General features: G+C 66.9%; 107 protein-coding genes, 1 tRNA gene and 1 pseudogene (1 of these 109 running past the window's edge). 62 read left to right on the top strand and 47 right to left on the bottom strand.

The annotated features are described in order from the left end of the window. The 3 genes and pseudogenes from D5S18_RS03750 to D5S18_RS03760 all read left to right on the top strand — a co-directional run. Positions 1-391, top strand: a pseudogene (locus tag D5S18_RS03750) (hypothetical protein); the annotation flags it as partial. Positions 392-402: 11 nt separating this feature from the next. Next, positions 403-927 carry an ImmA/IrrE family metallo-endopeptidase gene (locus D5S18_RS03755; protein WP_120038043.1) on the top strand — a complete coding sequence of 175 codons (525 nt, stop codon included), beginning with the start codon at positions 403-405 and terminating at the stop codon, positions 925-927. Further along, a complete protein-coding gene (locus D5S18_RS03760; RefSeq protein ID WP_120038045.1) occupies positions 924-1,955 on the top strand; it encodes a hypothetical protein in 1,032 nt (343 codons plus the stop codon). The genes D5S18_RS03755 and D5S18_RS03760 overlap by 4 nt, the downstream gene beginning before the upstream one ends. Before the next feature lie 335 nt (positions 1,956-2,290). On the opposite strand, the gene D5S18_RS03765 is transcribed toward D5S18_RS03760, so the two are convergent. Further along, on the bottom strand, positions 2,291-2,707 hold the full coding sequence (locus tag D5S18_RS03765; protein WP_011207048.1) for a helix-turn-helix domain-containing protein: 417 nt from the start codon (positions 2,705-2,707) through the stop codon (positions 2,291-2,293). 363 nt (positions 2,708-3,070) lie between these two features. Then, the gene (locus D5S18_RS03770) at positions 3,071-4,234 is read right to left on the bottom strand and encodes a steroid 3-ketoacyl-CoA thiolase (protein ID WP_120038047.1); all 1,164 of its coding nucleotides are present in this window, start codon (positions 4,232-4,234) and stop codon (positions 3,071-3,073) included. A 159-nt stretch (positions 4,235-4,393) separates the two neighbouring features. Between D5S18_RS03770 and D5S18_RS03775 the strand changes: the two genes are divergently transcribed. Continuing rightward, a complete protein-coding gene (locus D5S18_RS03775) occupies positions 4,394-5,647 on the top strand; it encodes a cytochrome P450 (RefSeq protein ID WP_120038049.1) in 1,254 nt (417 codons plus the stop codon). Between the two features lie 54 nt (positions 5,648-5,701). On the opposite strand, the gene D5S18_RS03780 is transcribed toward D5S18_RS03775, so the two are convergent. Genes D5S18_RS03780 through D5S18_RS03795 form a run of 4 tightly spaced genes read right to left on the bottom strand, consistent with a single transcriptional unit; the run spans position 5,702 to position 9,781 of the window. Further along, complete coding sequence (locus D5S18_RS03780; protein WP_120038051.1) at positions 5,702-6,574, bottom strand: TIGR03619 family F420-dependent LLM class oxidoreductase; 873 nt, start codon at positions 6,572-6,574, stop codon at positions 5,702-5,704. Further along, positions 6,571-7,737, bottom strand: coding sequence for a thiolase family protein (locus D5S18_RS03785; RefSeq protein ID WP_120038053.1), 1,167 nt, complete (start codon positions 7,735-7,737; stop codon positions 6,571-6,573). The genes D5S18_RS03780 and D5S18_RS03785 overlap by 4 nt, the downstream gene beginning before the upstream one ends. After that, positions 7,734-8,765 (bottom strand): thiolase family protein, encoded by a 1,032-nt coding sequence (locus D5S18_RS03790; RefSeq protein WP_239003519.1) that lies wholly within the window; start codon positions 8,763-8,765, stop codon positions 7,734-7,736. Before D5S18_RS03790 ends, D5S18_RS03785 begins: the two co-directional genes overlap by 4 nt. A gap of 14 nt (positions 8,766-8,779) precedes the next feature. After that, entirely contained in the window at positions 8,780-9,781 is a 1,002-nt protein-coding gene (locus D5S18_RS03795) for a Zn-ribbon domain-containing OB-fold protein (RefSeq protein WP_120038056.1), read from the bottom strand. Positions 9,782-9,841: 60 nt separating this feature from the next. Between D5S18_RS03795 and D5S18_RS03800 the strand changes: the two genes are divergently transcribed. Together D5S18_RS03800 and D5S18_RS03805 are read left to right on the top strand one after the other, a co-directional pair. Next, complete coding sequence (locus D5S18_RS03800) at positions 9,842-10,879, top strand: LLM class F420-dependent oxidoreductase (protein ID WP_120038396.1); 1,038 nt, start codon at positions 9,842-9,844, stop codon at positions 10,877-10,879. A gap of 21 nt (positions 10,880-10,900) precedes the next feature. Beyond that, positions 10,901-12,454: an acyl-CoA synthetase gene (locus D5S18_RS03805; RefSeq protein WP_120038058.1), complete on the top strand. Its 1,554-nt coding sequence runs from the start codon at positions 10,901-10,903 to the stop codon at positions 12,452-12,454. A 105-nt stretch (positions 12,455-12,559) separates the two neighbouring features. On the opposite strand, the gene D5S18_RS03810 is transcribed toward D5S18_RS03805, so the two are convergent. After that, positions 12,560-13,528 carry a sigma-70 family RNA polymerase sigma factor gene (locus D5S18_RS03810; protein ID WP_120038060.1) on the bottom strand — a complete coding sequence of 323 codons (969 nt, stop codon included), beginning with the start codon at positions 13,526-13,528 and terminating at the stop codon, positions 12,560-12,562. A gap of 162 nt (positions 13,529-13,690) precedes the next feature. On the opposite strand from D5S18_RS03810, the gene D5S18_RS03815 reads away from it, so the two are divergent. After that, positions 13,691-14,101 carry a VOC family protein gene (locus tag D5S18_RS03815; protein ID WP_120038062.1) on the top strand — a complete coding sequence of 137 codons (411 nt, stop codon included), beginning with the start codon at positions 13,691-13,693 and terminating at the stop codon, positions 14,099-14,101. A gap of 3 nt (positions 14,102-14,104) precedes the next feature. Here the strand turns inward: D5S18_RS03815 and D5S18_RS03820 are convergent, their stop codons facing one another. Beyond that, on the bottom strand, positions 14,105-14,887 hold the full coding sequence (locus D5S18_RS03820) for a crotonase/enoyl-CoA hydratase family protein (protein ID WP_120038064.1): 783 nt from the start codon (positions 14,885-14,887) through the stop codon (positions 14,105-14,107). Between the two features lie 61 nt (positions 14,888-14,948). Here D5S18_RS03820 and D5S18_RS03825 point away from each other — a divergent pair, with 61 nt between their 5' ends. Beyond that, a complete protein-coding gene (locus D5S18_RS03825; RefSeq protein WP_120038065.1) occupies positions 14,949-16,598 on the top strand; it encodes an acyl-CoA synthetase in 1,650 nt (549 codons plus the stop codon). Between the two features lie 82 nt (positions 16,599-16,680). Here the strand turns inward: D5S18_RS03825 and D5S18_RS03830 are convergent, their stop codons facing one another. Both D5S18_RS03830 and D5S18_RS03835 read right to left on the bottom strand, forming a co-directional pair. Then, a complete protein-coding gene (locus tag D5S18_RS03830; RefSeq protein ID WP_120038067.1) occupies positions 16,681-17,781 on the bottom strand; it encodes an acyl-CoA dehydrogenase family protein in 1,101 nt (366 codons plus the stop codon). A gap of 24 nt (positions 17,782-17,805) precedes the next feature. Next, positions 17,806-18,999 (bottom strand): acyl-CoA dehydrogenase family protein, encoded by a 1,194-nt coding sequence (locus tag D5S18_RS03835; RefSeq protein WP_120038069.1) that lies wholly within the window; start codon positions 18,997-18,999, stop codon positions 17,806-17,808. Positions 19,000-19,151: 152 nt separating this feature from the next. Between D5S18_RS03835 and D5S18_RS03840 the strand changes: the two genes are divergently transcribed. The 12 genes from D5S18_RS03840 to D5S18_RS03895 all read left to right on the top strand — a co-directional run bounded on the left by D5S18_RS03840 (position 19,152) and on the right by D5S18_RS03895 (position 30,614). Further along, on the top strand, positions 19,152-19,340 hold the full coding sequence (locus D5S18_RS03840; protein ID WP_120038398.1) for a ferredoxin: 189 nt from the start codon (positions 19,152-19,154) through the stop codon (positions 19,338-19,340). Between the two features lie 44 nt (positions 19,341-19,384). Then, the gene (locus tag D5S18_RS03845; protein ID WP_120038072.1) at positions 19,385-20,290 is read left to right on the top strand and encodes a 3-oxoacyl-ACP reductase; all 906 of its coding nucleotides are present in this window, start codon (positions 19,385-19,387) and stop codon (positions 20,288-20,290) included. A 312-nt stretch (positions 20,291-20,602) separates the two neighbouring features. Continuing rightward, positions 20,603-21,367, top strand: a complete 765-nt coding sequence (locus D5S18_RS03850; RefSeq protein WP_120038074.1) for an MlaE family ABC transporter permease — start codon at positions 20,603-20,605, stop codon at positions 21,365-21,367. 4 nt (positions 21,368-21,371) lie between these two features. Next, entirely contained in the window at positions 21,372-22,223 is an 852-nt protein-coding gene (locus tag D5S18_RS03855; protein WP_120038076.1) for an MlaE family ABC transporter permease, read from the top strand. Positions 22,224-22,229: 6 nt separating this feature from the next. Then, positions 22,230-23,417, top strand: coding sequence for an MCE family protein (locus tag D5S18_RS03860; protein WP_120038078.1), 1,188 nt, complete (start codon positions 22,230-22,232; stop codon positions 23,415-23,417). Then, positions 23,414-24,442, top strand: a complete 1,029-nt coding sequence (locus tag D5S18_RS03865) for an MCE family protein (protein WP_120038080.1) — start codon at positions 23,414-23,416, stop codon at positions 24,440-24,442. Before D5S18_RS03860 ends, D5S18_RS03865 begins: the two co-directional genes overlap by 4 nt. 6 nt (positions 24,443-24,448) lie before the next feature. After that, positions 24,449-25,504: an MCE family protein gene (locus D5S18_RS03870; protein WP_120038082.1), complete on the top strand. Its 1,056-nt coding sequence runs from the start codon at positions 24,449-24,451 to the stop codon at positions 25,502-25,504. Beyond that, positions 25,501-26,751, top strand: coding sequence for an MCE family protein (locus tag D5S18_RS03875; RefSeq protein WP_120038084.1), 1,251 nt, complete (start codon positions 25,501-25,503; stop codon positions 26,749-26,751). Before D5S18_RS03870 ends, D5S18_RS03875 begins: the two co-directional genes overlap by 4 nt. Next, a complete protein-coding gene (locus D5S18_RS03880) occupies positions 26,748-27,992 on the top strand; it encodes an MCE family protein (protein WP_120038086.1) in 1,245 nt (414 codons plus the stop codon). Before D5S18_RS03875 ends, D5S18_RS03880 begins: the two co-directional genes overlap by 4 nt. Continuing rightward, positions 27,989-29,392, top strand: coding sequence for an MCE family protein (locus D5S18_RS03885; RefSeq protein WP_120038088.1), 1,404 nt, complete (start codon positions 27,989-27,991; stop codon positions 29,390-29,392). Before D5S18_RS03880 ends, D5S18_RS03885 begins: the two co-directional genes overlap by 4 nt. Then, a complete protein-coding gene (locus tag D5S18_RS03890) occupies positions 29,389-30,120 on the top strand; it encodes an Rv1363c family protein (protein ID WP_120038091.1) in 732 nt (243 codons plus the stop codon). The genes D5S18_RS03885 and D5S18_RS03890 overlap by 4 nt, the downstream gene beginning before the upstream one ends. Then, entirely contained in the window at positions 30,117-30,614 is a 498-nt protein-coding gene (locus D5S18_RS03895) for an Rv1363c family protein (protein WP_120038092.1), read from the top strand. Before D5S18_RS03890 ends, D5S18_RS03895 begins: the two co-directional genes overlap by 4 nt. A 1-nt stretch (position 30,615) precedes the next feature. On the opposite strand, the gene D5S18_RS03900 is transcribed toward D5S18_RS03895, so the two are convergent. The 4 genes from D5S18_RS03900 to D5S18_RS35225 all read right to left on the bottom strand — a co-directional run bounded on the left by D5S18_RS03900 (position 30,616) and on the right by D5S18_RS35225 (position 34,682). Beyond that, positions 30,616-32,067 (bottom strand): sensor histidine kinase, encoded by a 1,452-nt coding sequence (locus D5S18_RS03900; protein WP_239003520.1) that lies wholly within the window; start codon positions 32,065-32,067, stop codon positions 30,616-30,618. Then, complete coding sequence (locus D5S18_RS03905; RefSeq protein ID WP_120038094.1) at positions 32,064-32,798, bottom strand: response regulator transcription factor; 735 nt, start codon at positions 32,796-32,798, stop codon at positions 32,064-32,066. The genes D5S18_RS03900 and D5S18_RS03905 overlap by 4 nt, the downstream gene beginning before the upstream one ends. A gap of 82 nt (positions 32,799-32,880) precedes the next feature. Beyond that, a complete protein-coding gene (locus D5S18_RS03910; protein WP_239003521.1) occupies positions 32,881-34,434 on the bottom strand; it encodes an alpha,alpha-trehalose-phosphate synthase (UDP-forming) in 1,554 nt (517 codons plus the stop codon). Positions 34,435-34,511: 77 nt separating this feature from the next. Then, complete coding sequence (locus D5S18_RS35225; protein WP_203236578.1) at positions 34,512-34,682, bottom strand: hypothetical protein; 171 nt, start codon at positions 34,680-34,682, stop codon at positions 34,512-34,514. 132 nt (positions 34,683-34,814) lie between these two features. On the opposite strand from D5S18_RS35225, the gene D5S18_RS03915 reads away from it, so the two are divergent. The 3 genes from D5S18_RS03915 (at position 34,815) to D5S18_RS03925 (ending at position 36,242) form a co-directional block, all read left to right on the top strand. Beyond that, the gene (locus D5S18_RS03915; RefSeq protein WP_120038096.1) at positions 34,815-35,648 is read left to right on the top strand and encodes an alpha/beta fold hydrolase; all 834 of its coding nucleotides are present in this window, start codon (positions 34,815-34,817) and stop codon (positions 35,646-35,648) included. A gap of 145 nt (positions 35,649-35,793) precedes the next feature. Then, positions 35,794-36,036 (top strand): MbtH family protein, encoded by a 243-nt coding sequence (locus D5S18_RS03920; RefSeq protein ID WP_120038404.1) that lies wholly within the window; start codon positions 35,794-35,796, stop codon positions 36,034-36,036. 134 nt (positions 36,037-36,170) lie between these two features. After that, positions 36,171-36,242: transfer RNA gene (locus tag D5S18_RS03925), tRNA-Thr, on the top strand. Between the two features lie 190 nt (positions 36,243-36,432). Here the strand turns inward: D5S18_RS03925 and D5S18_RS03930 are convergent. Next, positions 36,433-36,876 carry a hypothetical protein gene (locus D5S18_RS03930; protein WP_120038098.1) on the bottom strand — a complete coding sequence of 148 codons (444 nt, stop codon included), beginning with the start codon at positions 36,874-36,876 and terminating at the stop codon, positions 36,433-36,435. Positions 36,877-37,029: 153 nt separating this feature from the next. On the opposite strand from D5S18_RS03930, the gene D5S18_RS03935 reads away from it, so the two are divergent. From D5S18_RS03935 to D5S18_RS03955, 4 genes are read left to right on the top strand one after another with little or no spacing between them, the layout of a single operon-like run. Beyond that, a complete protein-coding gene (locus D5S18_RS03935) occupies positions 37,030-37,611 on the top strand; it encodes a DUF3558 domain-containing protein (RefSeq protein WP_120038100.1) in 582 nt (193 codons plus the stop codon). Positions 37,612-37,663: 52 nt separating this feature from the next. Then, on the top strand, positions 37,664-38,077 hold the full coding sequence (locus D5S18_RS03940; protein ID WP_147403842.1) for a hypothetical protein: 414 nt from the start codon (positions 37,664-37,666) through the stop codon (positions 38,075-38,077). Next, entirely contained in the window at positions 38,077-39,546 is a 1,470-nt protein-coding gene (locus tag D5S18_RS34730) for a hypothetical protein (protein ID WP_158607790.1), read from the top strand. Before D5S18_RS03940 ends, D5S18_RS34730 begins: the two co-directional genes overlap by 1 nt. 5 nt (positions 39,547-39,551) lie before the next feature. Continuing rightward, positions 39,552-40,319 (top strand): ESX secretion-associated protein EspG, encoded by a 768-nt coding sequence (locus D5S18_RS03955; RefSeq protein WP_239003522.1) that lies wholly within the window; start codon positions 39,552-39,554, stop codon positions 40,317-40,319. Positions 40,320-40,425: 106 nt separating this feature from the next. Here the strand turns inward: D5S18_RS03955 and D5S18_RS03960 are convergent, their stop codons facing one another. From D5S18_RS03960 to D5S18_RS04000, 10 genes are all read right to left on the bottom strand, one after another. Then, complete coding sequence (locus D5S18_RS03960; RefSeq protein WP_120038110.1) at positions 40,426-41,268, bottom strand: helix-turn-helix domain-containing protein; 843 nt, start codon at positions 41,266-41,268, stop codon at positions 40,426-40,428. A gap of 325 nt (positions 41,269-41,593) precedes the next feature. Beyond that, the gene (locus D5S18_RS03965) at positions 41,594-42,100 is read right to left on the bottom strand and encodes a hypothetical protein (RefSeq protein WP_203236579.1); all 507 of its coding nucleotides are present in this window, start codon (positions 42,098-42,100) and stop codon (positions 41,594-41,596) included. A gap of 98 nt (positions 42,101-42,198) precedes the next feature. Continuing rightward, positions 42,199-42,717 (bottom strand): very short patch repair endonuclease, encoded by a 519-nt coding sequence (locus D5S18_RS03970; protein WP_345789698.1) that lies wholly within the window; start codon positions 42,715-42,717, stop codon positions 42,199-42,201. Between the two features lie 230 nt (positions 42,718-42,947). Further along, a complete protein-coding gene (locus D5S18_RS03975; RefSeq protein WP_120038115.1) occupies positions 42,948-44,288 on the bottom strand; it encodes a DNA cytosine methyltransferase in 1,341 nt (446 codons plus the stop codon). Between the two features lie 70 nt (positions 44,289-44,358). Beyond that, positions 44,359-47,244: a Z1 domain-containing protein gene (locus tag D5S18_RS03980; protein WP_120038117.1), complete on the bottom strand. Its 2,886-nt coding sequence runs from the start codon at positions 47,242-47,244 to the stop codon at positions 44,359-44,361. Positions 47,245-47,246: 2 nt separating this feature from the next. Continuing rightward, the gene (locus D5S18_RS03985) at positions 47,247-48,242 is read right to left on the bottom strand and encodes a PD-(D/E)XK motif protein (RefSeq protein ID WP_120038119.1); all 996 of its coding nucleotides are present in this window, start codon (positions 48,240-48,242) and stop codon (positions 47,247-47,249) included. Then, on the bottom strand, positions 48,239-49,744 hold the full coding sequence (locus tag D5S18_RS03990; RefSeq protein ID WP_120038406.1) for an ATP-binding protein: 1,506 nt from the start codon (positions 49,742-49,744) through the stop codon (positions 48,239-48,241). The genes D5S18_RS03985 and D5S18_RS03990 overlap by 4 nt, the downstream gene beginning before the upstream one ends. Before the next feature lie 258 nt (positions 49,745-50,002). After that, positions 50,003-50,176 carry a hypothetical protein gene (locus D5S18_RS34735; protein WP_158607791.1) on the bottom strand — a complete coding sequence of 58 codons (174 nt, stop codon included), beginning with the start codon at positions 50,174-50,176 and terminating at the stop codon, positions 50,003-50,005. Between the two features lie 610 nt (positions 50,177-50,786). Then, positions 50,787-51,098, bottom strand: coding sequence for a WXG100 family type VII secretion target (locus D5S18_RS03995; RefSeq protein ID WP_120038121.1), 312 nt, complete (start codon positions 51,096-51,098; stop codon positions 50,787-50,789). Beyond that, the gene (locus D5S18_RS04000; protein WP_120038123.1) at positions 51,095-51,436 is read right to left on the bottom strand and encodes a WXG100 family type VII secretion target; all 342 of its coding nucleotides are present in this window, start codon (positions 51,434-51,436) and stop codon (positions 51,095-51,097) included. Before D5S18_RS04000 ends, D5S18_RS03995 begins: the two co-directional genes overlap by 4 nt. Before the next feature lie 232 nt (positions 51,437-51,668). On the opposite strand from D5S18_RS04000, the gene D5S18_RS04005 reads away from it, so the two are divergent. Next, complete coding sequence (locus tag D5S18_RS04005) at positions 51,669-53,138, top strand: MFS transporter (RefSeq protein ID WP_203236580.1); 1,470 nt, start codon at positions 51,669-51,671, stop codon at positions 53,136-53,138. 42 nt (positions 53,139-53,180) lie between these two features. Here the strand turns inward: D5S18_RS04005 and D5S18_RS04010 are convergent, their stop codons facing one another. After that, positions 53,181-53,606 (bottom strand): HIT family protein, encoded by a 426-nt coding sequence (locus D5S18_RS04010; RefSeq protein WP_120038125.1) that lies wholly within the window; start codon positions 53,604-53,606, stop codon positions 53,181-53,183. 16 nt (positions 53,607-53,622) lie between these two features. Further along, positions 53,623-54,000, bottom strand: a complete 378-nt coding sequence (locus tag D5S18_RS04015) for a PH domain-containing protein (RefSeq protein ID WP_120038127.1) — start codon at positions 53,998-54,000, stop codon at positions 53,623-53,625. A gap of 158 nt (positions 54,001-54,158) precedes the next feature. On the opposite strand from D5S18_RS04015, the gene purD reads away from it, so the two are divergent. Further along, on the top strand, positions 54,159-55,442 hold the full coding sequence (gene purD / locus D5S18_RS04020; protein WP_120038129.1) for a phosphoribosylamine--glycine ligase: 1,284 nt from the start codon (positions 54,159-54,161) through the stop codon (positions 55,440-55,442). Between the two features lie 122 nt (positions 55,443-55,564). Here the strand turns inward: purD and D5S18_RS04025 are convergent, their stop codons facing one another. Further along, positions 55,565-56,503, bottom strand: coding sequence for a M23 family metallopeptidase (locus D5S18_RS04025; RefSeq protein WP_120038408.1), 939 nt, complete (start codon positions 56,501-56,503; stop codon positions 55,565-55,567). A 53-nt stretch (positions 56,504-56,556) separates the two neighbouring features. Here D5S18_RS04025 and D5S18_RS04030 point away from each other — a divergent pair, with 53 nt between their 5' ends. The 5 genes from D5S18_RS04030 (at position 56,557) to D5S18_RS04050 (ending at position 61,586) form a co-directional block, all read left to right on the top strand. Beyond that, positions 56,557-57,726, top strand: coding sequence for a pyridoxal phosphate-dependent aminotransferase (locus tag D5S18_RS04030; protein ID WP_120038131.1), 1,170 nt, complete (start codon positions 56,557-56,559; stop codon positions 57,724-57,726). A 140-nt stretch (positions 57,727-57,866) separates the two neighbouring features. Next, a complete protein-coding gene (locus D5S18_RS04035; protein ID WP_120038133.1) occupies positions 57,867-58,499 on the top strand; it encodes a TetR/AcrR family transcriptional regulator in 633 nt (210 codons plus the stop codon). 6 nt (positions 58,500-58,505) lie between these two features. Further along, positions 58,506-59,927, top strand: coding sequence for an adenylosuccinate lyase (gene purB, locus D5S18_RS04040; protein WP_120038135.1), 1,422 nt, complete (start codon positions 58,506-58,508; stop codon positions 59,925-59,927). A 147-nt stretch (positions 59,928-60,074) separates the two neighbouring features. Beyond that, entirely contained in the window at positions 60,075-60,491 is a 417-nt protein-coding gene (locus D5S18_RS04045; RefSeq protein WP_120038137.1) for an HIT family protein, read from the top strand. A gap of 141 nt (positions 60,492-60,632) precedes the next feature. Next, the gene (locus D5S18_RS04050) at positions 60,633-61,586 is read left to right on the top strand and encodes an alpha/beta hydrolase (RefSeq protein ID WP_120038139.1); all 954 of its coding nucleotides are present in this window, start codon (positions 60,633-60,635) and stop codon (positions 61,584-61,586) included. On the opposite strand, the gene D5S18_RS04055 is transcribed toward D5S18_RS04050, so the two are convergent. Continuing rightward, entirely contained in the window at positions 61,575-62,237 is a 663-nt protein-coding gene (locus D5S18_RS04055; RefSeq protein WP_120038142.1) for a response regulator, read from the bottom strand. The two genes, D5S18_RS04050 and D5S18_RS04055, sit on opposite strands and share 12 nt — an antisense overlap. Next, positions 62,234-63,433, bottom strand: a complete 1,200-nt coding sequence (locus tag D5S18_RS04060) for a sensor histidine kinase (RefSeq protein ID WP_120038144.1) — start codon at positions 63,431-63,433, stop codon at positions 62,234-62,236. Before D5S18_RS04060 ends, D5S18_RS04055 begins: the two co-directional genes overlap by 4 nt. Positions 63,434-63,581: 148 nt before the next feature. Between D5S18_RS04060 and D5S18_RS04065 the strand changes: the two genes are divergently transcribed. Continuing rightward, complete coding sequence (locus tag D5S18_RS04065) at positions 63,582-63,815, top strand: hypothetical protein (protein ID WP_120038146.1); 234 nt, start codon at positions 63,582-63,584, stop codon at positions 63,813-63,815. 18 nt (positions 63,816-63,833) lie between these two features. Here D5S18_RS04065 and D5S18_RS04070 read toward each other — a convergent pair whose 3' ends face one another. Together D5S18_RS04070 and D5S18_RS04075 are read right to left on the bottom strand one after the other, a co-directional pair. Continuing rightward, positions 63,834-64,889, bottom strand: a complete 1,056-nt coding sequence (locus D5S18_RS04070) for a DUF2330 domain-containing protein (protein WP_120038148.1) — start codon at positions 64,887-64,889, stop codon at positions 63,834-63,836. 61 nt (positions 64,890-64,950) lie between these two features. Further along, the gene (locus D5S18_RS04075; RefSeq protein WP_120038150.1) at positions 64,951-66,039 is read right to left on the bottom strand and encodes an alkene reductase; all 1,089 of its coding nucleotides are present in this window, start codon (positions 66,037-66,039) and stop codon (positions 64,951-64,953) included. A gap of 49 nt (positions 66,040-66,088) precedes the next feature. Here D5S18_RS04075 and D5S18_RS04080 point away from each other — a divergent pair, with 49 nt between their 5' ends. The 3 genes from D5S18_RS04080 to D5S18_RS04090 all read left to right on the top strand — a co-directional run bounded on the left by D5S18_RS04080 (position 66,089) and on the right by D5S18_RS04090 (position 69,440). After that, entirely contained in the window at positions 66,089-66,460 is a 372-nt protein-coding gene (locus tag D5S18_RS04080) for a MerR family transcriptional regulator (RefSeq protein ID WP_120038152.1), read from the top strand. A gap of 47 nt (positions 66,461-66,507) precedes the next feature. Beyond that, a complete protein-coding gene (locus tag D5S18_RS04085; protein WP_120038154.1) occupies positions 66,508-68,652 on the top strand; it encodes a S9 family peptidase in 2,145 nt (714 codons plus the stop codon). 86 nt (positions 68,653-68,738) lie between these two features. Continuing rightward, positions 68,739-69,440 (top strand): DUF2334 domain-containing protein, encoded by a 702-nt coding sequence (locus D5S18_RS04090; RefSeq protein ID WP_120038156.1) that lies wholly within the window; start codon positions 68,739-68,741, stop codon positions 69,438-69,440. 186 nt (positions 69,441-69,626) lie between these two features. On the opposite strand, the gene gad is transcribed toward D5S18_RS04090, so the two are convergent. Next, positions 69,627-71,018, bottom strand: a complete 1,392-nt coding sequence (gene gad, locus D5S18_RS04095; protein ID WP_120038410.1) for a glutamate decarboxylase — start codon at positions 71,016-71,018, stop codon at positions 69,627-69,629. A 195-nt stretch (positions 71,019-71,213) separates the two neighbouring features. On the opposite strand from gad, the gene D5S18_RS04100 reads away from it, so the two are divergent. Continuing rightward, positions 71,214-72,572 carry a dipeptidase gene (locus D5S18_RS04100; protein ID WP_120038412.1) on the top strand — a complete coding sequence of 453 codons (1,359 nt, stop codon included), beginning with the start codon at positions 71,214-71,216 and terminating at the stop codon, positions 72,570-72,572. 87 nt (positions 72,573-72,659) lie between these two features. Here the strand turns inward: D5S18_RS04100 and D5S18_RS04105 are convergent, their stop codons facing one another. Continuing rightward, positions 72,660-73,307: an MBL fold metallo-hydrolase gene (locus tag D5S18_RS04105; RefSeq protein WP_120038158.1), complete on the bottom strand. Its 648-nt coding sequence runs from the start codon at positions 73,305-73,307 to the stop codon at positions 72,660-72,662. Positions 73,308-73,407: 100 nt separating this feature from the next. On the opposite strand from D5S18_RS04105, the gene purS reads away from it, so the two are divergent. Next, on the top strand, positions 73,408-73,644 hold the full coding sequence (purS, locus tag D5S18_RS04110; RefSeq protein WP_120038160.1) for a phosphoribosylformylglycinamidine synthase subunit PurS: 237 nt from the start codon (positions 73,408-73,410) through the stop codon (positions 73,642-73,644). Then, positions 73,641-74,318: a phosphoribosylformylglycinamidine synthase subunit PurQ gene (gene purQ, locus D5S18_RS04115; RefSeq protein WP_120038163.1), complete on the top strand. Its 678-nt coding sequence runs from the start codon at positions 73,641-73,643 to the stop codon at positions 74,316-74,318. Before purS ends, purQ begins: the two co-directional genes overlap by 4 nt. Before the next feature lie 7 nt (positions 74,319-74,325). Here purQ and D5S18_RS04120 read toward each other — a convergent pair whose 3' ends face one another. Continuing rightward, positions 74,326-75,402, bottom strand: a complete 1,077-nt coding sequence (locus D5S18_RS04120; protein ID WP_120038164.1) for a substrate-binding domain-containing protein — start codon at positions 75,400-75,402, stop codon at positions 74,326-74,328. 50 nt (positions 75,403-75,452) lie between these two features. Between D5S18_RS04120 and D5S18_RS04125 the strand changes: the two genes are divergently transcribed. Beyond that, a complete protein-coding gene (locus D5S18_RS04125; protein WP_120038414.1) occupies positions 75,453-75,878 on the top strand; it encodes a MarR family winged helix-turn-helix transcriptional regulator in 426 nt (141 codons plus the stop codon). Between the two features lie 365 nt (positions 75,879-76,243). Beyond that, positions 76,244-77,557 (top strand): M18 family aminopeptidase, encoded by a 1,314-nt coding sequence (locus D5S18_RS04130; protein WP_120038166.1) that lies wholly within the window; start codon positions 76,244-76,246, stop codon positions 77,555-77,557. Here the strand turns inward: D5S18_RS04130 and D5S18_RS04135 are convergent. After that, on the bottom strand, positions 77,506-78,822 hold the full coding sequence (locus tag D5S18_RS04135) for a glycosyltransferase 87 family protein (protein ID WP_239003523.1): 1,317 nt from the start codon (positions 78,820-78,822) through the stop codon (positions 77,506-77,508). The genes D5S18_RS04130 and D5S18_RS04135 overlap by 52 nt on opposite strands. Positions 78,823-79,064: 242 nt before the next feature. Between D5S18_RS04135 and purL the strand changes: the two genes are divergently transcribed. The 5 genes from purL to D5S18_RS04160 all read left to right on the top strand — a co-directional run bounded on the left by purL (position 79,065) and on the right by D5S18_RS04160 (position 86,398). Beyond that, entirely contained in the window at positions 79,065-81,359 is a 2,295-nt protein-coding gene (purL, locus tag D5S18_RS04140) for a phosphoribosylformylglycinamidine synthase subunit PurL (RefSeq protein WP_120038168.1), read from the top strand. Between the two features lie 84 nt (positions 81,360-81,443). After that, positions 81,444-83,177, top strand: coding sequence for an alpha/beta hydrolase (locus D5S18_RS04145; RefSeq protein WP_120038418.1), 1,734 nt, complete (start codon positions 81,444-81,446; stop codon positions 83,175-83,177). Further along, entirely contained in the window at positions 83,174-83,809 is a 636-nt protein-coding gene (locus tag D5S18_RS04150; protein ID WP_120038170.1) for a CPBP family intramembrane glutamic endopeptidase, read from the top strand. The genes D5S18_RS04145 and D5S18_RS04150 overlap by 4 nt, the downstream gene beginning before the upstream one ends. Before the next feature lie 132 nt (positions 83,810-83,941). Beyond that, complete coding sequence (locus D5S18_RS04155; protein WP_203236581.1) at positions 83,942-85,975, top strand: ATP-binding protein; 2,034 nt, start codon at positions 83,942-83,944, stop codon at positions 85,973-85,975. A gap of 33 nt (positions 85,976-86,008) precedes the next feature. Then, on the top strand, positions 86,009-86,398 hold the full coding sequence (locus tag D5S18_RS04160; RefSeq protein ID WP_120038172.1) for a sterol carrier family protein: 390 nt from the start codon (positions 86,009-86,011) through the stop codon (positions 86,396-86,398). Position 86,399: 1 nt separating this feature from the next. Here the strand turns inward: D5S18_RS04160 and D5S18_RS04165 are convergent, their stop codons facing one another. Next, a complete protein-coding gene (locus D5S18_RS04165; RefSeq protein ID WP_120038423.1) occupies positions 86,400-87,668 on the bottom strand; it encodes a YhgE/Pip domain-containing protein in 1,269 nt (422 codons plus the stop codon). Between the two features lie 213 nt (positions 87,669-87,881). On the opposite strand from D5S18_RS04165, the gene purF reads away from it, so the two are divergent. From purF to purM, 6 genes are all read left to right on the top strand, one after another. Continuing rightward, a complete protein-coding gene (gene purF, locus D5S18_RS04170; protein WP_120038174.1) occupies positions 87,882-89,480 on the top strand; it encodes an amidophosphoribosyltransferase in 1,599 nt (532 codons plus the stop codon). Positions 89,481-89,945: 465 nt separating this feature from the next. Continuing rightward, positions 89,946-91,556: an ABC transporter substrate-binding protein gene (locus tag D5S18_RS04175; RefSeq protein ID WP_120038176.1), complete on the top strand. Its 1,611-nt coding sequence runs from the start codon at positions 89,946-89,948 to the stop codon at positions 91,554-91,556. A gap of 89 nt (positions 91,557-91,645) precedes the next feature. Beyond that, complete coding sequence (locus tag D5S18_RS04180; RefSeq protein ID WP_282434821.1) at positions 91,646-92,656, top strand: ABC transporter permease; 1,011 nt, start codon at positions 91,646-91,648, stop codon at positions 92,654-92,656. 92 nt (positions 92,657-92,748) lie between these two features. Continuing rightward, positions 92,749-93,726: an ABC transporter permease gene (locus D5S18_RS04185; protein ID WP_239003542.1), complete on the top strand. Its 978-nt coding sequence runs from the start codon at positions 92,749-92,751 to the stop codon at positions 93,724-93,726. Further along, a complete protein-coding gene (locus tag D5S18_RS04190; RefSeq protein ID WP_120038180.1) occupies positions 93,723-95,405 on the top strand; it encodes an ABC transporter ATP-binding protein in 1,683 nt (560 codons plus the stop codon). Before D5S18_RS04185 ends, D5S18_RS04190 begins: the two co-directional genes overlap by 4 nt. Positions 95,406-95,594: 189 nt before the next feature. Then, positions 95,595-96,668 carry a phosphoribosylformylglycinamidine cyclo-ligase gene (gene purM / locus D5S18_RS04195; RefSeq protein WP_120038182.1) on the top strand — a complete coding sequence of 358 codons (1,074 nt, stop codon included), beginning with the start codon at positions 95,595-95,597 and terminating at the stop codon, positions 96,666-96,668. A 360-nt stretch (positions 96,669-97,028) separates the two neighbouring features. On the opposite strand, the gene D5S18_RS04200 is transcribed toward purM, so the two are convergent. The 4 genes from D5S18_RS04200 to ygfZ all read right to left on the bottom strand — a co-directional run bounded on the left by D5S18_RS04200 (position 97,029) and on the right by ygfZ (position 100,249). Further along, positions 97,029-97,265: a DUF3073 domain-containing protein gene (locus D5S18_RS04200; RefSeq protein WP_120038184.1), complete on the bottom strand. Its 237-nt coding sequence runs from the start codon at positions 97,263-97,265 to the stop codon at positions 97,029-97,031. Between the two features lie 169 nt (positions 97,266-97,434). Next, the gene (locus D5S18_RS04205) at positions 97,435-98,391 is read right to left on the bottom strand and encodes an asparaginase (RefSeq protein WP_120038186.1); all 957 of its coding nucleotides are present in this window, start codon (positions 98,389-98,391) and stop codon (positions 97,435-97,437) included. Further along, positions 98,388-99,104, bottom strand: coding sequence for an MOSC domain-containing protein (locus D5S18_RS04210; RefSeq protein WP_120038426.1), 717 nt, complete (start codon positions 99,102-99,104; stop codon positions 98,388-98,390). Before D5S18_RS04210 ends, D5S18_RS04205 begins: the two co-directional genes overlap by 4 nt. Positions 99,105-99,136: 32 nt before the next feature. Continuing rightward, on the bottom strand, positions 99,137-100,249 hold the full coding sequence (gene ygfZ, locus D5S18_RS04215) for a CAF17-like 4Fe-4S cluster assembly/insertion protein YgfZ (RefSeq protein ID WP_120038428.1): 1,113 nt from the start codon (positions 100,247-100,249) through the stop codon (positions 99,137-99,139). 207 nt (positions 100,250-100,456) lie between these two features. Between ygfZ and D5S18_RS04220 the strand changes: the two genes are divergently transcribed. The 5 genes from D5S18_RS04220 (at position 100,457) to cydC (ending at position 107,791) form a co-directional block, all read left to right on the top strand. After that, the gene (locus D5S18_RS04220) at positions 100,457-101,374 is read left to right on the top strand and encodes an aminodeoxychorismate lyase (RefSeq protein ID WP_120038188.1); all 918 of its coding nucleotides are present in this window, start codon (positions 100,457-100,459) and stop codon (positions 101,372-101,374) included. Between the two features lie 157 nt (positions 101,375-101,531). Beyond that, positions 101,532-103,022, top strand: coding sequence for a cytochrome ubiquinol oxidase subunit I (locus D5S18_RS04225; RefSeq protein WP_120038190.1), 1,491 nt, complete (start codon positions 101,532-101,534; stop codon positions 103,020-103,022). Between the two features lie 9 nt (positions 103,023-103,031). After that, on the top strand, positions 103,032-104,063 hold the full coding sequence (gene cydB, locus D5S18_RS04230; protein WP_120038192.1) for a cytochrome d ubiquinol oxidase subunit II: 1,032 nt from the start codon (positions 103,032-103,034) through the stop codon (positions 104,061-104,063). A gap of 13 nt (positions 104,064-104,076) precedes the next feature. Continuing rightward, the gene (cydD, locus tag D5S18_RS04235) at positions 104,077-105,879 is read left to right on the top strand and encodes a thiol reductant ABC exporter subunit CydD (RefSeq protein WP_120038194.1); all 1,803 of its coding nucleotides are present in this window, start codon (positions 104,077-104,079) and stop codon (positions 105,877-105,879) included. Positions 105,880-106,018: 139 nt separating this feature from the next. Next, entirely contained in the window at positions 106,019-107,791 is a 1,773-nt protein-coding gene (gene cydC / locus D5S18_RS04240) for a thiol reductant ABC exporter subunit CydC (RefSeq protein ID WP_120038430.1), read from the top strand. Between the two features lie 409 nt (positions 107,792-108,200). Here cydC and D5S18_RS04245 read toward each other — a convergent pair whose 3' ends face one another. The 6 genes from D5S18_RS04245 to D5S18_RS04270 form a co-directional block, all read right to left on the bottom strand. Further along, positions 108,201-108,905 (bottom strand): heme-binding beta-barrel domain-containing protein, encoded by a 705-nt coding sequence (locus D5S18_RS04245; RefSeq protein WP_120038196.1) that lies wholly within the window; start codon positions 108,903-108,905, stop codon positions 108,201-108,203. A gap of 181 nt (positions 108,906-109,086) precedes the next feature. After that, positions 109,087-109,392 (bottom strand): DUF1416 domain-containing protein, encoded by a 306-nt coding sequence (locus tag D5S18_RS04250; RefSeq protein ID WP_120038198.1) that lies wholly within the window; start codon positions 109,390-109,392, stop codon positions 109,087-109,089. Positions 109,393-109,397: 5 nt separating this feature from the next. After that, positions 109,398-110,231, bottom strand: coding sequence for a sulfurtransferase (locus D5S18_RS04255; protein WP_120038200.1), 834 nt, complete (start codon positions 110,229-110,231; stop codon positions 109,398-109,400). Between the two features lie 62 nt (positions 110,232-110,293). After that, entirely contained in the window at positions 110,294-110,827 is a 534-nt protein-coding gene (locus tag D5S18_RS04260; protein WP_120038202.1) for a DUF4395 domain-containing protein, read from the bottom strand. A 278-nt stretch (positions 110,828-111,105) separates the two neighbouring features. Then, positions 111,106-111,558: a thioredoxin family protein gene (locus D5S18_RS04265; RefSeq protein WP_120038204.1), complete on the bottom strand. Its 453-nt coding sequence runs from the start codon at positions 111,556-111,558 to the stop codon at positions 111,106-111,108. Next, complete coding sequence (locus D5S18_RS04270) at positions 111,555-112,382, bottom strand: LmeA family phospholipid-binding protein (protein ID WP_120038206.1); 828 nt, start codon at positions 112,380-112,382, stop codon at positions 111,555-111,557. Before D5S18_RS04270 ends, D5S18_RS04265 begins: the two co-directional genes overlap by 4 nt. A 167-nt stretch (positions 112,383-112,549) precedes the next feature. Between D5S18_RS04270 and D5S18_RS04275 the strand changes: the two genes are divergently transcribed. From D5S18_RS04275 to pstS, 3 genes are all read left to right on the top strand, one after another. Further along, complete coding sequence (locus tag D5S18_RS04275) at positions 112,550-113,296, top strand: winged helix-turn-helix transcriptional regulator (RefSeq protein WP_120038208.1); 747 nt, start codon at positions 112,550-112,552, stop codon at positions 113,294-113,296. Positions 113,297-113,431: 135 nt separating this feature from the next. Further along, on the top strand, positions 113,432-114,325 hold the full coding sequence (gene mshD / locus D5S18_RS04280; protein WP_120038210.1) for a mycothiol synthase: 894 nt from the start codon (positions 113,432-113,434) through the stop codon (positions 114,323-114,325). A 281-nt stretch (positions 114,326-114,606) separates the two neighbouring features. After that, positions 114,607-114,644: the 5' end (the start) of a phosphate ABC transporter substrate-binding protein PstS gene (gene pstS / locus D5S18_RS04285; protein WP_120038212.1), read on the top strand. Its footprint extends 1,078 nt past the window's final position; only the first 38 of its 1,116 coding nucleotides appear in the window; its start codon is at positions 114,607-114,609; its stop codon lies off the right edge, out of view.

Below are 114,644 nucleotides of genomic sequence, written 5' to 3' on the forward strand. Positions count from 1 at the left end.
CGTTGTCGATGTACCAAGGATCGCTCCGGCCACAGTTGCGGAAGAATCGGCAAGCAAAGCTCTTCCCGCGCGCGGCAGTTTGTTATCCTTCATCAAACCGGCTTGTGATGCAACACCCGCCCCGCCGCCGCCCGCCCCGGCGCCGGCCCCCGCGCCGGCCCCCGCCGCGCCTGCCCCCGCTGTCGCCGCGCCGGCCAAGACGAATCCGGATATCCGCCCCACCTCGGCCGATGACACACTGCCCACACCGCAACTGCTGTCGGTGATCGGCGGGCTGATCGCCTTGGCACTGGCCGGAATCGGTTCCGGCGCGGTGAGTTTCCAGGGCGCGTCGGCCGCGCAGGCCCGCATCGACGCGGCCCGCGCCGAATTCTTCGGACCGAGGGCGTGAGGGGTCGCACCATGAGTGAGCGCAGCGAGAGCAGAACCCAGAGCGGTTCCCGGTCCTATCGCCGGGTGGCCGCCGCCGTGGACGCGGTATGCGCCGTGGCCGCCGATTTCGACGCCACCACCCTCGACGCGGTGGTCGCCGCCATCGCCGTCGAACGTCGCCGCGAGATCGAGATCGCCAGTGCCCGACTGGGTCCCGGCGTCTGCGGGCAGCGCCGGTTCTATCCGGATCGGGATGTGATCGTGCTGGCCGAGGCGCTGCCGAGCCGCGATCACACCCTGGCCCACGAGCTCGGGCATATCGTCTTCGATCACGAGGGCGCGCCCGCGCCGGAGGTCACCCTCGAGGCCAGTGACGATCTGATCGCCTACATGCTCAGTCAGCGCGCCCATGAGCAGATCGTCGCCGACGGCGCGGACGAGTTGGCCGAATGGGAGGCCGAGACCTTCGCGGCCATGCTGATGACCCGACTGCGCGTATTCAATAGCCGGGGCGCAGGCGTCTCGGTCCTTCGATTCGATGAGGCCCTCGGATGACATTCTGGTTGACCGCCCTGCTGGTGTGGATGGCCGCGGGTGCGCGGGTGGGTCGGGTGCTGGTCAAACCCGCCACCACCGCGCGGACGGCGATCGTGGTCGCGGTCGCCGCCGTCGCGGTGGCCTGTACCGTCGCGGTGCCCGAGATCGCCGTCGCCGTCGACAATCTGCTGCCGCGCGGTGTGCACAATGCCTATCTGTCCTACGGCGTGGTGGTTTCGGCGTGGATCGTTTTCGCCGCCGCCACCTCGGTCGTCGCGGCCGCGGCCTGGCCGGTCGTCTCCCGGCTGAATCTGGGGCGCATCGCGCTGGTCATCTACACGGCGGGTCTGCTCGCGGTGGCGGTAACCCTGGGCTGGTCAACGACTTTCGGCTGGGTCATGGTGCTGTTCGGCTGTGCGTTCATCGTGGTGACCGGTCTGCGCAATCTGGACTGGACAGCGCTGGGTCGCGGTATCGCCATCTACACCTCGGGGACCGCGCTGGTGGGAGTGTTGGCGGCATTGCAGGTGCGGCAGGCGATGGTGCGCGCGCCGCGACCGCGCCACGGTGAGCCGTTCTGGGCTTGGCCCGCCTATGAGATCGCCGCGCTGCTCATTGCCTTCGGCGCGGTGTGGATCGTGGTGGAGCTATGGGTGCGGGCGCGAATCCTGCTGCGTCGGATCAGTGTTCTGCACGGCACGCTGGTAGGGCGCTTTCCCGAGGTGGTCGCGCACGATGAGACCGGCACCTCGAGTCAGTTGCGTGCCTCGGATCGGGTCGCCCACATCATGGACGCGCTGTATCTGCAATCCGGCGGTGGTGTGGTGATCGCGGCGGCGGGTACGCCGCCGCGCGCGGTCGCGGCCCGTGCGCAGGCGGTGGCCCGGTGGGCGCGCAATCCACTCGGTGATGTGGTGGTCGACGCGCGCTGGATCGCCCCGCCGGAGGGCATCAGTCCGCGCGGTTGGGTGCAGGCGATCGCCCTGGCCTTCGACGCGCAGACGAGCGCGCAGACAAGTACGGCCGACGCGCCGGTCCCCAAGTGAGGAATCCGGCCCGCCGGTACCGTCTTTCGGCGCGCCGCCGACCCTTGGGTCGAACCGTATCCCGTTCCTGCATGTACCGGAATACGGTTCGCCTGTTTCCAATCCGAACTGTTCGAATCATGCCGATCGGAATGATTGTCGATTGCGCCTGACGCATCGACATTCCGGTCGGCGTGCACTGCCGTACCGGGCGACCCCCTGAATTTCCGGGGTTCGCTCGGTTTATCCCACGGGCATCCCTCGGCGCGGTCGGAGCGTCGCCGCCCCGACCCCCTTACCGCACCACGCGGTACAGCGCGACCTCGCGGTCGCACCGCACTGCGTCGCGGGTGAACCTATTCCGTACCGTCCGGCGGAATTTCCGGCAGGCCTTCACTGGCCCGCAGCTTCTCCGCCATGGAGGTGAGCAGGTTCTGGGATTCTTCGGACAGGTCGAACGCTCGACTCGACAACCGCCGCAGTCCGTAGCCCTGCAGCTGGGACAGCAGTTCCAGATCGTGATCGATCTTGGCGGCATAGATGTCGTTGAAGAAGTAGTCCGGCTTGACCTTGAAGAACTTCGCCAGGGCGGCCACCGTCTCGTCGGACGGGTTGGTCCGCTGTCCCGACCGCAACTGAGACAGATACGGTTTGGAGATCGGATGCCCGGAGGCGGTCAGCGCGGCCGCAACCTCCGCGTTGGTGTGCGGCTTGCGCCCCGGGGGATGCACGGTTTCGAACAGCTTGTTCAGCCGCGCCGCGAAATCAGCCATTGTGAGCCGCCCAATTCCCTTCGCTGTACTAACAGTCGTTATCTCGGATACGTATCATTGATATTAGCGGCTCAGTAACTGAAAACCTACGCCTGTTTCCGGATTTCCTTGAAGCTTCTAGGTGTCGCTCCGGGGAAGGCACCGTGACGTTAGCGTTTGCGGGTCACCCCAACGTCTCTCGCGAAAAGGCGGTACGCAGCGGTTCTGGCCCGTCGCGAGGGTCTTGTCCGGTCGATCAATGATAGCGGAAAGATAGCTGACATCTCATCGAGTGCATCCGACCTGTGATTGTGTGGCGTACGACACGTTTTCTGCGCTCTGGGATGAATGTTCAACCTTGCTAGCGGAATTGGTGCGACAAGTCTAGAGCCGTTCGATGATCGTTCCTGTCGCCAGTGCGCCGCCTGCGCACATGAGAACCATCGCGATGCTGCGGTCGGTTCGCTCCAGTTCGTGCAATGCGGTGGTGATGAGTCGGGATCCGGTGCAGCCCACCGGATGTCCGATGGCGATTGCGCCACCGTTGACATTAACGCGGTCCATGTCCGGATTGTGGACAGCGGCCCACGAAAGTGGGACCGCGGCGAAAGCCTCGTTGATCTCGAATAGGTCGATGTCGCCGATATTCATCCCGGAGCGCTCGAGCAGTCGGGTGGTCGCCTGTACCGGGCCGTCGAGGTGGAACTCCGGTTCCGCGCCGACCAGGCATTGCGCGACAATGCGCGCCCGAGGTCGCAAACCCGTTCGGCGCGCGGCCTTTTCGTCCATCAGCAGCACTGCGGCGGCACCGTCGGAAATCTGTGAGGAACTTCCGGCGGTGTGGATCCCGCCGTCGAGTACCGGCTTCAAATTCGCCAAACCCGCGACGGTGGTGGCGCGCAGACCCTGATCCCGCGACACCTCCAATTTTTCTCCGGTGGGAATGCCCGCTTTATCGACGACCGGCGCGGTGACGGTGAGAACCTCGCGATCGAATCGCCCTTCGGTCCAGGCGAGTGCGGCCAACTCCTGTGAACGCGCGCCGAAGGCGTCGACATCGGCGCGACCGAGCCCGCGCCGCTTCGCGATTCGCTCGGCGGCCTCGAATTGATTGGGCAGGTCGATATTCCATGAGGCCGGTCGGCGTGGACCGGCCTTGTCGCCGACATTGGCCCCGAGGGGCACCCGGCTCATGGCCTCGGCGCCGCAGGCCATACCGATCTCGATGGCGTCGGCGGCGATGAGTCCGGCGATGAGGTGATTGGCCTGCTGGGCCGAACCGCATTGGGCGTCGACCGTGCTCGCGCCGACCTGCCAGGGCAGTCCGGCATGCAGCCACGCCACCCTGGTCACGTTGTTGGACTGCTCGCCCGCCTGGGTGACGCAGCCGCCGATGACCTGTTCGACCAGGGCCGGGTCCAGGTGCGCGCGGTCGAGGAGTCCGCGCTGGGCCGCGCCGAGCAGTTCGGTCGCGTGCAGTCCGGACAGCCAACCGCCGCGCTTGCCGATCGGGGTGCGCGCGGCCTCGACGATGACGGGTGTACCCATCTGCAACCTCTCCTCACGGGATAGAAATGAAACGAGTTCTTCAGGTACTCGCTGGCCGAAACATGCCAGTTTCTTACCTATTTCTAGCACCTGTGCTTCAATAATTGTAGAACGTGTTTCAGTTTGACACGTGTGTCAGTTTGTCGAAGGAGACATCTGGTGGTAGACACGCGCAATCCAGGACCGCAGCTCCCAGCCGGGTTCGATGTGACCGATCCGGCGATCTACGCCGAGCGGGTTCCGGACGCCGAGTTCGCCGAATTGCGCCGCAGCGCACCGATCTGGTGGAATCCGCAGTCGCCCGAGGTCAGCGGATTCCACGACGAAGGCTTCTGGGTGCTCAGCAGACATGCCGACATCAAAGAGGTCTCGCGCCGCAGCGATATCTTCTCCAACTTCGAGAACACCGCCATCCCGCGATTCAATGACGAGATCACCCGCGAGCAGATCGAACTGCAACGCCACGTCATCGTGAACAAGGATGCGCCCGAGCACACCCAACTGCGCAAGGTCATCTCGCGCGGATTCACCCCGCGCGCCATCAACGCGCTGCGCGCCTCGCTTTCGGCGCGGGCACAGTCGATCGTGCGGGTCGCCGCCGAATCGGGCGCGGGCGATTTCGTCACCCAGGTCGCGTGCGAACTACCGCTGCAGGCGATCGCCGAATTGATCGGCGTACCGCAGGAAGACCGGATGAAGGTCTTCACCTGGTCCAATCAGATGACCGGCTACGACGATCCGGACAATACCGCCGATCCGGTCGCGGCCTCGGTCGAAATCCTCGGCTACGCCTACCAAATGGCGGCCGAGCGCCGCGCCAACCCGGCCGACGATATCGTCACCACGCTCATCGAGGCCGATATCGACGGCGACAAGCTCACCGAGGCCGAGTTCGGCTTCTTCGTCATCATGCTCGCGGTCGCGGGCAATGAGACCACGCGCAATGCCATCACCCACGGCATGCTCGCCTTCCTCGACCATCGCGAGCAGTGGGAATTGTTCAAACGCGAGCGACCCAAGACCGCGGCCGACGAGATCATCCGGTGGGCCACCCCCGTCACCTCATTCCAGCGCACGGCGCTGGTGGACACCGAACTCTCCGGTGTGCGAATCAAGAAGGGCGAGCGGGTGGTCCTGCTGTATCGCTCGGCGAATTTCGACGAAGCGGTCTTCGACCGACCGCAGCAGTTCGACATCACGCGCCCGGACAATCAGCACCTGTCCTTCGGCGGCACGGGCGCGCACTTCTGTATCGGCGCGAATCTGGCCCGGCTCGAAATCGACCTCATCTTCAATGCCATCGCCGATCACCTGCCCGATATCAGCCGGGTCGCCCCGCCCAAGCGGCTGCGCTCGGGCTGGCTCAATGGGATCAAGGAGTTCCAGGTCGACTACGGTTCGACGGCACGCTGACGAACCGAAAAGTCCCGCGCCTCATACCGATGCGCGGGACTTTCGTCGGGATAGTCAGGAGGCGGGAGCGATATTTGCCGCCGCGAACCGGCGCAGCGAATCCTGTTTGGCCGCCAGTTCGCCATCGAATCCGATGCCGTCGAACAGCCACGGCACCACGATGGCGTCGGTGACACCCGCCGCGGCGAGTTCGGCATAGCCGTCGCGACCGAAGCGATCGATGCAGACCGCCTGGATTTCGAACGGGGCATCGGCGCGCCCGAATTCGGCGCGCAGGGCGGCGAGTTTATCGATGGTCGCGCACAGATCTGCGTAGGTCATCATGGCCGAAGTCCAACCGTCGCCGACGCGCGCGGCCCGCCGCAGTGCCGCGTCGGTGTGACCTCCTATATAGAACGGCACAGTTTCAGTGGGGGCCGGGCTGATTTGCAGCGGGGCGAAATCGAAGAATTCGCCGTGGTATTCCACCATGCCGCCCGCCAGCACCAGCCGGATGACCTCGATCATCTCGTCCACCCTGGCCCCGCGCCGCGCGAAGGGCACCCCGCACCATTCGAATTCCTCTGGCGCCCAGCCGATTCCGACGCCGAAGCCGAATCGGTTGCCGGTCATATTGGCCACCGAGCCGACCTGCCTGGCCAGCAGCAGCGGATTGCGCGAACCCAGCTTGAGCACATTGGAGTAGAAGCGGATGCGCTCGGTCACCGCCGCCATGGCGGTCGCGCCGATGAGCGGATCCACCCACGGGGTGTCCGGACCCCAGAAGCGGCCGCCGTCGGCGGTATAGGGATATTTCGCCGCCGCCGATTGCATATAGAACAGCGAATCCGGCAGCGCGATCGAGGAAAATCCGCACTCCTCGGCGGTTCTCGCCAGTTCGGGCAGTTGGTCGAGCGGGCTGAGCGCAATACCGAGCGTGAATTTCATCGTGGCTCCGATCCGACTACCCACATCGAGAAATATTGCGAGCCGCCGCCGTAGGCGTGACCCAGTGCCTTGCGCGCGCCGTCCACCTGATACGCGCCGGCGCGACCCATCACCTGTTTGGCGGCCTCGGCGAAGCGGATCAGGCCCGATGCCCCGATGGGATTGGAGGACAGCACGCCGCCGGACGGATTCACCGGCAGCTTCCCGCCGATCTCGGTCTCGCCCTTATCGGTGAGCTGCCAGCCCTGCCCCTCCGGCACGAAACCCAGATTCTCCAGCCACATCGGCTCGAACCAGGAGAAGGGGACATAGATCTCGGCCGCATCGATCTCGGCGAGCGGGTCGGTGATGCCCGCGGTGCGCCAGAGTGCGGCGGCCGCGTCCCGGCCCGCCTGCGGGTTGACCTGGTCGCGCCCGGCGAAGGTGGTCGGCTCGGTGCGCATGGCGGTGCCGTGCACCCAGGCCACCCGCCGATCCGTCGTCTCGACCGCCCGCGCGGCCTGCTCATCCCCGATGACCACGGCGCACGCGCCGTCGGAGGAGGGGCAGGTCTCATCGAAACGGATAGGGTCCCACAGCATTTGGGAGGCCAGCACCGATTCCAGGGTGATATCGGGCTGTTTGAGGTGGGCCAGCGGATTGCGCGCGCCATTGCGGCGATCCTTCACCGCGACCATCGCCCCGATATGGTTCGGCGCGCCGGAGCGGCGAATATAGGAGCGCACATGCGGGGCGAAATAGCCGCCCGCGCCCGCGCCGACCGGCATGGTGAACGGCACCGGAATCGACAGTGCCCACATGGCATTGGATTCCGACTGCTTCTCCCAGGCCACCGCGAGCACCCTGCGGTGGACGCCCGCCTGCACCAGGTTGGCCGCGACAATGCCGGTCGACCCGCCGACCGAACCCGCGGTATGCACGCGGAGCAGCGGTTTTCCGGTCGCGCCCAGCGCGTCGGCGAGATACAGTTCGGGCATCATGACGCCCTCGAACAGGTCGGGGGCCTTGCCGACCACGACGGCGTCGATCTCGGCGATGGTCAGGCCCGCATCGGCGAGTGCGCGGTCGATGGCCTCGCGACACATGCCCGCCATTGACACATCGGTTCGTTTTGTCACGTGATGAGTTTGTCCGGTGCCGAGCACCGCCGCCGGAACAGTCACGGTTGCGCCTCCAAAACGGTCACAAGATTCTGTTGCAGCGCCGGACCGCTGGTCGCGTGGGCCAGCACGCGCCCGGCCGAACCCGCGATAATCGCCTCGGCCGCGAAACCGATACGTTCCAGACCCGCCGCGAACATCGGATTGCCCGCCAGCGCGCCACCGGACGGGTTGACCTTCGTCCGCGCCGTCAGCCCGATGGCCTCGGCGAGGATCAACTGCTGATGGCTGAAGGGGGCGTGCAGTTCGGCGAGGTCGAAGGCGCTGTCGCCACCGGTCGCCGTCGCGGCGGCGGCCGAGGTCGAAGGGGAGACGGTGAGATCGCGCGCGCCGAGGGCGGGGGAGTCGACCCGGTGCGCGATACCCGTGATCCAGGCGGGCCGTTCGCACAACTCCCGCGCCCGGTCGCCGGCTGCCAGCACCACGGCCGCCGCGCCGTCGGTGATCGGCGCGATATCGTGGGCGCGCAGCGGATCGGCGATATACGGTGCGGCGAGCAGGGTTTCGAGATCGCCATCGGCGCCCGCCGCGACCAGGGCCATATCGCGTTCGGTCCAGCGCCCCGCGTCCAATCCGGCCCGCGCCTGGAGTCCGGCGACGGAGACGGCGTCCGGCCACAGCGGCGCGACGAGATAGGGATCGAGTTGCAGGGTGAGGATGCGCCGCAGCGTGCCTGCCGAGGATTTGCCGAACCCGTAGACCAGCGCGGTGCGCGCCTGACCAGACCGCAGTTTCACCCACGCCTCGTACAGTGCCCAGGCGGCGTCCATCTCGACGTGCGATTCATTGATCGGCGGCACCGCGCCGATGGCATCGATGGCGGAGATGAACGAAAACGCCCGGCCCGCCAGGTAATCGGAGGAGCCCGAGCACCAGAAGTCGATATCGGCCTTGGTGATCCCGAGCCGCTCGTAGAGTGTTCGGAAACAGGGCGCCAGCATTTCCACGCCATTGGTGGTGCCCGAGGTTCGCGGCACGTGCGGCGCGTTGGCGAAGCCGACTACCGCGATCTCGGTGGTGTTCTCGGTCAAGGTGACGCGCCCTCTCAGAGGTGGTGTCGGTAGGTCTCGTATTCGGCGTCGGGTTCGCCGGTCGGCTCGAAGTGGTCGACATTGTCGAGTCCGTAGCCCCACTGCTCGCGCGGTCTCCATACCGCGCGCACCCGCATGCCCATGCGCACTTCGCTTGCCGCGCAGCCGAGTACGAGATGCAGCACCGGGATATCCGCGCCGTCGAGCAGGATGTAGGCGGCGACGTAGGGCGGTTTGATGCGCTGGCCGAGGAAGGGCACATTGACGATGCAGTAGGTGGTGACGGTGCCGTGATCGGGCAGTTCCAGGTAGTCCTCGGTCGGGCGGCCGTCGGTCGGATTAGCCCCGCGCGGTGGGAAGTACACCTTGCCGTCCGCGTCGGTGCGCGCGCCGATGAGTTTGCCCTCGGCCAGGCCGCGCAGGTAGACCGACTCCTGGGGCGAGGCGGTGTGCTCATAGGACAGTTCGACCGGTGCGGTGATCATGGTGACCGATTCGGCTGTGCCCGTGGGTTTCTCGAGCGGTGCCGCCGAATTCACCGTCGTCTCGGTGGTTTCCGGCTCGAAGGACGCGATATCGCCGATACTTCCGGTGGTTTCGGCGGCCCAGCGCGCGAGGACCCGCATGCCGGTGTGGATGCGCTCCGGCGCGGTAACGTCGACGGCGTGCAGCAGCGCGGTGTCGGCCCCGTCCAGGGTGATCAGCGCCCAGGCGAAAGGTCGGTCGAACGGCTGCCCCGGCAGCGGTTCGTGGACCCAGGTCCAGGAGGTGACGACTCCGGCGGCGGCGACCTCGACGAATTCGGTGAGCGGTGCGGCGGTCACCGGATCGTATTCGGCGGGCGGCACCAGGATCCGTCCGTCCGAGCCGCGCACCCCGATGACGCGGCGTTCGCGCAGCGCGGTGAGGAATGCGCCGATGGTCGGGCCGACCGAGCGGGTGTAATCGAACCGGATCCGTAGTGGCGCGCTGAGCACCTCCGGATCCGCGACCGCGGCGGTATTTCCTGGAGTCACGATTTCGAGTAGAACAGGTTCTTATTCTGCTGGCAAGCGATGCGGGAAAAGGAGTCCGGTGTGAAGTTCGGATTGCAACTCGGGTATTGGATGGCGCAGCCGCCCGCGAACGCGGGCGAGCTGGTGAGGGCCGCGGAGGCCGCCGGATTCGACGCGGTCTTCGCCGCCGAATCCTGGGGTTCGGACGCCTTCGGTCCGCTGGCCTGGTGGGGTTCACGGACCGAGCGGGTGCGCCTGGGCACCTCGGTGGTGCAGTTGTCGGCCCGCACCCCGACCGCGACCGCCATGCACGCGCTCACCCTCGACCATTTGAGCGGCGGACGGGCCATCCTCGGACTCGGTGTCTCGGGTCCGCAGGTGGTGGAGGGCTGGTACGGGCAGCCATTCGCGAAACCGTTGCGGCGCACCAGGGAGTACGTCGAGATCGTGCGCCGCGTCCTGGCCCGTGAGGCGCCGGTCACCAATGCGGGACCGCACTATCCGCTGCCCTACACCGGGCCGGGCGCGCTGGGGCTGGGTAAACCCCTCAAACCGATCGTGCACCCGCTACGTGCGGATCTGCCGATCTGGCTCGGTGCGGAAGGTCCCAAGAATGTGGCGCTGACCGCTGAGATCGCCGACGGTTGGCTGGCCATCTATTTCGCGCCGAGGCTGGCGGGGATGTATCGGGAATGGCTCGACGAGGGGTTCGCCAGGCCGGGGGCACGGCGCACACGGGCCGATTTCGAGATCGCCGCGAGCGCCCAGGTGGTGATTACCGACGACCCGGCGGCCGAGTTGGCGAAGATGCGCTGGGTCATGGCGCTCTATATCGGTGGGATGGGCGCGCCCGAGCTGAATTTCCACGCCCAGGTTTATCGGCGGATGGGTTATGAGCGCGAGGTGGACGAGATCGGCGCGCTGTTCCGCGCGGGCCGCAAGGCCGAGGCTGCGGCGGCGGTGCCCGACGAGTTGATCCATGACACCGCGATCATCGGCGACGAGGCGCAGGTCCGCGAACAGTTGCGGGTCTGGGAGGCGGCAGGGGTGACCATGCTGCTGGTGACGGTATCCGATATCGAGCAATTGCGCCGTCTCGCACCCCTTGTCGAACAATAGAACACGTTCTAAATTCAAGGGGTGACGACGCAGGAGTCAGGACAAAATCTCGGGCTGTGGAATATCGCCGCGGCCCAACCGGATCTGATCGCCATGGTCGATCCCTCGGGCCGGGAGGTGACCTACCGCGAATTGGCCACACTGGCCAACCGCTACGCCAACGGACTGCGCGGACTCGGACTCACCACCGGCGATGTGCTGGTCACCATGCTGCACAACAGCGTGGAAATGGTCGCCGCCTATTTCGCGGCCCATCAGTCGGGGCTGTACATCGTCGCGGTCAACTGGCACCTGACCGGACCCGAGGTCGGCTACATCCTGCGCGACAGCGAGGCGAAGGCCTTCCTGGCGAGCGAGCGGTTCGGCGCGGTCGCGCGCGCCGCCGCCGACGCCGCGGAACTGCCTGCCACCGCGCGATTCTCGGTCGGCGAGATCGCGGGCTTCAAAACGGTGGCCTGGTTGGGCGCGGCCGACACCGGCCGCCCCGGCGAGCGCAGCACCGGCGCGCCGATGCTTTACACCTCCGGCACCACCGGTCGCCCCAAGGGCGTGCGCCGCCCGCTGACCGGCTCCGATCCGGATGCCGTCGCCGCGCAGTCCACCGGATTCTTCGGACTGTTCGGGCTCGCACCCTTCGACGACAATGTGCACATCTGTGGTTCGCCGCTCTATCACACCGCCGTGCTGAACTTCGCGACCATCTCGATTCAGTTGGGGCACAAGCTCGTTCTGATGGATCGCTGGGACGCGGAAGATATGCTGCGGCTCATCGAAACCCATCGGGTCACCCACAGTCACATGGTGCCCACCCAGTTCCACCGGCTGCTGGCGCTGCCCGAGGAGGTGCGCGGCAAATACGATATGTCCTCGCTGCGCAGCATGGTGCACGGCGCGGCGCCGTGCCCGCAGCAGACCAAGCGTCGCATGCTCGACTGGTGGGGGCCGACCGTCACCGAGTACTACGCGGCCACCGAGGGCGGCGGCACCGTCATCAGCGGCGCGGATTGGCTGCGCAAACCCGGTTCGGTGGGGCGGGCCTGGCCGTGGTCGGTGGTGAAGGTGCTCGACGAGACCGATGGTCGCGAACTGCCGCCCGGTGAGGTCGGACTGGTCTACATGCGCATGGGCGCTTCGAGTTTCGAATACCACCGCGACCGCGCGAAGACCGAGCAGGCGCGCGTCGGGGAACTGTTCACGGTCGGCGATATCGGCCATCTGGACGCCGAGGGCTACCTCTTCCTGCACGACCGGCGCTCGGACCTCATCCTCTCCGGCGGGGTCAATATCTACCCGGCCGAGATCGAGAATGTGCTCGTCACCCATCCGAAGGTGGCCGATGTCGCGGTATTCGGTCTCCCGCACCAGGATTGGGGGCAGGAGGTCAAGGCTGTAGTCCAACCCGCCGACGGCGTGCCGGGCGATGCCGCCCTGACTGCCGAACTGCTCGCCTACGCCGCAACGCAATTGGCGAAATACAAGCTGCCGCGCAGCATCGACTACCAGCCCGAACTGCCGCGCGATCCCAACGGGAAGCTCTACAAGCGCAAGCTGCGCGAGCAGTACCCCGCTGTGTGATCTTGTCGTGGGACCCGACGGTGTGAACCCCGTCGTCGCCGCGAATGTCGGGAACCGGGCAATGCGCGGTCCGAGACCCGGCATTCGCCGCGACGACGGTGCGGCTTACACGGTTTCGCGCAGCTCGGCGGGCAGGTCGAACAGCGGGAAAAGGCGCTCGGTGTCGAGGAAGAAGTTGAGTCCGGCGATGGCGGGGCCATCGAACTCGAGCACCGTGATCGACCACGGGGTCCACAGGCCGGGCTCGCCCGCCGGCTTGTAGTGCCCGAAGGCGGGCGCGCCATTGGCGCCCGCGAGCCGCACCAGACGGGAGCCGCGGCAGGCGCCCCCGGCGCCGAGCATGAAGGCGGCAACATGCTCCGGACCGGAGATCCACAGCTCGAGGGGCGGCATGGACAGCGCCACATCGGCTTTCAACAACGCGGTGAGCGCGGTCATATCGTAGGACTCGAACGCCTTGACGTACTCGTCGACCAGTTTGCGCTGCTCGGCATTGGACTCGTCGTAGTCGTCGGTGGCGGCGGGGTGCACCTTGGCCATGGTGGCCCTGGCCCGCTGCAGCGCGCTGTTGACCGAGGCGGGCGACATGGTGAGCGCGGCGGCCGTCTCATTGGCCGAGAAGCGCAGCACCTCGCGCATGATGAGGATGGCCCGCTGGGTGGCGGGCAGATGCTGACAGGCGGCGACGAAGGCCAGGCGCAGCGTATCGCGCGCGCCTGCGGCCTCGGCCGGATCCGCCCCGAAGGCCAGTGCGTTCGGGATCGGCTCGATCCACACGTATTCCGGCTGCGGCGCGGGCAGCGGTGCGTCCGGGCGCGACGGGCCGGACAGGTCCATCGGTCTGGCTCGGCGCTGCGGGCCGTCGAGCATGTCGAGGCAGACATTGGTGGTGATGCGGTAGAGCCAGGAGCGCAGGCTGGCCCGGCCCTCGAACGAGTCGTAGGCCTTCCAGGCGCGGGTGAACGTCTCTTGGACCGCGTCCTCGGCCTCGAAGGAGGAGCCGAGCATGCGATACGCGTAGGCGCACAGCTCTCGCCGGTGACCCTCGAAGGCGGTCAGCGCGAAGTCGTTCATGGCGCCCACCCTGCCACACGGCACCGACAACCACGCCGGGAATCCCGGTCCCACCTGCGGTTTTCAAGATCAACAACAGGTATTCGCCGAGCGTCCGATGAATTCGGCCGGGTCGCGCCGTCGGCATTGCGTCAGCGAAGATCCAGGAAGGACCCGAGCGCCATGAGCAGCAAGATGATCTTCATCAACCTCCCGGTGCGCGATCTCGCGCGCTCGGTGCGGTTCTATCGCGCGCTCGGCTGGCGGGTCGACGTCGCGTTCACCGACGAGAACGCCGCCTGCATCGTGGTCGAGGACAATATCTGCCTGATGCTGTTGAGCAGGGCGTTCTTCCCGACGTTCAGCAAGCGCCCGCTCGCCGACACGATCACCAATGTCGCCGCGTTCTACGCCCTTTCGCTGTCGAGTGCCTGCGCGGTGGACGAACTGGTCGCGGCGGCACTGGCCGCGGGCGGGCACGAGGAGTGCGATCCGGACAAGCGCGCGCAGGAGGCGGAGGTCGGCATGTACGGGCGGAGTTTTCGCGATCCCGACGGACATCAGTGGGAGCCGTTCTGGATGGCCCGCGGGTAGATCTCAGCTGCCGGTGAAGCGCGGTGCGCGCTTCTCGGCGAAGGCGCGCGGCCCCTCTTTGGCATCGTTGGATTTGAAGACCGCGACACCGAGTTCGGCATCGATGTGGAAGGCGTCGTTCTCTGGGAGGCATTCGGTCTCGCGGATGGTGCGCAGGACGGCCTGTACGGCGAGCGGCCCATTGGCGGCGATCTGGCCGGCCAGTTCGAGCGCCCGCTCCAGCGCGGTGCCGTCCGGCACCACGTGGCCGATCAGCCCGATCTGCTTGGCCTCGGCCGCGGTGATGTGTCGACCGGTGAGCAGCAGGTCCGCCGCGACGGTGTAGGGGATCTGCCGGACCAGGCGCACCGCCGACCCGCCGAGCGGGAACAGGCCCCAGCGCGGTTCGGACACACCGAATTTCGCGCTCTCGCCCGCCACGCGGATATCGGTGCCCTGGAGGATCTCGGTGCCGCCGGCGATGGCCGGACCTTCCACGGCCGCGATGAGCGGTTTGGTGAGCCTGCGGCCCTTGAGGAGGGCGTCGATGCGCGAGAGATCCCAGCCGCCACCGGAGAACGAGTCGCCCGGATGCTGGCTTGTCATGGCCTTGAGGTCCGCGCCCGCGCAGAACGCGCCGCCCGCGCCGGTCAGGATGGCGACGCGGATATCGGGATCGGCGTCGACCCGGTCCCAGGCGTCGCGCATGATCGCCATCATCTCCCCGGACAGGGCATTGCGGGCCTGCGGGCGATTCATGGTGACGATCAGGATGTGGTCGCGCTTGTCGACGAGGCAGTCTGGCATGGCGGGGTCTCCTCGTTTTCGAACCTTGTCAGGAACAGTAACACGTTCTATTTTTAGGGTTGTGAGCTACAACATAGCGGATCTTGTCGAACACGCAATCGACCTCATGCCCGATCGCGTCGCGCTGGTCGACGACCGCCGTGCGGTGACCTACGCGCAGCTGGAGGGCCGGGCCAATCGACTCGCGAATTACCTGCTGGAACAGGGGGTTTCGCCGGGCGACAAGGTCGGCGTCCACTCCCGTAACACCCTCGAGGCCGTCGAGGCGATGGTCGCGGTGTTCAAGGCCAGGGCCGTGATGGTCAACGTGAACTACCGATACGTCGAGAACGAGTTGCAATACATCTTCGACAATTCGGATATGGTCGCGCTGATCCACGAGCGCCGCTACACCGACAAGGTGAGCGCCGTCCGGCCGAAGACCCCTTTGCTGCGCACGGTGATCGTCGTCGACGACGATACGACCGGAACCGTCGCCACCGCGGCCGATTCGGTGGAATACGAAGCGGCGCTGGCCGGTTCGTCCGGCGCGCGAGATTTCGGCGACCGTTCCCCCGACGACCTGTACATGGTCTACACCGGCGGCACCACGGGCATGCCCAAGGGCGTCATGTGGCGGCAGGAGGATGTCTGGCGGGTGCTCGGCGCGGGCGTCAACTTCGTCACCGGCGAATATGTCGAGGACGAATGGGAATTGGCGAAGGTGGGCGCTGCCAATCCGCAGATGGTGCGCTTCCCGATCCCGCCCATGATCCACGGCGGCTCGCAGTGGGCCACCTTCCACAGCCTCTTCGGCGGTGGCAAGGCCGTGATGCTGCCCGAGTTCTCCGGCCACGGCGTCTGGCAGGCCATCGACCGACACACGGTCAACCTCATCTTCATCACCGGCGACGCCATGGCCAGGCCCATGATGGACGCGCTGATCGAGGGTGATCCGGAAACCGGTGCGCCGTACCGGCATTCGATGCTGTGGGCGATGTCGAGCAGTGCGGCGCTGTTCTCCCCGACCCTCAAGGACCAGTTCCTCGAGCGGCTGCCGACCACCATGATCACCGACGCCATCGGCTCCTCGGAGACCGGGTTCGGCGGATTGTCGGTGGTCACCAAGGGCGCCACGCACACCGGCGGCCCCAGGGTGAAGATCGACGCCGCGACCAAGGTGCTCGACGAGGACGGCAACGAGGTGCGGCCCGGATCCGGAGTGGTGGGAATCCTGGCGCGCGGCAAGCATATTCCGCTCGGCTACTACAAGGACGAGGAGAAGTCGGCGGCCACCTTCAAGGTGATCAACGGTGTGCGGTACGCGATTCCGGGCGACTACGCCACGGTGGAGGCCGACGGCACCGTCACCATGCTCGGGCGCGGTTCGGTGAGCATCAACAGCGGCGGGGAGAAGATCTTCCCGGAGGAGGTCGAGGGCGCGCTCAAGACCCATCCGGAGATCTTCGACGCCCTGGTGGTCGGCGTGGCCGACGAGCGCTGGGGACAGCGGGTCTGCGCGGTCGTGCAGTGCCGCGGCGCGAACAGGCCCGCCCTGGCCGATTTGCGGCCCGTGCTGGCCAAGGAGATCGCCTCCTACAAGATGCCGCGCAGCGTGTGGTTCGTAGACGAGATTCGGCGCTCGCCCGCGGGCAAACCCGACTACCGCTGGGCCAAGGCGCAGACCGAGGCCCGTGCCGCGGACGAGCATCTGGACGCGAGCGGAAGCTAGACCGAACGAACGGCCCGCCGATCGAGCGGATCGGCGGGCCGAATCGTGTTGTCGGTCAGGCGGGCTCGGCCGGCAGTGCGGGTCAGGCAGGCTTCGCCAGCAGTGCGCCGAGGGCGCGCAGGTGGTCCGGGGTGGGGCCGAGGGCGAACTCGTGGTGCTTGGCGGCGGTGAAGTAGTTGTGCGCGATATGGTCGCGGTCGATACCGACGCCACCGTGTACGTGCACGACCGTGTGCGCGACCCGATGGCCCGCCTCGGCCGCCCAGAACTTGGCGGTGTGCACGGCCGCGGCGGCGGGCAAATCCTCGGACAGTTGCCAGGCCGCTTGGGTGACGGCCAGCCGCAAGCCCTGCACATCGATATAGCCATCGGCCAGACGCTGGGCTACCGCCTGGAAACTGCCCACCTTGCGGCCGAACTGTTCGCGCTCCCTGGCATATTCGGCGACCAGCTCCAGTCCCCGCTCCAGCGTGCCCAACTGCTGGGCGCTCAGCCCGAGCCAGGCGCGCAGCAGGATCCGATCCAGAATCGCGCCGCCCGATTCGACCGTGCCCACCAATTCGGCAGGGGTGTCGGACAATTCGACGAGGTATTCGGCGGAGCGGTCGGTGACCTGCTGCGCGGTCACCCGCGCGGCGGCGGGATCGACCAGGAATACCGCCGCGACACCGGAAAGCGTGGCGGGAACCAGGATTCGAGCCGCCTGCGCGGCATAGGGCACGGCGGTCTTGACGCCGGTCAGCTGCCAGCCGTCGGCGGTTTTCGCGGCGGTGGCGCTCGGATGCGTGGGCTCCCAGTTGTGCTCCTCGGCCAGGGCGACCGAAAGCACGACCTCGCCCGAACCGGCGCGCGCGGCCCAATCCTGCTGCGCCGCGGTGCCGTAGGCCGCCAGCGCGTCGGCGGCGACCGCGATGGACCACAGGTACGGCACCGCAGCGACATGCCGTCCGAGTTCGCGCAGTACGGCGGTCTGCTCCAGGACGCCGAAATCGCCGCCGCCCACCGTCTCCGGGAGGGCGGCGGCCAGGACTCCGGTCTCGGCCAGTGCGTGCCAGAGGGTTTCGTCGAAGCGCGGTTCGGCGGCGTCGAGTTCGCGCAACCGGTCGGCGGTGACGAGTTTGCCGCAGACCTCCGCGGTGAGCCGGGTGAGATCGAGCTGGGCCTCGGTCGATGCGAAATCCATTGTGGTATACCTGCTTTCGGAGGGTCAGCGAGCCGAGGCCTGCTGCTTCAGCGCGGTCATGGCGATGATGTCGCGCTGGACCTCATTGGTGCCGCCGCCGAAGGTGAGGATGAGCGCGGCGCGATGCATGCGCTCGAGTCGGCCGCGCAGCACCGAGCCGGGGGAATCCTGGCGCAGATACCCTTGCGGGCCGAGCACTTCCATCAGCAGCCGGTACGCCTCGGTCGCCAGTTCGGTGCCGTACACCTTGCAGGTCGAGGCGTCCCACGGCCGCGGCGCCGCGTCCCCGCCCGCGTCGGCCCGGCTGGCGATCTCCCAGTTGAGCAGTTTGAGGTATTCCACCTTGGCGTGCACGCGGGCGAGGTTGAGCCGCACCCATTCCTGGTCGATGACCCGCGCGCCGTCGCTCGCTGTGGTCTCGCGCGCCCATTCGACGGTCTGGCGCAGGGCCAGCACCAGTGGCGCGGCGGAGGTCAGCGCGACCCGCTCGTGGTTGAGCTGGTTGGTGATCAGCGCCCAGCCGCCGTTCTCCCGGCCGACCAGCGCGGTCGCGGGCACCCGCACATCCTGGTAGTAGGTGGCGCTGGTGTCCGGTCCGGCCATGGTGTGCACCGGAGTCCAGGAGAAGCCCGCGGCGTCGGTGGGCACGATGAGCATGCTGATGCCCTTGTGCTTCTTGGCGGTCGGATCGGTGCGCACCGCCAGCCAGACGTAGTCGGCGTAGGCGATGAGGCTGGTCCACATCTTCTGCCCGTTGATCACGTAGTCGTCGCCGTCGCGCACCGCCGAGGTGCGCAGGCTCGCCAGATCGGTGCCGGCACCGGGTTCGGAATAGCCGATGGAGAAGTGCAGTTCGCCCGCCGCGATCTTGGGCAGGAAGAACTTCTTCTGCGCCTCGCTGCCGTAGTGCATGATCGTCGGCGCGACGGAGTTGATGGTCAGGAAGGGCACCGGCGCGCCCGCGATGGCCGCCTCGTCGGTGAAGATGAGCTGATCCATGGTGGGGCGGTCCTGCCCGCCGTATTCCTTGGGCCAGCCCAGGGCCAGCCAGCCGTCGCGGCCCATCTGTCGGACCACTTCGCGGTAGACATCGCCGTGCCCGTACTCGCCGGTCTGCGCGCTGAGGGCGGCGCGTCGCTCGGGGGTGATCAGCGTGGCGAAGTATTCGCGCAGTCGCGCGCGTAGCTCCTCCTGCTGCGGCGTGTACGCGATGCGCATGGCGGTACCTCATTTGGTCGATTCGGGTCGGCTCGATCATTGCATATCAACTGAAACATGTTCCAGTATTGCCCCCGAATACCGGCAATGCCGCCGCGCGCGACATGTCGATCCTGTTAGCCTGCCAAGCAGGGAGTCGTGAAGGAGTGTCCATGAGGGTCAGCGTCGATACCGACCAGTGCGAAGCGAATGGAATCTGCGTCGGAATCGCCCCCGACGTCTTTGAACTCGATGAAGAGGATCGCCTGCACATCCTCGTCGCCGATGTCGCGGCCGAGCGGCTCGCCGCGGTCGAGGACGCGGTGGCGCAATGTCCGAAGGCCGCGCTGCGACTGAGCTGAAATGCACCTTGCCGTGAACTGCAACACGTTCTAAAGTCGGCTCGGTGGGAGATGTAGAGTTGAGTCTTGCGGGCCGGGTGGCGATCGTGACCGGCGGCGGCGCCGGGTTGGGGCGGGCCGAGGCGCTCGCACTGGCCGAGGCGGGCGCGACGGTGGTGCTCAACGACCTGTCGGAGTCCGACGCGGTCGCCGAGACCATGGCCGCCATTCGATCCCTGGGTGCGAAGGCGGAATTCGTCGCGGGCAGCATTGCCGAGCGGAGCACCGCCGACGCGCTGCTGCGGGTGGCCGAGGAATCCTTCGGCCGAGTCGACATCGTGGTGAACAACGCGGGCATCACCAGGGATCGCATGCTGTTCAACATGTCCGATGCGGACTTCGACGCGGTGGTCGCGGTCCATCTGCGCGGGCACTTCCTGCTCTCGCGCAATGCCGCCGCGTACTGGCGCGGCAAGTCCAAGGCGGCGGGCGGTCCCGTCTACGGCCGCTTGATCAACACCTCTTCCGAGGCCGGTCTGCTGGGGCCGGAGGGGCAGGCCAACTACGGCGCGGCCAAGGCGGGTATCACCGCGTTGACGCTGTCCGCCGCGCGTGCACTGTCCCGATACGGTGTGCGCGCCAATGCCATCGCGCCGCGCGCCCGCACCGCCATGACCGCCGAGGTGTTCAGCGCGCCGCCGACCGACGGGGTCGATCCGCTCGCGCCCGAACATGTGGCGCGGCTGGTCGCCTACCTCGCCGCTCCGGCGGCCGAGGCGATCAGCGGACAGCTGTTCGTCGTCTACGGCGGCATGGTGGCGCTGATGGCGGCTCCGGTGGTCGAACAGCGTTTCGACGCCGCCGAGGGGCAGTGGGCTCCCGCTGATCTCGCGGCCACGCTCGGCGAATATTTCGGCAGCCGCCCGGCGGGTCGCACCTTTTCGGCGGCCGCGCTGTTGGAACTCGGCTGAGGGCACCGCATTTCGCAGCCGACGGCGAATTTCCGCGCGTCCGGCACATCCGAGCGCCGCGAGTGTTGATCACGCGTCCGGCTCTTGGTAGATATGGGGGTCATGGTGTGTATCGCCCCACAAAGGCGCAGTCACATTTCTCTGGTACGTGTTTCACCCATTTCCCTCGCTGAAGAGAAAAATAGCAGCTCAATTGCGGCCAAAAGCTACCGATGCTCAGGTGAACGTGTTCTAATTGCTGCGGCGGCGCTGCCACGGGCTCGTGGTATGCCGTGTGCGGTACATGCGATGTGAGCAAGGAGGATCCCGGCAATGAACGAGGTCCTGGCCGTGCCGTTGCGAGCAGTCGGCGGATTCTTCGAACTCACCGCCGACGTGGCGCGCGGTATGGTGCGCCGCCCATTTCAATGGCGCGAGTTCATCGACCAATCCTGGTTCATCGCACGGGTTTCCATCCTGCCGACACTGCTGGTCGCGATCCCGTTCACGGTGCTGGTGAGCTTCACCCTGAATATCCTGCTGCGCGAGATCGGCGCGGCCGACCTGTCCGGCGCGGGCGCGGCCTTCGGCGCGGTCACCCAGGTCGGCCCCATTGTCACCGTGCTCATCGTGGCGGGCGCTGGCGCCACCGCCATCTGCGCGGACCTGGGGGCGCGCACGATTCGCGAGGAAATCGACGCCATGAAGGTGCTCGGCATCGATCCGGTGCAGCGCCTGGTGGTGCCTCGGGTATTGGCATCGATGTTCGTCGCACTGCTGCTCAATAGCCTGGTGTGCACCATCGGCATTGTCGGCGGCTTCCTGTTCTCGGTATTTCTGCAAGATGTCAATCCCGGTGCGTTCGTCAATGGCATCACGTTGCTGACCCATCTGCCGGAGTTGGTCATCTCCGAGGTCAAGGCCGGACTATTCGGACTCATCGCCGGGATGGTCGCCTGCTATCTCGGATTGAATGTCAAAGGCGGACCCAAGAGCGTCGGCGATGCGGTGAATCAGACCGTGGTGTTCGCCTTCATGGCGTTGTTCGTGGTGAATGTGGTGGTCACCGCCGTCGGTATCAAGTTCACGGCGCGGTGAACCGATGGCCTTCGTGATCGAATCCCGCTTCCCGCGTACCGTGCGACGAGTGCGTCGAATGTCGGACTCGCTCGATTCGGTCGGTAAACAGGCCGTGTTCTATGCGCAGGCGCTCGGATCCGTTCCGAGGGCGCTGCGGCATTACCGTACCGAGACGATCCGGCTGATCGCCGAAATCAGCATGGGGACAGGCGCTTTGGCGGTCATCGGCGGCACTGTCGTAATTGTCGGATTCCTGACGCTGTTCGCGGGCGGCACCATCGCGGTTCAGGGATACAGTTCGCTCGGCAATATCGGCGTCGAATCGCTCACCGGATTCTTCGCGGCATTCATCAATGTGCGCATTGCCGCCCCGGTGATCTCCGGCATCGGATTGGCCGCCACCATCGGCGCGGGTTCCACCGCGCAACTGGGCGCGATGCGGGTGGCCGAGGAGATCGACGCGCTGGAATCCATGGCCATCCGCCCGGTTCCGTTCCTGGTCGGCACCAGGGTGCTGGCGGGGATGATCGCCATCGTCCCGCTGTACGCGCTCGCGGTGATCGCCTCCTTCCTGGCCAGCCGCTTCGCCACCGTCGACATCTACAACCAGTCGGCGGGCGTCTACGACCACTACTTCGCCACCTTCCTCATCCCCACCGACATCCTGTGGTCCTTCGCCCAGGCCATCTTCATGGCGCTGGCGGTGATGCTCATCCACACCTACTACGGCTACAACGCCTCGGGTGGCCCGGTCGGCGTCGGCATCGCGGTCGGTAACGCCGTGCGCACCTCACTGGTCGCGGTGGTCATGGTGACGCTGCTCATCTCGCTGGCCGTCTACGGCACCTCCGGCAATTTCCACCTCTCGGGATAGCGGGCAATGGCGGAATCGAAGGACCTCAACGGATTCGGGCTGAAACTGGCGGGCGGCGCGCTGGTGCTCGCGATCGCCGCCGTCGTGGCGGTGGCGCTGACCATGTTCGCCGGCGGATTCACCCCCACCGCCACCGTCACCGTCGACACCCCCCGCAGCGGTCTGGTCCTCGATCCGGCCGCGAAGGTGCGGATCCGCGGTGTCGAGATCGGCCGGGTCACCGCCATCGAGCACACCGCGGCGGGCGCGCGCCTGAAACTGGCGCTCGATCCCGATCAACTGAAACTGGTCCCCGCCAACGCGACCGTGGATATCCGCTCCAGCACCGTCTTCGGCGCGAAGTACGTGAATTTCACGGTGCCGGAACATCCTTCGACCACCGCGCTGGCGCCGGGCGCGACGGTGCGCGCCCAACAGGTGACCATCGAATTCAATACGCTGTTCGAGCGATTGAACGACGTGCTCACCAAGGCACAGCCCGACAAACTCAACGCCATCCTCGAGGCCGTCGGCACCGCCGTCGAGGGGCGCGGCGAGAAACTCGGCACCTTGCTCACCACCGGCGAGGACTACCTGCGCGAACTCAATCCGAAACTGGATGCGCTGGTTCGGGACCTGAAGGCCGCGCGGACCACCACCAACCTCTACGCCGACACCGCGCCCGACCTGCTGCGCACCACCGACAACCTGGCCGTTACCGGAGCGACCCTGACCACGCAGCAACGCGGCCTCGATCTGCTGCTGGCCAACCTCACCGGCGTCACCGATACCGTCGGCTCCGTGCTGCGCGAGAGCGAGCAGCCGCTGGGCGCCGCACTGGATCTGCTGCGTCCCACCACGGCGCTGCTGCGCGAGTACGCGCCGGGCCTGCACTGCATGATCGTGGCGATGGGCGAGGCGCTGCCGCGGGCCGACGAGGTCTTCGGCGGCAAGCAGGAGGGGGTCGGGATGTACGCGAGCTTCACCTATGGCGCGCAGCCCTACGAGTATCCGAAGGACCTGCCGAAGGTCAATGCCACCGGCGGCCCGCACTGCGAGAACCTGTCCGACCACCAGCCGGGGCAGTTGTCGGACTTCCTGGTCACCGACACCTCCGCGGGTCACGTCTGGACGCCGTCGACGACGTTGCAGGTCAACGGCCCCAAGGTGTTCCAGGTGATCTTCGGCGGTCTGCCGGGGGTGGGGCAGCCGTGAAGAATCTCGCCACCACCCTCAAACTGGCCGCCTTCACCCTGGTGATGACGCTGATCTTCACCGGATTGGTGGTGGTGTTCAGCCAGATCCGCTTCGCCAGGGAGAACGGCTACCACGCCGTGTTCACCAATTCCTCGGGCATGCTGCCCGGATCGAAGGTCCGCATCGCCGGAGTGCCCATCGGTTCGGTGAACCGGGTCTACGTCGGCTCGGACAGGTTGGCCCATGTCGACTTCGATGTGGATCGCGAATACCGGATCTACCGCAGCACCAGGGCCGTCATCCGCTACGAGAACCTCGTCGGCGACCGGTATCTCGAACTGCTCGACGGTCCCGGCGCGCCCACCGCGCTGCCCTCCGGCGGCACCATCCCCAAGGAGCAGACCCAGCCCGCGCTGGATCTGGACATGCTGCTCGGCGGCTTCAAACCACTGCTGCGCGGTCTGCAACCCAAACAGGTCAACGATCTGACCGACGCGCTGCTGAAGATCTTCCAGGGCGAGGGCGGCACGCTGGTCTCGCTGCTCAACAGCAGCGGCTCGTTCACCAAGACGCTGGCCGAGCGGGATGGGTTGATCGGCAGCGTCATCGAGAATCTGCGCACCGTGCTGGCGACCATCGATGACAGGGACAAGGAGTTCAACACCACCCTCACCGAGTTGCAGCGGCTCATCAGCGGGTTGTCCGCCGATCGCGATCCGCTCGGCGACGCGCTGCCCCGCATCGCGGGCGCCACCGACGGCCTGGCCGGGCTGCTGGCCCAGACCCGCCCCGACCTGAAGTCCGCCATCGAGCAGACCGACCGCGCCGCAGGACAACTCGACGCGGGCTCCGACACCATCCAGTGGGTGCTGGACCGCCTGCCCGAGACCTACCGGCGGCTTATCCGCATCGGGTCCTACGGATCGTTCCTGAACCTCTACATCTGCGGCGCGGTCGCCATCATCGACGGTCCGGACGGCACACCGCAGAAAGTTACCCTGCCCGGCGCGCAGACGACCGGCCGCTGCGAGAAGGGCAACTGAGTATCGATGAACGGACGACGCGCCATCAACCTCGGTATCACGGGCATCGTGCTCGCGGCGGCGATCGCGCTGTCGGCGCTCCAGTTCGACCGGCTCCCGTTCATTCGCTCCGGTGCGAACGTCACCGCGCTGTTCACCGATGCGGGCGGGCTGCTGCCCGGCGACAATGTGCAGGTGGCCGGGGTGCGCTCCGGGCGGGTGGAGGATGTGCGCCTCGACGGCGACAAGGTGCTGGTGCGCTTCACCCTCGACGAGTCGATCATCCTGGGGGACAAGACGAGTGCCGCGATCAAGACCAATACCGTGCTCGGCCGCCGCTCGCTGGAGGTGACGCCCGCCGGGGTCGGCGCGATTCGCCGTGATCAACCGATTCCGCTGGAGCGCACCAGATCCCCGTACTCGCTCAATGACGCACTGAGCGAACTCGCCGGCACCACATCCGGTTTGGATATGGACCGCATCAACCAGACCCTCGACACCCTCTCGCAGACCTTCGCCGACACACCCGCCCCGCTGCGGTCGGCCCTCGATGGTGTCACCGCACTCTCGCGCAGTATCAACCAGCGCGACCGCGCCCTGTCCGAACTGCTGAAACGGGCACAGAGCGTGACCAAGGTGCTGGCCGATCGCGGCGACCAGATCAATGCCCTGCTGCTGGACGGCAATTCGCTGCTCGGTGAGCTCGATCGCCGCCGGGCCGCGCTCGCGCAGCTCATCGTGGCCGTGGACGCGGTGGCCAAACAACTCTCCGGCCTGGTCGCCGACAACGAGAAGCAACTCGGTCCGGCGCTGGACAAGCTGAATTCGGTGCTGGCACTGCTCAGCAAGAATCGGGACAACATCTCCAAGGCCCTCGACGGGCTCGGCCCGTTCGAAGCCGCCCTGGGCGAACAGGTCGGCAGCGGACCGTATTTCAACTCCTACATGATCAACGGGTCATCGCGGGCGCTGCAGATTCTGGTCGACGCGCTGGCCTGGCCGCAGCATGTGCCCGAGGATCTGCGCCGATACGTCGATCCGCCACCGACCATCACGCCGGGAACGCAGGAGCCGCCGCGATGAAACTGCTTTCGAGGATGCGGCCTCTGCCCCGCTGGGTCGCGCTGGTGGCCGCCGCCGCGGTTGTCGCCGCCGTTGTCGCGGTGGCGTGGCAGCCGGTGGCGAATCTCGGGAAGACCAAGATCCAGGCGTACTTTCCGTCCACCAATGCGCTGTATGTCGGCGATGACGTGCGGGTGCTCGGGGTGAAGGTCGGGCGCATCACCGCCGTCGAGCCCGGTCGCGACAAGGTCAGGGTGGATCTGCTGCTCGACCGGGGCGTCAGCATTCCGGCCGCCGCCCGCGCGGTGATCGTCTCGCCCTCCCTGGTCTCGGCCCGATTCATCCAGTTGGCCCCCGCCTACACCGGCGGACCCAAGCTGGGCGGCGGCGGGCAGATCGGCTTGGACCGCACCGCCGTCCCGGTCGAATGGGACGACATCAAATCCGAATTGGCCAGGCTGGCGAAGACACTCGGCCCGGTCGGGGATCAGCAGGGTTCCTTCGGGAAATTCCTCGATACGGCCGCCAACAATCTGGACGGCAATGGTCAGAAGTTGCGCGACACCATTCGGGAGCTGTCCGCGACGCTGAATACGCTCTCCGACGGGCGCACCGACCTGTTCGGCAGCCTGCGCAACCTGCAGAAATTCGTCGACGTGCTCTCGGCGAGCAATGAGCAGATCGTCCAGTTCGGCGGGCGGCTCGCCTCGGTGTCGGCGGTGCTGGCGGGCGTATCGAACGAACTCGGTTCCGGCCTGGACAATTTGGATGCCGCCGTCTCGGATGTGAAACGCTTCCTCGACACCGACGGCGCGCGGCTCAGCGAGGGCGTGCGGAAGTTGGGCGAGGTGACCCAGATCCTGGTCGACAAGCGGCCGCAGCTCGAACAGATCCTGCACGCCGGACCGACCGCGCTGGAGAACTTCTACCGCATCTACCAGCCGTCGACGGGTTCGCTGACCGGTGTGCTGGTCGGCCAGAACGCCGCCGACGCCTTCAGCTTCCTGTGCGGTTCGGTGGAGTCGCTGAAAACCAATGACTCCGACAGGAGCGCGAGCCTGTGCGCCGAGCAGTTGGCGCCGATCATCAACTCGCTGATGATCAACTACCCGCCCATCCTGGCCAATCCGACCGGCAGTGTGCGCGCGTTCCCCTCGCAGTTGCAGTTCTCCACCCCGGAGTTGGCGGCCCGCGCCGCAGCCGAGGCCCCGCCGGTCATCGTGCCGAATGGTCTTGCCGGACTGGTCAATCCGGGAGGTGACAAATGAGGGGCCGCCGGATTCGGCTGTCGGCCGTCGCGGTGGCGGTGACCATCGGCGCCTGCGGCTGCTCGTGGGACGGTCTGAATTCGCTGCCGCTGCCCGGCACCGAGGGCACCGGCGCCGGATCATGGCGGGTGCGGATACAGATGCCGAATGTCACCACGCTGACCCGGAATTCGCCCGTACGCGTGCACGATGTGACGGTCGGATCGGTCTCCGGGATCGAACTGGAGGGTTGGCACGCGCTGGTCACCGTGTCGCTCAATCCCGGTGTGGACCTGCCCGCCAACACGGTCGCGGCGATCGGACAGACCAGCCTGCTCGGCAGCAATCACCTGGAACTGTCCGCGCCGACAAATGTTGCGCCGCAAGGCAAACTGCGTGACGGCGACCTCATCCCGCTGGAGCGGGCAGGCGCCTACCCCACCACCGAACAGGTGCTGTCCTCGCTGTCGATGGTGGTCTCCGGCGGTGGCGTCGCCCAACTGGAAACCATTACCCGAGAACTGGATACGGCCCTCACCGGGCGCACCGACGCCATTCGCGATCTGCTGCCCCAGATCAACGAGCTCACCACCACCCTGGACCGGCAGACCGGCGATATCGTCGCCGCCATCGAAGGTCTGGACCGATTCTCGGGCGTGCTCGCCCAGCAGAAGCAGCGGGTGGCCGCGGCCATCGAGGATATCCACCCGGCGCTGACCGTTCTGGCCGATCGGCGCGAGACGTTGACGAAAACCATTGTGGCACTCGGCGGTTTGAGCGATGTGGTGCAGCGGATCGTCGACAACTCCGGAGCCGACCTGCGGGCCGACCTGCGCAACCTGTGGCCGGTGCTGCAACAGCTCGCCGACACCGGCAACAATCTCACCGAGGTGCTGAAGGTGCTGCTCACCTTCCCGTTCCCAATGAAGTACCTCGACCATGCCATCAAGGGCGACTACTTGAATCTGTTCATCACCGTGGATCTGCGTGCCGCCCGGTTGGATTCGAACTTCCTCACCGGCACCCCGCTGGGCGGGGCCTTCGGCGGCGCGCAGCGCACCATCGGTGGCGGCATGCCGCCCACGGCGCTGCAGGCGACCGACCCGGCCACCGCACCCTTCGGACCCGCACCCGCCACAGCGGCCCCAACGCCGACAATTCCGGGCCTGCCCCCGATTCCGGGCCTGCCCGCCATTCCCGGCCTGACCGTGCCGCTGCCCGGCGCGCCGAATCCCGCGCCGGAAGGAGGCGCCGGGCGATGACACTGAGTCGTTTCGTCAAGGGCCAACTGGTCGCCTTCGCCATCCTCACCGTGATCGGTCTGGTGGTGATGGGCGGCACCTACATCCACCTGCCCGCCATGTTCGGCCTCGGCCGCTACGGGGTCACCGTGCAACTCACCGCGACCGGCGGGCTCTACGAGAACGCGAACGTCGCCTACCGCGGCACGAATATCGGTGTGGTGCGCGCGGTTCGGCTCACCCCGAACGGCGTCGAGGCCGATCTGTCGATCAACAGCGGCTACCAGGTGCCCGACAATTCACAGGCGTGGGTGCGCAGTGTCTCCGCCGTCGGCGAGCAGTACGTGGACCTGGTGCCGCCCGCCGAACCCAGTCGCCGCGACCTGACCGACGGCGCGGTCATCCCGGCCGCGCGCACCCGGCTGCCGCAGGATGTCGGCACCATGCTCGACCAGGTCGAGCGGCTGCTCGACAGCGTCGCCGACACCAAACTGCGGCAGGTGATCGACGAGGCGTTCAAGGCATTCCAGGGCGCGGGTCCCGATCTGCAGAAGTTCATCGATTCGGCCGCACTTCTGGTGCAGGAGGCGCAGGCAGCCAAGGAGCCGACCAAGGACCTGATCGACAAGATCGGACCCCTACTGGACACCCAGAATCGCTCCGACGACGCGATCCGCTCCTGGACCAGGGATTTGGCCACCGTCACCGATCAGCTCCGGCAGCACGATCCGGCGCTGCGCGAGGTGATCCGCAAGGCGCCCGCCTCGCTCGATCGAGTGTCGCAACAGTTCCAGGAACTCAAACCGACGCTGCCGCTGCTGCTCAACAATCTGGTCAGCGTCGGCCAGGTAACCAACACCTATCACGCGGGCCTGGAGCAGATCCTGGTGATCTATCCGCCGCTGATCTCGGTGCTGCTCACCGCGATTCGCGGCCCGACCGAATACGGCGCGATGGTGGACTTCAACCTCGGACTCAATGATCCGCCCGGCTGCACCACCGGCTTCCTGCCGCCCGACCAGCGGCGCTCACCGGCCGCCGAGGATATCCCGGACACGCCGCCGGGTCTGTACTGCCGGGTAGCGCCGGGCGCGCCGGAGGCGGTGCGCGGTATCCGCAACGCGCCGTGCATGGAGGTGCCGGGCAAGCGCGCGCCGAGCCCGGAGCTGTGCCGCGACCGGCGCGGCTATGTGCCGCTGGGGGACAACCCGCCCTTCGGCCCGCCGCACCCGGTCGCGCCCGCCGCCGCCACGGCCCCTGCCGGACCCGCAGCGCCCGCCGTCGCCAGGTCCTATGATCCGGCCACCGGAATCTTCATCGGACCGGAAGGACGCACCTACCGTCAGGGCGGCATCGCACCCGGCGGATCGGCGACCATACCGTCGAGCTGGCAGGAAATGGTGGAGGAGCTGCAACGATGAGTGGTAGCACGGTCAGCGGTCGGAACAGGCGCAAAGCGGTCCGCTCGGCGGGACCGCCCGTCGGCGATCCGGAAGACACTGCGGCGCGGAAGGATACGGTCTCCCTCGGGAAGAGTGCCGCGCCGGTGCGACCGGCTGCCGCGTCGTCGGATGCCGTCGGCTCCGGGACGGCCGTCGCGGTGCTGGACCGCCCGGTCGCCGAAGACGCGGCATCGGTGTCGGACGCACCGCCCGACAGCCCCCGAAGCCGGTGGCGCGTCATCGCCGGGGTGCTCGCCGCGCTATTGGTCGTGCTGCTGGTGGGTGGCGCCGGATTCGCGGGCTACGAGGCGCATCTCGCCGGCCAACGCAACGCGCTGCGCGCCGACTACCTGCAATTCGGCAAGCAGGCCGCCATCAATATGACCACCATCCGCGCCGACAGCGTGCAGCAGGACGCGGACCGGGTCTACGCCATGTCCTCGGGCAGCTTCCGCACCGAATTCGACAATCTCATGAAGGATTTCATCGGATTCGTCACCGAGGCGAAGGTGCGTTCCACCGGCCAGGTCGCCGAGGTGGCGGTGGAGAGTTCCGATGAGCATTCGGCGCGGGTGCTGGTCGCCAGCCTGATGACGGTGCAGAACGCCGGACTCGATCAGCCGCAGCAGCGGGTGTTCCGCATGCGCATCACCATCGCCCGCGACGGGAACGCGCTGTCGGTCTCCGGATTGGAGTTCGTGTCATGACCATCCCGCGAATGCCTTGGCGGCCCATCCTGTTCGGCGCGGGCGGACTCGTCGTCGCGGCGGCGCTGGTGCTCTGCGGCGTCGCGGGCCTGCGCTACTGGCAACTGCGCCAGGACGAGCAGTCGCGCGCCGAGGCCACCGCGGTGGCCACCCGCGATGTCGAGGGCATGTTCACCTACAACTACCAAAACGTGGACAGCGTGGTCGAATCCGCGATCCGCAACCTGCGCGGCAGCGTCCGCGACGAATACGAGGCGGTGAGCAAGCAGCTCATCATCCCCGGTGCTAAAGAAAAGCAGCTCACCGTCGTCTGCAATGTGCAGGCGGCGGGCGTGGTGTCGGCGAACCCGAATCACGCGGTGGTGCTGCTGTTCCTGAATCAGTCCTCCACACCGAAGGACAATCCCAAGGCGACGGTCGCCGCCAGCCGCCTGCGGGTCACGCTGGATCGCGACGGCGGGCAATGGGTGCTCTCGGAGGCGAAACCGGTCTGACTCAGGCGGTTCCGCGCGGCAGCCGCACCGTGAACGTGGTGCCCGCACCGGGTTCGCTCGCCACGCGCACCGTGCCGCCGTGCGCGGTGACCAGCGCCTGCACGATCGAAAGACCCAACCCGGTGCCGCCGCTGCTGCGGGTGCGGGAAGCATCGGTGCGGTAGAACCGCTCGAAAACCCGCTCGGCCGCGTCCTCGGGCAGACCCGGTCCGGTATCGGCCACCTCGAGCAGCACATGATCCGCCGCCGGAGTCAGCCGCACCGTGACGGCGGCCTCGGGCGGGGTGTGGGTGAGGGCATTGTTGAGCAGGTTGCTCAGCACCTGACGCAGCCGCTCCGCATCCCCCAGCACCTCCAAAGTGCCCTCGCCCGGCCGGATCTCGAGCTGGATCGGGCGGCGCGGACCCTCCGGACGCGCGGCCGCGGCCACCGCGCGGGCATTGTGCACCGCGTCGCTGGCCAGACCCAGCAGATCCACCTCCCGCAGATCCAGCGGTCGCTGCGCGTCCAGCCGGGCCAGCATGAGCAGATCCTCCACCAGCAGACCCATTCGCTGCGCCTCGCGCTCGATCCGATCCATGAACATGGCCGGATCCGCCGTCACACCCTGCCGATACAGCTCCGCGAAACCCCGGATCGTGGTCAGCGGGGTGCGCAATTCGTGGCTGGCATCGGCGACGAAACGCCGCATCTTCGCCTCGGAACGCACGGCCGCCTCCTCCGAGGCCTCCGTCGCGGCGAACGCCTGCTGGATCTGGGTCAGCATGCCATTGAGCGAGGTGGACAGCCGGTCCACCTCGGTCTTGGTGCCGCGCACCGGAACCCGGCGATGCAGATCCCCGGCCGCGATGGCGGCTGCGGTCTTCTCCACCTCGCGCAGCGGGCGCAGACTGCGCCGCACGATGAAATAGGAGGCCGCGCCCAACAGGATCAACACCACCGCGCCCACGATCAACTCCAGGGCCACCAGCCCGCGCAGCACCTCGTCGTTCTGGGTCAGCGGCATGGCCACCGTGGTGGACCCGTCCGGGGTGAACAGGGTGACCACCCGCCAGTGGATGGACGAACTACCCTGGGAATCAACTGTTTTCGGCTGGTCCGCTGGCGGGTCCGGCAGCTTCGGCGCCGCATCCACGCTGTAGGGCCGCAGCACCAGCTTCTGCGGATCACCGTGCCGGGTGGCGACGATATAGAACGGGCTCGGGGCATGCCGCGCCTCGGGCGGGGGCAGCGGCGGCGCCTGCGTCAGACGATCCGGGCGCGCCCAGGAGTAGGCGGCCCGCCGCAGCTGATCATCGGTCTGCCGCAGCAGCGACTTCTCGAACACCGAGGTCACCGCGATCCCCGAGATCAACAGACCGAGTGCCGAGGTGAACACCAGGATCAGCACCAGCGTCACCCGCAGCGGCACCGCGGCCAGCCTGCGCGAGACCGCGAAGCGCAGCGAACTCACCTGCCGGACCGGCGATTCGGCGCCCGCATCACATAGCCGACCCCGCGCAGCGTGTGGATCAACCGGTCCGCGCCGGTATCCACCTTCTTGCGCAGATACGACACATAGGTCTCCACCACCCCGACCTCGCCGCCGAAGTCGTAGCGCCACACGTGATCCAGAATCCGCGGCTTGCTGAGCACCGTGCCCGCGTTGACCATGAAATAGCGCAGCAGCGTGAACTCGGTGGGGGACAGCGGAACCGGCTCGCCGGCCTTCCACACCTCGTGGGTGTCGTCGTCGAGCTCGATATCCTCGAAGCGAATACGCGAACTCTCCTTCACCGGCGCGGCGTGGCCCGCCCGGCGCAGCACCACCCGCAGCCGAGCCACCACCTCCTCGAGGCTGAACGGCTTGGTGATGTAGTCGTCGGCGCCCAGCGTCAGCCCCGCCACCTTGTCCTGCACCTCGTCGCGGGCGGTCAGGAAAAGCACCGGGGCCTCGATCCCGTCGGCCCGCAGCCGCCGCAGCAACCCGAAACCGTCCATACCCGGCATCATCACATCGACGATCAGCGCCTGCGGACGGAAAGTGCGCGCCCGATCCAGCGCCTGCGCGCCATCGCCCGCCGTCTCCACCTCGAAACCCTGGTAGCGCAGGCTCACCGCGAGCAACTCCACGATCATCGGCTCATCGTCGACCACCAGCACCCGAGCCTCGGGGCCACCGCGATCCGCCGGCGCACCATTCATGGATCAATGGTGCCCTGACGGACTGGGAGGCCGCTGGACCTTACCCGGGCGATTCCTGTGAACCAGGCTCGGCGGATCGGGATCAGCGCGGGTACACGTCGTCATCGGTGAGCAGGGCGCTGCCCGCCACCTGATCCTGGGCCAGGGCGTCGAGGAAGGCGCGTGCCCAACGATCCACATCGTGGGCCAGCACCTGGCGGCGCAGCGCCCGCATCCGGCGGCGCTTGGTCTCCTTGTCATCCTCGATGGCCGAGGAGATCGCATCCTTCACACTGTCCAGATCATGCGGATTGCACAGGTACGCCTGCCGCAATTCGGCCGCGGCGCCGGTGAATTCGCTCAGCACCAGCGCGCCGTTGAGTCCGCTGTGGCAGGCCACATACTCCTTGGCCACCAGATTCATCCCATCACGCAGCGGGGTGACCAGCATGACATCGGCCGCGACGAAGAAGGCCATCAACTCCTCGCGCGGAATCGGCCGATGCAGATAGTGCACCACCGGATGACCGACACGGGAGAACTCGCCATTGATCCGACCCACCTGGCGCTCGATATCGCCGCGCATCTGGATATAGCTCTCCACCCGCTCCCGGCTCGGCGTGGCCAACTGCACCATGACCGTCTCCGACGGATCCACCCGGCCGTCGACCAGCAGTTCCTCCAACGCGGCCAACCGGATATCGATGCCCTTGGTGTAGTCCAGGCGGTCGACCCCGAGCAGAATATTCTTCGGATTACCCAGTTCGGACCGGATCTGCGCGGCCCGCTCCCGCACCGAGCGGCGGCGCGAGACCTCGTCGAGTTCGGCCGAGGAGATGGAGATCGGGAACGCGCCGACCCGCACCGAGCGGAAACCCACCTGCACCACACCCAGTTTCGAGCGCACGCCTACGGTGCCGCGCGAAGTGGGCTGCCCGGCCAACCTGCGCGCCAGATACAGGAAGTTCTGCGCGCCGCCCGGCAAATGGAAACCGATCAGATCCGCGCCGAGCAGACCCTCCACGATCTCGGTGCGCCACGGCATCTGCATGAACAACTCGACCGGCGGGAACGGGATATGCAGGAAGAAACCGATGGTGAGATCGGGACGCAGCATGCGCAGCATCTTCGGCACCAGTTGCAGTTGATAGTCCTGCACCCAGACCGTGGCCCCCTCGGCGGCCACCTTCGCGGTGGCCTCGGCGAAACGCCGATTCACCGTCACATACGCCGACCACCACTTGCGCTCATAGTTGGGCCGCACGATCACATCGTGATACAGCGGCCACAGCGTGCCATTGGAGAAACCCTCGTAGTAGTCCGCCACCTCGTCCGCGCCGAGCGGAACCGGATGCAGTTCCAGACCGTCCTCGATGATCGGATCGATATCGACATCGGGCACCCCGGCCCAACCGACCCACGCCCCCTTATTGCTGCGCAACACCGGCTCCAGCGCCGTGACCAGGCCGCCGGGACTGCGCTTCCAGCGGCTGGTGCCATCCGCAAGACGCTCCAGATCCACCGGCAAGCGATTGGCAACGACCACGAAACCCGAACCGGCACCGCTGGATTCGGTGCCGGAGTGATCGTTGCCTCGATGGTGCTCAGGTAGTTGCTCGGAATTGTGCGACGGCTGGTCGATCATTGGTCCACTCACGCATCCTTTGCGCGTCGTTGGTTCCGGCGAATATTCAGTTGTGTATTTCCAGTAGTCCGAGGGCTCGGATCAGGTGATTACTCGACGCGCGAGCTGGGGCCGATGCCGAGCATGGACAGCAGCATCCGGCACTCGTCGGCGTCCTCCGCGTAGGCCGCCACGACCCGCTGCGCCTGACGCGCGGTCTCATCGGCCAGCGGTTCCAGATCGTCGTCCGCGATGTCGTTCGCGCTGCTCTTCGCGGCCATCTCGTTGTCCTCCCGTGCAAATACGCTCGTGCGTGCGAATAGTCAATGGTATCTGGCGGACGCTGGGGTGCGCCCAACCCCACCACCCCTATACCGTGGGTGCGCAGGGTCACCTCCACGAAAGGGTCGAAGATGCCGTTGGCCACGGTAAACGGAATTGCGCTCAACTACCAGGTCAAGGGCGACCGGGCGCGTGGCACCGATACCAAGGGCGGCGGGCCGCTCGTCGTGATGATCATGGGCACCGGCAGTCCGGGCCGCGTCTGGGAACTGCACCAGGTGCCCGCGCTGCTGGCGGCCGGATACCGCGTCTGCACCTTCGACAACAGGGGTATCGCCCCATCCTTCGACGCCGCCGCCGGAATGCGCATCGAGGAACTGGTGGCCGACACCGCGGCCCTGATCGAACTGCTCGACGAGGGTCCGGCGCTGATCGCGGGCACCTCGATGGGCGCGCGGGTCGCCCAGGAACTCTCGCTGACCCGACCCGAACTGGTCCGCAAGGCGGTCTTCCTGGCCGGACATGGACGGATGGATCAATTCCAGCAGGTCCTGTCCCTCGGCGAGAACGAACTCGACGAGCAGGGCATCAAACTGCCAGCCAAATACGAGGCCGCCGTCAACGCCGTGATGAACCTCTCCCCGGCCAGCCTCGCCGACCCCAACACCGCCCGCGACTGGCTGGACCTGTTCGAATTCACCGGCGGCCCCGTCGCACCCGGAATCCGCGCCCAACGGCGCATGGACCACAGCTTCAACCGGTTGCAGGCATACCGGGGGATCACCGTCCCCTGCCTGTCCGTCGGCTTCGCCGACGACCGGATGATTCCCCCCTACCTCTCCCGCGAGGTCGCCGACGTCATCCCCGGCGCCCGCTACCTGGAGGTGCCCGACGCCGGTCACTTCGGCTATCTGGAGCGACCCGAGGCCGTCAACAAGATCCTGTTGGACTTCTTCGCCGGCTGAAGAGGAGGGGGGCGATGAGGTAACCCCCCATCAGTAACGTCTAACTTGCTAGGGTCGAAACATCGCTCGGGGTTCGTTCGACGCCGACGGTGTCGGAGGGGCCCGGAGCAATCCCGTACAAGCGCCAGTATCCAGTGAGGTGAAATTGAGCACCAATCCCTTCGATGACGAAGACGGCCGCTTCTTCGTCCTGGTCAACGACGAGGAGCAGCACTCGCTGTGGCCGTCCTTCGCGGAGGTTCCGGCGGGGTGGCGGGTCGTATTCGGCGAGGAGAGCCGCGCGGCCTGCGTGGAATACGTGGAGAAGAACTGGACCGATATGCGTCCGAAGAGCCTGCGCGATGCGATGGCTGCCGACGACGCGGCCCGGCAGGGCGCCCAGTCCTGATCCGCAGTAACCGAAACCGCTGCTCAGCGGTGCCGATACTGCGCGGGACCAACAAAACCAGACCGCCGATTGCGCTGCCCGCCAAACCCGGTGCCGCGCAATCGGCGAGTCCGGTTATGATTGCAACGCTTTCCGCCTCCTTAGCTCAGTGGTAGAGCACTCGCCTTGTAAGCGAAAGGTCGTCAGTTCAATCCTGACAGGGGGCTCCGAGAGGAACGGGTGCACCGGATGACGGTGTGCCCGTTCGTTGTGTTGGTGGGTGGTTGCGGTTGCTCAGTGGTAGAGGCTGCGTCGGATTTGTAAGCGAAAGGTCGTCAGTTCAATCCTGACAGGGGCTCCGAGAGGAACGGGTGTACCGGGTGATGGTGCGCCCGTTCGTTTTGTTCGTGGGGTGCGTCACGCCTCGGGGCGCGGGTCGAAATGTTCGTCCATCTCGTGGCGCAGTGATTCGCGTAGATCCTCGTACTCGTCGGCCTCGCCGCGCGCGTGCGCGCTGGCCCCGTGCAGGTAGTTGATCGCGCCCAGCGTGACCTGTTCGAGCGGATCGCCTTCCGGGCCGAGGTGTGCCAGCCGCGCGGCGATCATCGCCGTCGAACCGACCACATCGAGTCCACCCGGCCGCGCCACCGGTAGCGCCTTCCACCACATGTCGGTCAGCGTGGCGGCGAATTGCGCCGACGCTTCGGCGAATTGGCCCCATAGTTGGGCCATCTGCTCGGCATCGCGATCCAGCGCCAAGGCGGCGGCGTGGTCCTCATCCGTCCTGGATGTCGAATTCCCTTGTGGTTCAATCAGTTCCGCCGCCACCGGAGTGCTGTCGTTCGCTATGTCGTCGTCCACGTCGTCCCCTATAGGTGCCGGCCGCACTCGTCCGATCCTCACGGTAACCCACTGCGCAACCATCGTCGCCGAGTTTCGGGTGGAACCGCGAACGGGAGCGGTGCGGCTTATTCTGTTGGGAACGGTGGGGCCTAGGCAGGGGAGAGGTTGTCGATGCGTTCAAGGGCCGGATCGCGCGGGGTGCGTGTGGTTCCCGTGGTGCTGGTGGGTCTGGCGGCGCTGGTGGTTGGGTGTAAACCAGGTGGGAGTGAGAAGGCTCCACTGACGCCGCCGCCGCTTTCCGATGTGCTGTGGAACCCGTGTACGGATTTGTCTGACGACGTTCTACGTGTTCTCCGGGTCAACCCCGCTGACAAGCATGTCGGCATCGATTCGGGAAACCCGACCAATGCCGCCGCGAAAAGCTGCTCATGGAACTCAACCGAAGGGCCATATGGCGTTGGTGTCGGAGCTGAACGTTTTTCCCTGGCTGATGTGCGAAAGAACAAGGTTCTCCTGAACTTTCGTGATGTTCGGGTGGGATCAAGGCCCGGTCTGATGTACCAGGACAACATCGCAACAAACGATGGTTCCGCAGACCCGTTGACTTGCTATGTCAGCGTGCCCTACAAGCAAGGCTCGATCGACCTGTTCATCTACTGGTCCAGGGGAGAGGAATCGAAAGCGTCCCAACTGCCCCCGTGCGATATTGCGCTGAGTCGCGCCACGGATTTGGTTTCCTATCTGCCGCAATGAGTGACATACGTCCAAAGAGCGATGGTGCTCAAGACGACTATCAGGAGGGAACATGGCAGAACCACAGGGCGATCCCAATACGCCGAGACCCGCCGACCAAATAGCGTACTGGCGAGGTCTGAAGCGGGAGGCGGAGGCTGGAACATTTCGGCTGGACGTCGATCTGGCTCGAGCATTGCGGAATCGGGTGGAGACGATGCGCAAGCACCTCGACGAGGATCTTCTCCGAACTGCGCGGCGACTAGCGCGCCTCAACGGCTTCGGTACGTTGCCGTCGTCGGTAGTGATGAAGGAAGCATTCGAGAAGAAAGCCGAAGGTGCGCCGGACTCGGCAGGCAGACAGTACAGGGCAGCGGTCGATGTCGTCGTCGCGATGCGCGATACCTACGACGCCGTGATCCAGAAGCTCACCGCACAGGATCAGGCCAATGCCGCAGCGATCAATCAGGCAACCGAGGGGGCGTAATGGGATGGTTCGAACTGCACGGCCCGAAGGAGATGGCCGAGTGGGTCGCCAACGCGATGGAGGTGGCAGCCGGGCAGTCGGGGCGGCACAAGGCGGAGCAGCAGGAGCAAGATCGCCACGATCGGCAGGAAAAAGCCTCTCGTGACTGGGATTCGGCTCGTACCGGCGCGAACGTCGGGTTCGATTCGTACCGCGCCGAACATGCGGGCGGTTTCGATCCGGCAGTGCTCGTCGGTGACAAACTGGAGTCGTTTCCTTCATGGTCACATCAGCGAATATGGGATGGACTCAACGACGCTGCCGACCCGGTAGCTACCGCAGCGATCAACGATGCCGCGCAGGCATGGCGAGATCTTGCCTTCAAGACAAAGCAATACGCCGACGAGTTCGCCCACGGTGTCGCTCAAGACGTGCAGCAGATGATGCAGGGCCGGTCCGCTGAGGCGTTCATCGAAGCCACACGCCAATTCTGCGGCGACATCGAGAAGCTTTCGGTCGCTCAGCATATCGTCGCACGGACCATGGCGTTGCATGGCGACTACTTGGGTCAGGTGAAGGACTCGGTTCCGCCGCCGGAGAATTCGGGCGGTTTCAGCGATATGTTGATAGACCACCTGCCGTTCCAAGGATATTTCAAGGGCACGCAGCATCGCGCGGACGAGGCGGAGAAGGATGCGCAGCGCGTGATGCAGGATGTCTACCAGAAGAATGTGGTGCGTGATGTCGACCCGGTGCGGCCGGTATTGCCGACTCCGAGCAATCCGGTCAATGGCCCCGGCGGATCCGATCCCGGTATCTCGCGCGGCGGACAGCAGCCGGGCGGGCGGGAGGCGGGGTTCGCGCCGACGGGACCCGGTGGACAACCTTCGGGCGCAGGGGATTCCGGTGGTGGTTCCGCGCCGGGAACCGATGGTCCGAAACAGGATTCGCGGGCACCCGGTGGGAATCCGGATCCGACGGGTACGAATCCGTCGGGCAGCACCGCGCCCGCTGCCGTCGCACCCACCGATTCGTCGGCGGGTAATTCGCGGCAGGGTGGTTCGGGCATCGGTGGTCAGGGCGGGCAGCCTTCGATGCCAGGCCCTGGAGTGGGCGCCGTGCCGGGGATCGGGCGGCGGGAGCGGAATTCCGGTGGTCCCGGTGCGAATTCCGGTGGTCGCGGTACGGGCGGCTCCGGGGGGAATCCCGGTGGCCGTGGCCTGAGTGGGAATCCTGTTGGGCGCGTGGCCAATCCGGTGCCGGGCGCGCCGGGGATGAAGGTTCCCGGCGAGTCGGTGCCCAAAGGGGCGGCCAGGCCGGGACAGTCGGGCATGCCCGGTGCGCCGGGCGGCATGCCTGCGGCCGGTCGCGGAAAAGGCGATGACGAGCGCGAGGTCAAAACCAAGGACTATCTGGTCTGGGATCGCGGTTCGGAATTGCTCGGCACGCCGCCGCCCGCGCTGCCGCCCGGTGGTGTGATCGGCGAATAGCGCAAATGAATGAAAGACGTTGGCGCATGGGTGGTTTGACATTCACCCTGGCGCTGGAAGCCTTCGGTCGCGATCGGCTGCCCTATCCGCTGCGGTATCTGCCGGATCATCTCGACGCACTCGACGATTACGCCCGCGCTCGCGCCGAGGCCGCTCAGCAGTTGGTGAACGCGGCGGACGAGCAGTTGTTCCGCACCGTGTCGACACTGCTGAATCCGCAGGTCCGCGTGGAGATCCACGGTGTCTACGGCCAGGGATTGGACAGGGTGGTGCGCGTGCACGCGGGTCTCGTCGGCCGCACAGCCGCCTTGGCCGCCCAAATGCCCGGCCCCACACCGGAATACGGTGGCGACGTAATCCTGTTCGCCTGCGCGTCGGAGGATCTGCCCACCCATCTCGCGGCGAACCTGCCCGCTTTCCGACCCGGTGCGGAACCGCCGATCACCGGCCGCAGAAGCGATCTCGCCGCAGTCGAATACGCGCGCCACCCAACCAGGTTGTCGCACAAGGAAAAACTCGACCGAATCCTACGCCGCAGGCGTTCGGGTGTCGGCGAGGTCACCGTCTATCCCGGCGGCGCCATCGATGCGCGCCCCACAGCGGACGGCCAGGGCTTCCACTGGCTGGACTACGGCCCAGCCGACGGCAGATACCTGCTCATCCATCACAATCGCGACGAGTTCACCCTCGTGCCCGGCACGACCGATGAGGTCACCAACCGCCTGCGTGACCTGCTACTCGGCACGCACCACGCGGTAGCGCGCCGCGGCTGACCCACTCGACAGTGCGGCCCGCGCTTTCGTCGTCCCGATCCGGCGTCGGATTCGGCCATCCCGATGAGCGTCCCCAAGCTCCGCGAAAGTGCGTCGAGTAGGACGGCTAGCGGCCCCGGAATCGTTGGGAGAGGGTTCGTAGCGCGTCCGCCGAGGCCGCGTCGATGGGGGTGTAGACCTTGAGGCGGTGGTCGGGACTGTCCGGCTGGAGCCAGACCTGGTAGGCGACGCCGGCGTCGCCGATGGTCGGGTGGCGCAGGTGCATGGCTCCGACTGTGCAGTCGGCGACCGCGCCGGTCGCCCACAAGGCGGCGAATTGGTCACCGCGCATGGCGAGTTCGCCGATCAGATCGGCCAAGCGCGCGTCGGTCGGGAATCGTCCGGCGGTCAACCGCAGGTAGGCGACGTGGATCCTGGCGAGTTCATCCCAATTGCGGTGCAGGTGCCTGGTGCGCGGGTCGAGGAAGAACATTCGGGGGATTGAGGGGCGGGTGTCGGGGTGATTCGGCGCCGCGAAGTCGAGGTGTTCGGCGAACAGCATGTGGCCCGCGCGGTTCCACGCGAGGATGTCGCCGCGGCGACCCAGCACGATCGCCGGGGTCGTGTCGGCCAGCGCCCCGAGCAGCGCGAGGACCCGAGGATGCGGTTGCTCGACCGGCGGTTCGGCGAGGTCGCCCGCAGGCCGACGGGCAAGGTTGCGCAGGTGGGTGGTCGCCACGGCGTCGAGTTCCAGCACCCGCGCGAGTGTGTCGAGTACCTGATCGGAGGCCGCCTCCGCCTTCGTCTGCTCCAACCGGATGTAGTAGCCGACGCTGACCCCCGCCAGATGAGCAAGTTCTTCGCGAGGCAATCCCGGAACCCGCCGCGCGCTCCCATAGGTGCGCAGATCGATCTGGTCGGGGGTGACCCGGTCGCGGCGGGTTTTCAAGAATGCTCCCAGGCTCTCCACGCCTTCGAGACTAGGTGCCCACCAGTTGCGGGCGCGTGCATCTGTCAGGTGTACTCACCTCAGGTGGCCGGCTGGCGGTGGACCCGAGTTGCAGCGCCTTCGGAATGAGGCGAAACGTTGCCTGCTCGACCGACATTCGATCCAGGCTCGGCCCACGCAGCAACAGTTCGGTCCGCGATCGGCAGCCCGAGTCCGGAAGGCCTGGCAATGCATCCGCTCACATCTGGGTGCCGATGGCTCGGGACTGGAATCGGCACACCGCTGGGGATTCTCGGTCGACGGAGCCGAGAGCGTGTCGATACCTCGCACCAAATGCTGAATACGGTCATTCCGTCAACTGGCGGCGGACGTAAGCCAAGTCGATGCCGCAGTGTTGGGCGATCCGTTCGTGCTGCGCCTCGAGCTTGTCGTCGACCGGTTGGGTTCCGGTGACGAACACGACGATCAGTGGCCGGCTTCCGCCGGTGACCGCTTGATTGACGGCCGCCCACAAGAGGTCTCGGAACGTTCGGGGGCGTCCCCAGCAGAGGTACCGTCGTGTCCCACCCGATTCCACTCGGCAATGCATCGGCTTCTCGCCGAGGCTACCGGGCACCGTGGTCCAAGTGTCGCCGAGAACCTCGCGGATGAACTCGCCGGGTGGTGATAATCGCCGAGTGGCGTATCGCGCGAACGGACCGACATTCTCCAATGCGCGGGTGTATTCCTTCAGCGGACCATCCTTGATCCACACGCGCATTCCTTCGGCTGTGTAGTAGTCGGCCAGCTCGCCACCGATCAGGGGATCCTCCACCCACTGCGTGTAGTACTTGGTCTTCTCGCGTGACGACATTTCCTCCCATTCGATCATTCCAACCTGTCGGTACAGTTCACGGAGAACGGCGTCGCGGATCTCGGGTGGAACGCTGATCTCAGGCACGGCACTCTCTCTCATCGGTCTGTCACGGGAGTTGACTTGCCGAGCGCGTCGATCACGCGTTCGGCGGCGATTTCGGGATCTTCGTGCTCCCAGCAACGGACGACAGTCCATCCTGCTTCTGATAGTGCACGATTGGTGTCCTCATCACGGAGTCGGTTGGAAGCGATCTTCGTGGCCCAGAAGTCCGAGTTCTTGGTCGATGGTCGATAGTGCGCGGGGCAGCCGTGCCAATAGCATCCGTCGACGAACACGGCCACACGAGCACGCGGAAAGACGATGTCTGCGGTGCGTCGGAGCTCGGAGATCGGTCGCGCGGAGACGCGATACCGAAGACCGTGTGCGAACAGAAGCGCACGGAGCTGGAGCTCCGGGCTGGTGTCGCGGCCCCGATTCGCCCGCATCACTGCTTGCGCGGAAGGCGATGAGGCCCACGATTCCGCAGCCGGTACCTCATCTCGCACGAGGCCGGCAGCGCGCGCCAGCGCCCACCCCTCGTTCAGCTTCTCGAACCGAGACGACGAGTTGCTCACTGCTCCCAAGGATCTGGATACGGTACGCCCATCGGACCGCCATCTGAGGTAGGCACGGACGCTTCGGCCGGCAGCGACCAGCTTCAAGATGACGGAACCCTTTACGGTGCGACCATCGGCGAGCGGTACAACACGCCGATGAGCGCCACCGGCACTGCGATTCTGCTCGCTGTCCACCGTGGTTCTGGATCGACCGGGTCGCGGCTTCCACGCTCGAGCGGGCACCATTGTCACGCGCGGTTCTCGACATCCTCCAGGACCTCGAAGACGGCCCTGGCGAAGACCTCTCCCAATAGTGGCGGAACCGCGTTGCCCAACTGCCGCATCTTCTCGCTACGCGGACCACTCAGGATCCAGTTGTCGGGGAAGGTCATCACGCGAGCCACTTCGCGAACTGTCATGTACCGATGGCGATAGCGTCGACGAGCACCTCTGAACCCCGGTGCCAGATCATCTGTCAGCAGCACCGATTCGCCTCCGGGAACCCCATGCACGCCAGCCTTTACCGTCTTTGCGGGGCGGTCGAGAACATTGGGGGTGTGGCCAGTGTATATGCGCGCGTCCGGCCACCCGACGTGATCCATCGGCATATCCGGATACTGCACGCGGTCGAGCCGGTTCCAGCGAATCTTGGGCAGCCGCGGCAGCGGCCCCTCGTGTGGGGAGATCGCGTCCCGGAGCGTGCGCCATGGTAAAAGCTTCAATTCGTCGAAATCGAGCGATGACTGGGCGGGAAGTTCCGCGATGACCCGCTCTCGAACATGTTCCGGTACTCCTGGATGATTCTGCCAATACCGACCATTCGCAATGGATTGATACAACGCTGCTTCCGAATGAGTCTTCTTCACCTTTTCGAAAAGAATCGACTCGTCTATCTTGAGGTCGCTGCGAAATGCCAGGATAATGACACGATTTCTGATCTGCGGGACGCCGTAGTCGGCGGCATTGACTTCGAATTTGTACACCTGGTATCGCTCGGTCGCGTCTCCCGAGGAAATTTTTTGCCGACCTTGCAGGGTGGCATTGTGCTCCGTCCAGGGAACGGAATCGTCTCGCTCGACAAACGGGAATTCAAGCTCGCGGAGAATGTACTCGAAATAAGGCCTGAATGAGGGGCGAAGAAGGCCGCGGACGTTTTCGCAAATAACAGCCTTCGGCTGAATCTCCCGAATCGCTCGAAACATCTCCGGGAACATGTTCCGCTTGTCCTCGTCGCCTTTGGCTATACCGCCGAGGCTGAACGGTTGGCACGGAGGCCCACCGGCCAGGAGATCGACCCTGTTGTGCAGGTAGCGCATATCGACAGTGGTGACGTCACCACGAACCAGCAGCCCTTTGCCGTGCTCGGGTACCCGTTCGTTCTCGCCTCTCGGCTCAGCGCCGTTGGCTTCCAGTGTGTCGCAGGCGTGTTTAACGAACTCGTTCAGGAGGAGGGGCTGAAACCCCGCACGATCGACAGCCATCGCCAGACCTCCTCCGCCGGCGAATAATTCGACCGAGGTCTTCGGTGTCGACGCTGGCGGGTTCGGCACAGGTGTGATCCTTGCTTGTCGGCGGTGGATGTTGATCATCTCGGGACATACTCGGTTCGGTCAAGGCGAGCACAGCGGGTCGATGGCACGGAGGTCGAACAGCGACGTCCTAGTCCGTATCGACGATCGCGTACTTCGGCATCGCGCGATTCTTGACTCGGTACAGCAAGGGGTTGCGGTCTTTGGGTGCCGCTGCGCGCGGGAGTCGGAGACTCAACGCCATGACCACGCCCTGGGGGTAGCCATCGTCCGCTATCTCCTCTTCTGTCGCCGTCTTGTCGATAACGGGATAGAGAAGCACGAATCCGATGTGTTCGGTCGCCGCGACCTGAAGATCGCATGCTGTGCGATGCAGACTATCCGCGTTTCCTCGGATATGACCGTTGGGATCGATCACTCGGCCATGAATGGAGTATTTTCCGACTCCGCGAATATTGACCTTTGTTCGGTTCTTTTGTTGCGGCATGACGATCTGCCATTCGCGTACTACCTCATGTGGAAGTGTAGCGATCCACGCCAAGTCCGCTGCGAAATGTTTCGGGTCCTTCCAGGTCAGTTTCTTCAGTACTTCCACCATCTGTTCCTGGGTGACCAGGCCGGTCAGTGCATCGAACGGCCGACCCGTCGTCGGAAACTGGACGCTCGTCTCGGCCGCTTGGAGGAGCGGGATGCAAGCGTCGATATTGGCGTCCAAAAGCGCCTGATTGTTTATCGCGGGGTAGCCGGAGCTGGGCTCCTTGGACAGCGTTCTGCGCTCAACGAGTTCGGCGTTCCGCATCTTGTTCGGCGCGGTCGGCCGAAGTCCATGCCGTGATACCAAGGGCTGGACATCCTCCGGTGTTACGGTCGGGCGGCCATTCACCATCGCCGCGTACTGCCGCAGCTCCGCGCGGAAATCCTCTTCGTCCCAGCACGCGGCCTCGAGGGCGTCGCGCACCGGGGTGGTGATGAACAGTCGCACAAGGTCTCGGTACCCCGGCCGGAAACCGAACCAGCGGCCCATCTGCATGAGGGCCTCGGCGTGCCCGGCATTCCGCGAGTAGTAGGTGACGGTCAACCCTTCGACGGTGAAGCCGCGGGCCAGTTTGTTGCCACCGACCAGGATCCGCCATACCGGCCGCTTGTCGAAATCGAGTTCCTCCTGCTCGATGTCCTTCTCGCTATTGACAATCAGCACAGGGGCGCCGTTCGGTGCGATCTGACGTGCGGCCCGGCTGACGTGCGGGGCGAGCTCATCGAAGGAGCCGGGCATTGGATCGCCGAACTTCAACGCGTCGGTCACAGGGGCGAAGTCCTCGGTGTACAAGGTGCGCAGTCTGCTGAGTGCGCTGCCGGTGAGGTATCCGCTGGTCCGCCATTTGTCGCGGATCGCGTCCGCGCGACTGCGGTGTCCGTCCGTACGCATCGTCTCGTGGACCAGCATCGTGTGATGTCGGAACGCGCGGGTGTACTTTTCAGGGGCGATCTCTTGTCGGAACAGCTTGATAGCCCCCGCCAAAACGAACGAGTCGAGCGCGTTCTGGAGTTGTCGCTCATCCTCGGCGTCCTTGTTCTTATTCCGTTCGTCCGGAATTCTCAGATGGGCCTTCTCCGCCGAGTTGGCGAAGGTCTTCTCGTTGTCCGGAATGGATGAGTCCATGTCATGGAAGTCCGAGGCTCCCATGTATCCCAACGGCCGCTCCAGTGCGATCAGATAGTGTTTCGGGAAGATGTCTTCCGCATCGTGCGGATCGACGAAGACGTTGGCAAACGGCGTCGCGGTGTAGCCGACGTACTGTGCGCGGGGAAGCATGTTGATCAGGTTGGATATGTGCCTATTGATCGCGGTGCGCTTCTTGTTCTCTGCTGTCCAGGTCTTCGGGTCGGTTGTATTGATGGAGGCCTGGTCCGACTCGTCGTCAATGATCAGTGCTGGGATGTCGGCGAGCCGGTCCCCGGTCGTCTTGAGATCTTTGACCATGTTGTTCAGGACGGAGCTGTTCTTCTTGACGATGATCAGTCGGGCGTCACTGGTGTACAGGTTGTCCGGATGCCAAAGAGGCTTGGTTCCATCGCGTCGCTCGAATTCGAGTGCGGGCAGGCCTTGTTGGAGCTTTCGGTAATCGAAGTCCCTGGTAGTCATCCGGTGGATATCGGGGCGGCCCACCTCTGAGGGCCGGACACCATGGCTGACGAACCTCCCTTTTGCCCAATCCTCATCATCGAGATAGTCGACGCGTTGGCGTACGGTCTCATCGGACTCGTCCGCGCCCCGTAGCACGTTCTCCCTGCCGACCAACTCCATATCCAGTCGGCGTTGCGTCTGTTCACGCAGCATGTTGGTCGTTCCGGTCATGACGATGATCAACCGGTACCCGGCGTCTATGGCCTTGGCGATGACCCCGGCAAAGTTCGCGGTCTTGCCACTCTGCACGTAACCCACGACTAGACCTTTGGTCCGGCCCGGCTTCGGTCGTGCGGGATCGATGAGGCGCTCGACGACATGGTTCGTCGCACGGTCGAGATCATGAATCGAGCCTTCACTCCAGCCGCGGTCCTCGCGAAGGTAGTTCTCATAGTGCGTCCAATAGAACGCCCGATCACGCCGTATCTCGTCGCTGTACCACGGATCCCAAGGCGAGGCGATGACTGTCGGGCCGCACTGATGGCTGATCGGGAAGTGCTGGGCGAACTCCTTGGCCGTGAGCTCGGAAAGGCCGAGTGCGGCGATGATCGTCGCGCGACGCTCCTCCGTGTTGGCCGATGTCTGGTTGGTCCAGGGGTTGCCGTCTTCGGGTGCGTTGTCCCACCTCGCGATATTGAGGTGCAGAGCCCTGCGGAGCGGGTCATCCGTCGCGGCGGCCGCTACGTACTCCCGCATCCGATCCTCGGACGCGTCAAGGGATGGATCGAGGTCCTCGGCTTCGATCAGTGCCCGACGGACCAGGGCCCTGGGCGCGTTGTTCGCCATGCCACGAATTGCGGTGCTGTATGCCTCGGCGAGTGCGTTGGTCATAGTCATCCTTCGAATTCGATGGCCAGGGAGACGATTTCGGGGACCGGCTGAGTGGTTGTGAGTCCGTCCAGGTTGATCCGGTACTTCACATCGGGGATCCGACCCATCGGCACCCAGTCGGTCCGGATGGCGTCCGGCGTCAGACGTGGGAAGTCGCCGGTCACGGCGTGCGGGACGCTCGGGGTCCGCCTGGTCCAGACGGTCGAGAGCTGGTCCCTGACAGCTTCATACCAGCCGGATCCGACAAGTTGGGTCTCGAACGTGTCGAGAAGGGCATCGTCGGACACCTGACTCCGGACGATGTCGACTAGCTCGGGGAGCGTCCTGCCGGCTCCTGTCCCTGCCGGAGTGATCTGGTGCGAGACGACCCACAGGGGTCGCGCGCCGGTCGGCATCAATTGGGTGAGCGACTCGATCCAGTGTGTACGCCGCTCACTCGACGTCGTCTTGACCTCGATATCGAGTTCGCGCAGCCCGAAGTCGTGCTCTTCGGCATCCCCGCCGCGCCAAGCCCGCAGCGCGTCTCGTGCGCCGAGAGGACCGAAGAGCCCACCGAGCACCAGCAACTCGCCGAACAGTCCGACTTCACGCTCACGGGAGAGCTTCTCCGGGGAGAGGAGCAGCGTCGATAGTTTCGCCAGCGTCGCGCGCAGGGCGACCACCGGTTTCATTCCATCGAGCTGCACACGATCGATCATCGCGCACAGAACCGGATACGCGTCTCGGAACAGAGCTCCGTTGGTCACGACGACTTCCAAATACCAGTGACCATCAAAAGTGGTCACCCGCGTCGCGATGTTGCTGAGACCTGTCCCCGGTGCCGCGCTGACAGAGGGGATCTCGATACGAAGACCGAGTTCCGGCGTGATCGGATTGATGAAGACGCTGGCCGCGGGTGTGCCGAGAACAGGTAGAGTCATCGGAACCTGATTGTTGACGTACTGGTCGAAACCCTCTGCGGACAGGTGGCGTCCATCGACTGAATGGTTCTCCGTCACTGTCGTTCCGCCCGCGCCGCTGCTGTGAGGATGGACTGCCACATCTCGATGTTGTCCTTATCCTTCTTGCCGAGATACTCGCCTTCGAAGACGTTCGCGACCAGGAGGTACAGCAGGGACTTGACCAGCGGGACATCGTTGAGGCCGCCGTGTTTACCGCCGAGCAGCATCTTGCGGTATCGCTTGTTCAACCAGAGGGTTTGTGTGTCCCGGTCGATTCGGAAGAACGCGTCATCGATGAAGTCATCCCAGCGTATTGCGATGAGATCCTCACCGCGGACTGCCGGGATCTCATTCTGGATGATGGTGCGCACACGGGGCGGCAGGCCCTGTCCGGGATGGATCATCGCTGTCCGTTTCGACACCCGTGCCTGCGACTTTCGGAACAGGCCTTCCGCGACCTCGAGATATCCGCGCAACGTGGTCCCGTCGTGCGCGCGGGCGGTCGCAGCCAAGCGTGCGAACTCGGGGCCGGTTTGCACCCGTGACTTCTCCGGGTTCATCTGGAACAGGCCGCCCATGTCACCATCGATATCGACTTCGACGCGAGCCAGCTTCAGCCGGCGATCCAGTGCATGGACTCCATCCCACCCGCCCGACTGCAACAGGCGATCACGGCGGTAGAAGTACAGGCCCTGATGGTCGTCCGAGCGATCAAGGAGACGATACTGGGGAAGGTTGGACGGTTTGGGCCAAAGGTGGCAACGGAATTCGACTCGATGCCCATCCATTTCGGCTACCAGCGTCTTCGGGTAGTCGTCCAACCCCGACCGCGGATAACCGAAAGGATCCAGTGCGTCCACCGGGACTTTCGTTCCCAGCAAAGCGTTCTCGACGTTCAACACCTCGACGTCGATCCGGAGGCGACCACCAGCGAGAAACCTGTGGAAGGTCAAACCCAGGTGCTGGCAGGTCAGGGTGATCGTCCGGTCCAGATATGTCTCGATCTGCACGGTGTCGGTGGTCACGGGGAACGCGGAGACGTCATCCCAGCGGATCAGTGTGCCGCTGTTCGCCGAGTCGAACGGCCAGTCCTTGTCGAACTCCTCGGCGACGAACGACGACGTGACCACATCACAACGAAAGTCACTGCGGGACACGATATCCGGCCGCCACCGTCGTCCGACCGGCTGCTGACCAGCAGCGCGGGACATCACGGTCAGGCTTTTGGCCTGGCTGAAGGAGGCAGCCTTGAGCCCCAGACCGAAATGGCCGAGATCGTTGCCGCTGTACTCGCGCTTGCCCCCGATGGTCATCGCCGTATTGAGCGTCTCCGCCGTCATCCCGCGTCCGTTGTCGAGGACATACACGGCGACGAGCCCCTGTTGGGAGCGGATGAAACGGATCACGACCCGAGTCGCCTGTGCATCGACAGCATTGTCGACGAGGTCCGCGAGCGCGGTCTCCAGCGAATGGTTGCGACCGATGGAATCCAGCACCCGCGGATCAGGAGGCAGCACGATGCTGCTCTCCGTTGGCACTTCCTGATTCCACTCGACCACGTACATTCCCCTCGCTCGACCGACATTCGCACAGCTACCAGTGCATGTCGGGGAACCACTCTCCCGCTCGTACCCACCGATATAGCTCCGTGGAAACACTCCGTTACGGAAGCTTAGTACTCCAGCATCACTTTGTGACGTAGTCGCGGCGCAGGTGCGGCGCTTCCTGCTCGCGAAGGCGATTGGGCGACAAGGTGATCCGCGCGAAAGGCTCCCTGCGGTGAGCGGGATGTCCTGGCTGGACGGTACCGCCTGCACCTATCCGATGCGGCGGTATTTCAGCCAGGATCGAAACTTCGAGTGTTGGCGGCAGGCTTCACCAGCGATCACCCACCGCGCCTGCTCGCCCGCGTCCAGTGCACGGGCGAGCGCCTTCTCCGCCGGCGTCGTCTTGGTCGCGACTTCGACCTCGTCAAACACGCTCGTGCCCATCGAGATTGGGTACCCGCTACACGCGGCTGGGTGCACCTGGTGGGTGTACCCACATCAGGTAGCCGGCCTCGCTGGACTCGAGTTGCCGCGTCTTCGGGATGACGTGAAACGTCGCCCGCCCAACCGACGCCCATGCGGGGCTCAGCCCGCAAATAGCAATTCGAGCCCGGCTCGGTCCGCAATCGGCAGCCCTAGGGTGGCTGATTCCCGTTCGTCCGCAGTCAGCGCTGGTCTTGACGGGCGGGTTCATGCCATGTCGCCGCAAAGGCGCATCAGAGGTTGATTTGAGGGACTTTGGCGGATCGTCGAGCGCTGAACCTGGCCCGGACATTCTGGTCCGAAATTCTTGACAGGCAAACCGAAATACAATGCTCGCGCATGCGGTCCAGCACGGCTTGAACCAGCAGATTCCTTCTCGAACCGTGGGGCATTGCTTAGCGGGATTTCCGCGTCAGATACACCCGCTTGAGTGGGTGCCTATCAACAATGTGTCGAGAGCGATGGCCGCGCGGATATTTGAATGCTTCAAACGCGCGCGAATGTTCATACGCAAACGAAGGGGCCCTGCGGATCGATAATTGTCGGCGTCATAAACGCTCCCCGAGAGGCATCAGGTGTTCCCGTCGCGACGGAACAGTCGGGAATTTGCGTTGCCTGCCTCGGAATAGGAGGTGTGCGCGGTTCGCGCGCCCGCGCTGATGTCCCGTATTCCCTCGCCGAGTTCTCGCGCGCCAACCATCAGTTGCGAATGCGCTTCATGGTATGCGTCGGCCGCGACACCGGCCCATGTTCCGCTCTTCAATGTGGCTACGCGGGTATCGATGCTATCGATATTCTCGGCGATGTACTCGGCGAGGCCGGCGAGTTTGGCGACTATTCGATCGAGATGGTCGAGGTCGACCGAGAACGGCGAGTCGGTCATAACGGCGGCAGATCGAGGCCGGAGGTGCCGAGAAGTTGAGCCGACGAAGTGTCTTGTGCACGGTATGTCTCGGCGGTGATACCGAGCTTCTCGGCCATGCTGGTCAACGCGCTCGAGATCTGTGTGCCGCCATCATGGATCTCACCCCAGCCCGTGCCGAATTGAGCCGCCGCCGTTCCCGTCCAGCCGGTGTTGACCAGTGACTCGACTTCGCGTCCGGCGGAATTCAGCGCGGTACGAATCGCTTCGGCGAGTTCGTACACAAAACGCCCTACCGCCTGCGCATCGTCGGGAACCACGGACAGCGACGGCAGGCCACTTCCCCCAGTATTGCTCACACCAGTGAGTGTACTGCTCCGCCGCAGCCGGATCCATCAGCTACTGTCACGTGAAGATCCTGTGTAACAACATAATTCGCTGATCATGGACCAGCGTTGAGGCTCGGCCTGCTGCTCGGTTCGGCGGTATCGGAGTGTGTCGATACCCGCTACTCGCGGCCGGGTGCACCTGGTGGGTGTACCCACATCAGGGGGCCGGCTGTCGATGGCTATGGGCTGCAGCCTTGTGGGCATGATGCGAAAACCCGCTCGCTCGACCGACTTTCGCGCCCGGCTCGGTCTGCTGGTCGTCCTCGGTCCGGCGCTGCTGGTCTCGATGGACGGGTCCATCTTGTTTCTCGCTATGCCACGGGTCAGTCAGGTGCTCGATCCCAGTGCCGACCAGGCGCTGTGGATCCTGGACAGCTACGGATTCGCCGTCGGCTCACTGCTTGTCGCGTTCGGCGCTATCGGCGACCGCCATGGGCGACTGAAATTGCTGATGGCGGGTGCGATCCTATTCGGCGTCGGTTCGGCTGCTGCCGCCTTCGCGCCGACACCGGGGCTGCTCATCGCGGCCCGCGCCCTGATGGGGATCGCGGGTGCGACCTTGCTGCCCTCGGCCTTGGCGGTGCTGAGTGAACTGTTCACCGAACCAGGGCGTCGGGCACGGGCCATTGGTATTTTCGCCGCCGTGTTCGCCGCAGGTTTCGCGATCGGTCCCGTTCTCGGTGGTGTTCTCCTGCAACGCTTCTGGTGGGGATCGGTGTTTTTGATCAATCTTCCCGTTATCGCGGTATTCGTGTGCTGCGCACCCGCTGTGCTGAAGGAAGTGCGCTCGGGCCGGCCCGGACCGCTGGATCGGGTGAGCGTGGTGACCTCGGCGATCGGCCTACTGCTGACGGTCTACGGGCTCAAACACGTCGCGGCCGAGGGCTTGTCGGTATCGGCAGTCCTCGCGGGGATCGCGGGTATCGCTTTGCTCGCCTGGTTCGGTGTCCGGCAACGCCGCCTGGAACACCCGCTCATCGACTTCGCGCTGTTCCGCGATCGGGTCTTCACCGTCGCGGTGATCACCGGCCTGCTGCCCTTGGCCGCGTGGTCGGCGACTGCCTTTCTGACTGGGATCTATCTTCAGTCCGTGCGTGGCATTCCGGTCCTACGGGCCGCCTTGCCGGCACTGCCGGGAGCCATCGTGCTCACCATCACCTGCGTCGTAACCCCGGCCGTGGTCGAGCGTGTCGGCAAACGAACCGCCCTGCTCACCTGCCATCTGACCATCGCCGCCGGGCTGTCGCTGCTCCTACCTCACCACCAGAACAGGCGGGATCGGCTGGTATCTCGCCGCCACGCTGATCGCGGGCATCGGATACGGGATCTGCTTCGCGGTCGTCGCCGATACCGCGGTCGGAGCGGCCCCACCCGAGCGGGCGGGCGCGGCGGGCGCCATCGCCGAGACCAGCAACGAGATCGGCAACGCCATGGGAATCGCCCTGCTCGGCTCGCCGGCGACCTTGCTGTTCCGGCTGCGCGGCCCCGACCTCGCACCGACACTGCCGGAAACGCTGCACATTCCCGGCCTGTCGGACACACTCGTAGCCGCCGCCGAGTCCGCCTTCCTCACCGGCCTGCATGTCGTCGCGGCCACGGCCGGTTTGCTGCACTTGCTACTCGCCCTCGTTGCCTTCCGCGCTCCACGAACGAGGTCGCGACTGCCCGATAACGCAACGGGCGCACCGACAAACCGGTGCGCCCGCCACGAGGATCAGTCGGGAATGTTCGCCGAATGCCCGAGGTCGCGCAGCGCCTGCTTGATCCGAGCCTGAGCATCGTCGAGGGACGCCGGATCCGGATTCTGCTCGGCGTTGGAGATATTGAAATCGTTCAGGGTGAAGGCGGGGAAGACGTGCAGGTGCAGATGCGGGACCTCCATACCGGCGATGAGCAGGCCGGAGCGGGGCGCGTCGAAGGCGGTGCGGACGGCCTGGCCGATGATCTGGGCCACGCCGGAGATGCGGGCGAAGGTGGCCGCGTCCAGATCCTGCCACTGATCGATTTCCTTGCGCGGCACGACGAGGGTGTGACCGGGGGTGATGGGATTGATGGTGAGGAAGCCGACGAATTCGTCGTCCTCCCACACGAATCGGCCGGGAAGCTGACCTGCGATGATCGCGCTGAAAACGGAAGCCATGCCCGCAGGCTACCGCTCAGCCCGCTACGAAACCCGACAGCAGGCCCTGCACCTCGTAGATATCGACCTGCCGGTTGAATCGTTTGCGCACCGGTTCGTGCGATCCGGAGATCCAGATCGTCAGCTCCGCGTCCAGATCGAACGGACCCGCCGTCTCCACCGCGAAATGGGTGACGGCCCGGTACGGGATGGAGTGGTAGCTCACCTTCCGACCGGTCACGCCCTGCTTGTCGATGAAGATCAGTCTGCGGTCGGTGAACAGGATGGCGTCGCGGACCAGCAGGTACGCGGCATGCACCCGCTCGTCCGGCCCGAGCAGCCGCGCGTACTCGTGCCGCGCCTTGTCCGAATCGATCCGCCCGGCATTGCCCATCAGTCCGTCGATCAGACCCATACACCCTCCGCCCATTCAGAAAGCGGGGACGCGGGCGCGCCCACATCCCTTGTCCACCAACCCATCATCCTCCGACGAAACCAGTGGGTGACGAACCCCGTGGCGGATTTCGCGAGGACCCCGCAGCGGCAAGGAACCCAGCACCTAAGCTGTTGCGCGTGCGCGTACTCGTGATCGGATCCGGAGCCCGTGAACATGCCCTCGTCCTGGCGCTGCGCCGGGACCCGGCGGTGCGGGAACTGTATGCCGCGCCGGGCAATGCGGGCATCGCCCAGCATGCCGAGCTGCGGCCGGTCGATCCGAGTTCGGCCGAGGCCGTGGCGGCGCTGGCCGCCGACCTGGCGGCGGATCTGGTCGTCATCGGTCCTGAGGTCCCGCTGGTGCTCGGCGTGGCCGACGCGGTGCGGGCCGCCGGTATCGCCTGCTTCGGACCGTCTGCGGCGGCCGCGCGCATCGAGGGTTCCAAGGCGTTCGCCAAGGATGTGATGGCCGCGGCAGGCGTGCGCACCGCGCACAGCGAGGTGGTCGACAGTCCGGCCGAACTCGACGCCGCCCTGGACCGCTTCGGCCCCACCTGGGTCGTCAAGGACGACGGGCTCGCCGCGGGCAAGGGTGTGGTGGTCACCTCGGATCGGCACGCGGCCCGCGACCACGGCGCGGAACTGCTGGAACAGGGTCATCCGGTACTGCTGGAATCCTTCCTCGACGGCCCGGAGGTCTCGCTGTTCTGCCTGGTCGACGGGGAGACGGTGGTGCCACTGCTGCCCGCGCAGGATCACAAGCGGGTCGGTGACGGTGATACCGGCCCGAACACCGGCGGTATGGGCGCGTACACGCCGCTGCCGTGGCTGCCCGCCGAGACGCTGGCCGCCATTGTCGAGGAGGTGGTGAAACCCGTTGCCGCCGAGATGGTTCGGCGCGGTTGCCCGTTCTCCGGGCTGCTCTACGCCGGTTTGGCGATCGGTCAGGCGGGTCCGGCCGTGATCGAATTCAATTGCCGTTTCGGCGATCCCGAGACCCAAGCCGTGCTCGCCCTGCTGGACAGCCCGCTCGGCGAACTGCTGTACGCCACGGCCACCGGGACTCTGGCCGCGGTGTCCGCGCCGCGGTGGCGGTCGGAGTCGGCGATCACGGTGGTGGTGGCGGCGGAGAACTATCCGGGTCGGCCGCGCCTCGGCGATGTCATCACCGGCGCGGGCGACGGCTCGGTGGATGGTCCGTCGGTGGTGTTGCACGCGGGCACCGCGCAGCGCGAGGACGGCGCGCTGGTCTCGGCCGGTGGTCGGGTGCTCAGCGTCGTCGGTATCGGCGCGGATCTCGCGGCGGCGCGCGCCGCCGCCTATGCGCGTGTCGCGGGGATCAAACTGCCCGGTAGTCACTTCCGCACCGATATAGGACTCGCCGCGGTCGAGGATCGCATCGCGGTCCCGGTCGCGCGTTAGCGGCGCTGCCGGCGTCGCGGTCCGCAAACCTGCGCACGGCCGGAGCGAAAAGGGGCCGCATAGCGGGCGCTGCCTGCAAACCCGCGCACGGCCGGAGCGAAGGCGGAGGTGCGCCTCGACCTTCAGCTATAGGTGAGCCCGTGCAGCGCCAACCACTGCGTCGGGTCCACATGCTGACCGTTGATCACCACCTCGAAATGCAGGTGCGGGCCGGTGGAATCGCCGCGATTGCCCATGCGCGCGATCTGGAGGCCCGCGGGTACCCGCTCACCCACCGAGACGAAGAAGTCGTACATGTGGCCGTAGACGGTGATGGCGCCGTCATCGTGGCGAATCCGCACCCATAGCCCGAAACCCTGGGCCGGACCGGCATCGATGACGGTGCCGTCGGCGACGGCGTAGATCGGGGTGCCGATGGCATTGGCGATATCGATCCCATTGTGAAAGGCGCCCCAGCGCGAACCGAAACCCGAGGTGAATATGCCTCGGGTCGGCAGCACGTAGGCACCGCCGGGCAGGACCACACCGGGTCGCGCGCCGCCGGACAGCCACGGCTGATATTCGCCCGCCGCGGCGGCGGCTGCCTCGGCCTTCGCGCGTTCCATGGTGTCGCGCGCGGCCGCGGTGACGACCTCCTGTTCGCGCAGGCGCTCACCATTGGCTATGGCATTCAGATACCGGCGCACCGAGGGTTGCTCGGCTTGCAGCAGCAGCGGGTAGGCGACCGGAATACGCTGCGCCACACCGGGTTGCACCGGCCCGGTCGCGAGTCCGGCGAATGGGGCGTCGGCGGCGGCGAACAGCGCCGTGATGCCGAGTGTCGCCAAAACGACGCGGTGTCTGCGCAATAGCGCGAGGGACTGCCTGCTGTCCGGGCGTTTGGCGAGGACTGCCCGAATCTGCTGCCGGGTAGGTCTTTTCCGCGCCAAAGCGCGGATCTCCTCGCCGCCGGTCAGTTGCCGCATCCAGCCGGACGGCGGACGCGCCGGGGCGTGGGGGAGTGCGGCATCGGATCCGACGCCGCGACGCTGGGCAACCGCTCGGCGAGCCATGTCAAGCATTGCGCCGACCATATCCCGGACTACGGGCGAGCGCGTGCTCTACCGTCAGTCGGGTGTCCAAAGAATCTCGCCGATCCACCATTCCCCAGTTCTACGTGATGGATGTCTGGAAGGCGGCGGCCGAACGCGCCCGCACCCACGGCGATGTGCTGGTCCTCGCCGCCGGGCAGCCGTCCACCCCCGCCCCGGCCCCGGTGCTGCGCGCGACCAAACAGGCCATCGAGTCCGAATTGCTCGGCTACACCGAGACTTTCGGCATCCTGCCGCTGCGCGAGGCCATCGCCGCGCATCACCGGGAGACCTACGGCTACCCCGTCGATCCGGACGATGTCGTAGTGACCACCGGATCCTCCGGCGCGTTCTCGCTGATCTTCTTGGCCGCCTTCGATCCCGGCGACACCGTGGTGGTGGCCCGCCCTGGCTACCCGGCCTACCGCAATACCCTCACCGCACTGGGCTGCGAGGTCCGCGAACTCGACTGCGGCGCCGAAACCCGCTTCCAACCCACCGTGGCCATGCTCGAGGCGCTGCCCGAACCACCCGCCGGACTCGTGCTCGCCAGTCCGGCCAACCCCACCGGCACCATGATCGCCCCCGCCGAACTGGCCGCATTGGCCCGCTGGTGCGAGGCGCACGGCACTCTACTCATCTCCGACGAGATCTACCACGGCATCACCTACCAGGACGCGCCCGCCGACGGCGGCACCTCATCGGCGTGGGAGACCTCGCGACGCGCCGTCGTGATCGGCTCTGTCTCCAAATACTTTTCGATGACCGGTTGGCGGTTGGGCTGGATGTTGGCCCCCGCGCACCTGCGTCCGGCGCTGCAGCGGCTCGCCTCGAACCTGACGGTCTGTCCGCCCGCTATTTCCCAGTATGCGGCGCTGCACGCCTTCGGTCCGGAGGCCAAATCCGAACTGGACGGTCATGTCCGGCGCTACGCGGTGAACCGGCGTTTGCTGCTCGATGGCCTGCCCGAACTCGGAATAACCGATCTAGCCCCTGCTGACGGCGCGTTCTACGCTTACGCCGATATCGGCCATCTGACCGACGATTCGCGAAAATGGTGTGCGCAGGTACTCGAACACACCGGTGTCGCGCTGGCGCCCGGACTCGATTTCGATACCGTCAACGGGCACCGAACGGTGCGCTTCTCATTTGCCGGATCCACCGCCGACATCACCGCCGCCCTCGCGCGCCTGGCAGACTATCTGAAATCCTGATCCCGCTGTCCGGCAACAAGTTTGCACACTTCGGCACCGGAGGGGCCGCGATGCGGTAAAACAACGATGGTTGCTTTTTCTTCCTGATTTCCTCCCTGATTTCCTCTGGATGAACTGATGACGACTGGCACGATGGCACGGTGATCACCGCGACGACCCCGAAAGGCGAACGGCGTCGCCAGGCTCTGGTAGCCGCTGCCGCCGAGTTGCTACTCGAAGGCGGTTTCGAGGCGGTACGGCACAGATCGGTTGCCACCCGCGCGGACCTGCCACTGGCGTCCACCACGTACTACTTCGAATCGCTCGACGACCTGATAGCCAGGGCCGTCGAATTCAGCGGCAACGCCGAACTCGACGCGATGCGCCGCCGGGTCGGCGAGGTGAGCCATCGCCGTCGGGGCGCGGAGGCCACGGTCGAACTGGTACTGGATCTGCTGGTGGGCACCGACGGGCACGACGAGCGGGGCAGGCTCATCGCCCGCTACGAGCGCTCGGTGGCCTCGGCGCGGCATCCGGAGCTGCGCGAGGTACAACTGCGATTGCGCCAGCAACTCGACGAGTTGCTGGCCGATGTGCTGCGCCGCTCGGATCGTGCGGTCCGGCCCGAGCAGTTGCGCAGACTCACCGCGGTGGTCGACGGCGCGGTGGTCGCGGCACTGAGCGAGATGGACTGCGATCCGCGGCGGATGGCGCGCGGGGCGCTGCTCGAGGTCATCGATATCGTCGCGCCCGCGACGCCACAGCAAGCGGATCGGTTCCGGGCACTAGACTGACCGGCCGTGACCGTGATCCCCAATGTCCTCGCCACCCGGTACGCCAGTCCGGAACTGGTGCACCTGTGGTCGCCGGAGAACAAGATCGTGCTCGAGCGCAGGCTCTGGCTCGAGGTGTTGCGGGCGCAATCCGAACTCGGCATCGAGGTGCCCGCCGGTGTCCTCACCGATTACGAGCGGGTCCTCGACAAGGTCGACCTGGCCTCGATCGCCGAACGCGAGCGCGTCACCCGCCACGATGTGAAGGCCCGCATCGAGGAGTTCAACGCGCTGGCCGGGCACGAGCATGTGCACAAGGGGATGACCAGTCGCGACCTCACCGAGAATGTCGAACAGTTGCAGATCCGGCTGTCGCTCGAGCATGTGTACGCGCACGGTGTCGCCATCGCCGCGCGGCTCGGTGAACGCGCGGCCGAGTATCGGGCGCTGGTCATGGCGGGGCGCTCGCACAATGTGGCCGCGCAGGCCACCACCCTCGGTAAACGGTTCGCCTCCGCCGCCGACGAATTGCTCATCGCGCTCACCCGGTTGCGCGAACTGATCGACCGCTACCCGCTGCGCGGTGTCAAGGGGCCGATGGGCACGGCCCAGGACATGCTGGACCTGCTCGGCGGCGATCCGGCCAAATTGGCCGCGCTGGAGGAGCAGGTGGCGCGGCATCTCGGTTTCGCCACGGTATTCACCAGTGTCGGCCAGGTGTATCCGAGGTCGCTGGATCACGATGTGCTGTCCGCCCTGGTGCAGGTGGGGGCGGCGCCGTCCTCCTTCGCGCACACCATTCGGCTCATGGCCGGGCACGAACTGGTCACCGAGGGCTTCCAGCCCGGTCAGGTCGGCAGTTCCGCGATGCCGCACAAGATGAACACCCGCTCCTGCGAGCGGGTCAACGGGTTGCAGGTGGTGCTGCGCGGTTACGCCTCGATGGCGGCGGAATTGGCGGGCGCGCAATGGAATGAGGGCGATGTGTTCTGCTCGGTGGTGCGCCGGGTCGCGCTGCCGGACGCCTTCTTCGCCATCGACGGCATGATGGAGACCTTCCTCACCGTCCTCGCCGAATTCGGTGCCTACCCGGCCGTCATCGCCCGCGAACTCGACCGCTACCTGCCCTTCCTCGCCACCACCCGCATCCTCATGGCGGCCGTGCGGGCGGGTGTCGGCCGCGAGACCGCGCACGAGGTCATCAAGGAGCACGCCGTCGCCGTCGCCCTCGCCATGCGCGAACAGGGCCGCGAACCCGACCTCCTCGACCGCCTCGCCGCCGACCCCCGCCTCCCTCTGGACCGGCCCGCCCTCGACGCCGTCCTGGCCGACAAATCCGCCTTCATCGGCGCCGCCGAATCCCAGGTGGACACGGTCCTGTCCCGCATCCAAACCCTCATGGACCGAAACCCCACCGCCGCCCACTACACCCCCTCCCCAATCCTCTAGCCCCCGAACCGAATACCCACCGAAAGCTCGCAACCCGACTGCCCACCGTCTGGTGAGGAGTCGGGTTCACTTCTCCCGGCTGGTGCCGAAGGACGGCGCCGACTGTCGTCGATCCGGTCGAAGTGCTTGCGTGGGTTAGGGTGCGGTGTGGATCCGTACAGCATTTTCGGGGAGATCGTTGCGGGGCGGGCGGCGGCGAGTCGGGTGTACGAGGACGATGATGTGTTGGCGTTCATGGATATTCGGCCGTTGACGCCGGGGCATCTGTTGGTGGTGCCGAAGGTGGCGGCGCGAAGTCTGGCCGAGTTGGATCCGGTTGTCGGGGGGAGATTGTTTCAGGTGGGGCAGCGGTTGGCGGCGGCGTTGCGGGTCAGTGAGGTGGCCTGTGACGGGGTGAACTTCTTCCTGGCCGATGGGGTTACCGCGGGGCAGGAGGTTTTTCATGTGCACCTGCATGTCATTCCGCGCACGCCCGGTGATGGGTTCGGTTTGCGCGCCCGTCCGACCAGTCCGCCGCGCGCCGATCTCGACTACCTCGCAGGCTCCATCCGCGCCGCGCTGTAGCGGTCGTGCCGCCCGCCGAGGCGGCGCCGAATACCGACCCGGTGGTTTGCTGGAAGAGTGCTCATATCGTGAATTGGCGTTGCGGTGGGTGCGATATGGGTTAGTTTGATCCTCTTGGTATGCGGTGATGGAGGTGGGGACATGCGGCGTATGAGAGTTGCTCTTATTGTGCTGGCGGTGGCGCTGGCGGGGCAGGCGGTCGGACTGGCAGGGCGGGCGAGCGCGGCGCGGCTGGTGAATATCGAGGAGTTGAGTCCCACGCGGTCGGCGGTGTTCATCGATTCACCGGCGATGGGGCGCACGATTCAGGTGCAGGTTCTGCATCCGGCCGGGGGCGGGGGAAGGCCGAGCTACTACCTGCTTGATGGGTTGGATCCCGGTGTCGCGCAGAGCACTTGGACCAATGCCACCGATGCGGAGCGGTTCTTCGCGGGTGAGCGGGTCAATGTGGTGCTGCCGCTGGGTGGGCAGGCGAGCTATTACACCGATTGGCAGCAGGATGATCCGCGCTTCGGCCGCTATCAGTGGGAGACCTTCCTGACCGAGGAACTGCCGCCGATCATCGACGCCGCGTTCGCGGGCAATGGCGTCAACGCGATCGGCGGGCTGTCCATGGGCGGTATGGCGGCATTGACGTTGGCGGCGCGCAAACCGTGGCTGTATCGCGCGGTCGCAGGCTACAGCGCCTGTCCCGATCTGGGATTGGCCGCAGGTCCGATGCTGTTCTCCATCGCCAACCGCGGCGGCGGCCCGTTGAATATGTGGGGTCCGCCGGGTAGTCCGGCCTGGGCCGAACACGATCCGGCGCGACTGGCGGATCGCCTGCGCGGCAAGACGATCTACCTGTCCACGGGTTCGGGCCTCCCCGGCCAGCACGAGACGGAGATCAAACCCCAACTGCCCGAGAACATTTTCTTCGGCGGCCCGATCGAGACGGGTGTCAACGCGTGTGTCGCCGCGTTCGACCAGCGACTGCGCGCCCTGTCCATCCCGGCCCGAATCGACTACAACCCCACCGGAACTCACTCCTGGTCGTATTGGCAGGACACCCTGCACGCCTCATGGCCGACGCTCGCCGCAGCGCTAGGCGTCTAGATCGGCATTGAGCACGGTGATGGCGATCTGCACCCGATTGTCGGCGCCCAGCTTGGTGAGCAACCGGCTGGTGTAGGACTTCACCGTCGCCACGCTGAGATGCAACTCCTTGGCGATATCGGAGTTGGGCAGTCCGCGCCCGATGGCGTGCGCGATATCGAGTTCCCGCTCGGTGAGGGTGGCCATGGCGCGCCGCGCGGTCTCGCGCACCGAGCCTGCGGGTCGCGCGGTGGCCACCGAGATCAGTTGCGCCGTCACACTGGGGGAGAGCATGGGCCGCCCGGCGGCGACCTGTTTGACGGCGGCGACGATCTCGGCGGGCGGGGTGTCCTTGAGCAGGAACCCGCAGGCCCCGATGCGCAGCGCCTGCAGCACCAGTTCGTCGGCGTCGAAGGTGGTGAGCACCAGGACTTTCGGCGGTTCGGGCCGACGCATCAACTCCCGTGTCGCCTCGAGTCCGTCGCGCACCGGCATGCGGATATCCATCAGCACCACATCGGGGCTGCGCGCCCCTGCCATCGCCACGGCCTGGATGCCGTCGACGGCCTCCCCGACGAGTTCCAGTTCGGGATCGCCGCCGAGTATCAGCGCCAGGGCGGAACGAACCAGTGGGTCGTCGTCCACCACGATCACCCGGATCCGGCGCGTCACCGCGGGCTCCGTGCCAGGCCCACGGGCCAGGGCAGCACCGCGCGCAGCCGGAATCCGCCCTCGGTGTCGGGGCCGTAATCGATGCGTCCGCCGATGAGTTCGGCGCGTTCTCGCAAACCGAGCAGACCGTAGCCGGAAGGTGTCGCGCGCCGCGGATGTTCCGGTGCGGAATTGTCCACCTGGATCACCAGGTCGCGGCCGGGACCGCCGTCGATGCGGACCCGGACCAGCGCGCCGTGCGCGTGTTTGCGCGCATTGGTCAAGCCCTCCTGGGCGATGCGGTAGGCGGTGCGGGCGCTGGTGGCGGGCAGTTCATCGGTGGTGTTGTCGATCATGGTGACTTTCATTCCGGCCGTGCGGGCCTCGGCGACCAGGCGGCCGAGGTCGGCAGGCGTCGGTTGGGGCGGTTCGGGTGTGTCGCCCGCGGTGTCGCTTGCGCGCAGCACCCCGAGCACTTCGCGTAATTCCTCGAGCGCGAGGTGGGCATTGTCCGCGATTGTCTGCGCGGTTTCGGTGATCTGTTCGCGATCGAGGTCGGTGCGGTAGCCGAGGACGCCCGCGTGCATGGACAGCACCGAGATGCGGTGGGCGAGCACATCGTGCATCTCGCGGGCGATGCGGTGGCGTTCGAGCAGTCGGGCCTCGGCGGCCTGCGCGTGCTGGGCGCGTTCGGCGGCCTCGGCCCGTTGCCGCAGCGACAGCACCAGATCGCGTTGGGCGCCGATGGAGATACCGATGGCGACGACGGTGATGACCTCCGCGACCTGCACGATCGGTCCGGACCACGCGGGTTGTCCACCGGGATGGAACGGATAGAACAGGCTGTTGGTCAACAGACTGGTGCCGAGTCCGGCGAGCGCCACCGCCACCGTCTCCGGATAGCGCCGTCGGGTGGCCAGCGAGCACAGCGTGAGGATGACCGCGCCCTCGGCCGCGACGGATGCGGTGGACAGCACCGCGACGGTGGCGGCGATGGTGATCGGGAAACGCCGGCGGAAGGCGGCCAGCGCTATGCAGGTGAGGCCGATGAGCGGGTCACCGATGCGGTACCACCACCGCAGCGGCCCTTCGAGGATCACATTCGCATCGCCCGCGACGGCGGCGAAGGCCGCGACCCCGACACCGGTCGCCAGTGCGAGCCGCCAGCCCTGCTCCCACCACGAAAGTGGTGGCGCGCTGGGTAGTTCGGCGGTCATGATCGCCGACGATAGGCCCGCGTCGCGGTGCGCGCATCGCCCGCCGAGGTGATTCCCCTTCGCCGAAAGTATGAGTGGCACGCAACTGATGGACGCTGCCCTCGAGTTGCGGGCGGACCACCATGGGAGTCATGGACGGGAACCGACGATGACCAGGTGGTGGTGGACCGCCGCCCAGTTCGTGGCTCTGACGCTGACGATCGTCGCGGCGCAGGCGGCGATCCGCCTGCCCGCGCACGTGGCCGATGCCGAGGTGCGCGCGCTGCCCGCGCTGCTGCCGGGCGGTTGGGTCGTGCAGGAGTTCGGCCTGCTGACACTGGTTCTGCTCGGTGCGGTGGTGGCGGTCCTGGCGTATCGCCGAGTGCGTTCCCAGGATCGGTGAATCGACGCCGCGCGGTGCTCAAGCCGCCCAGTAGTCGCCGCGTCGCGGGCGGTTGGGTACGAAGACGAAGATCAGCGCGAACAATCCGACCGCGCCGAAGGCCGCGAAAAGGATGATCCCGCCGGGCATGCCGAGGATATCGGCATTCTCGACTCTGTCGACCCGACTGCGGAACGGGGTGTCGGTGGGGGCGTCGGTGAAGGTGAGATCGGTGGTGATGGTGCCGGGGATATCTATGGCGATCTGGAGTGCGGTGAGGTAGTCGCGTCCGCCTGCGCTGAGCGCGCGCAGGTCCGGATCGGTCGGGTCGGTGATGCGGTCCGCGAATTCCAGTGTCTGCCGGTGCTTTCCCGCATCCGGGTCGGAGCGTTGCATGCGGTGCGCACCGAGGAGGAAGAGTTCGACGGTCTGCGGTGCGGTGGCGGCGGCCGACATGCGCATGGGGTAAATGAGCCGGTCGGTATCGAAGACGATGCGGACCGGGTCGACCGCGCCGCTGAGCGGCCGGTCGCTGGTCAGGCGCAGCGCCACGAACGACCACCCGTCGCGCAGATAGGAGGTCATTCGGTCGGCGACCTGGGGCGTGATTTGATACCCGTTGTCGCCCAACCATTTGCGGATGCCCGTCAGATCGCCGCCGGACAGTGTCGCGGCCTCGATCGGTCCGAGCCGCACCCGATCGCGGACGGCGGGCACGCCGGATTTGGGTGCGCCTGTCTCGCCGTCGACTTCGGCGAACCAGCGGTAGCTGGTGCGGACCTGCGGTGCCGTGCGGGCCGCCAATTCGGTGAAGGTGTCGGGGGCGGCGGCGCCCACGGTGGCCGGGGTCGGTGTCGGCACGATCAGTGCGGCATTGTCCGCGCCGGTGCGCAGCGTCAACTGCATGATGAGCGTCTCGCGGTGACCGTCCCAACTCGCCAGCGCCGCTTCGCGGTGCACGGTCGCCGCACTGCCCGCGGCGGCGCCGGTGAACACGCCACCGCAGGCGGCGGCGGGTGCGAATCCGCCGATGCCCGCACTGGCCACCAGAATTGCCGCGACCGCGCCGAGCCGCGCGCCGATGCCGAACCTCATGCGCGGCACACTACTGCCGAATCCCGCTGCGCGGCTTGCGAAATACCTTCTGGGCCGCGGATCACGGCACGGGGACGGCCTGTTCCGACCAGCGCGGGTAGTCGGTGTAGCCCTGCGCCGTCCGCCCGTACAGTCCGTTCTCGCGGATCGGGGCCAGCGGCAGGTCGTGCGTAATCCGTTCCACCAGATCGGGATTCGAGATGAAGCCGCGACCGAAGGAGACCAGGTCGGCGTGTCCGTCGCGCAGTGCCTGTTCGGCCGCCGCGCCGGTGGTCGGCGTGCGATTCTCCCCGACATTGGCAATGAGGGTGCCGTGCCAAAGGGGCCGCAGATCGGCCAGGGCCGGGTAGTCGTCGTTGTCGGTGAGATGCAGATAGGCCAGGTTTCGGTGATCCAATTCGGCGACCAGCGCCCGGTAGAGCGGGCGGGGATCGTGCTCGCGCATATCGAACTGCGGATTGCCGGGGGACAGGCGAATCGCGGTGCGTTCGGACCCGATCGCGGCGGCGACCGCGTCGAGGACCTCCAGCGGGAACCGCATCCGATTCTCCGGCGATCCGCCGTACTCGTCGGTGCGCAGGTTGGTGTTGTCGGCCAGGAATTGGTGCAGCAGATAGCTATTGGCCCCGTGCAGTTCGACGCCGTCGAAGCCCGCCGCGATGGCATTGCGGGCCGCCTGCGCGAATTGGTCGACGATGACCGGCAGTTCGGCGCGGTCGAACGCGCGCGGCACGATGGGGTCGGCCTTGCCGCCCGCGATCAGGTGCGGACGTTCCGGATCGGCCACCGCCGACGGTCCGGTCGGCCATGATCCGTCGATCCGTCCCAGCGGGTGATTCTTGCGGCCGCCGTGCATGAGTTGGGCGAAGATCCGTCCGCCCGCGGTATGCACCGCGTCGGTGACCCGCTGCCAGGCCCGCACGTGCCCTTCGGTCTGCAGGCCGGGCACCCACGCCTCGCTCTGTCCGGTGGTGTGCGGCCAAATGCCTTCGGTGACAATCAATCCGGCCGCGGCGCGCTGGGCGTAGTAGACGGCGACGTCCTCGGTGGGCGACCCGTCGGGCAGCGAGCGCAGCCGGGTCATGGGGGACATGACGATGCGATTCGGAAGCGTGAGAGCGCCATTGCGGTAAGGGGTGAGAAGCTGCATAGGCGTACGCTAAAACCTGACGCCAATGTCAGGTCAAGAGGTGAGATCCATGCGTATCGGAGAACTGGCGCAGCAAACCGGGGTGAGCGTCCGCTCGCTGCGCTATTACGAGGCGAAGGGCCTGCTCAGCTCGCCGCGCACCTCGGGAGGTCAGCGCGACTACGACGAGACGGCTATCACACGGGTGTGTCGCATCCAGGAGATGTTCGCGGCCGGGATCAATAGCGACACCATCGGCGAACTGCTGCCCTGCATCCACGACACCGATGGCACGCCGAATGCCGCCGCCACCCCGTTCCTGGTCGACAAGCTCACCGAGGAGCGCGAGCGCATCGCGCAGGCACTCGCGGATATGCGGCGCACCGCCGAGGTGCTCGACGGAGTCCTCGCGGCGGCCCGCGGTTCCGCAAGCGGTGGGTAAGGGCAGGTCGGAGGGGTCCGCGCGCGCCGATGCGTAGTGTGGTGCCCATGTCTGTCGAGAGCGTGACGGCCCCGATCGCCAAGCGGGTGCCGACCGAGCGGGTACACCACGGCGATACCTTCGTCGACGAGTACGAATGGCTGCGCGACAAGCAGGATCCCGAGGTCATCGCGTACCTCGAGGCGGAGAACGCCTACACCGAGTCGCGCACCGCGCACCTACAGGGCCTGCGGGAGAAGATCTTCGGCGAGATCAAGGCGCGGATCAAGGAGACCGACCTCTCGGTGCCGCACCGGATGGGCGAATTCTGGTACTACGCACGCACTTTCGAGGGCAAGCAGTACGGCTCCTCGTGCCGCTGCCCGATCGATGCGCAGGCCGAGGGCATCGACGCGTGGACCCCGCCGAAACTGGAACCGGGCGTGGACATTCCGGGCGAGCAGGTGCTGCTGGACCTGAATGAGCTGGCCGAGGGCCACGATTTCATCTCCCTCGGTGCGTACGCGGTGAGTTACGACGGCAACCTGCTGGCCTATTCGGTGGACACCGTCGGCGATGAGCGCTACACGCTGCGGGTGAAGGATCTGCGCACGGGTGCGCTGCTGTCCGACGAGATCGCGGGCATCGCGCCGAGCGCGGTCTGGTCGCTGGACGGAACGCACCTGTTCTATCAAACCGTCGACGAGTCGTGGCGGCCGGACACCGTGTGGCGGCATCGCCTCGGCACCCCGCGCGAGCAGGATTTCCAGGTCTTCCACGAGCCCGACGACCGCTACTGGGTCGGTATCGAGGCCACCCGTTCCGAGCGGTACCTGTTCATCGTCTCCGCCTCCAAGATCACCACCGAGTATCGGGTGCTGGCGGCCGACGATCCGGAGGGCGAGTTCCGGGTGGTGCTGCCGCGCCGCGACGGCGTCGAATATTCGGTGGAGCATGCCGTCATCGCGGGCGAGGACCGCTTCCTCATCGTGCACAACGACGAGGTGGCCGGGGTCAAGGCGGAGAATTTCGTCCTGGCCGAGGCGCCCGCCGCCGATCCGTCCGCCATGACGATCCTGATCGGCCACGACGAGAATGTCCGACTCGAGGGTGTGAGCGCCTTCGCCGATCACCTGGTCCTCGGCTACCGTCGCGAAGCCCTGCCGCGCCTTGCCATTTGGCCGCTCACCGCGACGGGTTACGGCGAGCGCCGCGAGTTGGCGATCGGTCCGGAACTCGCCACGGTGGGCACCGCGGGCAATCCCGAGTGGGCGCAGCCGACCCTGCGGGTCTCGGTGGGTTCGTTCATCACGCCGGGGCAGATCTTCGACTATGTGCCCGCCACCGGAGAACTGTTGCTGCGCAAGGAAGAGGAGGTGCTCGGCGGCTACGACCCGGACGAGTACGCGCAGCGCCGGGAGTGGGCGGTGGCGCGCGACGGCACCCGCGTCCCGATCTCGCTGGTCTGGAAGAAGGAATTCACCGGAACCGGGCCGAAACCGCTGCTGCTCTACGGATACGGCTCCTACGAGACCAGCCTGGACCCGTACTTCTCGGTCCCGCGCCTTTCCCTGCTGGACCGGGGCATGGTCTTCGCCATCGCGCATGTGCGCGGCGGCGGCGAGATGGGCCGCTACTGGTACGAGCACGGCAAGACGCTCACAAAGATGAACACTTTCACCGATTTCGTCTCCTGCGCGAGCCATCTCATCGATACCGGTGTCACCGAGGCCGATCGCATGGTGGCCGACGGCGGCAGCGCGGGCGGGTTGCTGATGGGCGCGGTAGCCAATCTCGCGCCGGAACTGTTCGCGGGCATACTCACCGGCGTCCCCTTCGTCGACCCGCTGACCTCCATCCTGGATCCCGCGCTGCCGCTGACCGTCATCGAATGGGACGAGTGGGGTAATCCGTTGGCGGACAAGGACATCTACGACTACATGAAGTCGTACTCGCCCTACGAGAATGTCGCCGCCAAGGACTACCCGGCCATCCTCGCGACCACCGGCCTCAACGACACCAGGGTGCTCTACGTCGAACCGGCCAAGTGGGTCGCCAAACTGCGCGCCACCAAGACCGGCGACGCGGCGCTGCTGCTCAAGACGGAGATGAGTTCGGGCCACGGCGGTGTGAGCGGTCGCTACGAGCGGTGGAAGGAGATCGCCTTCGAGGACGCCTGGATCCTCGATATCGCGGGTCTCGCCGACGCCTGAGCCTCGGCCTGCCGCGCCACTCAGGATTCTTCGCGCGGTCACCGCGGCTGCACGCCGGGTACATCTGCGCCTGGCACCGTTGCTTCATGAACGCTGAGCTGATCGTTTCCGTCTCGGGGATCAGGGATGCCACCCTGGCGGACGCGATCGAATTCGCCGAGGAGATGGATCGGCGCGCGGTGCGGCTGTCGCTGCTGGTCGCGCCCCGATTGAAGGGGCGCTACCGGCTGATCGACGATCCGGCGACACAGTCCTGGCTGCGCGGTCGGCGCGCCCGCGGCGACGCGATCGTGCTGCACGGATACGACCAGGCGGCGACCAAGCGTCGCAGGGCCGAATTCGCGACGTTGCCCAAGCACGAGGCGCGGCTGCGGTTGATGGCGGCGGATCGGGTGCTCGAGCAGGCCCAACTGCGCACCCGGTTGTTCGCCGCGCCGCGCTGGGATATCTCGGCGGGTGCGCTGCAGGCGCTGTCGCAGGTGGGATTCCGGTTGGCGCTCGGCCTGACCTCGATCCTGGATCTGGACCGCGACACCGTACAGAAGGCCAGGGTGTACGGCATCGGGGAGGGTTTCCGGGCCGAACCGTGGTGGTGTCGGGCGCTGGTGCTGGGCGCGGCCCGCACCGCGCGACGCGGCGGCCTGCTGCGGTTGGCCGTCTCCGGCGCGCAATTGGGGCGTTCCGGACCGCGTCAGGCCATTGTGGACGCGGTCGATCTGGCGCTGTTCCACGGCGCGGTCAGCGAGGTGTACCGGTGGGAGCCGTACTCGCTGACCCGCGCCGCCTAACGGTCGCCGCGGCTGCGGGGAGCCCTCGGACGGCCTTTGGTCGGTGTCGTCGGAGGCGAATCCGGCAAGCCCCGGCGCGACCGGTCCGCGTCGCCGCTCGGCGCATGGCGAAATGCCGAGCGGCGGCGCGCGATTGAGCGCCGAGCCTGCGCTGCGCGATTGAGCGCGAAAGCAACGCTGCGCGGGTCAGTGCGGCCGGTGCATGCGCACCGCGGGCGTGGCATTGTGGGTGAACCCGCCCGATTCCTCCTGTGTCATGGAGGTGCTCGGCGGATGCCGATCCAGTTGCGCCATCGCCCTTTTCATATCCTCGAGCAGCAGATCGGCCATATCGCGGCTGAATCCGTGCCGCACCAGCACCCGCATGATGGTTTCCGCGCCCCGGTCGGCGGGCAGCGGATAGGCGGCGACCAACCAGCCTCTGGTGCGGAGTCGGTCGGACAGGTCGTAGAGGTTGTAGGTCTGTTCGCCCGCCAACCGCCAGGAGACCGCGGCAATGCCCCGGTGCGGGTCGCCGCCGTGGATGATCTCGAAAGGTCCCAGTGCGGCAATGCCTTTCGCCAGATGTTTGGCCACCCCGTACAGCGCGGATTGGACCAGTGTGTAGCCGACGCGACCTAGTCGGATGAACTGGTAGTACGAGGTCACCACCTGTCCGCCGGGCCGGGAGAAATTCAGGTTGAAGGTGGCCATATTGCCGCCGAGGTAGTCCACATTGAAGATCAGTTCGGCGGGCAGGTCCGTCGCCTCGCGCCAGATCGCCCAGCCGGAGCCGAGCGGGGCCAGCCCGGTCTTGTGTCCGGAGGCATTGATGGATTTGACCCGCGACAGCCGGAAATCCCACACCAGGTCCGGTGCGGTGAACGGTGCGAGGAATCCGCCGCTGGCCGCGTCCACGTGAATCGGGATATCGAGTCCCGTGGCGGCCTGCAACTCGTCGAGCGCCCGGCTGATCGCGGCGACATCCTCGAAAAGCCCGGTGAAGGTTTGACCGAAGGTCGGCACCACCATGATGGTGTTCTCGTCGCAGTGCGCGGCGAGGTCGTCGGCGTGCATGGTGAGCCGGTCGCCGCGCAGCGGAATCTGGCGGATCTCCACATCGAAGTAGCGGGCGAACTTCTCCCAGCACACCTGGACCGGCCCGCACACGAAATTGGGAATTCCCTTGCCGCCCTTGGCGCGCCAACGGAATTTTGCGGCCAGGCCGCCGAGCATGGCCGCCTCGCTCGATCCGGTGGTCGAGGTGCCGAGGGTGTGCGCGGGATCGGGCGCGTGCCACAGGTCGGCGATCATCCGCACGCAGCGCTGCTCGAGTTCGGCCGTCTGCGGGTATTCGTCCTTGTCGACGATGTTCTTGTCCAGGGATTCGGCCATCAGTCGCCGCGCGTGATCGTCGACCCAGGTGGTGCAGAAGGTGGCCAGATTCATCCGGGAGACGCCGTCGAGCAGCAGTTCATCGTGCACGATCTGGTACGCGACCTGGCCGAACATCTCCGCTTTGGGGAAGGCGGCTTTGGGCGCCCCCGCTTCCAGCGGGAACATGGTGAACAGATCATCGGATTCGGTTGATTCGGGCATCGCGACCTCCACATCGAATCAGGTGTCGCCGAGAACTCTAGGCCCTGCGTCACTGCGTGACAGGACCCGAGCGAACGCGTGGGTTCCTCCTGTTCTGTGCTGTCCGCCCTGTTCGGCCGGTATGTCGTGATATTCATGGGATGTGGTGCGTCGGCGTCCGCGCCCGATCCAGCCAACGACGAAGTGAGGTCACCGATGACATCCGATACTGCCCGCACGGCCGAACTGCGCGACCGGGTCGCCGCCCTGCGCGATCGCACGAAAGCCGATCTCGCCGAGTTGGTTTCGTTTCGGTCGGTGGCCGACCCGCGCCAGTATCCGGTCCAGGAGTGCGAGCGCGCGGCCCAGTGGGTGGCCGACGCGTTCGCCGCCGCGGGGCTGACCGAGGCCGCGCTGCACGACACCCCGGACGGCACGAAGGCCGTGATCGCCCGCCGTCCCGCGCCGCCCGGCGCGCCGACGGTCCTGCTGTACTGCCACTACGACGTGCAGCCGCCGCTGGATGAGGCCGCGTGGGACACCCCGGTGTGGACGCTCACCGAGAAGGACGGCCGCTGGTACGGGCGCGGCGCGGCCGACTGCAAGGGTGGCGCGATGATGCACCTGACCGCCCTGCGCGCGGTGGGCGATGAGTTGAACGTCGGCGTCATCCTGGTCGCAGAGGGGTCGGAGGAGCAGGGCACGGGCGGTCTGGAGCGCTTCGTCGAGGCCAATCCCGAACTGCTGCGCGCCGACGTCATCGTGATCGGCGACTGCGGCAATTTCGCGGCGGGCAGGCCCACCTTCACCGAAACCCTGCGCGGCATAGTGGATGTCGTGGTCACGGTGCGGACCCTCGCCGGGTCGCTGCATTCGGGCATGTACGGCGGTGCGGCCCCCGACGCGCTGGCCGCGCTCATCGGGCTGCTGGGCACCCTGCGCGATGCCGAGGGCAACACCACCATCGCCGGTCTGCCCAATGATCAGACCTGGGCGGGTGTGCAGTATCCGGCGGATCGTTTCCGCGCGGACGCGGTGGTCCTCGACGGCGTCGAGGTCCTCGGATCGGGATCGGTAGCCGATATGCTCTGGGCGCGACCGGCTTTGACGGTGCTGGGTATCGACGCGCCCCCGGTCGTCGGCTCGACGCCGTCTATTCAGGGCACGGCGAGCGCGCGACTCAATCTGCGCATCCCGCCGGGTATCGAGCCCGCCGAGGCGCAGAAGCTGCTGATCGCGCACCTCGAGGCGAACGCGCCGTGGGGTGCGCGGGTCAGCGTCGAGCCCGCGGGTCTCGGCGAGCCCTTCGCGGCCCGGTCGGGCGGCCCCGCGCGCGCCGCGATGGAGTCCGCCCTCGCCGCCTCCTACGGTCGCCCGGCGACCACCCAGGGCCAGGGCGGGTCGATCCCGCTGTGCAATGTGCTCGCCGAAACGTATCCGGACGCGGAGATCATGCTGATCGGCGTGGTGGAACCGGAATCGCGGATCCACGCGCCCAATGAGAGCGTCGATCCGAACACGATCGAGCACATGGCCCTGGCCGAGGCACTGTTCCTGTCCTCCTATGGGGCTTAGACCCAGCCCCGCTCCGGCCGTGCGCGAGTTCGGGAGTGCGTCATCCGGACGCTCCTGCGCATTCGCTGCGGCCATGCGCGGTGCGTCTCAAGGCAGCTCGATCTGATCCTCTGCCTCGATGACCCGGAATTCGCTCGCGGGCGGCCCCATCTCGGCCAGCCGCCCGAAGTAGATGCCCTGGGCCTCCGGTCGGATGATGCCGAAGTGGATGGGGATGGCGGTGGCGGGCCGCACGGCGCGGAAGTAGTCGACGGCCTCGCTGATCCGCATCCACGGCGCGGCGGCGGGCAGTGCCAGCACGCCGACCGGCACCGGCGGCACCCACAGGGAATCGCCCGGATGCACCAGCTGCGCGGGATCCTCCGGCGTGCCGAGTTGGAAGACGGTGTTGTCGATGACGGGCAGTTCCGGATGAATCACCGCGTGTCGCCCGCCGCCGCCGGTGATCTGCAGGTCACCGAGCCGCACCACGGCGCCCGCAGGCACCGCCTGCCAGGGCTCGCCGCGCTGTTGGGCGGTCTGCGGATCGCTGAACAGCGCGGCGTCGGGGTTGGCGGCGAGCAGCGCCTCGATCCGGTTCGGGTCGATGTGGTCGGGATGCTGGTGGGTGACGGCGATGGCGTCGAGTCCGGTCAGTCCCTCGAAGCCGTGCGAGAAGGTGCCTGGATCGAACAGCACCCGCTTGCCCCGCATTTCGACGAGCAGACACGAGTGACCGAAGTGGGCTATGCGCATTCGGTCATGCTATTGGTCGGTGCCCGCGACCCCGGGGATATGCGGGGCGGTCGGGACAACTAGGCTGCTGAGGTATTCCGCACCAGCTAAGGAGCAGCGCGTGGCACGTGTCGTGGTCGAGGTGATGCCGAAGACCGAGATCCTGGATCCGCAGGGGCAGGCCATTGTCGGGGCGCTCCCGCGCCTGGGATTCGCCGGTGTCGCCGATGTGCGGCAGGGCAAGCGTTTCGAGCTCGAGGTGGACGACAGCGTCGGCGACCACGAGCTCGAGCAGATCGCCGAGGCGCTGCTGTGCAATACCGTGATCGAGGAGTGGAAGGTGGTCCGGCTGCCATGAGCGCGCGGATCGGTGTCATCACCTTCCCCGGCAGCCTCGACGATGTCGAGGCTGCCCGCGCCGTCCAGTTGGCCGGTGCGGAGTCGGTCGCCCTCTGGCATGCCGACGCGGACCTGAAATCGGTCGACGCCGTCGTCATCCCCGGCGGCTTCTCCTACGGCGACTATTTGCGCGCGGGCGCCATCGCCCGCTTCGCCCCGGTGATGGGCGAGGTGGTGCGCGCGGCGGGCCGCGGCCTGCCGATCCTGGGTATCTGCAATGGTTTCCAGGTGCTGTGCGAGGCCGGGTTGCTGCCCGGCGCGCTGACCCGCAACGAGGGTCTGCATTTCGTCTGTCGCGACGAGTGGTTGCGGGTGGATTCCACCGCCACGGCGTGGACCGCCCGCTACGAGTCGGGCGCGCATGTGCTCATCCCGATCAAGCATGCCGAGGGCCGCTACCAGGCCTCTCCGCAGGTGCTCGACGAGTTGGAGGGCGAGGGCCGGGTGGTCTTCCGCTACGCGGCGGAGAATCCGAACGGTTCGCAGCGCGATATCGCGGGCATCGCCTCGGCCGATGGTCGGATCGTCGGCCTGATGCCGCATCCGGAGTACGCCACCGAGGCGCTCACCGGCCCCAGCGACGACGGCCTCGGCATGTTCCTCTCCGTCATCGACACCCTGATCTCGGCCTGAGCGCGAATCAGGTTATCCGGGCGAGGATTTCGAACGACAGGCCGGCGGCCACGGCGATATGGCCGGGTCGCACGGCCTGATTGCCTCGGAATCCCTTTGTGCCGCCGGGAGTTTCGAGTTGAACCCCGGCATCGATCGCGGCGTGCATGACGGGCACCTCGAGCGATCCGGTGGTCTCGGTGAGCGATTTGAGGGCGTGCACGGCCTCGTAGCTCATATTGCCGAAGCTGGTGAGCGCGGGGGCGAAGCTGCCGTGCATGCGGTGGTAGCGGGCCACCCGGTCGCGGTCGTCGGGGGCGCGCGGGTTGATGAAGAAGCTGGAGGCCACGTAGAAGTTGTGGTTGGCTCCCGCACCGCCCGCCAGTAGCACGTTCTCGTCGGCGGCCGGGCTGATCCGGATCTGCTTGTTCGCGCGGCCGGTGGCGGCGAACTGCCGGTTGAACCGCGCCACATCGGCCCCTACCAGCAGGATGATCACGCCGTCGGCTCGGTCCAGCGCGGGATCGGCGAGGAATCCGCCGAAATCGGGGACGCCGAGCGGGATGAATCGCTCCAGGACCAGTGCCGAGGGATGCGGCAGGCTTTCGCGAATGGCCATGGCGGACACCCTGGGCCAGATGTAGTCGTTGCCGATGATGGCCCAGCGCCACACGCCGAGTTCGCGTTCGAGCCAGCGGATGGCGGGCAGTGTCTGTCCGGCCGGATGTTCGCCGAGCATGAGCACGCCGGGCAGTTCGTCGCTCAGGCCCTCGTGTCCGGTGGCGTACAGGTAGGGCACCCGGCCCCCGTTGGCCCGTGAGACGGCCAAGCGCACCGCCGAGGTGTGCCAGCCGGTGAGCGCGTGCACCATTCCGGTGGCCAGGAGCGCGGAAACCTCGTCGGCTACTTCGCGTGGCGCGCGGCCGCCGTCGATATTCGTGGTACGAATTTCGCGGCCGAGAATTCCGGTGCCGTCGTTGATTTCGTTCACCGCCAGAGAAATCGCCGCGTCGCAGGAGGGTGCGACGATACCGCCCGGTCCCTGTAGCGGAACTATGTTCAGGATCTCGATCGTGTCGTCAGGGGTCTCGCCGAACGCCGACATTCGGTACTCTTCTCTACGTTCGATCGAAATTCAGGCTAGGCGGGGAAATGATGACGACCATTGTAAGCGGATATTCGACGCTGCATGGTGTGCTGCGGGCCGCTGAGCGCGGTTGGCTGCGTCACTTGGACGAGGCGCTGGTTGCCAGACAGCTCACCGCCGACCAGTGGTCCATGCTCTCCAATCTGTCGCCGGATACCGGCATCACCATGAGCGAATTGGCGGCTCGTTCGCAGTTGGCGCCCTCCTCGGCGACCAGACATGCCGATTTCCTGGCCGAACGCGGACTGATCTTCCGGATCGCGGCGGCCGACGACCGGCGGCGCATCCTGATCGGTCTGAGCAGGCTGGGTGTGGATCTGGTGGCCGCGGTGCGCAGTGAGGAGTCGCGGGCCGAGCAGTCGCTGCGCAGTCGGATCGGTGCGCGGCGCTACAGCGAACTCATGCGGTTGCTGGAACTTGTCGCGGTCGATTGACGGATTCCTGTCGCATTTGTCTGATTGGTCGGATTTTGCACGATATCGGACGCGATCGGCGCACCGGCCGAGTTTCCGAATGAAATAAATTCATCCGATGACCGGAACCTGCGCGATGATGCGAATCCGTTGTGACGAATTCGGACATGGTTCACATATGCGTCAGCAATGATCGACGGTTGCCGCCGATTTTCCGTGAATCGCGCTGTCGAATCGGTCATATCCGATCGGTCATATCCGATCCGGATGAAAGTCGAATCGACTTACTCGATCCCGGCGGTACCGCATAAATTTCGACATTCGACGGGTTCGGCGCCGGTCATTCCGGCGGCGATCACCGCGGCGGGACTGCCTAGGATTCGGGTATGCCTGCTACCACCACCTCCGCAACCGCCGCCGGCCTGTGCGCGTTCATCGATGCCGCGCCCTCGCCCTTCCATGTCGTGGCGCAGGTCGCGGCGGAGCTGGCGGCCAACGGCTTTACCCCGCTGACCGAATCCGCGCCGTGGGGGTCGAGCGAGGGGCGCCACTATGTCGTGCGCGGCGGCTCCCTCATCGCCTGGGCCGCACCGGATTCCGCCGATATCGGGCACCCGGATCCGGCAATGCCGTTCCGAATCGTCGGCGCGCACAGCGACAGTCCGAACCTGCGGGTCAAACAGCATCCGGATCTGTGGAGCGCGGGCTGGCAGCTGGTCGGGCTCGAGCCCTACGGCGGCGCCTGGCTGAACTCCTGGCTGGACCGCGACCTCGGGCTGTCCGGCCGGCTGAGCGTGCGCGACGGAAATACCGTGCGCGAGCAGTTGATTCGCATCGATGAGCCGATCCTGCGGGTGCCGCAACTGGCCATCCACCTGTCCGAGGACCGGCGCGGGGTCAGTCTGGATCCACAGCGGCACGTCAACGCGGTGTGGGGAGTCGGCGCCGGTCCCGCCTCGCTGCTGGACTACCTCGCCGCGCGTGCCGAACTCGCACCCGCCGACATCCTCGGCTGGGAGTTGATGACCCACGATCTCGCGCCGAGCGGTCTGATCGGCCGCGACCGGGACCTGGTGAGCGCGCCCCGCCTCGACAACCAGGGCACCTGCTACCCGGGTCTGCGCGCCTTCCTCGCCGCCCTCGACGCACCGGGGGCGGCCATCCCGGTCCTGGCGATCTTCGATCACGAGGAGGTGGGCAGCCAGTCCGATCGGGGCGCGCAATCGGAATTCCTGCCGACCGTGCTGGAGCGCGCGGTGCTGGCCCGCGGCGGCGGCCGCGCCGAATTCCTCGCCGCCGCGGCCGGATCCGTCTGCGCCTCGGGCGATATGGCCCATGCCACCCACCCCAACTACGCGGACCGGCACGAACCGGCGCATCGCATCGAGATCAATGGCGGTCCGGTGCTGAAGGTCAACCAGAATCTGCGCTACGCCACCGACGCGGCGGGCGCGGGCGCGTTCGCGCTGGCCTGCGCGCAGGCCGGGGTGCCGCTGCAACGCTATGTGCATCGCGCCGATCTGCCGTGCGGATCGACCATCGGCCCGATGACCGCCGCCCGCACCGGAATCACCACCGTGGATGTCGGCGCGCCGCAGTTGGCCATGCATTCGGCCAGGGAGCTGATGGGCGCGGCCGATGTCGCGGCCTACGCCGCCGCGCTCGCCGCCTTCCTCACGCCCGAGGCCGACGGTCGGTAGCGGCACACCGCGAAGACCAGCACCCCGAGCGTCGCGAGGACGTAGCTGCTGCCGAGGATCCGCTGCCACCAGGACCAATCCAATTCGAGGTCCCGGCTGTGCGGCAGCAGCCACTGCGGGCCGATCAGGAACAGCAGCGCGAATCCGCCAACGGCCGTGCGGAATCCGAGGCCGTCGCGACCTCTCGCGATGGCATCGGCGGCCACCACCAGCGCGGGTGCGATCCACACCCAGTGATGCGACCACGACACCGGCGAGACCAACAGCACCATGGCGGCATTCACCAGCAGTGCGGCCACGGTCGCGCCCGCGCGCAGAAGTCGGCGCATCCACAGCACCGCCAGCACGAAGACCACCGCCGACAGGCCGATCCACAAGGCCGTCGCCGCCCCGTCGGCCAGGCCGAGCCGGAAGGCGAAACCCTTGATCGACTGGTTGCCCGCGAAGAAGGGCGGTCCGATGCGGCCGGTGTCGGCGACGGTGTGGAACCAGTACTCCACCGAATCGCTCGGGAACAGCAGGAATCCCACCCCGACCGCCGCGGCCGCCGAGACCACCATGGTGATGGCGGCCTTCCAGTCGCGCCGCAGCACGAAGTACAGCAGGTAGGCCGCCGGGATGAGTTTGATGGAGACGGCGATGCCGATGAGCATCCCGCGCGGCCAGAACGGTTTGCGCGCCAAGCAGTCCAGCGCGATGGCCGCCATCAGCACCAGGTTGATCTGGCCGAAGCCGAGGGTCTGGCGCAGCGGTTCGAAGACCTGGGTGATCGCGACGAGTCCGATGATCAGCGCGATCCGCGTCGGACGCGGCAAACCCGGCCGGACCCGGTCGAGCACCAGCCACAGCGTGAGGGCCAGGCTGCCCAGCGAGGTGGCCAGCACCAGCAGTTCGGCCAGAGCCAGCGGCATCAGGGCCAGCGGCGCGAAGAACAGGGCGGCCAGCGGCGGATAGGTGAAGGGCAGGCCGATGCCCGCGACGGGAGGCATCGGGCCGTAGAGGTCGCCGTTTTCCAGCCAGACCCGCGCGCCATTGCGGTAGACCTGAAGGTCGATGTACCCGCTCCACCAGTGCGCGAGCAGGGAGACGACGGCCGAAACGAGGAACAGCGCGGCCGCAGCAATCAGCCGGCGCACCTGTCGCCGCGACACTTCCGGCCCACCGGTCGCCGCCGCGGAATGATCATCCGATGCCTGCTCCGGTCGCGGCTTGTCCGTGGCGACCGACTGCTCGCCCTGCCGCGCGACCCCCGATCCATCGTTCACCGGCACAGGGTATCGGGTACGCGCCGGCACGCCATCGGGCAACCCGCGAGGCAACACCTCGCGCGCTGCGCGGCAGCGCCATTGAAGGCGAACGCGGATCGGCGCGGCCGGTAGCAGGTCGCGCTGCCCTCACTCGTGGGGTGCGCGAGCGGCCCCTCTAGACTGGGCGCAGGCAGTTCGCCGCAACACAGTGACATTCCCGTCACCTCGCCGCATGCCCGGCCGAAAGGACCCTGTACCCCGTGACTCCGCAGGTCGACACCGTCAGCGCCGCCGCGGCCACCCCCGATGTGCCGCAGCCGTACAAGGAGCTCGGGCTCAAGGACGACGAATACGCCCGCATCAGGGAGATTCTCGGGCGCAGGCCCACCGACGCCGAACTGGCCATGTACTCGGTGATGTGGAGCGAACACTGCTCCTACAAGTCCTCGAAGGTGCATCTGCGCTACTTCGGTGAGACCACCACCGAGGAGATGCGCGCCTCGATGCTCGCGGGGATCGGCGAGAACGCGGGCGTGGTCGATATCGGCGACGGCTGGGCGGTCACCTTCAAGGTGGAGAGCCACAATCACCCGTCCTATGTCGAGCCGTATCAGGGTGCGGCCACCGGTGTCGGCGGTATCGTGCGCGACATCATGGCCATGGGCGCGCGACCCATCGCGGTCATGGACCAGTTGCGGTTCGGCGCGGCCGAGGCGCCCGACACCCGGCGCGTGGTGGACGGTGTGGTGCGCGGCGTCGGCGGCTACGGCAATTCCCTCGGCCTGCCCAATGTCGGCGGCGAGACCGTCTTCGATGCCTCCTACCAGGGCAACCCGCTGGTGAACGCGCTGTGCGCGGGCGTGATGCGGGTGGAGGATCTGCATCTGGCCTTCGCCTCGGGCACCGGCAACAAGATCATCCTGTTCGGTGCGCGCACCGGCCTCGACGGCATCGGCGGCGTCTCGGTGCTGGCCTCGGACAGTTTCTCCGGCGATGAGTCCGGCGCCGGTCGGAAGAAGCTGCCCAGCGTCCAGGTCGGCGACCCGTTCGCCGAGAAGGTCCTCATCGAGTGCTGTCTCGAGCTGTACGCGGCCAAACTGGTTGTCGGCATCCAGGATCTGGGTGGCGCCGGATTGTCCTGCGCCACCTCCGAACTCGCCGCGGCGGGCGACGGCGGCATGCACATCGACCTGACCAAGGTCCCGCTGCGCGCCAAGCACATGACCCCGGCCGAGATCCTGTCCAGCGAATCCCAGGAGCGCATGTGCGCGGTGGTGACGCCGGAGAATGTGGACGCCTTCATGGCGGTCTGCCGCAAGTGGGATGTGCTGGCCACCGTCATCGGCGAGGTCACCGACGGTGATCGCCTGGTGGTCACCTGGCACGGCGAGACCGTGGTGGACGTGCCGCCGCGCACCGTGGCGCACGAGGGGCCGGTGTATCACCGCCCGGTCCAGCGCCCCGACGAGCAGGACGCGCTCATCGCCGACAGCTCCGATCGGCTCAGCCGCCCGAAGACTCCGGAGGAGCTGCGGGAGACCCTGCTGCGGATGGTGTCGAGTCCGCAGCTGTGCAGCCGCCGCTGGATCACCGAGCAGTACGACCGCTACGTGCGCGGCAACACCGTGCTCGCCGAGCACGCCGACGCGGGCCTGATCCGTATCGATCCGAGCACCCGGCGCGGTATCGCGCTGGCCACCGACGCCTCCGGCCGCTACACCAAACTCGATCCGTACACGGGCGCGCAGCTCGCGCTGGCCGAGGCGTTCCGCAATGTCGCCACCACCGGCGCCACCCCCAAGGCCGTCACCAACTGCCTGAACTTCGGCTCGCCCGAGGATCCGGCGGTCATGTGGCAGTTCCAGCAGGCGGTGCGCGGCTTGGCCGACGGCTGCGCCACCCTCGGCATCCCCGTCACCGGCGGCAATGTCAGCTTCTACAACCAGACCGGTTCCGACGCGATCCTGCCGACCCCGGTGGTCGGCGTGCTCGGCGTCATCGATGACGTGCACCGGCGCATCCCCACCGGCATCGGCCTGGAGCCGGGCGAGACGCTGATCCTGCTCGGCGAGACCCGCGACGAGTTCGGCGGCTCCATCTGGGCGCAGGTGGCCCACGATCATCTCGGCGGGGTGCCGCCCAAGGTGGATCTGGCCCGCGAGCAGTTGCTGGCCGAGGTGCTGGTCGCGGGTTCGCGCGACGGCATGATCAGTGCGGCGCACGACCTTTCGGAGGGCGGCCTGGCCCAGGCCGTGGTCGAGGCGGCCCTCTCGGGCGAAACGGGTTGCCGCATCCTGCTTCCCGAGGACGCCGACCCGTTCGTGTCGCTGTTCTCCGAATCGGCGGGCCGGGTGCTGGTCGCGGTGCCGCGTTCGGAGGAGACCAGGTTCACCCGCATGTGCGAGGCCCGCCAATTGCCGTGGGCGCGTGTGGGCGTGGTGGATCAGGGCTCGGATTCGGTTGAGGTGCAGGGCCAGTTCTCCCTCACCTTGGCCGAACTGCGCGAGGCATTCGAAGCCACCCTGCCCCGTCTGTTCGGCGCCGCGCACGATTAGTCCGAATGTGATGTTGGCCCGTCGCGCCGCGTGGCGCGACGGGCCGTGCGCGAAACGCCGCAGCGGGGCGGCCATACTGGTTCGATGCCCGAGACCGCCACGACGCTGACAAGGTTGCGCGCCGGAGGTATCGTGCTGATCCGCCGCGTCGAGCGGATTGTCGATCTGAACTATGTCGGGCTCGTCGTCGCGACGGTGTTCTTCGCGCTGTCGGTGACGCCGTCGCTGCTACCGCGCGACTGGTTGTTCCAGGGGCTGATCAGCGGGGTCAACGCCGCACTCGGCTACGGTCTCGGCTGCCTGGTGGAATGGGTGTTCCGGCTGTGGATTCGGCCGCGAATCAAATACGCCGGGCCGCCCGGCTGGGCGCGCGACGCGATCAAGTCGGCGGTGGTCTTCCTGTGCGGGGTCACCGCGGCGGCGATGCTGGTGCAGTCGGCGCGCTGGCAGCGCGAGATCACCGCGCTGATGGGGATGACGGGCACCACCACGCCCGCCTACCTGCGCACGGGTCTGCTCAGTGTGATGGTGGGCGCGGTGCTGGTGGCGGTGTATCGGACGCTGCGCGTGATCATTCTGTTCCTGGCGCGCTGGCTCAACCGGTGGGTGCGGGTGCCGCGCGAACTCGCGCCCGCCGCGGGTTTCCTGGTGCTGGTCGTCGCGATCGTCACCATTTACAACGGTGTCGCGGTGCGCGGTTTCTTCGCCGTGGCCAATCAGGCGTTCAGTGTGCGCAACGACCACAACTCGCCGAATGCGGTGCAGCCGCAACTGCCCGAGCGTTCCGGCAGCCCGCAGTCGCTGGCCAAGTGGGACACACTGGGTTTCGAGGGCCGCTGGTTCGTCTCGCACGGGCCGACCGCGAGCAAGATCGCCGAGGTCACGGGGCGGCCCGCCAAGGAGCCGGTGCGCGCCTATGTCGGTCTGGAATCGGCGAAGAACGGTATGCCGCAGGAGGAGTTGGCGGTCGCTGAACTCGAGCGCGCGCACGCCTTCGACCGCAGGGTGCTGGTGGTGATCACCACGACGGGCACCGGCTGGGTCAACTCCTTCGCGGCGGGGGCCGTCGAATACATGTACGGCGGCGATTCGGCGCTGATCGCCTCGCAGTACTCGTATCTGCCCAGCGTGCTGTCCTTCTTGGCGGACCGGAGCAAAGCGGCGCAGGCCGGGCGCAAACTGTTCGACGCGGTGTATCAGCACTGGTCGGCGCGTCCGCCGGACGCGCGGCCCAAACTGCTGGTCTACGGGGAGAGCCTCGGGTCGCAGGGGTCGGAGGCGGCCTTCGACGGGTTGGCGGATCTGCGCACCAAGGTCGACGGCGCGCTGTGGGTGGGGCCGCCGAATTCCAATCGACTGTGGCAGCAGTTCGTCCAGCGGCGCGATCCGGGCTCGCCGGAGGTGCGACCGGTCTACGCCGACGGGTTGGTGGTCCGATTCGCCTCGGACAGCGGCGATCTGGCGCGTCCGTCGGCGGAGTGGCGCGCGCCTCGCATCGCCTACCTGCAGCACGCTTCGGACCCGATAGTCTGGTGGTCGACGGATCTGATTCTGTCCCAACCGGATTGGCTGTCCGAGCCGCGCGGTTCGGATGTGTCCACGCAGATGCGGTGGTGGCCGTTCGTGACGTTCTGGCAGGTGGCGGCCGATCTGACCAATGCGCAGGGCGTCACCGACGGACACGGTCACCGCTACGGCAGCCTGGTGCTCGACGGATGGGCCGCCATCGCCGCGCCGCCGGAATGGACCTCCGCCGTCTCCGACCGGGTGCGTGCCGAACTCGAAGTCGCCGAGCAGAACGAGCGCGAGATCAAATGAGAACCGTCGCGGCCGCCGCGCTTCCGCTCGCCTGGAGCACCGGTGTGCTGCCCCGGCTCGGGTTGGGTCTGCGCGGGCGCACCGCCGCCAATGCCGCGTTCGCCACCGGTTATCTCCTGGTCTTTCACGGCAGGCCGAACTGGCTGTCCGCCAAGGGTTTGCGGGTGGGCGCGGTCGCCGCGGGCGCGGTCGCGGCCGGGGTCGGCGCGGCCCTCGCCATCCCGGCTACGCGCACCCGACTGCGCACGCTCGACCGCCCCCAGCCCGAGGCGCCGTTGGCGGAATGGGTTGCCTTCCACATCCCGCTCGGCACGGTCTACCCGGAGGAGACGATCTTCCGCGGCACCCTCGATCCGCTGCTCGAATCCGAACTCGGCGCGCGCCCGGCGGCCGTATTGTCGCCAATCCTGTTCGGCCTCTGGCATATTCAGCCTGCCCGCGCGGCCGGGGACAGTATCCCCGCGACCGTCGCCTTCACCACCGCGGCGGGCGCGATCCTCTCCGGACTGCGTCGCCGCACCGACTCGGCCCTCGCGCCGAGCCTGCTGCATCTGGCCGCCAATGTCGGCGGCGCGCTCGCACCGCGCCTGGCCGGGCGCACCGTTACCGGGCGGTTGCCAAAATCCCGGTGACCGAGTCCGAAAACCATACTGCCCGTTATGAATAGGACGTTGATCGTTCAGTTGGCGGACAACCGGGCGCGGGATCATGGAGGTGTCCGGGGGACCGGATGAGTCGAAAGCGACGAGTCTCGGGCAGGAATCATGGATGTTCGCGATATCGGGTCCGCGCACAAGTACACCATGCGCATCAGTCGGCTGACCATCGACAAACTCGGAATACGACTCTACGACAGGGTTTCGGCGGTGCTGGCCGAACTCATCGCCAATTCCTACGATGCCGACGCCACCAGGGTGGATGTGGCGCTGCCGTGGGGTGTGACGCTGGCGGGCACGGTGCACGACGCCGACCGCGAACCCTATGCCATCGTCGTGCGCGACAATGGTCACGGTATGACCGCCGCCGAGATCAACCAGCACTATTTGATGGTGGGTTCGGATCGTCGGGTGCGCACCGGCAGCGATATGTCGCGCCGCCTGGAGCGACCGGTGATGGGCCGCAAGGGAATCGGCAAACTGGCGGCATTCGGCATTTGTCGCACCATCGAGGTGATCTCGGCGGGCGGCACCGACACCGAGCGTACCGAGCACGGTTGGCCGGTGGCCAATATCGTGATGGATCTCGAGGATATGCTCTCCGACACCGACCACGACTACCACCCGAAGCCCGGTCCCGCCGACGGCACCCATCTGCCCGAACGCGGAACCACGGTGATCCTGCGGGACTTCTTCCGCAAGCGGGTGAATACCGGCCCGGAATTGAGCCGTCAGCTCGCCGCCCGATTCGGTCTGGAACGTGCGGACTGGCAGGTGTGCGTGCGCAACAATCTCGCCATCGGCCGCCAGCAGATGTTCATGCTCAGCGATCTGCCCATCGATCTGATGGAGGAGACCAGAATCGATGTCGCCAAACGGCCGGTGCGCATGGGCAATCTGTTCCTGCCCGTCGCCGGGTGGGTGGCCTACTCCAAACATCCGTACCGGGATGAGGCCATGGCGGGCGTGCGGATCTACGCGCGCGGCAAGTTGGTGGCCCAGACCAGGGATTTCGGTATCGCCGCCGGTTTCACCGGCGAATTCAAACTGCGTTCCTATCTGGTCGGCGCGATCCACGTGGACTGGCTCGACGACGAGGAGGATCTGGTTCGCTCCGACCGTCAGGACATCATCTGGAATTCCGAACGCGGCGAGGCGCTTTCGGCCTGGGGTCGCACCCTGGTGCGCGAACTCGGTCTGCTGGGCGAGAATTCGGTCAAGCGACGGGTGTGGGAGGAGTTCCTGGAGCGCTCCGATATCCGGGCCGTGCTCCAGGCGCTCGCGCCCAATGACGCCCTGTTCCGCAAATCGGTGCTGGACGCGGCCCGAATCCTGGTGAACAACAAGGACCGCGCCGCCCTGGACGACCGCTCCCATGTCGAGAGCATCGTCCGCCTGGCGCTTTCGCTCGGCCCGCAGCGCAGCCTGCTCGACACCCTCAAGGAGGTGGCCGAGGACAGCGACAATCGGCTGGACGTGGTGGTCGCGCTGTTCGAGACCGCGCGGGTGGCCGAGGTCTACTCCCTGGGCCAGATCGCCTCCGAGCGGGTGGCGGTGGTCAATCGACTCCAGGATCTGATCGATGACCGTCGCTCGCTCGAACGCCCCTTCCAGGAGTTGATCGAGCGCGCGCCCTGGCTGCTGGCCCCCGAGTGGACGCCGCTGGGGATGAACGAATCGCTCAAGCGGGTGCGGGCGGGCTTCGAGCGCTGGTATGCCCAGCGATTCGGCGTCGCGCTGGTCACCACGGCCATCGGCAGCGAGCGGCGCGAACCGGATTTCGTGCTGCTGCACGACGCGGGCGAGCTGTGGATCGTGGAGATCAAGCGGATGGATTACCACCTCACCGACGAGGAGTACAACCGCGCCATCAACTATCTCTACGCGCTGGATCGGTTCCTCGACGACAATCCGCGCATCGGCGAGCAGTTCCCGCGCCGCAGGCTCACCTTCATCGTCGACCACATCGACAAACTGGGGCCTGCCTCGGTGTCCTCACTGGCCAGCGACAACCGGATCGATCGGCGCACCTGGCGCGAACTGCTCGACGCCACGCTGCGCGCGCACCGCGACTTCCTCGACCGGGTCTATGCCATGCGGGTCGGCGAGCCGCAGGACAGCGGTCGCGCCGTCGGCGAATAGGTCCGGTGCGAGCCGGGGGCATACCCTCGGCCCATGGCGCGACGATCGACGGTGGATCCGGCGGAGCTGCGGGCGGCGGTGCTCGCGGTCCGCGGCTGGCTGCGCGACGAGTCCGCCCCGCCTCCGCCGCGCGCCGCGTTGGCCGCCGCCGTCCGGGCCACGGTGCGCGCGGTGGCCGCCGCGGCGCCAGGGCATTCCGTGGAGGTCAGAGTGCCGCCGTTCGTGGCGGTGCAGTGCGTCGAGGGGCCGCGCCACACCAGGGGCACCCCGCCCAATGTGGTCGAGACCGACCCGCGCACCTGGCTGCTGCTGGCCACCGGTCTGCTCGATTTCGCGGCCGCGGTGGACTCCGGTGCGGTGGCGGCCTCGGGCACCCGCGCGGCCGAGGTCGCGCACTGGCTGCCCATCACGAATCCCGACTGAGCTAAGCGGTGACCAGGTTGGCGCGTTCCAACCCCTTGTGGTCGTAGTACTTGGTGATCACGAAGCCGAGCACCAGCCCGATCACCAGTCCGAGCACCGCCATCCATACGCCCCGCTGCAATCCGGCGGAGAAATCGGCGTCGAAATACAGGATCGATCGCACCCCGAGGAAGACCTGGTGCATCGGTTCGAAGTTGGCCAACCAGCCGAAGTAGCTCGGCGTCGCCTCGATCGGCACGGTGCCGCCCGAGGACGGCAGACCCAGGATGATGAAGATGATCAGGTTCACCAGCAGACCCGCCGATCCGATCGCAGCCAGTGTGGAAAGACAGGTAATCCCGACCGCGATCATGGCCAGCCCGCTGTAGAGGTAGAGCGCCAGCGGCTGATCGATCGGCATATCCAGCAGGTAGGCGACGAGCATGAAGATGCCGGAGACGATGCCTGCCGTGACCACCATCACCCCCCACTTGATCAGCAGGGTGTGGAAACGGGAGATGGCCGCCGCCGGGTAGTGCACATACCAGGGGCCGTATTCCGTTGGTATGAAACCGAGTTGGCCGTCGATCATGGTGTGGATCACCATGGCCCCGACCATCGCGGCCAACAGCAGCAGCAGCGCGTAGAAGAAGGCGCTGAGCCCCTGCCCGGTCCCGTCGGGCAGGGGATGGAACTGCTGGACAACGATTTTCACCGGATCGCCGAGCGCGACCCTGGCGGCGCCGGACAGTTCGGGGGCGGGCGGCCCGCCGGGCGCGGGGGCCAACTGTTCGCGCACCTGGTCGGTGAGTTGCCCGCCAACCCTGGTGTTGACCTGCGTGAGCGCCTGGTTGGCCACCCGGAGCACGATCTGGGTGCCGAACGCGCCCATGCGCGGATTGGTCTGCACGGTGAGGATCGGACGCTGGATATCGCCGGGCACCACGCTGCCGACCCCGAGTATGCCCAGCCGCTTGCTGAAATCGCTCGGGATGACGATGGCCCCGTACAGCTTCCCGGACTGCATCTGCTGGGTGGCCTCGTTCGGGCCGAGCATCCGCAGGTCCACCTTCTCGGCGGGGATCCCCGCGCGCAGGCCCTCGGCGATCTGATTGCCGAAATCGACCTCCTGGCGGTGATCCGGGGTGCCGAGCACATCGCCGACATCCTGGTTCACCAGCGCGATCGGGAAGTCGTGCAGATTCTTCTCCGGGTCGATGACGTAATCGAGGTACATCACCCCCAGCAGCGAGGTCAGCACGACCAGCACCAGGACGGGTGCGGTGAGCATGCGTGTCCAGCGCTTGCGGTCGAGGCGGGGGAGCTCGGCGGTGCGAGCGGAGCCGTCCGAAGTCGTCACGGACGTGACGGTAACAGCCGAACAGGGCGGATTCCCGCCAATCGCCGGGCGATTGCTCCACGGATGCGGTGGCGGTGCTCACCGGGAACGGCGCACCCGTAGAATGACTGTTGCCCCCAAGCCCGCCCGATCAGGGAGCACACGGTGACCAACGCCGACCTGCCGGTCAACACCATTTCCGCCACCTCCGATCTCGACGAGAACGAGCCACGCGAGGAGTGCGGGGTCTTCGGAGTCTGGGCGCCCGGCGAGGACGTGGCCAAACTCACCTACTACGGTCTCTACGCGCTGCAGCACCGAGGGCAGGAGGCCGCGGGGATCGCCGTCGCGGACGGCTCGCAGGTGCTGGTGTTCAAGGATCTCGGTCTGGTCAGTCAGGTCTTCGACGAGCAGACCCTGGCCGCCATGCCCGGCCACATCGCCATCGGCCACTGCCGCTACTCCACCACCGGCGGGGTCACCTGGGAGAACTCCCAGCCCATCTTCCGCACCACGGCCGTCGGTTCCGGACTGGCGCTGGGCCACAACGGAAATCTGGTCAACACCGCCGAATTGGCAGGCCGGGCAAGAGAATTGGGCCTGATCGGCGGGACGCGCCACGGCGCGGTCGCGGCCACCTCGGATTCGGATGTCATCACCGCGCTGCTGGCGCACGCGGCCGCCGACTCGAGTATCGAGCAGGCCGCCATGACGCTGCTGCCCACGCTGCGCGGCGCGTTCTGCCTCACCTTCATGGACGAGCACACCCTCTACGCGGCCCGCGATCCGCACGGTGTGCGCCCGCTGTGTCTGGGCAGGCTGGACCGTGGCTGGGTCGTAGCCAGCGAGACGGCCGCCCTGGACATCGTCGGCGCGGCCTTCGTCCGCGAGATCGAGCCGGGCGAGCTGCTGGCCATCGACGCCGAGGGCGTGCGCTCGATGCGCTTCGCCAATCCCGAGCCCAAGGGCTGCATCTTCGAATACGTGTACCTGGCCCGCCCCGATTCGACCATCTCCGGTCGCTCGGTGCACGCCACCAGAGTGGAGATCGGTCGCAGGCTGGCCAAGGAGCACCCGGTCGAGGCGGATCTGGTCATCCCGGTGCCGGAGTCGGGCACCCCGGCGGCGGTCGGCTACGCGCAGGGTTCCGGCGTGCCCTACGGCCAGGGCCTGATGAAGAACGCCTATGTCGGGCGCACCTTCATCCAGCCGAGTCAGACCATCCGTCAGCTCGGCATCCGGCTCAAGCTCAATCCGCTGCGCGAGGTCATCCGGGGCAAGCGCCTGATCGTGGTGGACGATTCGATCGTGCGCGGCAATACCCAGCGCGCGCTGATCCGCATGCTGCGCGAGGCGGGCGCGTTGGAGATCCATGTGCGCATCGCCTCCCCGCCGGTCAAGTGGCCCTGCTTCTACGGCATCGATTTCGCCTCGCGGGCCGAGTTGATCGCCAATGGGGCCGGCGCGGAGCCTGCGCAGCGCCCAACAAACACAGCCGCAGAGGCCTTACACGACATGGTGGAGGGGGTGCGTCGTTCCATCGGAGCGGATTCGCTCGGCTATATCTCTCTGGAGGGGATGGTCGCGGCCACCGAACAACCGCGCACTCGACTGTGCTGTGCCTGTTTCGATGGGGAATACCCGATCGCGCTGCCCTCGGAGGCCGCTATCGGCAAGAACGTGCTCGAGGGCATGCTCAGCGGCCAATCCGAGACCGAGATGCTCAGTGCGAACGCCAATGCGAGTGCGTTGAGCCGCCCGTAGATCTCTTACCGCCGATACGGCATCGACCCTCAGGTCGGTGCCGTATTCGTTTGTCGCCGGTGGGGATCCACGCCTGCCACCGTGAACTACGGTGGGCGCTTGGTGCTCGATCGGCGTGTCGCCTCCGCGTTTCGTCCCGGATGCCCGAATCGAGGACGCCGCTCCGGATTTCGGGGCTTGCAGCGCGAATTCTCGCTCTATTCGTCCGTTCTCGTGCCGTGGCCTCTTCGGGACCGTGGCAACAGGGAATTCGTCCGGACCTGGAACTTCGATCCGCCCCTCGGCGCGGCCCGTGCAAGATCGGCGACAACTGCGAGCCGGGCGTGATTTTTTCTCTGAAAACGAGCCGTCTCGCAGATGGATCGTGGGTACGGTGCCCGTCAGATCGGAAGTTCACCGCGCCACATCGCCGTGCCTGTGACCCAGGAAGCGTGTGTTGGGGGCGCGCTCGAGAAGTGGGGCCTCATGTTGGGTTCGAACAAGCCGGGGGAGCGATACCGCACGGGTATCGCTGCCGTGGGGTTGGCGGCATTAGTCGCCTCCGCACTGGCGGGTTGTGGTTCCGGCCGCACCGGAGGCGGCGAGGCCGCCGGGCTGGTGATCGGCACCACGGACAAGATTTTCGCACTGGATCCGGCCGCGGCCTACGACCAGGGCTCCTATGTGGTGGAGACCCAGACCTTTCAGCACCTGCTCAACTTCGCGCCCGGCGAGACCACGCCCAAGCCGGATGCCGCGGAGAAGTGTGAGTACACCTCGCCCACCGTCTACACCTGCACCATCAAGAAGGGCCTGAAGTTCGCCAACGGCAATCCGTTGACGGCGGCCAGCGTCAAGTACTCCTTCGACCGGATGCTCAAGATCAACGATCCGAACGGACCGGCATCGCTGCTCGGCAATCTGGACAAGACCAATATCGTCAACGAGAGCACGGTGGCCTTCACCCTGAAGGAGCCCAACGACCAGACTTTCCCGGCCATCCTGCCCACCCAGGCCGGACCCATCATCGACGAGAAGTCCTTCCCCGCCGACAAATTGGCCACCGACGACGAAGTGGTCAAGGCCAAGGGTTATTCCGGGCCGTATGTCATCACCAGCTACGACAAGAACAAACTGGTCGAATACAAGGCCAACCCGGACTACCAGGGCATACTCGGCAAAGCCAAGACCGACACCGTCTCGGCCAAGTACTACGCCAGCACCGACAACCTCAAACTCGATATCCAGAACGGCAATATCGACGTCGCCTATCGCAGTCTCACCCCGACCGATATGGAGTCGCTGAAGAAGAACGACAAGGTCACCATCCACGAGGGACCGGGCGGTGAACTGCGCTACTTCGTGTTCAACCTGAATACCCAACCGGGCGGTAGCCCCGATCAGAAGTTGGCCGTGCGCAAGGCCGCCGCCTCGATCGTGGACCGCGACGCGCTGTCCACCGGCGTGTACAAGGGCATGTACCAGCCCGCGTATTCCTCCATCCCGCAGGGCTATACGGGCGCGACCGAGCCGTTCAAGGAGATCTACGGCGCGAAGCCGAACAAGGATCAGGCCGCCAAATTCCTGGCCGACGCGGGCGTGACAACCCCCGTCGAGATCAATCTGCAGTACAACCCGGACCACTATGGCAGCACCAGCTCCGAGGAATACGCCGCGATCAAATCGCAGCTCGATGCCAGCGGGCTGTTCAAGGTCAACCTTCAGTCCACCGAATGGGTGACCTACCAGAAGGAACGCGCCCGCGACGGCTACCCAGTCTACCAAATGGGCTGGTTCCCCGACTTCCCGGACCCGGACGACTACCTGACCCCATTCTTCGGTCCGAACAACTTCCTGCAGAACCACTTCGAGGTCCCGGCCATCACCGCGCAGCTCAATGCCGAGAAGGCCGAGGTCAACCCGGACAAGCGGGTGGCCATCCTCAAGCAGGTCCAGTACGACCTGGCCAAGGATCACCTCTCGATCATCCCGCTGCTCTCGGGTAAGCAAATCGCCGTCGCGACCAAGGCCGTCCAGGGCGTGAAGCAGACACTCGATCCCTCGACCAAGTTCCGCTACACGGTCCTGAGCAAGTGAGTTCGGCGACGACGACCGAGCAGGAGCCGGCCGCCCCGGCCCCTGCTCGGCGTAAGGTGCTGCGCGGCAGCGGATCTCGCTACGAGGCCCTGGCGCGCTATTTGGGTGTGCGATTGTTGCTGATGCCGGTCACCGCGTGGATCCTGGTGACCGTCGTCTTCTTTCTGATGCGGGTGGTCGGCGATCCGATCAGCGCCGCGATGGGCGGGCGGCTCCCACCGGATCAGATCGAGGCGCGCAAGGAGGCGGCGGGTTACAACAGGCCGATCCTCTCGCAGTACTGGGAATACCTCTCCAGACTGCTGCGCGGGGATTTCGGACGCTCCCAGGACAATCGGGCGATCAGCGAGGTGGTCACCACCTACGGCGCCGCCACGGTGGAGTTGGTGTTCTGGTCGCTGATCGTGGCCTTCGCGATCGGCGTTCCGCTCGGCAGATACGCCGCGACACATCGGGATTCGGCCGCCGACGCCGGACTGCGGCTGTTCGCCGTGCTGGCCTACGCCGCGCCGGTGTTCTTCGTCGGCCTGCTGCTCAAGCTGATCTTCGCGGTGAAACTGGGCTGGTTGCCGGTGGCCGGGCGGGCCAGCACCAATGTCGAACTGGCCCTGCAGCATGTCTCGCCCAAGACGAACATCATGCTGGTCGACGCGATCCTCTACGGCGACACCGGATACCTGCTCGACGTACTCGAGCACGCGATCCTGCCCGCCGTCGCGCTCGGCGCGCTCACCGCGGGCATCTTCCTGCGACTGGTGCGGGTCAACCTGATTCAGACGCTGCACAGCGATTTCGTCGAGGCGGCACGGGCGCGCGGACTGTCCACCCGCGTGGTCACCGGCCGACACGCGGTGCGCAACGCGCTGATTCCGATCATCACCGTCATGGGCATGTACATCGCGATGCTGCTCGGCGGCGCGGTGCTGACCGAGACCACCTTCGAATGGAAGGGCCTTGGCTATCAGCTGGCCCAATATCTGCAGGCCCGCGATTTCGTCGCGGTGCAGGGGATCGTGGCCTTCATCGCGCTGGTGATCGCGGTCATGAGCTTCCTGATCGACGCGATCGTCGCGCTCATCGATCCGAGGGTGAGGTTCTGATGTCAGCTCCGGAACTGGCCGCAGAGCCCACCGTCGTCCCGGCGTCTTCGGCGCGGCGGCGCGGCCGCATCCCCGGCCTGCGACTGTTGGCCATGACGGCGGGCGTGCAGCGGGCGACCCTGCTGTTCGGGCTCGGCCTGGTGGCGCTGTTCGTGCTCATCGCGATCTTCGCCCCGCTCATCGCACCCTACGGTCTGGCCCAAAGCTCCTCGGACGGCGTGAGTTTCGCCGCCCAGCAGCCGCCGTCGGGCGCGCACTGGTTCGGGACCTCGGTGCGCAGCGAGGATGTGTTCTCCAGGGTGGTCTGGGGTGCGCGGACCGCGCTGCTGACCATCGTCATCTCGCTGCTGCTCTCACTGCTGGTCGGCGTGCCGCTCGGCCTGATCTCGGGCTACATCGGCACCTGGGTGGACCGGGTGCTGGTGACGTTCATGGACGCCATCTACGCCTTCCCGACCCTGCTGCTGGCCATCGTGGTCTCCATCGTGGTCGCGGGCGGCAGCTCCAGCAGCGTCGGCGGCGTGCTCTCGGCGGCCGTGGCCATCACGGCCATCTATGTGCCGCAATATTTTCGGGTGGTGCGCAATGCCACCGTCGCGGTGAAACAGGAGCCGTTCGTCGACGCCGCGCGCGTCACCGGCGCGTCCACCGGGCGCATCATGTTCAAGCACATCCTCGCCAATGTCACCCAGTCGCTGCCGGTGATCATCACCCTCAACGGCGGCGACGCGATCCTGACGCTGGCCGCGCTCGGCTTCCTCGGCTTCGGTATCGAGCCGACCCAGGCCGCCGAATGGGGATACGACCTGAACAAGGCGCTGTCGGATGTCTCCAACGGGATCTGGTGGACCGGGATCTTCCCCGGCACCGCCATCGTCTTGGTGGTGCTCGGGATGACGCTGGTCGGCGAGAGTCTCAACGAGGTGCTCAATCCGCTGCTGCGCACCCGGCGCGCACCGGGACCCGCCACCGTCGCGGACGACACCGCCGCACTGGCGGTCCCGGCCGAGGGCGAAAACGCCGGTGCCGGGGAAACCGGCACACTTGCCGGAGAGGGGGAGTCCCGATGACGGAAACCGCGACGCCGCAGCGCAAACCGGCGCTGTCCATCGAATCGCTTTCGGTCAGCTTCGCCACCGACGCCGGTCCGGTGCGCGCGGTGAGCAATGTGTCCTACGAGGTGTATCCGGGCGAGGTGCTCGCCATCGTCGGCGAATCCGGTTCGGGCAAATCGGTGAGTTCACGCACCGCCATCGGCCTGCTACCCGAGACCGCGAGCGTGCGCGGTCTGGTGACCCTCGGTACGGAGAAGGTCACCTCGATGAGCGACAAGCAGCTCACCGCGCTGCGCGGCGGGGCGATCTCCATGGTGTTCCAGGAACCCGGACGCGCGCTGGATCCCTTGTTCACCATCGGTTTCCAGCTCGGTGAGGCGCTGCGCGCGCACAGCGAGATGACCCGCAAGGCTGCCAAGGTCCGCGCCGTCGAACTGCTGCGCATGGTCGGGCTCCCCGATCCGGAGCAGCGGGTCGACTTCTACCCGCATCAGCTTTCCGGCGGGCAGAAGCAGCGCGTCATGATCGCCATCGCCATCTCGTGCGAACCCAAGGTGATCATCGCCGACGAGCCGACCACCGCCCTCGATGTGACCGTGCAGGCCGAGATCCTCGAACTGCTGCGGGATCTGCGCGATCGCATCGGCAGTGCCATCGTGCTGATCACCCACAATATGGGCGTGGTGGCCGACCTGGCGGATCGAGTGGTGGTCATGCGCGACGGCAAGGTCGTCGAGCAGGCTGGGGTGGACGAACTGTTCTCCGCCCCCAAAGCCGACTACACCCGCAAACTGCTGGCCGCGGTGCCGCATCTGGGCGCCGCACGGGTGGAACACGGTGCGGCACAGGTCGATACCACCGCAGACCCGGTGCTCGAGGTGTGCGATCTGGTGGTGGAGTTTCCCGGTCCGCTCGGCCGCGCGCCCTTCCGCGCGGTCGACGAGGTGAATCTCGTCATGCGACCGGGGGAGACCATCGGCCTGGTCGGCGAATCGGGTTCGGGCAAGTCGACCATCGGCAGGTGCGTGGCCGCGCTGCAGCGTCCCAGCTCCGGCGTGGTCCGGATTCGCGGCCAGGACATCGCCAAACTCTCGCAGCGGCAATTGCGGCCGATCCGGCGACGCTTCGGCTTCGTCTTCCAGGACCCGGCCAGCTCGCTCAATCCCCGGCTCACCGTCGGGGAGTGTGTGGCCGAACCGCTCATCGTGCACCGGGCGGGCAGTCCCGCCGAGATCCGCGCGCGGGTGCGGCACATGCTCGACGATGTGCAATTGCCCGCGGGCGCCGAGCGGCGCTATCCGCACGAGTTGTCCGGCGGTCAGCGTCAGCGCGCCAGCCTGGCCAGGGCACTGGTCCTGGATCCGGATCTGCTGGTGGCCGACGAGCCGACCAGCGCACTGGACGTCTCGGTGCAGGCGGCGGTGCTCGAGCTGTTCGGCACATTGCAGCGCGAATGCGGCTGGGCCTGCCTGTTCATCAGCCACGACCTGGCCGTGGTCGATCAGCTCGCCGACCGGATCGTGGTGCTGCGGGGCGGCGCCGTAGTCGAGGAGGGTGATCGGGACGGCATCCTGCGTCATCCGCAGCAGGAGTACACCCGCAGGTTGGTGGCCGCCGTCCCGGTCCCCGACCCGGCCGAGCAGCGCAGGCGTCGGGCTGCGGCGGCCGGACTGTTCACCGGAGCGGGCGCCTAATGGGCGCTGCCGGGCGAAGCCGTCCGCAGCCCTGCGCATGGCCGGAGCGCAGGCGGAGGTCCGCCTAGGGGGCCGGCTCGCCCCCTGTCGGTCAGGCGGGCGAGCCAACTCCGGTAACGCGTCGTTACCCGACTCCGGTAGCGTGATCAGGCATCTACCCGCCGATTCGGTTTGGAGCTTTCCCCGAAAATGACTGAACAGACCCCAGGTGGCGCCTCGTATGCCGCGGCAGGCGTGGACATCGAGGCGGGTGACCGCGCAGTGGAGTTGTTCGCGCCATTGGCGAAGAAGGCGAGCAGGCCCGAGGTCCAAGGTGGGCTCGGTGGCTTCGCCGGATTGTTCGCACTTAAGGGCGGCTACCGCGAGCCCGTGCTCGCCGCCTCCTCCGACGGGGTCGGCACCAAGATCGCGGTCGCGCAGGCCATGGACAAACACGACACCCTCGGCCTGGACCTGGTGGCCATGGTCGTCGACGACCTGGTCGTCTGTGGCGCCGAACCGCTGTTCCTGCAGGACTACATCGCCATCGGCAAGGTCGTGCCGGAGAAGGTGGCCCAACTGGTCTCCGGTATCGCCGACGGCTGTGTGAAGGCGGGTTGCGCGCTGCTCGGCGGCGAGACGGCCGAACATCCGGGCCTGATGGGTCCCGACGACTACGACCTGTCGGCCACCGGCGTCGGCGTGGTCGAGGCCGAAGCCATCCTGGGGCCGGATCGGGTGCGTCCCGGCGATGTGGTCATCGCCATGGGCTCCTCGGGCCTGCATTCCAATGGCTACAGCCTGGCCCGCAAGGTGCTGCTCGAGATCGACCGCATGTCGCTGACCGGACATGTCGAGGAGTTCGGCCGCACCCTCGGCGAGGAACTGCTCGAACCCACCCGCATCTACGCCAAGGATTGTTTGGCGCTGATCGCCGAGACCGATGTGCGCACCTTCGCCCACGTCACCGGTGGCGGCCTGGCGGGCAATCTGGCACGGGTCATCCCGGCGGGCATGGTCGCCGAGCTGGACCGGGGCACCTGGAATCCCGCGCCGGTGTTCAAGATGATCGCCCAGCGCGGCCGGGTCGAGCGGGCCGAGATGGAGAAGACCTTCAATATGGGCGTCGGCATGGTCGCCGTCGTCGCGCCGGAGGATGTCGATCGCGCCTTGGCGGTGCTCACGGCGCGCCATATCGAATGCTGGACCCTCGGCACGGTCAAGAAGGCCAAGGACGTCGAGGCGGCGCGCGCGGTCCTGCTGGGTGAGCACCCGCGCTTCTGATTCCACGCTTGGCGAATAGACACTGAGCGGCGCTCCGGCTCAGCGCGATAGATCATCTCTCGCGCGAAAGTCGGGGCGCCGCATCGCTTTCCGGAACCGATGGCATCGATCACGAAGCGGCACAGCGGATCGTGGGTCGACAAGACCGGTGGACCGGCCGAATACGGCCGGTGCGGCGTGATCCGGGGCGAGGAAGTGCGCCGGTCGGATCACGTCAGCGTCGGAACATATCGACGTCCCGCATCGGATGATGCGGGACGTCGCTGGTGCTGCAAGCCACTAAGACGAGGTCCGCAACCCTGATATCAAACGCGGTGAAGGGGGAGGCCCCTGCGGCCTCCCCCTTCAGCGATGATCGAGTCAGCGTCGCCAGTCGTCGTAGTCTTCGTCCTCTTTCCAACGAGACAAGGACTCGTCCGCGTCGTGCTCATCGGAGATAACACCACCGTGCTGCTGGGTGTCGGAGATGACACCACCGTGCTGGGTGGGGCTTCCCGAGAGCTCGCGCTGAAGGCTCGCGAAGTCGGTCGACGGCGAGCTGTACTTGAGCTCTCGTGCGACCTTGGTCTGCTTTGCCTTAGCCCGGCCACGGCCCATGGCTGACCCCCTCGCGTCACTGCGGGGCGGCCTGGGGTTTGTTGGCGGCCCCGTTCGAATTAATACTCTTCCTGACAGACACTTTAGCGTGCTTCTGACGGTCGCGCTTCCAGGAGTGGGTGAAGTGCCGCCGAACCGGTGCCGTTTGCCCGGTTGTCGCCCCCGGACGTCAGGGCTGGAGGATGCCGGGTATGGCCCGCACCACCCCGACCCTGGCCCCACCGCCGAGCACGGCCGGAGCCGCGAGTTCGGTATGGGTATCGGTCCATTCGACACCCATGCGCTGCAAAATGGCCAGCGTCAAGGGCATTCGCGCGCGATCGTGTCCGTCGGCGATCTTGTAGGCGAAGGCGGAGCCATCGGGCAGCGCGCCCGCGTGCACACCGTCCGCGCCGATCTTGCACACCAAACCGGGCGTTGCCGCCATGGTCAACAGGTCCGGGCCATTGGTGCCCGAAATCACTCGAGGGTGCGCCCGGAGGGCATCGGCCACCCGACGCGGCGGCGTCTCGGGCGCGGCGGTGGCCATGGTCGCGAAGACGCGGGCCAGATTGATCAGCGACACCGGAATGATCGGCAGGCCGCAGCCATCGATGCCCAGATCGGCCTCCGGCTCGCCGGTCAGGTCGGTGACCGTGGCGATGACGGCCTGCTGCAGCGGATGCGCCTGATCCAGGTAACCGGTTGTCGGCCAGCCGTTGACGGCGCAGGTGGCCAGCATCGCCGCGTGCTTACCGGAGCAGTTCATGTAGATCCGACGCGGTGCGCCGTCGGTGACCGCGGCGGCGCGGGCACGCTCCTCCTGCGGCCAGTCCGGCGGGCAGGCCAGCGCCGATTCGTCGAAGCCGAAGCGGTCGAGCAGGCGGCGCACCAGGGCCACATGGTCGGGTTCGCCGTAGTGCGATGCGGTGGCGATCGCCAGCTCCGCCTGATCCACAGGCTCGAAACCGTTGCGGAGCAGGGTGATCGCCTGCATCGGCTTATTGGTCGAACGCGGGAAGATCGGCGAATGCACCTCGCCGAGTTCGACTTCCGGTTCGCCCGCGGCATCGAGGATCACCACCGAACCCCGATGCACGCACTCGCGGAATCCGGACCGGACGACCTCGACCAGTTCTACGTTCACGGGGCTCCCGTCTTCGACTCGGTGACACGGCTCGTCTTCGACGAGGTGGCAGGGGTTTTCGATGCGCTCGCGCTATTACGGCGGTGATGCCTGGCGATCTGTTGGCGCACATCGGCGGAGACGGTCGGTTCGGCGGCGAGCAGGATGGCGAGCAGATCCGGGTCGGTTCCGGTGAAGACGTCGCGCACGGTGACGCCGTGCTCCGGGACGTACTCGACCCGCACCGTATCGCCCGCGCCGATGGTCCCCTCCTCGAGCACCCGCAGATACGCGCCCGTATCCGACCGGAGGGTGAACCGCTTGACCCACTGCTTCTCACCGGCCCAGAACTGGAACGGCGCGCACGGCACCCGAGGCGCGCTCACCTCGAACAGCGCCGCGCCGATGCGCCAGCGCGCGCCGAGGACCGCATCACTGACCGGCAGCCCGTCCAAGCGCAGATTCTCGCCGAACCAGCCCGCGGGTAGGTCGCGGCCCAATTCGGCGCCCCAGCGCCGCGCATCGGCCTCGGAATAGGCGTATACGGCCTGATCCACACCGCCGTGATTGTCGATATCGCAGACATGGTCGCCGTCGATCCCGAGCGCGTGCGCGCGCACCCGACCCGCGACCGGACGCTTATCGATGGCGCTGCGGCCGACCCGCCCCGGCACCGCGATCTCCGCGTGCACGACACAGACCGCGCGCACCGCTCCGGTGTCCCCGACCGCCATAGCCGGTGCGGGGGCATCGAATTCGGCGTCGTTCACCGGCCGCGCAACCGCTCGACCGCGAGGCGGCCCGCCTGGGGTGCGTCGTCGGTGGGCAGCGAATCCGGATCGATCGCGGCGGCCGTGGGACCGGCGGTGAGCGCGGTATCGGCCGGGACCGTGCGTTTGATCAAAGCCAGTGCGATGGGACCGAATTCGAAATGGTCGATCACGGTGCCGAGCCTGCCGACGGTGCGGCCGCCCGCCGTGACATCCGCACCGGTGCCGGGCCGGTCGTCTGCCGAACCATCCAGGTGCAGCAGCACCAGATTTCGCGGCGGTTTGCCCAGATTGTGCACCCGCGCAACGGTTTCCTGACCCCGGTAGCAGCCCTTGTCCAGGTGCACCGCGCCGTGCTCGTCCGGGCCGCCGATCCAGCGGGCCTCGTGCGGAATGGTCCGCTCGTCGGTGTCGACGCCGACGCGCGGCCGCAGCGCCGCCACCCGCAGCGCCTCGAAGGCCCACATGCCCGCCGGTTCGGCCCCGGCCTCGGTGAGCCTGGTCCACCAGGTGTTCAGATCGGCGCGCGGGACGATCAGGTCGTAGGAGTCCTCGGTCGGCCACGGCATCCGGCGCAGCAGACCGCCGTCGGGCAGCGGCACCGCCGCGTAGATCTCGGTAGGGGCTGTGACGCCGAGCGTGGCGACGAGTTCGGCGGTGCGCGGGCCGAGCAGGGTCAGCACCGCGGAATCGGCGGCCGCGACCCGAACATCGGCCCAGAACACCATCTTGGTGAGAAAGTCGAGCAGGGCCGCGCCGCGCTCGCCGTCGGAATCGATCCACACGGTGCCGTCGAGATCGGTGAGCACGAAGTGGTGCAGGACGCGGCCCTGCAGATCGAGGTCGAGATTCTCCGCCGACTGCCCGTCGGGCAGCTGGGCGACGTGCTGGCTGGAGATGGTGTGCAGCCAGGTCAGCCGGTCGGAGCCGGTGAGGGTCAGCACGGCGCGGTGGGATCGGTCGATCACCGCCGCGCGCTGGGCGGCGGCCCGCTGTTCACCGAAGGGATCGCCGTAGTGCCAGGCGACGGCGGCGTCGGGTGACTGCGCGGCACCCGCGACGGCTCCCGGTTGGGCTAGCAGAGGACTGGGTGCGACGACCACGGACACGCATTCCACTCTAGGCGCGTCGGAATCGGTGTGTCGCGCGGGCCGCGCCGGATATATGACACGGGCGTATGGCGCGGCCCACACTGAGGGATCGCGGCCCGCGCTGAGGGATATGGCTGGACCCGCGCGCGTTGGATATCGAGGGGTCCCCGGAACCCTTTACGGACCCACCTCGCGGCGGCGCTCGGTGACCTAGGCTCAACACCCATGGTGGATCGGGTACTTGTCACACTCGACGGCGCGGACCGCGATCCGGACGCGCCGCTGTTGTACGCCGACGATATGGGTGCGCTGCGCGGCGACGGCGTCTTCGAGACGGTGCTGGTGCGCTCGGGTGTGGCCTGCGCGTTGGAATTTCATCTCGGCAGGCTGCGTCGCTCGGCGCAGGCGCTCGACCTGCCCGACCCGGAATTGGGGCGTTGGCGCGCGGCCGTGGAGCGCGCGGCCGAGCAGTGGGGCACCGAGCGGGAGGGCATGCTGCGCATGATCTATACCCGCGGCCGCGACGGCGACCAACCCGCCGCGCCCGCCAAGGTGACCTCGGGCGATCTGGCCGCCCTTACCCGACCCACCGCCTATGTGCTGGTGGCGCCGGTGCCCGCGCGGGTGGTGGCGGCGCGTGCGGACGGCATTGCGGTGCAGACCCTTTCGCGCGGTATCTCGATCGATCTGGCTCAGGCCGCGCCTTGGCAGTTGCTCGGTGCGAAGACGCTGTCGTATGCCACCAATATGGCCGCGCTGCGCTTCGCGCACCGGATGGGGGCCGACGATGTCATCTTCACCAGCACCGAGAATCGGGTCCTGGAGGGGCCGCGCTCGACGGTGGTGATCGCGCGGGATCGCACCCTGCTCACCCCGCCCGCGAAAAATGGTGTGCTGCCCGGTGTTACGCAGCGGGCGCTGTTCGTGGAGGCGGGGAAGGCGGGCTGGGATTGCCGCTACGAATCGCTCTACACCGCCGACCTGCTGACCTGTGACAGCGTATGGCTACTGTCGAGCATCACCTTGGCCGCCAGGGTGAATTCGCTGGATGGACTGCGGATGTCGGCCCCGGAGAATGCCGCCGAGATCATCGATCTGGTGGACAGGGGTGTGGCGCGCAGCGGCGCGGTCGGCGATTGGTGAGTCGGCGCCCCGATCGTGATCTATGTCCTACCCCTATTCGTGAACGTGCTGGTCCGCGCCGAATGACCCGGTGTGTCGTGGCCTAGACCTCACCGAATCGCCTCCGGCCCCGACGTAGTCTTACTACGTCATGTCGTAGATCGGCAGGAGGACAAAGTTGTCGGCCCTGGACGTCTCCCGATGGCAGTTCGGCATCACGACCGTCTACCACTTCATGTTCGTGCCGCTCACCATCGGGCTGGCCCCGTTGGTCGCGGGCATGCAGACGGCGTGGGTGATCACTGGCAAGGAGCACTGGTATCGCCTCACCAAGTTCTTCGGGAAACTGTTCCTGATCAACTTCGCGCTCGGCGTCGCCACCGGCATAGTGCAGGAGTTCCAGTTCGGTATGAACTGGAGCGAATACTCCCGCTTCGTCGGTGATGTCTTCGGCGCACCGCTCGCGCTGGAGGGGCTGGTCGCCTTCTTCATGGAGTCGACCTTCTTGGGCCTGTGGATCTTCGGCTGGACCCGACTGCCGAAACTCGTACACCTGGCCACGATCTGGATGGTGGCCATCGGCGTCAACGCCTCGGCCTTCTTCATCGTCGCCGCCAACTCGTTCATGCAGCACCCCGTCGGCGCGACCTACAAAGCCGAACGCGGACGCGCGGAACTGACCAGCATTGTCGAACTGCTCACCAATAACACGGCGCTGGCGGCATTTCCGCACGTGGTGGCCGGATCCTTCCTCACCGCGGCCACTTTCGTCTCGGGTATCGCGGGCTGGTGGATGGTGCGCAACGCGCGCAGCGGCGATCCGGAGAAACTGGCCGACGCCCGCGCCATGTGGCGGCCCGTCTCGCGCGCGGGTCTGGTCGTCATGGTGCTGGCGCTGCTCGCGCTCGTCTTCACCGGCGATACCCAGGGCAAGCTCATGTTCGACCAGCAGCCGATGAAGATGGCCTCGGCCGAATCGCTGTGCCACTCCGAGACCGATCCCGACTTCTCGGTGCTCACCGTCGGCACCCACAACAACTGCGACAGCGTCATTCACCTGATCGAGGTGCCCTATGTGCTGCCGCTGCTGGCCAAAGCCAAACTCTCCGGCGTGCACCTGGACGGGGTGGTCGACCTGCAGAAGGTCTACAACGAGAAGTACGGCGTCGGCGACTATCGGCCCAACCTGTTCGTCACGTACTGGTCCTTCCGCGCCATGATCGGACTGTCGGCCGGATCGGCGCTGCTGGTCCTGCTCGGCTGGTGGTTCACCAGGCGCGGCCGGGTGCCGACCCGGCGCTGGTTCGGTTGGCTGAGCCTGCTCATGATCCCCACCCCGTTTCTGGCCAACAGCGCGGGCTGGGTCTTCACCGAAATGGGGCGCCAGCCGTGGGTGGTCGCCCCCAACCCCACCGGAGATCCGAATCTGCGCATCACCGTGCAGCAGGCCGTGTCCGGACATACCGCGAGCACCGTGTGGATCTCGCTGATCACCTTCACCGTGCTCTACGGCCTGCTCGCGATCGTCTGGTTCTACCTGATGCGGCGCTACACCGTGGCCGGACCCGAACCTGCCGCGAAACCCGTTGGCACATCCGGTGATTCCGGCGGTGAAGGCGGCACGCCTTCGGAAGAGCCCGCCGTCGAACAGCTTTCCTTCGCCTACTAGGAGTCGGTGATGAGCCTGCAAGAGTTCTGGTTTCTGCTGATCGGAGTGCTGTTCACCGGGTACTTCGTACTCGAGGGCTTCGACTTCGGCGTCGGCATGCTCATGCCCATCCTCGGGCGCGGCGACGACGCGCGCAGGCGGGTCGCGCTCAACACGATCGGACCGGTGTGGGACGGCAACGAGGTGTGGTTGCTCACCGCGGGCGGCGCCATGTTCGCCGCCTTCCCGGAGTGGTACGCGAGTTTGTTCTCCGGTTTCTACTTCGCGCTGCTGATCCTGCTGGTCGGACTCATCCTGCGCGTGGTCGCCATCGAATGGCGCGGCAAGATCGACGACCCGCGCTGGCGGCGCCGCGCCGATCTCGGCATCGGCCTCGGCTCCTGGCTGCCCGCCCTGGCCTGGGGCTGGGTCTTCGCCAACGTGGTGCGCGGCGTCCCGCTCGACGCGCGCAAACAGTTCGCCGGATCGGTGTGGGACCTGTTCGACCCGTACGCCGTCCTCGGCGGACTGGCGACCGGGCTGCTGTTCGCACTGCACGGCGCGACCTTCCTGGTGCTCAAGACCGGCGGCGAATACCGCGACGAAGCGCTGCGTGCGCTGCGGGTGCTGCTCGGACCGACGGTGCTGGTCGTCGGCGCGTTCGGACTGTGGACCCAGCTCGCCTACGGGAACGGCTGGACCTGGATCGCGTTGGGGGCGGCCGTCCTCGGGTTGCTGGTCTCCGGTGCGGCCGCCTTCACCCAGCGCGACGGCTGGGGTTTCGTCGGCACCACGGTGGCCGTCGCGGCGGCGAGCGCGCTGCTGTTCGGGTCGCTGTTCCCGAATGTGCTGCCCTCCACCATCGACGCGGCCTACAACCTCACCATCCACAACGCGTCCTCGACCCCGTACACCCTGAAGGTGATGAGCTGGGCGGCCGTGCTGGTGACCCCGGTGGTGCTGATCTACCAGGGCTGGACCTACTGGGTCTTCCGCAAACGCATTACCGTCCAGCAGATTCCGGCGTCGGTCGGTTTGCCGCTCGCCACCGCTCGCGATTGACCCGAGGGATGTCATGGCCCGCCCACCGATAGATCCGCGCCTGTGGCGACACGCGCGCTCGGCCCGCCGCTACCTGGCCCTCAGCGTCGCGCTGTCGGTGGCGATCACCGGTGCGCTGGTGGTCACGGCGCTGGAATTGGCGAGCGTGCTGGCCGGGGTCATCACCGAGCCGGGTCGGCGCGGCATCGGCGCGTGGACCACCGAACTGGCGGTCCTGGCGGTGGCCATCGCCGTGCGGGCGGCGGCCACCTGGTGGCAGGCGCGGCTGGCGCACCGGGCGGGCGCCGATGTGGTGGCGGAGTTGGAGACGGCGGCGCTCGCGGCCGCCGCCCAACTGCCCCCCCGCGAACTCGACACGCGCCGTACGGAATTGGCGGTGGTGGTCGGCAGCGGGCTGGCCGGACTGCGCGGCTACCTGGCCGGCTACCTGCCCGCGCTGCTGCTCGCCGCGATCGTCCCGCCCACCGTCATGGCGGTCATCGCGGCCCACGATCCGATCTCGGGACTGATCACCGTGCTCACGGTGCCGCTCATCCCGATCTTCATGATCCTGATCGGCCTGCTCACCAAGGGACGCGCGGCTGCCACGCTGACCGCGGCGACCCGCCTGTCCGATCAACTGCTCGACCTGTTCGCGGGCATGCCGACCCTGCGCGCGCTCGGCCGCGAAATGCCCGCGGCGGCAGAGGATTCCGGGCGCACGATGGCGCATCGAGTGCGCGAGCTCGGCGATGCCCTGCGCCAACGCACGATGCGTGCGCTGCGTCTGGCCTTCTTGTCCTCGATGGTCCTGGAAATGCTGGCCACCCTGTGTGTCGCGTTGGTGGCAGTCTCCATCGGCATGCGCCTGGTCTTCGGGCATATGAGCCTGTACGCGGGCCTGGTCGCGCTCATCCTGGCCCCCGAGGTCTACTGGCCGCTGCGCACCGTCGGCGAGCGCTTCCACGCCGCCCAGGACGGAATGGCGGCCGCCGATAAGGCTTTCGCGGTGTTGGAGCCGGAAGCATCTGCTGTTGAGGACGATTCGGCGATCGAAGCGCGACCGGATGCCGAGGAGATGGGCGGCGATCGGGTCGAGGAAGCCGCGGTGCAGGCTGTCTCGCACGAGAACCCCCTCGCTCCCGGCCGATTCGCGTCCGCGAGCGATGGCGCGATCATCCGGTTGCGCGGTTTGAATATCGCGGCTCGGGATGGATTCGCGCCCGCCGCGCTGACGGCGCAGCTTCGTCCCGGCGAGGTCACCGTGCTGGCGGGGCCGAACGGAAGCGGGAAATCGACCACACTGCAAGCGATTCTCGGTTTGCTCACCCCCGATCGCGGGTCGGTGACCATCGACGGCGTCGACGTGGGAGCGCTCGATCCGCAGCGGTGGTGGTCGCGGGTCGCCTGGTTGCCACAGCGTCCGGTGCTGGTGCCGGGGACACTGCGCGACAACCTCGAACTGCTCGGCGCATCGACCGACGAGCCCCGCGACCTCGAGTCGGCCTGTACCGCCACGGGATTCGATGCCGTACTGAACGAACTGCCCCACCGATGGGACACGGTAGTCGGCCAAGGCGGCCTGGGACTGTCACTGGGACAGCGTCAGCGCCTGGCCCTGGCGCGGGTGCTCGCCGCCCCGCGCCCCGTGCTCCTGCTGGACGAACCGACCGCCCATCTCGACTCCGCGAGCGAGGCAACCGTTCTGGCGGCCCTGACCGCGCGCGCCCGCGCCGGAGCCACGGTCGTCGTGGTCGGCCACCGCCGCTCGGTACTCGCCATCGCCGACCACATCGTCCGGGTGCACGCGACCGCGACGGAAGCGGTATCCGCATGACGCACCACCGATTTCCTAGAGTCGAGACCGGTCCGCGCCTCGGGTTGCGATCAGTGGCACTCGGTGCGAGGAGGGTCGGGTGACTTCCGAGGCGGTCGGCAGTGCCGCGAATGGTGGTGTCCGGCAGGATATTCGACGCATGTGGCGGCTGCTGGAGCTGTCGGTGGGGCGGGTCGCGTCCGCGATCGGTTGGGGTGTGCTCGCGCTCGGTAGCGGGCTGGCCTTGGCGGGGCTGGCGGCGTGGTTGATCGCGCGGGCCTGGCAGATGCCGCCGGTGCTGGATCTGAGCATCGCGGTGGTTTCCGTTCGGGCGCTGGGTATTTCCCGCGGGCTCTGCCGATATCTGGAGCGGCTGGCCACCCATGATGTGGCGCTGCGGTCGATGACCTCGGCCCGCACCTCGACCTATCGGGCGCTCGCGCGATCCACCGGGTGGTTGCGGCGGCCGTCCGGTGCGGGAGAGGTCGGCGGACTGCGGCGGGGAGATCTGCTGGTGCGCGTGGGGAGCGATATCGATGACCTCGGCGCGGCCGTGGTTCGGGTGTTGGTGCCGGTCGCGGTGTCGATCATCCTGTCCGCCATGGCTATTGGCGCACTGGCCACGATCTCGCCCGCGGCGGCCGGAATTCTCGCGGCGGCGCTGGCCGTCTCCGGTGTACTCGCCCCATGGCTCTCGGCGCGTGCGGCGCGGGAGGCCGAGCACGCGGTGCGCGCCGACCGAACCGAATTCACCGCGCAGGCGCTCACCGTGCTCGATCACGCGGCCGAATTGCGGGTCGCGGGGAAACTCGATGGCGCTGTCGCCAGGGCGACAGCGGCGGGACGTCGGGCTGTCCGCGCGGAGGACCGGGCGGCGGCGCGCACCGCGTGGTCGACGGCGGCCACCCCGCTGTCGATCGGTGTCAGCGCCCTCGGCGCATTGCTCATCGGCATTGTCACCTACGGCCCCAATAGCGGCGCTCCCGGCACGATGACCCCGATGGCCCTCGCCATCCTGGTCCTGCTGCCGTTATCGGCGTTCGAGTCGGTCACGCCATTGTCGGCTGCCGCCCAGGCATTCACCGCTGCCCGCGCCGCCTTGCACCGGCTCGCTTCGGTGGACCGGGCAGAGGTCCCGCGACCGACACCCGCGCAGGGCTCAATAGCCAAGGGCGGGCGCATCACCGCGCGATCGGACTCGTCGCTCGCTGCCTGCGCGCAAGTCGGCGTCGTCGCAACGGCGGCGCGAGGATCGGCGCCAACGCGGGCCACCGTGGATCGCGCGGATGTCGGTGGGGTCGCCGACGCCGCATTGAGCGACCGGGGGATCGATCTCCCACCGGGCCGCCGGATCGCGATCGTCGGCCCGAGCGGTTCTGGCAAGACCACCCTGCTCATGTCCTGGGCCGGACTTTTCGGCGCCAGGCGCGACGACGCGATCTTCTTCGCCGAGGACGCCCACCTGTTCGGCACATCGATCCTGGAGAACCTGCGGGTCGCGCGGGGCGATCTCACCGTCGACGAGGCCGAGAACGCCTTGCGCGCAGTGGGTCTCGGCGAATGGCTGGAAACTCTCGCCGAAGGTGTCGCCACCACGCTCATCGGCGGCGCGGCGGCGGTTTCCGGTGGGCAGCGTCGGCGCATTCTGCTGGCGCGCGCCTTGGTCTCGCCGGCCCGCATGCTGCTGCTCGACGAGCCGACCGAACATATCGAGGCCGAGGCGGGCGCGGATCTGCTGCGCGCACTGCTCGATCCGCGGACTGGCCTCGTCACGCCGGATCGCACTGTGGTGGTAGTCACACATCAGCTCCCGGCGGGTCATGCCGCCGACACGGTCGTGGAGTTCACCGAATCCGGCCAGGTCACAACGGTTTTCCCGAATCGGGCGGCCATAGATTTCGCGCTGCGGGAAAATCCGTTGCCGAGTCGATAACGGCTCGCTAAGTTCGTAGTTACACAAGGAAGGAGGTGGTCGAACAAATGGATAGTTCTAGGACACGTGAGGTGGCTGTCCGCTAGCGCCACCGCTGCCGGTGACTATTCACCCGCGCGAGCGCGAGCGAATATCAGGCAGCCACCCGGCCCCCGAACCCCCGGTCGGTCCGATCGGGACCCGTGCAGGTGAGAGCCCGCACCGGTATGGTTCGGGGGCTGTTCCCTTTTCGCGACAGTTCGTGTCGAGAAAACGTCGTCACGCCTTGGTATTTCGCGGCTCATACTGCAATTTCAATGGGCGGCGATTCCGAGCGCAGCCGAACATCAGGGCGCGGTGCACTCCATCGCACACGCCGGAGTTGGCTAGCCGCGCCGGAATTCACGCCGGGGAAAGAGGCGAGCGACGCTCAGCCGATATAGCGTTGCAACCGAGCCGAAAGCCGCGGCTCGAGCGGCCCGTCGGCGACCACCCGCTCCTCGACGTAGGCAAGATCCCCGCCCTCGACAATGCCGTAGAGCCGTTTGGCACCGCCGACCACGATCCCGGATTGGCTGCGGATCACCACATCGGTGGCCAACTCCCAGGACGACTGGGTCAGCGCCTGCCCGTAGAACAGTTCGACAATGCCGGTGCTGTGGGTGAGCAGCAGTTCGATGACCTCGTCGTCGCCGTCGATGCCGACCCGCCAGAATCCGCTCTCGCGCAGGTCCGGCCCGCCGTAGGAGCCGTCGGACTCGATGACCCAGGACCGCGACTCCCAGCTCAGATAGTCGCCGCCGTCGTGGGAGACCACGATCTGCTGGCCGAAGCGGTAGTCGCCGCGCTCGGGATCATTGCCCTCGCCCTCGCCGCGCCACACGCCGACCATGGGCAGCAGCGCCAGCATGGACGCGCTCAGATCGGGACCGAGCCGCAGATTGGCCGTATCCTCGGGCAGCGGTAGATCGGGAAGCACCGGAATGTTGCGGGCGCCGGTGCTTTTCGCCCGCTCGGCCGCATCGGACACGGCCTGATCGCCGCTGCGCCTGGTGGGATCGGCCGGAGCGGCTCCGTTCATATTTTCGCTCGCGCGCTCGGCCGGGGTCGAACCTTCGCTCGCGAGCTCGCTCATGACTCGGTGAAGAGCCGGTAGACGACGTACAGCCCGAACCATCCGATCAGGACGGCCACGGCCACCAGCAGAATCTCGAAGAAGAGGACCACATTCGGAGTCTAACGACCTTCGGCCCGCGACACGCAAACGGCCCCTGTCTCACTGGACACAGGGGCCGTTCGCGGGTGCGTCGTCGAGGCTATCGGGCCACCGCGACATCGATATTGTGGATGCCCGCGCCATCGGGGCGGACCTCGGCCGAACCATTGCCCGAGGCGGACAGCGCGCGCACCGTCCACGCGCCGGGCGCCGCGAAGAAGCGGAAGTCACCGGTGCCGGAGGCGACCACCTCGGCGGTGAAATCGCCATTGCCGTCGAGCAGTCGCACGAACGCGCCGCCGACAGGTTGGCCGTCGGTGCTCAGGACCCGGCCGGTGATGACCGTCTCCTTCTCCACATCGACGCCCGCCGGAATGGCCTGACCCTGGGTAGGTGCTGCACACATGTTGATTACGCTCCCAACTCGATCGGTGCACCGACGAGGGAGCCGTATTCGGTCCAGCTCCCGTCGTAGTTCTTGACGTTCTGGTGACCCAGCAGCTCCTGCAGCACGAACCAGGTGTGCGAGGACCGCTCGCCGATACGGCAGTAGGCGATGGTTTCCTTCGTGCCGTCCAGGCCCGCGTCCTTGTAGAGCTCGGTCAGCTCGGCATCGGAGCGGAAGGTGCCGTCCTCGTTCGCGGCCTTGCTCCACGGCACATTGATGGCCGTCGGCACGTGACCGGGCCGCTGGCTCTGCTCCTGCGGCAGGTGCGCGGGAGCCAGGATCTTGCCGGAGAACTCGTCGGGCGAACGCACGTCGACCAGGTTCTTCGCACCGATGGCCGCGATGACCTCATCGCGGAAGGCGCGGATCGAGTTGTCGGGCGTGGCCGCCTTGTACTGGGTGGCGGGACGGCTCACGGCATCGCGGGACAGCGGGCGACCGTCCAGCTCCCACTTCTTGCGGCCGCCGTCGAGCAGCTTCACATTGTTGTGGCCGTAGAGCTTGAAGTACCAGTACGCGTAGGCCGCGAACCAGTTGTTGTTGCCGCCGTAGAGGACGATCTCGTCGTCGTTGGCGATGCCGCGTTCGGACAGCAGCGCCGAGAACTGCTCCTGGCTGACGAAGTCGCGCCGGACCTGGTCCTGCAGATCGGTCTTCCAGTCGAGTTTGACGGCACCCTCGATATGTCCGGTGTCGTAGGCGGAGGTGTCCTCGTCGACCTCGACGAAGACCACGCCGGGGGCGTTGAGGTTCTCTTCGGCCCAGTCGACGGAGACCAGGACATCGGAGCGAGCCATGTTGTTCCTTTCCGGTGTGCGGCCGGGTGACGGGTATGCCCGGTCCGCGATGACTTGCGGGGTCAGAGTGAGCTGGTCGGTGCGGTACCGGCCGCGGCCGCCTGAGTCCGGCGGAAGCGGGTCACCAGCGGGTAGAGCTGGCAGCCCAGGCAGATCCCGAACGCCGCGTTGAGGAACGCCGCGAACAGGGCGAAGCCGACGAATATCGCGCCGACCACGGGTGCGCCCACCAGGAATCCCAGCAGGCCGACGGCACTGAAGATCAGGCCGAGCAATTGGGCGAACCGCAGCGGGGCCGCGGGTTCGGTTTCGGTGACCGGACCGAGGCGCGGCGCGACGAGCGCGGCGAAGATCCGACCGTAAGGGTGTTTGCGCGGACCGTAGGCCGCGCCGATCGCGAAGACCACCGCCTGGGCCGCGATGAGCACCGCGGCCAATGGCTGTGAGAAGGCGGCGGCCAGCAGTGTCAGCACCAGGACACCGGAGGTGACCCAGGCGGCGAAACGGGGGCCGCGCACATCGACCCGCGTGGGAATCGCGTTGTCCCGTGCGGGAATTGAGGTATCAGAAGATGGGTGTACGGAAATATCGGACATGACGGGTGCTCCTGCGCTGAATATGTCTGATGGCGGACAAATTGCCAGTACGCCGGGGGATCACCGGGATCGCACGCAACGGCGGACGCAGGTCGGATTCGAGAATTCTGAAGAGCCGACCGCTCAGCGGCACAGGCAGCAACAACCACCGAGCCGACACAGGTCAACTGTGCGACGTCGGGTGAGCATGAGCTCGTGGTTGGCTTGCACGAGACGCAGTTTACCCAATTCTTCGGGGAAAAAGGACCGGGGTCTGCGTCACATCGGAAAAGACCGCGTCAAGCGGCCTTGTCGATGGTCAGCGGGGCCAGCGCGGTGCGCAGATCGCCCGCCTTCGGGACACCCGAGATGCGGAAGCGTTCGCGACCCTCGGCGTCGAAGATGAAGGTGGTGGGCAGCGAGAGCACATTCAGCGCCTGCGCCAATTCCGGCCTGACATCGATATCGACTTCGATATCCCTTGGCGCGGAAGGAGTTTCGGTGAATTCGCCGATCACGTTCGCGACCACCCGCCGCACCGCGTCGCACGGGCCGCACCAATCGGCGGAGAAATGCAGCACCGCGGGACCGGATCCGGTGACCCCGGCCGCCTCGAGCAACTCCGCCCGCGCCTCGGACTCGGCCGAATCGCTCGCGGCGGCCGGGCGCACCCGACCCTGACGGCGCTGCCACAGCAGGCCGACCGCGACCGCGATCAGCAGGACGGCTGCCACAATGGTGATTTCCATCATCTTCTCTGCAATCGGTCGAGCTGCGAACCTTCTAGCTGCAAACGGTCGAGGTCGATCGCCATATTCCTGCCCCGGCCCTCCACCACGATCCGGCCGCCCTGCGGGTAGGCCTTGGCGGGTTGGACACCGAACGGCAATTCCCTGGTGTCGATGGTACGGGTGAAACGCTCGAGCACCGCGGGCTGATCGGCGTCGGGGATGAGTGCGGTGGGCATGGCATCCACGCCCGAGCCGCGATAGAAGCCCGTTGCGACAATGCGCAACCGATTGCTCTCCCGCAGCAGATTGGCCTGCACGCTGACCTTCTGGCCGCCGTACTGCGCGCCCGGTGTGACGGGCAGGGTGCCGGTGAGCACCAGCAGACCCGGCGTGGATACGCCGGTGCCGCCCGAACCTCCCGTGCCGTCGGATTTGTCGGCCGGATCCGAATGCACCTCGAGATCCGGGATATTGAACAGCCGCCCGAGCGCGATCGGCTCCAGCACCATGCGCCCGTCCACCTGATCGACCTCGATATCGCGCATATCGCCGTCGAGCAGTCGCCCGAGCGGCACATGCACGCCGGTCAGCATGGCCTCCACCGAGATCTCGCCCGGAATATCGGGCCGCTTGCTGCGCGCGATGATCTTGACCCGGTCGAACTTGCCGCCTGCGCCCGAGAGTGCGAAGGGGAATCCGTAGATCGTCACCTCCGGGTCGGCGGTGAGCTCCGCGCCGTGCCGCAGCGCCCGCGAGACCTTGTACTCGAAGTAGGCGGCGGTGCCGAAATCGCTGACCACCGCAAGTCCGGCCAGACACAGCAGCCCGATGATCAGCTTGCGCATAGCTAGGGAGCCTAGTGGGTGACGCCCGGCGCATCTGCGGTCGTCCCCGGCCCGGAACGCGTGGTCGCGGTAGTGGACAGGCTAATCTGACACTTCATTACCTGTGGATCAGCGACGTGGCTCAGCGGAGTTGTCGTGCTCCGCGTGGTTACGAGATGGGAGGGTCTGTGGAGCTGCTGCTGCTGACCTCCGACCCCGACCCCGAGTCGGTACTGCCCTCGCTCGCGTTGCTCGCACATCATGTGCGGCCCGCGCCGACGGAGGTGTCATCCCTGCTCGAGGCGGGAAGCGCGGATATCGCGCTGGTCGACGCGCGGACCGATCTGGCCGCCGCGCGCGGACTGTGCCGACTGCTCGGCAGCACCGGATCCGCCGTACCCGTGGTCGCCGTGCTCACCGAGGGCGGGCTGGTGGCGGTCAACGCGGACTGGGGACTCGACGACATCCTGCTCCCCGGCACCGGCCCGGCCGAACTGGACGCTCGACTGCGGTTATTGGTCGGACGCAGCGGGGGAGTGGCGAGCCCGGAGAACGCGGGCAAGATCACCCTCGGCGAACTGGTGATCGATGAGGGCACCTACACCGCGCGCCTGCGCGGCCGCCCGCTCGACCTCACCTACAAGGAATTCGAACTGCTCAAATACCTCGCCCAGCATGCGGGTCGGGTCTTCACCCGCGCGCAGTTGCTGCAGGAGGTGTGGGGCTATGACTTCTTCGGTGGCACCCGCACGGTGGATGTGCACGTGCGCAGGTTGCGCGCCAAACTCGGCAGCGAATACGAATCGCTCATCGGCACCGTGCGCAATGTCGGCTACAAGGCGGTGCGCCCGGCGCGGACCGCGCCCAAGGGTGAATCCGCAGGCGCGGAGGGCTCCGAAGAGCCGCTCACTCCGGTCAACGGCGCGGCCCAGTAGGTATTTCCGAGACCGTCGAGCTTTGTAATTCCGTTGTGCCCCAGGAATATTCGCCTAGGCGGCGCGGCCGGGAATGTACGCGCGGCGGAAGCTGTTGTGGCGGTTGATCATGCGGAATCCCGGAATGGAGCGGCAATGAGCGAGTGGACCGACCGGCTGGACGACGCGGCGGCGGTCGCGGTGCGCGCACTGCTCGACCGGGCCGCCGCCGCCGACGGCGTCGCACCCGTCTCCGAACAGGCTGTGCTCTCGCTGACCCGCCCCGGCGCGGCGCGGCATCTGGTCGCCGAGCGGGACGGTGCGATCGTCGGCTACGCGAACCTGGTGGCCGCGCACGGCGAGCATCCGGCCATGGCCGAGATCGGCGTCGATCCGGAGGCGCGCGGCGCCGGAATCGGCACCGAATTGGTCCGCGCCGCCCTCGCCGCGGGGGGTGCGGGCGCACGCGTCTGGGCGCACGGCGATCGGCCCGCCGCACGGGCCGTGGCGACCCGCCTCGGATTGGCCACCGCACGCGAGCTGTGGCAGATGAGAAGGTCTCTGGCAACTCCGGAGCTACCGGAACTGTCGATACCGGACGGAATTGTGCTGCGCACCTACGCGGGTCCGACCGACGACGCCGAGATCCTGCGCGTCAACGGGGCCGCCTTCGCCTGGCATCCGGAACAGGGTGGCTGGACCGAATCCGACATCACCGATCGGCGCGCCGAACCCTGGTTCGACCCGGCGGGACTGTTCCTGGCCGTCGATGCCGCCGATCCGGACCGACTGCTCGGATTCCATTGGACCAAGGTGCATTTGGACGAGGACCCGGCCCTCGGCGAGGTATATGTGGTCGGCGTCGATCCGGCCGCGCAGGGCCGAGGACTGGGGCGGCTGCTGACCCTGGCGGGGCTGCGCTATCTGCGCGGCCGCGACCTCGACGAAGTGCTGCTCTACACCGAGGCCGACAATGACGCCGCCGTGCGCACCTACACCCGACTCGGATTCGCGCCCGCCCATATCGATATCGCGTACGCGGCGGCGTGATTGGCGCACGCGCGTCGTGATTACCCCGTGATCGACAAATAAGCGGCGTCTTGGCGATCTTCCAGTAAAACTGGGGCAAATGTCACATGCCGCCGACTCAATCGCGCTGGGTTGTTCACCTCGCGTTTACCCAGCTCGGTCCAACTGTCAACCGGCCGACCCTACGTTACTTGTGGGCGGCATACCGCGGCCTGGTGCACGAGTTCCCCGCGAACAGCACCACAGCACCCGCCTGGGCCGGTGAGGGATCCAGGCGTGTAGTACGCCATTCCGGAGGAATAGTGAACTTCAAGCGCAGCAGCGCCCTGATCGGTGCGCT

This window comes from Nocardia panacis (assembly GCF_003598715.1).
In the GTDB taxonomy this organism is placed as follows: domain Bacteria; phylum Actinomycetota; class Actinomycetes; order Mycobacteriales; family Mycobacteriaceae; genus Nocardia; species Nocardia panacis.

Excerpts from the sequence above, each read along its gene's own strand:
- D5S18_RS04145 (WP_120038418.1), top strand. The coding sequence starts at position 81,444 with ATGCCCGAGACCGCCACGACGCTGACAAGGTTGCGCGCCGGAGGTATC.
- D5S18_RS04160 (WP_120038172.1), top strand. The coding sequence starts at position 86,009 with ATGGCGCGACGATCGACGGTGGATCCGGCGGAGCTGCGGGCGGCGGTG.
- D5S18_RS04210 (WP_120038426.1), bottom strand. The coding sequence starts at position 99,104 with ATGGCGGTCGGGGACACCGGAGCGGTGCGCGCGGTCTGTGTCGTGCAC.
- D5S18_RS04250 (WP_120038198.1), bottom strand. The coding sequence starts at position 109,392 with ATGTGTGCAGCACCTACCCAGGGTCAGGCCATTCCGGCGGGCGTCGAT.
- D5S18_RS34735 (WP_158607791.1), bottom strand. The coding sequence starts at position 50,176 with ATGGGCACGAGCGTGTTTGACGAGGTCGAAGTCGCGACCAAGACGACG.
- purM (WP_120038182.1), top strand. The coding sequence starts at position 95,595 with ATGACTGAACAGACCCCAGGTGGCGCCTCGTATGCCGCGGCAGGCGTG.
- D5S18_RS03835 (WP_120038069.1), bottom strand. The coding sequence starts at position 18,999 with ATGCGCATCGCGTACACGCCGCAGCAGGAGGAGCTACGCGCGCGACTG.
- D5S18_RS03975 (WP_120038115.1), bottom strand. The coding sequence starts at position 44,288 with ATGATCAACATCCACCGCCGACAAGCAAGGATCACACCTGTGCCGAAC.
- D5S18_RS04100 (WP_120038412.1), top strand. The coding sequence starts at position 71,214 with ATGACATCCGATACTGCCCGCACGGCCGAACTGCGCGACCGGGTCGCC.
- D5S18_RS04070 (WP_120038148.1), bottom strand. The coding sequence starts at position 64,889 with ATGAGGTTCGGCATCGGCGCGCGGCTCGGCGCGGTCGCGGCAATTCTG.
- cydD (WP_120038194.1), top strand. The coding sequence starts at position 104,077 with ATGGCCCGCCCACCGATAGATCCGCGCCTGTGGCGACACGCGCGCTCG.
- D5S18_RS03880 (WP_120038086.1), top strand. The coding sequence starts at position 26,748 with ATGAGGGGCCGCCGGATTCGGCTGTCGGCCGTCGCGGTGGCGGTGACC.
- D5S18_RS03765 (WP_011207048.1), bottom strand. The coding sequence starts at position 2,707 with ATGGCTGATTTCGCGGCGCGGCTGAACAAGCTGTTCGAAACCGTGCAT.
- D5S18_RS03905 (WP_120038094.1), bottom strand. The coding sequence starts at position 32,798 with ATGAATGGTGCGCCGGCGGATCGCGGTGGCCCCGAGGCTCGGGTGCTG.
- D5S18_RS03980 (WP_120038117.1), bottom strand. The coding sequence starts at position 47,244 with ATGACCAACGCACTCGCCGAGGCATACAGCACCGCAATTCGTGGCATG.
- D5S18_RS04005 (WP_203236580.1), top strand. The coding sequence starts at position 51,669 with ATGATGCGAAAACCCGCTCGCTCGACCGACTTTCGCGCCCGGCTCGGT.
- D5S18_RS04105 (WP_120038158.1), bottom strand. The coding sequence starts at position 73,307 with ATGCGCATAGCCCACTTCGGTCACTCGTGTCTGCTCGTCGAAATGCGG.
- D5S18_RS04120 (WP_120038164.1), bottom strand. The coding sequence starts at position 75,402 with ATGTCGGCGTTCGGCGAGACCCCTGACGACACGATCGAGATCCTGAAC.
- D5S18_RS03855 (WP_120038076.1), top strand. The coding sequence starts at position 21,372 with ATGGCCTTCGTGATCGAATCCCGCTTCCCGCGTACCGTGCGACGAGTG.
- D5S18_RS04265 (WP_120038204.1), bottom strand. The coding sequence starts at position 111,558 with ATGATGGAAATCACCATTGTGGCAGCCGTCCTGCTGATCGCGGTCGCG.
- D5S18_RS04220 (WP_120038188.1), top strand. The coding sequence starts at position 100,457 with ATGGTGGATCGGGTACTTGTCACACTCGACGGCGCGGACCGCGATCCG.
- D5S18_RS03885 (WP_120038088.1), top strand. The coding sequence starts at position 27,989 with ATGACACTGAGTCGTTTCGTCAAGGGCCAACTGGTCGCCTTCGCCATC.
- D5S18_RS03955 (WP_239003522.1), top strand. The coding sequence starts at position 39,552 with ATGAATGAAAGACGTTGGCGCATGGGTGGTTTGACATTCACCCTGGCG.
- D5S18_RS03840 (WP_120038398.1), top strand. The coding sequence starts at position 19,152 with ATGAGGGTCAGCGTCGATACCGACCAGTGCGAAGCGAATGGAATCTGC.
- gad (WP_120038410.1), bottom strand. The coding sequence starts at position 71,018 with ATGCCCGAATCAACCGAATCCGATGATCTGTTCACCATGTTCCCGCTG.
- D5S18_RS04155 (WP_203236581.1), top strand. The coding sequence starts at position 83,942 with ATGGATGTTCGCGATATCGGGTCCGCGCACAAGTACACCATGCGCATC.
- D5S18_RS03940 (WP_147403842.1), top strand. The coding sequence starts at position 37,664 with ATGGCAGAACCACAGGGCGATCCCAATACGCCGAGACCCGCCGACCAA.
- D5S18_RS04175 (WP_120038176.1), top strand. The coding sequence starts at position 89,946 with ATGTTGGGTTCGAACAAGCCGGGGGAGCGATACCGCACGGGTATCGCT.
- D5S18_RS03965 (WP_203236579.1), bottom strand. The coding sequence starts at position 42,100 with ATGTCGTCACGCGAGAAGACCAAGTACTACACGCAGTGGGTGGAGGAT.
- D5S18_RS04150 (WP_120038170.1), top strand. The coding sequence starts at position 83,174 with ATGAGAACCGTCGCGGCCGCCGCGCTTCCGCTCGCCTGGAGCACCGGT.
- D5S18_RS03780 (WP_120038051.1), bottom strand. The coding sequence starts at position 6,574 with ATGAAATTCACGCTCGGTATTGCGCTCAGCCCGCTCGACCAACTGCCC.
- mshD (WP_120038210.1), top strand. The coding sequence starts at position 113,432 with ATGAGCGAGTGGACCGACCGGCTGGACGACGCGGCGGCGGTCGCGGTG.
- D5S18_RS03850 (WP_120038074.1), top strand. The coding sequence starts at position 20,603 with ATGAACGAGGTCCTGGCCGTGCCGTTGCGAGCAGTCGGCGGATTCTTC.
- D5S18_RS04200 (WP_120038184.1), bottom strand. The coding sequence starts at position 97,265 with ATGGGCCGTGGCCGGGCTAAGGCAAAGCAGACCAAGGTCGCACGAGAG.
- D5S18_RS03895 (WP_120038092.1), top strand. The coding sequence starts at position 30,117 with ATGACCATCCCGCGAATGCCTTGGCGGCCCATCCTGTTCGGCGCGGGC.
- D5S18_RS03860 (WP_120038078.1), top strand. The coding sequence starts at position 22,230 with ATGGCGGAATCGAAGGACCTCAACGGATTCGGGCTGAAACTGGCGGGC.
- D5S18_RS04185 (WP_239003542.1), top strand. The coding sequence starts at position 92,749 with ATGACGGCGGGCGTGCAGCGGGCGACCCTGCTGTTCGGGCTCGGCCTG.
- D5S18_RS35225 (WP_203236578.1), bottom strand. The coding sequence starts at position 34,682 with ATGGCCGCGAAGAGCAGCGCGAACGACATCGCGGACGACGATCTGGAA.
- D5S18_RS04255 (WP_120038200.1), bottom strand. The coding sequence starts at position 110,231 with ATGGCTCGCTCCGATGTCCTGGTCTCCGTCGACTGGGCCGAAGAGAAC.
- D5S18_RS03770 (WP_120038047.1), bottom strand. The coding sequence starts at position 4,234 with ATGGGTACACCCGTCATCGTCGAGGCCGCGCGCACCCCGATCGGCAAG.
- D5S18_RS03815 (WP_120038062.1), top strand. The coding sequence starts at position 13,691 with ATGAGCAGCAAGATGATCTTCATCAACCTCCCGGTGCGCGATCTCGCG.
- cydB (WP_120038192.1), top strand. The coding sequence starts at position 103,032 with ATGAGCCTGCAAGAGTTCTGGTTTCTGCTGATCGGAGTGCTGTTCACC.
- D5S18_RS03830 (WP_120038067.1), bottom strand. The coding sequence starts at position 17,781 with ATGGATTTCGCATCGACCGAGGCCCAGCTCGATCTCACCCGGCTCACC.
- D5S18_RS04080 (WP_120038152.1), top strand. The coding sequence starts at position 66,089 with ATGCGTATCGGAGAACTGGCGCAGCAAACCGGGGTGAGCGTCCGCTCG.
- purQ (WP_120038163.1), top strand. The coding sequence starts at position 73,641 with ATGAGCGCGCGGATCGGTGTCATCACCTTCCCCGGCAGCCTCGACGAT.
- D5S18_RS04025 (WP_120038408.1), bottom strand. The coding sequence starts at position 56,503 with ATGCTTGACATGGCTCGCCGAGCGGTTGCCCAGCGTCGCGGCGTCGGA.
- D5S18_RS04190 (WP_120038180.1), top strand. The coding sequence starts at position 93,723 with ATGACGGAAACCGCGACGCCGCAGCGCAAACCGGCGCTGTCCATCGAA.
- D5S18_RS04085 (WP_120038154.1), top strand. The coding sequence starts at position 66,508 with ATGTCTGTCGAGAGCGTGACGGCCCCGATCGCCAAGCGGGTGCCGACC.
- D5S18_RS34730 (WP_158607790.1), top strand. The coding sequence starts at position 38,077 with ATGGGATGGTTCGAACTGCACGGCCCGAAGGAGATGGCCGAGTGGGTC.
- D5S18_RS04270 (WP_120038206.1), bottom strand. The coding sequence starts at position 112,382 with ATGCGCAAGCTGATCATCGGGCTGCTGTGTCTGGCCGGACTTGCGGTG.
- D5S18_RS04065 (WP_120038146.1), top strand. The coding sequence starts at position 63,582 with ATGACCAGGTGGTGGTGGACCGCCGCCCAGTTCGTGGCTCTGACGCTG.
- D5S18_RS03820 (WP_120038064.1), bottom strand. The coding sequence starts at position 14,887 with ATGCCAGACTGCCTCGTCGACAAGCGCGACCACATCCTGATCGTCACC.
- D5S18_RS04010 (WP_120038125.1), bottom strand. The coding sequence starts at position 53,606 with ATGGCTTCCGTTTTCAGCGCGATCATCGCAGGTCAGCTTCCCGGCCGA.
- D5S18_RS04260 (WP_120038202.1), bottom strand. The coding sequence starts at position 110,827 with ATGTCCGATATTTCCGTACACCCATCTTCTGATACCTCAATTCCCGCA.
- D5S18_RS04075 (WP_120038150.1), bottom strand. The coding sequence starts at position 66,039 with ATGCAGCTTCTCACCCCTTACCGCAATGGCGCTCTCACGCTTCCGAAT.
- D5S18_RS04090 (WP_120038156.1), top strand. The coding sequence starts at position 68,739 with ATGAACGCTGAGCTGATCGTTTCCGTCTCGGGGATCAGGGATGCCACC.
- D5S18_RS03760 (WP_120038045.1), top strand. The coding sequence starts at position 924 with ATGACATTCTGGTTGACCGCCCTGCTGGTGTGGATGGCCGCGGGTGCG.
- D5S18_RS03995 (WP_120038121.1), bottom strand. The coding sequence starts at position 51,098 with ATGACCGACTCGCCGTTCTCGGTCGACCTCGACCATCTCGATCGAATA.
- D5S18_RS04125 (WP_120038414.1), top strand. The coding sequence starts at position 75,453 with ATGACGACCATTGTAAGCGGATATTCGACGCTGCATGGTGTGCTGCGG.
- D5S18_RS03810 (WP_120038060.1), bottom strand. The coding sequence starts at position 13,528 with ATGAACGACTTCGCGCTGACCGCCTTCGAGGGTCACCGGCGAGAGCTG.
- D5S18_RS03875 (WP_120038084.1), top strand. The coding sequence starts at position 25,501 with ATGAAACTGCTTTCGAGGATGCGGCCTCTGCCCCGCTGGGTCGCGCTG.
- D5S18_RS03870 (WP_120038082.1), top strand. The coding sequence starts at position 24,449 with ATGAACGGACGACGCGCCATCAACCTCGGTATCACGGGCATCGTGCTC.
- D5S18_RS04165 (WP_120038423.1), bottom strand. The coding sequence starts at position 87,668 with ATGCTCACCGCACCCGTCCTGGTGCTGGTCGTGCTGACCTCGCTGCTG.
- D5S18_RS04245 (WP_120038196.1), bottom strand. The coding sequence starts at position 108,905 with ATGAGCGAGCTCGCGAGCGAAGGTTCGACCCCGGCCGAGCGCGCGAGC.
- D5S18_RS04060 (WP_120038144.1), bottom strand. The coding sequence starts at position 63,433 with ATGACCGCCGAACTACCCAGCGCGCCACCACTTTCGTGGTGGGAGCAG.
- cydC (WP_120038430.1), top strand. The coding sequence starts at position 106,019 with ATGTGGCGGCTGCTGGAGCTGTCGGTGGGGCGGGTCGCGTCCGCGATC.
- D5S18_RS03915 (WP_120038096.1), top strand. The coding sequence starts at position 34,815 with ATGCCGTTGGCCACGGTAAACGGAATTGCGCTCAACTACCAGGTCAAG.
- D5S18_RS03890 (WP_120038091.1), top strand. The coding sequence starts at position 29,389 with ATGAGTGGTAGCACGGTCAGCGGTCGGAACAGGCGCAAAGCGGTCCGC.
- D5S18_RS03755 (WP_120038043.1), top strand. The coding sequence starts at position 403 with ATGAGTGAGCGCAGCGAGAGCAGAACCCAGAGCGGTTCCCGGTCCTAT.
- D5S18_RS04015 (WP_120038127.1), bottom strand. The coding sequence starts at position 54,000 with ATGGGTCTGATCGACGGACTGATGGGCAATGCCGGGCGGATCGATTCG.
- D5S18_RS04050 (WP_120038139.1), top strand. The coding sequence starts at position 60,633 with ATGCGGCGTATGAGAGTTGCTCTTATTGTGCTGGCGGTGGCGCTGGCG.
- D5S18_RS03935 (WP_120038100.1), top strand. The coding sequence starts at position 37,030 with ATGCGTTCAAGGGCCGGATCGCGCGGGGTGCGTGTGGTTCCCGTGGTG.
- D5S18_RS04130 (WP_120038166.1), top strand. The coding sequence starts at position 76,244 with ATGCCTGCTACCACCACCTCCGCAACCGCCGCCGGCCTGTGCGCGTTC.